The organism is Shewanella sp. SM74, from assembly GCF_025653725.1.
In the GTDB taxonomy this organism is placed as follows: domain Bacteria; phylum Pseudomonadota; class Gammaproteobacteria; order Enterobacterales; family Shewanellaceae; genus Shewanella; species Shewanella oncorhynchi.
The window spans coordinates 1-115,343 of the sequence record NZ_JAKKRZ010000015.1; the positions used below are offsets into that span (position 1 = coordinate 1).

The 115,343-nt window shown below is 46.5% G+C and carries 92 protein-coding genes (1 of these 92 running past the window's edge); 30 read left to right on the forward strand and 62 right to left on the reverse strand.

Annotated features, from left to right (window positions below):
* Nucleotides 1-473: 473 nt before the first annotated feature.
* The 9 genes from L5M49_RS15460 to L5M49_RS15500 all read right to left on the reverse strand — a co-directional run bounded on the left by L5M49_RS15460 (nucleotide 474) and on the right by L5M49_RS15500 (nucleotide 10,078).
* Entirely contained in the window at nucleotides 474-1,232 is a 759-nt protein-coding gene (locus L5M49_RS15460) for an SDR family oxidoreductase (RefSeq protein ID WP_011846385.1), read from the reverse strand.
* Nucleotides 1,233-1,256: 24 nt separating this feature from the next.
* Nucleotides 1,257-2,159, reverse strand: coding sequence for a 3-hydroxyisobutyrate dehydrogenase (gene mmsB / locus L5M49_RS15465; RefSeq protein ID WP_263266372.1), 903 nt, complete (start codon nucleotides 2,157-2,159; stop codon nucleotides 1,257-1,259).
* 134 nt (nucleotides 2,160-2,293) lie between these two features.
* The gene (locus L5M49_RS15470) at nucleotides 2,294-3,463 is read right to left on the reverse strand and encodes an enoyl-CoA hydratase/isomerase family protein (RefSeq protein ID WP_198573586.1); all 1,170 of its coding nucleotides are present in this window, start codon (nucleotides 3,461-3,463) and stop codon (nucleotides 2,294-2,296) included.
* Nucleotides 3,463-4,236 carry an enoyl-CoA hydratase gene (locus tag L5M49_RS15475; protein ID WP_173245775.1) on the reverse strand — a complete coding sequence of 258 codons (774 nt, stop codon included), beginning with the start codon at nucleotides 4,234-4,236 and terminating at the stop codon, nucleotides 3,463-3,465. The genes L5M49_RS15470 and L5M49_RS15475 overlap by 1 nt, the downstream gene beginning before the upstream one ends.
* 59 nt (nucleotides 4,237-4,295) lie before the next feature.
* The gene (locus tag L5M49_RS15480; protein WP_113938930.1) at nucleotides 4,296-5,453 is read right to left on the reverse strand and encodes an acyl-CoA dehydrogenase family protein; all 1,158 of its coding nucleotides are present in this window, start codon (nucleotides 5,451-5,453) and stop codon (nucleotides 4,296-4,298) included.
* A 79-nt stretch (nucleotides 5,454-5,532) separates the two neighbouring features.
* A complete protein-coding gene (locus tag L5M49_RS15485) occupies nucleotides 5,533-7,032 on the reverse strand; it encodes a CoA-acylating methylmalonate-semialdehyde dehydrogenase (protein ID WP_011919010.1) in 1,500 nt (499 codons plus the stop codon).
* A gap of 132 nt (nucleotides 7,033-7,164) precedes the next feature.
* Nucleotides 7,165-8,355 carry a thiolase family protein gene (locus L5M49_RS15490; RefSeq protein WP_131523781.1) on the reverse strand — a complete coding sequence of 397 codons (1,191 nt, stop codon included), beginning with the start codon at nucleotides 8,353-8,355 and terminating at the stop codon, nucleotides 7,165-7,167.
* A 291-nt stretch (nucleotides 8,356-8,646) separates the two neighbouring features.
* Complete coding sequence (gene metA, locus L5M49_RS15495; protein ID WP_263199310.1) at nucleotides 8,647-9,588, reverse strand: homoserine O-acetyltransferase MetA; 942 nt, start codon at nucleotides 9,586-9,588, stop codon at nucleotides 8,647-8,649.
* A gap of 70 nt (nucleotides 9,589-9,658) precedes the next feature.
* On the reverse strand, nucleotides 9,659-10,078 hold the full coding sequence (locus tag L5M49_RS15500) for a YbaY family lipoprotein (protein ID WP_173245790.1): 420 nt from the start codon (nucleotides 10,076-10,078) through the stop codon (nucleotides 9,659-9,661).
* 117 nt (nucleotides 10,079-10,195) lie between these two features.
* Here L5M49_RS15500 and L5M49_RS15505 point away from each other — a divergent pair, with 117 nt between their 5' ends.
* Nucleotides 10,196-10,939, forward strand: coding sequence for an SDR family NAD(P)-dependent oxidoreductase (locus tag L5M49_RS15505; RefSeq protein WP_131523783.1), 744 nt, complete (start codon nucleotides 10,196-10,198; stop codon nucleotides 10,937-10,939).
* Between the two features lie 99 nt (nucleotides 10,940-11,038).
* Here the strand turns inward: L5M49_RS15505 and ompW are convergent, their stop codons facing one another.
* The 8 genes from ompW to phhA form a co-directional block, all read right to left on the reverse strand.
* The gene (gene ompW / locus L5M49_RS15510) at nucleotides 11,039-11,686 is read right to left on the reverse strand and encodes an outer membrane protein OmpW (protein ID WP_028760570.1); all 648 of its coding nucleotides are present in this window, start codon (nucleotides 11,684-11,686) and stop codon (nucleotides 11,039-11,041) included.
* 756 nt (nucleotides 11,687-12,442) lie between these two features.
* Nucleotides 12,443-13,099, reverse strand: a complete 657-nt coding sequence (locus L5M49_RS15515; protein ID WP_411569108.1) for a nucleotidyltransferase family protein — start codon at nucleotides 13,097-13,099, stop codon at nucleotides 12,443-12,445.
* Between the two features lie 76 nt (nucleotides 13,100-13,175).
* Nucleotides 13,176-13,466: a hypothetical protein gene (locus L5M49_RS15520; protein WP_028760572.1), complete on the reverse strand. Its 291-nt coding sequence runs from the start codon at nucleotides 13,464-13,466 to the stop codon at nucleotides 13,176-13,178.
* Nucleotides 13,467-13,552: 86 nt separating this feature from the next.
* Nucleotides 13,553-14,203, reverse strand: coding sequence for a maleylacetoacetate isomerase (gene maiA / locus L5M49_RS15525; protein WP_219234214.1), 651 nt, complete (start codon nucleotides 14,201-14,203; stop codon nucleotides 13,553-13,555).
* 87 nt (nucleotides 14,204-14,290) lie between these two features.
* Nucleotides 14,291-15,277, reverse strand: coding sequence for a fumarylacetoacetate hydrolase family protein (locus L5M49_RS15530; protein ID WP_263266374.1), 987 nt, complete (start codon nucleotides 15,275-15,277; stop codon nucleotides 14,291-14,293).
* Nucleotides 15,278-15,661: 384 nt separating this feature from the next.
* The gene (tyrR, locus tag L5M49_RS15535) at nucleotides 15,662-17,200 is read right to left on the reverse strand and encodes a transcriptional regulator TyrR (RefSeq protein ID WP_028760575.1); all 1,539 of its coding nucleotides are present in this window, start codon (nucleotides 17,198-17,200) and stop codon (nucleotides 15,662-15,664) included.
* A 268-nt stretch (nucleotides 17,201-17,468) separates the two neighbouring features.
* Nucleotides 17,469-17,807, reverse strand: coding sequence for a 4a-hydroxytetrahydrobiopterin dehydratase (locus tag L5M49_RS15540; RefSeq protein WP_106650051.1), 339 nt, complete (start codon nucleotides 17,805-17,807; stop codon nucleotides 17,469-17,471).
* Nucleotides 17,808-17,938: 131 nt separating this feature from the next.
* Nucleotides 17,939-18,739, reverse strand: coding sequence for a phenylalanine 4-monooxygenase (gene phhA / locus L5M49_RS15545; protein ID WP_212600043.1), 801 nt, complete (start codon nucleotides 18,737-18,739; stop codon nucleotides 17,939-17,941).
* A gap of 321 nt (nucleotides 18,740-19,060) precedes the next feature.
* On the opposite strand from phhA, the gene galU reads away from it, so the two are divergent.
* From galU to L5M49_RS15575, 6 genes are all read left to right on the forward strand, one after another.
* Complete coding sequence (gene galU / locus L5M49_RS15550) at nucleotides 19,061-19,969, forward strand: UTP--glucose-1-phosphate uridylyltransferase GalU (RefSeq protein WP_168823151.1); 909 nt, start codon at nucleotides 19,061-19,063, stop codon at nucleotides 19,967-19,969.
* Nucleotides 19,969-20,982 (forward strand): UDP-glucose 4-epimerase GalE, encoded by a 1,014-nt coding sequence (gene galE, locus L5M49_RS15555; RefSeq protein WP_263138117.1) that lies wholly within the window; start codon nucleotides 19,969-19,971, stop codon nucleotides 20,980-20,982. The genes galU and galE overlap by 1 nt, the downstream gene beginning before the upstream one ends.
* Nucleotides 20,983-21,074: 92 nt before the next feature.
* Nucleotides 21,075-21,557 (forward strand): ferredoxin-type protein NapF, encoded by a 483-nt coding sequence (napF, locus tag L5M49_RS15560; protein WP_263138116.1) that lies wholly within the window; start codon nucleotides 21,075-21,077, stop codon nucleotides 21,555-21,557.
* A gap of 112 nt (nucleotides 21,558-21,669) precedes the next feature.
* Nucleotides 21,670-22,119, forward strand: a complete 450-nt coding sequence (locus tag L5M49_RS15565; protein WP_263184655.1) for a polymer-forming cytoskeletal protein — start codon at nucleotides 21,670-21,672, stop codon at nucleotides 22,117-22,119.
* 318 nt (nucleotides 22,120-22,437) lie between these two features.
* Complete coding sequence (locus tag L5M49_RS15570) at nucleotides 22,438-23,412, forward strand: LysR family transcriptional regulator (protein WP_113938944.1); 975 nt, start codon at nucleotides 22,438-22,440, stop codon at nucleotides 23,410-23,412.
* Between the two features lie 476 nt (nucleotides 23,413-23,888).
* Nucleotides 23,889-26,177: an OmcA/MtrC family decaheme c-type cytochrome gene (locus L5M49_RS15575; RefSeq protein WP_263266375.1), complete on the forward strand. Its 2,289-nt coding sequence runs from the start codon at nucleotides 23,889-23,891 to the stop codon at nucleotides 26,175-26,177.
* A gap of 105 nt (nucleotides 26,178-26,282) precedes the next feature.
* Here L5M49_RS15575 and L5M49_RS15580 read toward each other — a convergent pair whose 3' ends face one another.
* The 8 genes from L5M49_RS15580 to L5M49_RS15615 all read right to left on the reverse strand — a co-directional run bounded on the left by L5M49_RS15580 (nucleotide 26,283) and on the right by L5M49_RS15615 (nucleotide 37,387).
* Nucleotides 26,283-26,966, reverse strand: a complete 684-nt coding sequence (locus L5M49_RS15580) for a DUF2982 domain-containing protein (RefSeq protein WP_168823158.1) — start codon at nucleotides 26,964-26,966, stop codon at nucleotides 26,283-26,285.
* A 57-nt stretch (nucleotides 26,967-27,023) separates the two neighbouring features.
* The gene (locus tag L5M49_RS15585) at nucleotides 27,024-27,725 is read right to left on the reverse strand and encodes a YdcF family protein (protein ID WP_263266421.1); all 702 of its coding nucleotides are present in this window, start codon (nucleotides 27,723-27,725) and stop codon (nucleotides 27,024-27,026) included.
* A 218-nt stretch (nucleotides 27,726-27,943) separates the two neighbouring features.
* The gene (mak, locus tag L5M49_RS15590) at nucleotides 27,944-28,861 is read right to left on the reverse strand and encodes a fructokinase (RefSeq protein WP_263266376.1); all 918 of its coding nucleotides are present in this window, start codon (nucleotides 28,859-28,861) and stop codon (nucleotides 27,944-27,946) included.
* 61 nt (nucleotides 28,862-28,922) lie between these two features.
* On the reverse strand, nucleotides 28,923-29,729 hold the full coding sequence (gene cysQ / locus L5M49_RS15595) for a 3'(2'),5'-bisphosphate nucleotidase CysQ (RefSeq protein ID WP_263266377.1): 807 nt from the start codon (nucleotides 29,727-29,729) through the stop codon (nucleotides 28,923-28,925).
* Between the two features lie 367 nt (nucleotides 29,730-30,096).
* Nucleotides 30,097-31,221, reverse strand: a complete 1,125-nt coding sequence (locus L5M49_RS15600; RefSeq protein ID WP_263175342.1) for an SDR family oxidoreductase — start codon at nucleotides 31,219-31,221, stop codon at nucleotides 30,097-30,099.
* Between the two features lie 6 nt (nucleotides 31,222-31,227).
* Nucleotides 31,228-31,992, reverse strand: coding sequence for a phosphatase (locus L5M49_RS15605; protein WP_263222046.1), 765 nt, complete (start codon nucleotides 31,990-31,992; stop codon nucleotides 31,228-31,230).
* Between the two features lie 50 nt (nucleotides 31,993-32,042).
* Nucleotides 32,043-35,264 carry a DEAD/DEAH box helicase gene (locus tag L5M49_RS15610; protein ID WP_263266378.1) on the reverse strand — a complete coding sequence of 1,074 codons (3,222 nt, stop codon included), beginning with the start codon at nucleotides 35,262-35,264 and terminating at the stop codon, nucleotides 32,043-32,045.
* A 263-nt stretch (nucleotides 35,265-35,527) separates the two neighbouring features.
* Nucleotides 35,528-37,387, reverse strand: coding sequence for a DUF885 domain-containing protein (locus L5M49_RS15615; protein WP_263266379.1), 1,860 nt, complete (start codon nucleotides 37,385-37,387; stop codon nucleotides 35,528-35,530).
* A gap of 567 nt (nucleotides 37,388-37,954) precedes the next feature.
* Between L5M49_RS15615 and L5M49_RS15620 the strand changes: the two genes are divergently transcribed.
* On the forward strand, nucleotides 37,955-38,164 hold the full coding sequence (locus L5M49_RS15620) for a cold-shock protein (protein WP_006080998.1): 210 nt from the start codon (nucleotides 37,955-37,957) through the stop codon (nucleotides 38,162-38,164).
* Between the two features lie 110 nt (nucleotides 38,165-38,274).
* Here L5M49_RS15620 and L5M49_RS15625 read toward each other — a convergent pair whose 3' ends face one another.
* The gene (locus tag L5M49_RS15625; RefSeq protein WP_212600036.1) at nucleotides 38,275-40,221 is read right to left on the reverse strand and encodes a monovalent cation:proton antiporter family protein; all 1,947 of its coding nucleotides are present in this window, start codon (nucleotides 40,219-40,221) and stop codon (nucleotides 38,275-38,277) included.
* A 170-nt stretch (nucleotides 40,222-40,391) separates the two neighbouring features.
* Here L5M49_RS15625 and L5M49_RS15630 point away from each other — a divergent pair, with 170 nt between their 5' ends.
* Nucleotides 40,392-41,282 (forward strand): GGDEF domain-containing protein, encoded by an 891-nt coding sequence (locus tag L5M49_RS15630; protein WP_263266380.1) that lies wholly within the window; start codon nucleotides 40,392-40,394, stop codon nucleotides 41,280-41,282.
* 140 nt (nucleotides 41,283-41,422) lie between these two features.
* On the opposite strand, the gene tilS is transcribed toward L5M49_RS15630, so the two are convergent.
* The 17 genes from tilS to rpsB form a co-directional block, all read right to left on the reverse strand.
* Complete coding sequence (tilS, locus tag L5M49_RS15635; protein WP_263266381.1) at nucleotides 41,423-42,862, reverse strand: tRNA lysidine(34) synthetase TilS; 1,440 nt, start codon at nucleotides 42,860-42,862, stop codon at nucleotides 41,423-41,425.
* A 41-nt stretch (nucleotides 42,863-42,903) separates the two neighbouring features.
* The gene (gene dnaE, locus L5M49_RS15640; protein WP_263266382.1) at nucleotides 42,904-46,377 is read right to left on the reverse strand and encodes a DNA polymerase III subunit alpha; all 3,474 of its coding nucleotides are present in this window, start codon (nucleotides 46,375-46,377) and stop codon (nucleotides 42,904-42,906) included.
* A gap of 150 nt (nucleotides 46,378-46,527) precedes the next feature.
* Nucleotides 46,528-47,160 (reverse strand): ribonuclease HII, encoded by a 633-nt coding sequence (gene rnhB / locus L5M49_RS15645; RefSeq protein WP_219250183.1) that lies wholly within the window; start codon nucleotides 47,158-47,160, stop codon nucleotides 46,528-46,530.
* The gene (gene lpxB, locus L5M49_RS15650; protein WP_263266383.1) at nucleotides 47,160-48,338 is read right to left on the reverse strand and encodes a lipid-A-disaccharide synthase; all 1,179 of its coding nucleotides are present in this window, start codon (nucleotides 48,336-48,338) and stop codon (nucleotides 47,160-47,162) included. The genes rnhB and lpxB overlap by 1 nt, the downstream gene beginning before the upstream one ends.
* A 235-nt stretch (nucleotides 48,339-48,573) precedes the next feature.
* Nucleotides 48,574-49,344 carry an acyl-ACP--UDP-N-acetylglucosamine O-acyltransferase gene (gene lpxA, locus L5M49_RS15655; RefSeq protein ID WP_028760598.1) on the reverse strand — a complete coding sequence of 257 codons (771 nt, stop codon included), beginning with the start codon at nucleotides 49,342-49,344 and terminating at the stop codon, nucleotides 48,574-48,576.
* Nucleotides 49,341-49,805: a 3-hydroxyacyl-ACP dehydratase FabZ gene (gene fabZ / locus L5M49_RS15660; RefSeq protein WP_006080990.1), complete on the reverse strand. Its 465-nt coding sequence runs from the start codon at nucleotides 49,803-49,805 to the stop codon at nucleotides 49,341-49,343. The genes lpxA and fabZ overlap by 4 nt, the downstream gene beginning before the upstream one ends.
* A 31-nt stretch (nucleotides 49,806-49,836) precedes the next feature.
* On the reverse strand, nucleotides 49,837-50,862 hold the full coding sequence (gene lpxD, locus L5M49_RS15665) for a UDP-3-O-(3-hydroxymyristoyl)glucosamine N-acyltransferase (protein WP_105249717.1): 1,026 nt from the start codon (nucleotides 50,860-50,862) through the stop codon (nucleotides 49,837-49,839).
* 3 nt (nucleotides 50,863-50,865) lie between these two features.
* Complete coding sequence (locus L5M49_RS15670; RefSeq protein WP_028760600.1) at nucleotides 50,866-51,363, reverse strand: OmpH family outer membrane protein; 498 nt, start codon at nucleotides 51,361-51,363, stop codon at nucleotides 50,866-50,868.
* Between the two features lie 64 nt (nucleotides 51,364-51,427).
* A complete protein-coding gene (gene bamA / locus L5M49_RS15675; RefSeq protein ID WP_131523800.1) occupies nucleotides 51,428-53,908 on the reverse strand; it encodes an outer membrane protein assembly factor BamA in 2,481 nt (826 codons plus the stop codon).
* Nucleotides 53,909-53,939: 31 nt separating this feature from the next.
* Nucleotides 53,940-55,310, reverse strand: coding sequence for a sigma E protease regulator RseP (rseP, locus tag L5M49_RS15680; RefSeq protein ID WP_028760602.1), 1,371 nt, complete (start codon nucleotides 55,308-55,310; stop codon nucleotides 53,940-53,942).
* A gap of 39 nt (nucleotides 55,311-55,349) precedes the next feature.
* Nucleotides 55,350-56,540 (reverse strand): 1-deoxy-D-xylulose-5-phosphate reductoisomerase, encoded by a 1,191-nt coding sequence (gene ispC, locus L5M49_RS15685; protein ID WP_263266384.1) that lies wholly within the window; start codon nucleotides 56,538-56,540, stop codon nucleotides 55,350-55,352.
* A 4-nt stretch (nucleotides 56,541-56,544) separates the two neighbouring features.
* Nucleotides 56,545-57,402, reverse strand: a complete 858-nt coding sequence (locus tag L5M49_RS15690) for a phosphatidate cytidylyltransferase (RefSeq protein ID WP_263266385.1) — start codon at nucleotides 57,400-57,402, stop codon at nucleotides 56,545-56,547.
* Nucleotides 57,403-57,422: 20 nt separating this feature from the next.
* Nucleotides 57,423-58,250: an isoprenyl transferase gene (locus tag L5M49_RS15695; protein WP_212600030.1), complete on the reverse strand. Its 828-nt coding sequence runs from the start codon at nucleotides 58,248-58,250 to the stop codon at nucleotides 57,423-57,425.
* A gap of 81 nt (nucleotides 58,251-58,331) precedes the next feature.
* The gene (gene frr / locus L5M49_RS15700; RefSeq protein WP_012088724.1) at nucleotides 58,332-58,889 is read right to left on the reverse strand and encodes a ribosome recycling factor; all 558 of its coding nucleotides are present in this window, start codon (nucleotides 58,887-58,889) and stop codon (nucleotides 58,332-58,334) included.
* 21 nt (nucleotides 58,890-58,910) lie between these two features.
* Nucleotides 58,911-59,648, reverse strand: coding sequence for a UMP kinase (pyrH, locus tag L5M49_RS15705; protein ID WP_006080981.1), 738 nt, complete (start codon nucleotides 59,646-59,648; stop codon nucleotides 58,911-58,913).
* Between the two features lie 68 nt (nucleotides 59,649-59,716).
* Complete coding sequence (gene tsf / locus L5M49_RS15710) at nucleotides 59,717-60,568, reverse strand: translation elongation factor Ts (protein WP_028760606.1); 852 nt, start codon at nucleotides 60,566-60,568, stop codon at nucleotides 59,717-59,719.
* Nucleotides 60,569-60,688: 120 nt separating this feature from the next.
* The gene (gene rpsB, locus L5M49_RS15715; RefSeq protein WP_028760607.1) at nucleotides 60,689-61,417 is read right to left on the reverse strand and encodes a 30S ribosomal protein S2; all 729 of its coding nucleotides are present in this window, start codon (nucleotides 61,415-61,417) and stop codon (nucleotides 60,689-60,691) included.
* A gap of 283 nt (nucleotides 61,418-61,700) precedes the next feature.
* Between rpsB and map the strand changes: the two genes are divergently transcribed.
* Genes map through dapD form a run of 3 tightly spaced genes read left to right on the forward strand, consistent with a single transcriptional unit; the run spans nucleotide 61,701 to nucleotide 65,996 of the window.
* On the forward strand, nucleotides 61,701-62,531 hold the full coding sequence (map, locus tag L5M49_RS15720) for a type I methionyl aminopeptidase (protein WP_226058787.1): 831 nt from the start codon (nucleotides 61,701-61,703) through the stop codon (nucleotides 62,529-62,531).
* A 33-nt stretch (nucleotides 62,532-62,564) separates the two neighbouring features.
* Nucleotides 62,565-65,150, forward strand: a complete 2,586-nt coding sequence (gene glnD, locus L5M49_RS15725; protein ID WP_263266386.1) for a bifunctional uridylyltransferase/uridylyl-removing protein GlnD — start codon at nucleotides 62,565-62,567, stop codon at nucleotides 65,148-65,150.
* A gap of 21 nt (nucleotides 65,151-65,171) precedes the next feature.
* A complete protein-coding gene (gene dapD / locus L5M49_RS15730; RefSeq protein ID WP_028760609.1) occupies nucleotides 65,172-65,996 on the forward strand; it encodes a 2,3,4,5-tetrahydropyridine-2,6-dicarboxylate N-succinyltransferase in 825 nt (274 codons plus the stop codon).
* Nucleotides 65,997-66,130: 134 nt separating this feature from the next.
* Here the strand turns inward: dapD and L5M49_RS15735 are convergent, their stop codons facing one another.
* The 4 genes from L5M49_RS15735 to L5M49_RS15750 all read right to left on the reverse strand — a co-directional run bounded on the left by L5M49_RS15735 (nucleotide 66,131) and on the right by L5M49_RS15750 (nucleotide 71,164).
* Complete coding sequence (locus tag L5M49_RS15735) at nucleotides 66,131-68,062, reverse strand: HD domain-containing phosphohydrolase (RefSeq protein ID WP_168823188.1); 1,932 nt, start codon at nucleotides 68,060-68,062, stop codon at nucleotides 66,131-66,133.
* 172 nt (nucleotides 68,063-68,234) lie between these two features.
* Nucleotides 68,235-69,101, reverse strand: coding sequence for a formyltetrahydrofolate deformylase (gene purU / locus L5M49_RS15740; protein ID WP_263266422.1), 867 nt, complete (start codon nucleotides 69,099-69,101; stop codon nucleotides 68,235-68,237).
* A 165-nt stretch (nucleotides 69,102-69,266) separates the two neighbouring features.
* A complete protein-coding gene (locus L5M49_RS15745) occupies nucleotides 69,267-70,748 on the reverse strand; it encodes a PTS transporter subunit EIIC (RefSeq protein ID WP_263266387.1) in 1,482 nt (493 codons plus the stop codon).
* The gene (locus tag L5M49_RS15750) at nucleotides 70,700-71,164 is read right to left on the reverse strand and encodes a flavodoxin (protein WP_113938961.1); all 465 of its coding nucleotides are present in this window, start codon (nucleotides 71,162-71,164) and stop codon (nucleotides 70,700-70,702) included. Before L5M49_RS15750 ends, L5M49_RS15745 begins: the two co-directional genes overlap by 49 nt.
* A 121-nt stretch (nucleotides 71,165-71,285) precedes the next feature.
* On the opposite strand from L5M49_RS15750, the gene L5M49_RS15755 reads away from it, so the two are divergent.
* Nucleotides 71,286-71,480, forward strand: a complete 195-nt coding sequence (locus L5M49_RS15755) for a hypothetical protein (protein ID WP_263266388.1) — start codon at nucleotides 71,286-71,288, stop codon at nucleotides 71,478-71,480.
* 121 nt (nucleotides 71,481-71,601) lie between these two features.
* Here the strand turns inward: L5M49_RS15755 and truC are convergent, their stop codons facing one another.
* Nucleotides 71,602-72,447 (reverse strand): tRNA pseudouridine(65) synthase TruC, encoded by an 846-nt coding sequence (truC, locus tag L5M49_RS15760; RefSeq protein ID WP_263266389.1) that lies wholly within the window; start codon nucleotides 72,445-72,447, stop codon nucleotides 71,602-71,604.
* Entirely contained in the window at nucleotides 72,434-72,754 is a 321-nt protein-coding gene (locus L5M49_RS15765) for a YqcC family protein (RefSeq protein WP_263266390.1), read from the reverse strand. Before L5M49_RS15765 ends, truC begins: the two co-directional genes overlap by 14 nt.
* 163 nt (nucleotides 72,755-72,917) lie before the next feature.
* On the opposite strand from L5M49_RS15765, the gene L5M49_RS15770 reads away from it, so the two are divergent.
* Both L5M49_RS15770 and L5M49_RS15775 read left to right on the forward strand, forming a co-directional pair.
* Nucleotides 72,918-73,931 (forward strand): DUF3549 family protein, encoded by a 1,014-nt coding sequence (locus L5M49_RS15770; protein ID WP_263266391.1) that lies wholly within the window; start codon nucleotides 72,918-72,920, stop codon nucleotides 73,929-73,931.
* Entirely contained in the window at nucleotides 73,928-74,314 is a 387-nt protein-coding gene (locus L5M49_RS15775; protein WP_006080967.1) for a DUF3301 domain-containing protein, read from the forward strand. The genes L5M49_RS15770 and L5M49_RS15775 overlap by 4 nt, the downstream gene beginning before the upstream one ends.
* A gap of 1,738 nt (nucleotides 74,315-76,052) precedes the next feature.
* Here the strand turns inward: L5M49_RS15775 and L5M49_RS15780 are convergent.
* Both L5M49_RS15780 and L5M49_RS15785 read right to left on the reverse strand, forming a co-directional pair.
* The gene (locus L5M49_RS15780; RefSeq protein ID WP_263266392.1) at nucleotides 76,053-76,358 is read right to left on the reverse strand and encodes a DUF962 domain-containing protein; all 306 of its coding nucleotides are present in this window, start codon (nucleotides 76,356-76,358) and stop codon (nucleotides 76,053-76,055) included.
* Nucleotides 76,351-76,989 (reverse strand): GNAT family N-acetyltransferase, encoded by a 639-nt coding sequence (locus L5M49_RS15785; RefSeq protein ID WP_028760619.1) that lies wholly within the window; start codon nucleotides 76,987-76,989, stop codon nucleotides 76,351-76,353. Before L5M49_RS15785 ends, L5M49_RS15780 begins: the two co-directional genes overlap by 8 nt.
* 149 nt (nucleotides 76,990-77,138) lie before the next feature.
* On the opposite strand from L5M49_RS15785, the gene L5M49_RS15790 reads away from it, so the two are divergent.
* Nucleotides 77,139-77,372, forward strand: a complete 234-nt coding sequence (locus tag L5M49_RS15790; protein WP_012588139.1) for a DUF2789 domain-containing protein — start codon at nucleotides 77,139-77,141, stop codon at nucleotides 77,370-77,372.
* A gap of 10 nt (nucleotides 77,373-77,382) precedes the next feature.
* On the opposite strand, the gene L5M49_RS15795 is transcribed toward L5M49_RS15790, so the two are convergent.
* Nucleotides 77,383-77,790, reverse strand: a complete 408-nt coding sequence (locus tag L5M49_RS15795) for a DUF3192 domain-containing protein (protein ID WP_263266393.1) — start codon at nucleotides 77,788-77,790, stop codon at nucleotides 77,383-77,385.
* A gap of 164 nt (nucleotides 77,791-77,954) precedes the next feature.
* Between L5M49_RS15795 and L5M49_RS15800 the strand changes: the two genes are divergently transcribed.
* Together L5M49_RS15800 and L5M49_RS15805 are read left to right on the forward strand one after the other, a co-directional pair.
* Complete coding sequence (locus tag L5M49_RS15800; RefSeq protein WP_168823200.1) at nucleotides 77,955-78,338, forward strand: hypothetical protein; 384 nt, start codon at nucleotides 77,955-77,957, stop codon at nucleotides 78,336-78,338.
* Nucleotides 78,338-79,111, forward strand: coding sequence for a Zn-ribbon-containing protein (locus L5M49_RS15805; protein WP_263266394.1), 774 nt, complete (start codon nucleotides 78,338-78,340; stop codon nucleotides 79,109-79,111). The genes L5M49_RS15800 and L5M49_RS15805 overlap by 1 nt, the downstream gene beginning before the upstream one ends.
* 94 nt (nucleotides 79,112-79,205) lie before the next feature.
* On the opposite strand, the gene syd is transcribed toward L5M49_RS15805, so the two are convergent.
* Nucleotides 79,206-79,856: a SecY-interacting protein gene (gene syd / locus L5M49_RS15810; protein WP_263266395.1), complete on the reverse strand. Its 651-nt coding sequence runs from the start codon at nucleotides 79,854-79,856 to the stop codon at nucleotides 79,206-79,208.
* A gap of 59 nt (nucleotides 79,857-79,915) precedes the next feature.
* Here syd and queF point away from each other — a divergent pair, with 59 nt between their 5' ends.
* A complete protein-coding gene (gene queF, locus L5M49_RS15815; RefSeq protein WP_263266396.1) occupies nucleotides 79,916-80,773 on the forward strand; it encodes an NADPH-dependent 7-cyano-7-deazaguanine reductase QueF in 858 nt (285 codons plus the stop codon).
* A gap of 82 nt (nucleotides 80,774-80,855) precedes the next feature.
* Here queF and L5M49_RS15820 read toward each other — a convergent pair whose 3' ends face one another.
* Nucleotides 80,856-81,797, reverse strand: coding sequence for a LysR family transcriptional regulator (locus tag L5M49_RS15820; RefSeq protein WP_263266397.1), 942 nt, complete (start codon nucleotides 81,795-81,797; stop codon nucleotides 80,856-80,858).
* 123 nt (nucleotides 81,798-81,920) lie between these two features.
* Between L5M49_RS15820 and L5M49_RS15825 the strand changes: the two genes are divergently transcribed.
* Nucleotides 81,921-83,909, forward strand: a complete 1,989-nt coding sequence (locus L5M49_RS15825) for an alkyl/aryl-sulfatase (protein ID WP_263266398.1) — start codon at nucleotides 81,921-81,923, stop codon at nucleotides 83,907-83,909.
* Between the two features lie 173 nt (nucleotides 83,910-84,082).
* Here the strand turns inward: L5M49_RS15825 and L5M49_RS15830 are convergent, their stop codons facing one another.
* A complete protein-coding gene (locus tag L5M49_RS15830; protein WP_263179961.1) occupies nucleotides 84,083-84,628 on the reverse strand; it encodes a hypothetical protein in 546 nt (181 codons plus the stop codon).
* Between the two features lie 88 nt (nucleotides 84,629-84,716).
* Nucleotides 84,717-85,586: a 4'-phosphopantetheinyl transferase family protein gene (locus L5M49_RS15835; RefSeq protein WP_263266400.1), complete on the reverse strand. Its 870-nt coding sequence runs from the start codon at nucleotides 85,584-85,586 to the stop codon at nucleotides 84,717-84,719.
* Nucleotides 85,587-86,222: 636 nt separating this feature from the next.
* Between L5M49_RS15835 and L5M49_RS15840 the strand changes: the two genes are divergently transcribed.
* The 8 genes from L5M49_RS15840 (at nucleotide 86,223) to L5M49_RS15875 (ending at nucleotide 107,835) form a co-directional block, all read left to right on the forward strand.
* On the forward strand, nucleotides 86,223-87,092 hold the full coding sequence (locus tag L5M49_RS15840) for a transcriptional regulator (RefSeq protein WP_263266401.1): 870 nt from the start codon (nucleotides 86,223-86,225) through the stop codon (nucleotides 87,090-87,092).
* A complete protein-coding gene (locus tag L5M49_RS15845; RefSeq protein ID WP_263266402.1) occupies nucleotides 87,089-95,218 on the forward strand; it encodes a type I polyketide synthase in 8,130 nt (2,709 codons plus the stop codon). Before L5M49_RS15840 ends, L5M49_RS15845 begins: the two co-directional genes overlap by 4 nt.
* Nucleotides 95,215-97,539, forward strand: coding sequence for a PfaB family protein (locus L5M49_RS15850; protein WP_263266403.1), 2,325 nt, complete (start codon nucleotides 95,215-95,217; stop codon nucleotides 97,537-97,539). Before L5M49_RS15845 ends, L5M49_RS15850 begins: the two co-directional genes overlap by 4 nt.
* Nucleotides 97,536-103,496 (forward strand): beta-ketoacyl synthase N-terminal-like domain-containing protein, encoded by a 5,961-nt coding sequence (locus tag L5M49_RS15855; protein ID WP_263266404.1) that lies wholly within the window; start codon nucleotides 97,536-97,538, stop codon nucleotides 103,494-103,496. Before L5M49_RS15850 ends, L5M49_RS15855 begins: the two co-directional genes overlap by 4 nt.
* Before the next feature lie 117 nt (nucleotides 103,497-103,613).
* Complete coding sequence (pfaD, locus tag L5M49_RS15860) at nucleotides 103,614-105,260, forward strand: eicosapentaenoate synthase subunit PfaD (protein WP_263254786.1); 1,647 nt, start codon at nucleotides 103,614-103,616, stop codon at nucleotides 105,258-105,260.
* A 355-nt stretch (nucleotides 105,261-105,615) separates the two neighbouring features.
* On the forward strand, nucleotides 105,616-105,792 hold the full coding sequence (locus L5M49_RS15865; protein WP_028760636.1) for a DUF1328 family protein: 177 nt from the start codon (nucleotides 105,616-105,618) through the stop codon (nucleotides 105,790-105,792).
* A gap of 24 nt (nucleotides 105,793-105,816) precedes the next feature.
* A complete protein-coding gene (locus L5M49_RS15870; protein ID WP_028760637.1) occupies nucleotides 105,817-106,011 on the forward strand; it encodes a hypothetical protein in 195 nt (64 codons plus the stop codon).
* Between the two features lie 144 nt (nucleotides 106,012-106,155).
* Nucleotides 106,156-107,835, forward strand: a complete 1,680-nt coding sequence (locus tag L5M49_RS15875) for a diacylglycerol kinase family protein (RefSeq protein ID WP_263266405.1) — start codon at nucleotides 106,156-106,158, stop codon at nucleotides 107,833-107,835.
* A gap of 50 nt (nucleotides 107,836-107,885) precedes the next feature.
* Here L5M49_RS15875 and L5M49_RS15880 read toward each other — a convergent pair whose 3' ends face one another.
* The 3 genes from L5M49_RS15880 to L5M49_RS15890 all read right to left on the reverse strand — a co-directional run bounded on the left by L5M49_RS15880 (nucleotide 107,886) and on the right by L5M49_RS15890 (nucleotide 111,342).
* Complete coding sequence (locus L5M49_RS15880; protein WP_263266406.1) at nucleotides 107,886-108,545, reverse strand: hypothetical protein; 660 nt, start codon at nucleotides 108,543-108,545, stop codon at nucleotides 107,886-107,888.
* Nucleotides 108,546-108,785: 240 nt separating this feature from the next.
* The gene (locus L5M49_RS15885; protein ID WP_263266407.1) at nucleotides 108,786-109,862 is read right to left on the reverse strand and encodes a major royal jelly family protein; all 1,077 of its coding nucleotides are present in this window, start codon (nucleotides 109,860-109,862) and stop codon (nucleotides 108,786-108,788) included.
* Between the two features lie 109 nt (nucleotides 109,863-109,971).
* Nucleotides 109,972-111,342 (reverse strand): sigma-54 interaction domain-containing protein, encoded by a 1,371-nt coding sequence (locus tag L5M49_RS15890; RefSeq protein WP_219250162.1) that lies wholly within the window; start codon nucleotides 111,340-111,342, stop codon nucleotides 109,972-109,974.
* A gap of 246 nt (nucleotides 111,343-111,588) precedes the next feature.
* Here L5M49_RS15890 and L5M49_RS15895 point away from each other — a divergent pair, with 246 nt between their 5' ends.
* Together L5M49_RS15895 and L5M49_RS15900 are read left to right on the forward strand one after the other, a co-directional pair.
* Complete coding sequence (locus tag L5M49_RS15895) at nucleotides 111,589-112,044, forward strand: hypothetical protein (protein ID WP_028760642.1); 456 nt, start codon at nucleotides 111,589-111,591, stop codon at nucleotides 112,042-112,044.
* A 276-nt stretch (nucleotides 112,045-112,320) separates the two neighbouring features.
* The gene (locus L5M49_RS15900) at nucleotides 112,321-112,875 is read left to right on the forward strand and encodes a BON domain-containing protein (protein ID WP_105249747.1); all 555 of its coding nucleotides are present in this window, start codon (nucleotides 112,321-112,323) and stop codon (nucleotides 112,873-112,875) included.
* A 285-nt stretch (nucleotides 112,876-113,160) separates the two neighbouring features.
* Here the strand turns inward: L5M49_RS15900 and L5M49_RS15905 are convergent, their stop codons facing one another.
* The 3 genes from L5M49_RS15905 to L5M49_RS15915 form a co-directional block, all read right to left on the reverse strand.
* Nucleotides 113,161-113,565, reverse strand: a complete 405-nt coding sequence (locus tag L5M49_RS15905; RefSeq protein WP_263138089.1) for a DUF3224 domain-containing protein — start codon at nucleotides 113,563-113,565, stop codon at nucleotides 113,161-113,163.
* 129 nt (nucleotides 113,566-113,694) lie between these two features.
* Entirely contained in the window at nucleotides 113,695-114,471 is a 777-nt protein-coding gene (locus tag L5M49_RS15910) for a hypothetical protein (protein WP_263160695.1), read from the reverse strand.
* Between the two features lie 213 nt (nucleotides 114,472-114,684).
* Nucleotides 114,685-115,343, reverse strand: the 3' portion of a protein-coding gene (locus L5M49_RS15915) for a polysaccharide deacetylase family protein (protein ID WP_263138088.1). The gene runs 481 nt beyond the window's last position; only the last 659 of its 1,140 coding nucleotides appear in the window; its start codon lies beyond the right edge, outside the window; the stop codon is at nucleotides 114,685-114,687.

Below are 115,343 nucleotides of genomic sequence, written 5' to 3' on the forward strand. Positions count from 1 at the left end.
AGCTAGCACTGCCTTCCATAGCAACGATATAAGGAGGAGAGTTGGCAAGAAGGTCTTTCGTTTTTTGTGGTGACATGGCTTTATTGAATAACAACTCACCATATGGATTCACTTTACAAACTTGAATGACTTTTTTGCAAGGTCGAGAGATATTATTGTAGGCTTACTCATGTATGGACTCCTTTTGTTTTGGTCGACACCAACTTACGACTGTAGGTTGTTGGAGTCCATACATCGAGTTCAGGTTAACTAAGGTTCCAACACATCAGCTAAGCAGGTGAATTCGGTTAGGCAGGTAATATGAGTGAGTGCGAGCGAGTACTTATGAGCGTTGCATAAAAAAACCGATGACATGGGCATCGGTTTTTGATCTTTTCAGCGAGATAGGCATTAGAGCTAGGCTCGATTTTTATATATATTATACACTCGAGCAACCTCAAGGACTTCATCTTGAGGTTGTTTGCTATGTAATGTTACAGCCGGATACCACCATCGATTTCAAACACACGACCGTTAACATAATCGTTTTCAATAATAAAACGTACGGTAGAAGCTATCTCGTCGGCATGACCTAAGCGGCCAACTGGCACGAGTTTCTCTAAACGCTCCAACGCTTCTGGCTTCATTGCTGCTGTCATCTCGGTTGCGATCACGCCAGGTGCGACCGCTGCGCTACGGATATTGTAACGTGCTAACTCCTTTGCCCAACCGACAGACATAGCCGCAACACCCGCTTTTGAGGCCGCATAATTTGATTGACCCATATTACCCGCCTTAGCAAGGCTAGAGATGTTAACAATCACCCCCGCTTGACCCGATTCAATCATGGCCGCTGCGGCCTCACGGCCACAAAGGAAACTGCCGGTCAGGTTCACATTGATCACCGATTGGAATTGCTCGTAAGACATACGATCAGTGACCTTGCCGTCTTTGGCTTTGACTAACATGCCATCACGCAGAATACCAGCGTTGTTCACTAACACGTTCACTTGACCAAAATCTTCGAGAATATAGGCAAAACCCGCGACGACGTCTTCTTCGTCTGTAATGTCTAAGGCATAACCTTGAACTTCAGTGTCCGATCCAAGCTCAGCGCAGGCTCGCTCGAGTTTTTCTTGGTCCACATCGATAAGCGCTATCTTAGCACCCGCCTGCGCAAAATTTTGCGCCATTGCTAAGCCTAAGCCCCCCGCGCCGCCAGTAATGACGACAACCTTATCTTTTAAATCCATCTGGTGATCCCTTGTTATCTGTGTCTATTTTTTAAGTGGTGCAAATTGTTCAAATATACTGGAAAAATCTCGGCGGCCATTGCCTTGTCTTGCATGATTAACATACAAGCTGCGGGCTAAAGCGCCCATTGGCGTGCTAGAGTTGCTCAATAATGCAGCTTCTTGTGACAGACCGAGATCTTTGACCATCAAATCTACCATAAAGCCCCCCTGATAGCCCTTAGAAGAAGGCACTGTTTCCATCACGCCTGGGCAGGGATTGTACTTCTCTAGCGTCCAGTTTCCGCCACTGCTGACCTTCATAATATCGGATAGCACTTTGGGATCTAGGCCATGATCGACGCCCATTTGCAGGGCTTCGGAAGTACCGACCATCAACACAGATAACAGCATGTTATTGCAGATTTTCGCGACTTGCCCCGCACCTGGACCGCCTGCGTGGAAGATATTCACACCCATAGCCTTAAGTACGGGCTGCGCACGTTCAAAAGCGTTATCCGAGCCACCACAAATAAAAGTTAAGGTGCCCGCTGCCGCGCCTGCCGTGCCGCCAGAAACTGGTGCATCCATAAATTCGATGCCGCATTTAGCCGCTTCGGCCGCCACTAATTGTGCGCTTTGTGCATCGATGGTTGAACAATCGATGAGCAAGGTATCACCCGCAACCACTTCAAGCAGACCTTTGTCTGTTCCATTGCCTAAATATAAGTTTTTTACATGCTTGCCCGCAGGCAGCATAGTAATCACCACACTTGCGCCCGCTGCAGCGCCGCAGGCGGTACTTGATACTAAGGCGCCTTTTTCGGCCAATTGCTGCATAGCCTCAGGGACTAAATCAAAGACGCGAACCGTCATGCCTGCTTTTAATAAATTGGCCGCCATTGGGCCGCCCATATTACCTAAACCGATAAAGGCTACTGTACTCATGCCATCACTCCTGTGTTGTTCTTTTTAGTGTTGTGATAATGCTATCAAATTGATTATGCTGACTTTATCACAGAGTAAAGCGAGCTTGGCTAAGCAAATAAACACAGCGCTTAGCCAACTCGGCCCTTAAACGCTTAACTCAGTTGGTTAAAGGGATGCGCCTCGCCCCATGGGGAAGCCAATATTTGCTCAAGTACCGCTGTGGGTACTGAGTTAACATCCTTAAAACGCCATTGCGGTTTCTTGTCTTTATCAATCAAGAGTGCACGAACGCCTTCGCAGAAATCACCGTGGGCGCACACGTTAACACTCGCGGTTAATTCCCATTTGAAACATTGAGCTAAGCTAAGCTTAGTCCCTAACTGCCCTTGGATATAGACCAAGTGCCAGCTGATAGGGCTACCCGCAAGGAAGGTGTCCCGCGCTTTCATTAACCACTTTTCTTCCGATACCAGAGTTGACATGCGTGCTGCAATATCCTGCAGACTGCCCGCCATAAGCCTGTCGATTATGTCTTGGCTTTCGGCTAATACACTGTCGCCCTTCGGAATATCCACTTGATTAGACAGCTCGTTGATCATGCTATCTAAACGTTGATGATTAAGAGCTGGCGTATCACTCCAATCTAAGGTTGCCATGGCATCAAACATCAGCTCTTTGTCGTCGCGGTTCAGGTAATGATCCGCAAGGCCCACATAACAGGCATCGGCGGCATTGAGTTGATAGGCGGTCAATCCCAAAAACAATCCCATCTTGCCCTGCATACGATTAAGGAAATAACTGCCGCCCACATCGGGATACAGGCCGATAGTCACCTCTGGCATAGCGATACGCGAGGTTTCGGTAACGACTCTGTGGCTCGCGCCCGCCATCAAACCGAGGCCGCCGCCCATGACTATGCCATCGCCCCACACCAACACAGGTTTGCCAAAGGTATGCAGTAGATAATCGAGGCGATATTCCTCTTCGAAGAAAACCTTTGCTTCCTCAGTCACTTGCCCATTAGCGGCAATGGAAGCATGGTATAAAGCGCGCACATCACCCCCGGCACAAAATGCCTTCTCACCGCTGCCATCTAATACGATGCAAGCGATAAGGGGATCTTTCTTCCACAGATTAAGCTGCGCCGTCATAGCGCGCACCATGCCTAAATCTAAGGCATTGAGGGCTTTTTCCACATTGAGTGTGACCACCCCAACCAATTTGCCAGAAGCAGTGGCTAAGGTTTGAAAAACCACATTTTGTGTGGTCTTGACCTGATTTGCGACATGCTCGACCACGTCATTATCTACTACATTCGTCATTAGCGGTTTCTCCACTCAGCTTTACGTTTCCCTAAAAACGCATTCACGCCTTCGGCCTGATCTTCAGTATCAAATAATCCGACAAATAACTCACGCTCAATCGGTAGCGCTTGGCTACGCGCCATAGTGCGCCCCGCTTGAATAAGTGTCTTGCACGCTGTGACGCTGCTTGGGCTTTGGTTAGCGACTTTAACGGCCAACGCGATTGCCGCATTAAGCGCTTCGCCAGTATCAACCACTTCTTCCACTAAACGTAGATTCAATGCTTGAGTCGCATCGATACGCTCGCCGCATAAAATCATCCGTTTAGCCCACCCTTCACCGACTAATGCGGTCAGATTTTGAGTGCCACCCGCACAGGGTAATAAACCGACCGTCGCTTCGGGTAATGCCATCACAGCTTGAATTTCGGCGATACGAATATCGCAGGCCAACGCGACTTCTAAGCCGCCGCCCATGGCATAGCCATTAATCGCGGCAATCGACACACCGCGGAATTGGCTTAAGGTCTCAAAGGCTTCACCAAAATGCTTTGCCATCGTTGCCGCATTGCCTTTGTCACCATCGCTAAACAGTTTTAAATCGGCGCCAGCGGAGAAGAACTTTTGCCCTTGGCCCGTTAACACTAAGGCGTAAATATCTTTATTGGCATTCAGCTCAAGCACTTTGGCTTTAAGCGCCTGTAAACTCTCGGCAGTCCAAGTATTGGCTGGCGGATTGTTCATAGTCAGAATCGCCGTGTGGCCTTCGATACGTTCAACTAAATATTCCATCTTTATAGACTCCTTTTCAGTTATCGCCGACCTGTAAGTCACGCATATTGCGAGTTGAATTACAGGATTTGTCCTGCATTTTCATCGAGTAAACGACGGGCGATAATTAAGCGCATAATTTCGTTAGTGCCTTCTAAAATCTGATGCACACGCACATCACGGAAATGACGTTCCAGCGGGTACTCCCTTATATAACCATATCCACCATGAATTTGCAGCGCCGCATCGCAGACTTGAAAACCCACATCGGTGGCAAAGCGTTTCGCCATAGCGCAATAAGCCGTGGCCTCAGGATCGCCACTATCGAGTTTAAAGGCCGCAAGGCGCACCATTTGGCGGGCAGCCACTAACTCGGTTGCCATATCGGCAAGTTTAAATTGCAGCGCTTGGAAAGCCGCCAAAGGTTTACCAAATTGTTGACGCTCATTCATATACTGAGTTGCGCGCTCTAAAGCCGACTGCGCCGTCCCCACAGAACAGGTGGCTATATTGATGCGACCACCGTCTAAGCCTTTCATCGCGAAAGCAAAACCTTGGCCTTCTTCACCGAGCAAGTTCGCTACTGGCACGCGCACGTTTTCAAAGGTGATTTGACGGGTCGGCTGGGCATTCCAGCCCATTTTATCTTCGGCTTTACCGTAGATAACGCCAGCGGCATCCGCCGGAATGGCAATCGCCGAAATCCCCTTAGGCCCAGCTTGGCCTGTACGGCACATCACGACTAAAAGCTCAGTTGCGCCCGCACCCGAGATAAACATTTTCGAGCCTGAAATCACATATTCATCACCGTCACGCACCGCTTTGGTTTGCAAAGATGCAGCGTCCGAACCCGCACCCGGCTCAGTTAAACAATATGACGCTAACATCTGCCCTGTGGTTAACGGCTCAGACCAAGTCTGACGCAGGGTTTCAGTGCCCCAAGTCGTCACCATCCAAGTCGCCATATTGTGAATGGTCAGCATGGCCGTGGTCGCAGTGCAGCCCTTGGCAAGTTCTTCAAAAATAATCGAGGCATCGAGGCGCGATAAGCCCATGCCACCTTCGGATTCTGGCGAATACAGAGAGCAAAAACCTAGCTCACCGGCTTTTTGGATCACGTCTTTAGGGAAATGATGTTCTTCATCCCACTTGGCGGCGAACGGGGTTAATTCTTCCGCGGCAAACTGGCGCGCAAGATCGGCAAACTGGCGTTGGTCATCGTTGAAATTAAAATCCATTGGGCTCTCCTATGACTCTGTGGTCACTTTTTATTTAATAAATTGGGCGCCATAAAGACGCCGTGGTTTATAACCGAGCTTAGCGTAGGTTAATGCTCATATTTGGCGTTGAAGCTACGGCAATATCAGACTCGAACCAGCGTGAAGTGATGGTTTTAGTCTCGGTATAGAAACGCACCGCTTGCTTGCCATAAGCATGTTGATCGCCGTAGAAACTGCCCTTCCAACCGGTAAATGAGAAGAAAGGTAATGGCACAGGAATAGGCACGTTAATACCCACTTGGCCGACTTCGATTTCATGTTGATATTTACGGGCAGCTGCACCGCTAGCGGTAAAGATAGACGTGCCGTTGCCATAAGGGCTGGCGTTAACTAATTCGATGGCGGCTTCTAAGGAGTCTGATTCCATACAACACAGTACAGGGCCAAAGATTTCTTCCTTGTAAATGCTCATCTCAGTGGTGACTTTATCGAACATGGTTGGGCCAATCCAATTACCGGATTCATAACCTTCCACGGTAAAATCGCTGCCATCGAGTAAACACTCGGCGCCTTCGGCTTTACCTTGGGCGATAAGTTTAAGCACCCGCGCCTTAGCTGCAGGGCTGATAACTGGACCATAACCCGCTTCTTTATCGTCCCATAAACCTGGGCGAACTTTGGCTAAGGCTTCTTTTAATTCTGGGATCCACTCTTTAGCGGCGCCAACAAACACGGCAACCGAAATCGCCATACAACGCTGACCCGCCGCGCCCACAGAAGCACCGACTAAGTTGTTGATCACTTGCTGTTTGTTTGCATCTGGCATTATAACGCAGTGGTTTTTCGCGCCCGCAAAGGCTTGCACGCGTTTTAAGTTATCGGTACCCGTTTTATAAATATATTGACCCACAGCCACAGAACCGACGAAAGAAATGGCTTTAATCGCAGGGTCTGCCAGCAGGATATCTACGGCTGTTTTATCACCATGCACTAATTGCAATACGCCTTTAGGTGCGCCCGCCTCAACAAACAGCTCAACCAGACGCTGCGGCGTCATAGGATCTTGTTCTGAAGGCTTTAAAATGAAAGTGTTACCGCAGGCAATCGCCAATGGGAACATCCATAACGGGATCATCGCAGGGAAGTTAAATGGCGTAATACCGGCACACACACCGAGCGGTTGAGTGTAGCTGTAAGTATCGATTGAACGCGCGACGTTCTCGACGGTTTCACCCATCAATAATGACGCCACATTACAAGCATGTTCAGCAACTTCGATACCACGCCATACATCGCCCTTGGCATCTTCAAAGGTTTTACCGGTTTCCTTTGCAAGAATGGTCGCCAGTTCGTCGTGATGTTCTTTTAGCAGATGTTGATAACGCAACATGACACGCGCGCGTTCAGACACTGGCACTTCTTTCCAGGTTTTAAAGGCCGCTTTGGCGCTGGCAATGGCAGCGTGAACTTCTTCGCTAGTGGCAGCATTAATCACAGCAATCGGCGAGTTATTCGCGGGATTGGTGACAATAATCTGTGATGTGCCCGTACCTTGGATAAACTCGCCGTCAATGTAATGCTTTACTTGTGTGGTCATGTTGCAATCCTTTCCTTGTAGAGTGATGGGCTGGCGGTGCGATATTATGATTATCCTCAAGGGAAGTGATTGCCCTTGCCAGCCCCGTCTTGTTGATTTAACTAAAACCTGATTTGACAAAAACCTTTGCGATTAGACCTCAATGGCCATCGCTGTTGCTTCACCACCGCCGATACACAGCGAGGCGACACCGCGTTTAAGGCCGCGGGCTTTTAAAGCATGGATTAAGGTCACCAGCAAACGTGAACCCGAGCAACCAATAGGATGACCTAAAGCGCAAGCGCCGCCATTGACGTTAACTTTAGCCACATCTAAACCCAGTTCAGACACGGCAAGCATAGTCACCATGGCGAAGGCTTCATTGATTTCGAATAAATCGACTTCATCCGTTGACCAACCCACATTGGCCAGCAATTTCGCCATAGCGCCGACAGGTGCAGTGGTAAAGAGTGAAGGCTCTTGGGCGTGGGTCGTGTGGCCTTTGATGGTGGCTAATACAGTTAAGCCTAAACGCTCAGCTTCGCCGCGAGAGGTCAGCATCAATGCCGCTGCGCCATCGGAAATAGAGCTAGAGTTGGCCGCTGTGATAGTGCCATCTTTGGTAAAGGCAGGGCGCAGCGTAGGAATTTTTTCAGGGCGGGCATTACCGGGTTGCTCGTCGGTATCGATAGTCACATCACCACGACGATCGCTGACAGTAACTGGCGTAATTTCAGCTTTAAAGGCACCCGAGTTAATCGCGGCATTGGCTTTTTCGAGCGAACTGAGCGCAAAGGCGTCCATCTGCTCGCGGGTGATACCAAATTCATCGGCGGTTTTCTGGGCAAACGTTCCCATGGCGCCGCCAGTATAAGCATCCTCAAGACCATCTAAAAACATATGATCGAGCACTTTGCCGTGGCCCATGCGCATGCCGCCGCGGGCTTTATCCAAAAGATACGGCGCTTGGCTCATACTTTCCATACCGCCAGCGATCACGACTTTTGCACTGCCCGCTTTAATCAAATCGTGGGCTAACATGACCGTCTTCATGCCTGAGCCACAGACTTTGTTCACTGTGGTCGCACCAACGGATAAGGGTAATCCCGCACCTAAAGTGGCTTGACGTGCAGGCGCTTGACCTAAACCAGCGGGTAATACGCAGCCCATCAAGACTTCATCAACATGCTCACCCGCTAATTGAGTCTCCGCCAACAAGCCCTTAATGGCTGTCGCGGCTAAAGTCGGTGATGCAACAGATGACAAACTGCCTTGAAAACCACCCATAGGGGTGCGTTTAGCGGCAACAATAACAATATCTTGATTTAACGGTTCAGTACTCATGCAGGCTCCAACCCAAATTGACCACAAGGCCTAGTGCTAGCCTTGGGACGTTTAATAAAATCGACAATAAAACCACTCTGACGTTTACGCGAACGTAAAGCAAGTATTCCTTGGTCTAATGTGTCGATTTTATCGGGTAAAAATTGTCAGTAAGGATTTACAGCGAGGCAGGGATTAAGCACAGTCAAGCGTGGACCACAGCATCTAAGGGAGAGATAAATTAAGGGCTTTTGGGTATCAGCTTAGGTCACATCCATGTGACCACATCACCATAAAAGGCTAAACAAAACCTTAGCGCGATTCCCACGGTGTCATCGCCGTCATATCACTTAAGTCATAAGGCGTTAACTGGTAAACGTAATAATTGAGCCAATTACTGACCAACAAACTACCGTGGCTGTGCCAGCGGGCAATGGCTTCGGCTTCTGGATTATTATTTCGATAATAGTTTTGTGGCACATTTGGCGCTAAGCCTTGGGCTAAATCCCTATGGTATTCATCGTTTAAGGTCGATTTTTGATATTCAGGGTGACCCATTACAAACAAGTTACGGTTATTACGACTTAACACCAAATAAGCCCCGGCCTCATCGGACTGCGCTAACACTTGCAGCTGCGGGTGTTGCCTAATTTCTTCCACATCCATCTCGGCAAAACGCGAGTGGGGTGCAAAGAACTCATCATCAAAACCACGTAGCAGTGGGAAATGCTGACAAGTGCGCCTATGTACAAATACGCCAGAACGCTTCTGTTGCAATATTTTTCGATTTAAACCATAGAGATGATACAAGCCCGCATGGGCTGCCCAGCATAAAAACAACACTGAGGTGACATGCTCTTGGGACCAGTCGATGATTTCACGGATATGATCCCAATAAACCACATCTTCGAAATCGATTTGCCCAAGCGGCGCGCCTGTGATGATAAGACCGTCGTAATTTTTATGGCGCACGGCTTCAAAATCACGGTAAAAAGTATTCATGTGGTCGATGGAAGTATGCTTGGACTCTTTGTCGTGAATGCGCAGTAAATCCACATCGACTTGTAAAGGCGTGTTGCCCAGTAAGCGCAGTAACTGGGTTTCTGTCTCAATTTTGTTCGGCATCAAGTTCAAAATCAGCACCTTCATTGGCCTGATATCTTGATTCGCCGCCCGCGTCTCGGACATAACGAAAATATTTTCTGACTCTAACACCCCTGCTGCGGGCAGATGATCTGGAATTCTAACCGGCATACCGCGCCTCTTCTGTTCGTAAATACTAACGGATTCGGCGCGTATGTCAGCTCACTTCTGAGCGGGCTAACTAGCCACCGACTTTCTCTAGCAGTATCGTCATTGGCTCAGTGGAATTGAGATCAATATGATAGGCTTGAGTATTAATAAACAATAACTTATCACCCAACATAATCCGGGCACCTATGGCATAAGTGTGACCGGGTTGGAACTGATCGCTACCAATCGCAAAACTGAATGGCGCGGGTGTCGCAGCACCTTGTTGCACGCGCTCCGCCATCACTATGGCTGGCACATCCATTTTTGAGACATCAAGCAGTTGCACTATGACCTTAGCATCGGCAGGTAAGGCTATCCGTTCGCGATATAAGGTCTCGCCTTTTATCTCAACGATAGCATTCGGTGTCGCACAACCCGATAACACCCCCATTACGGCCATTAATGCTAAGGCTGTTAATCTCAACGCGCTTAAACGCAACCATTTGTTCATTTTGTTTCTCCTAATCATACATAAAGACTTCTAGATGTCCATACGCCCAAGCTATAAATCTTGTCTTGGTGAACATAACTTTCTATCATAAGCCACCATTTCGTTGCCGAAAAATCTATGACCCAAGCAACTGCAATCATTGTGGGAGCTAGCTCACAATTAAGTCGTGAACTTGCAAAGCAATTGGCAGATCAACAGGTTGAATTAGTCTTATTCGCCCAAGATCCAGAATCACTGCGCGATTTTGCCTTATCCTTGCCAACAAAAGTACAAGTTTTTGCACTTCAAATTGAACAACCTCAAGCCATCATCAACCAACTTGAATCAGTCTGGCAAAGTCTTGGCGGCGCACACTTAGTCTTAGTCAATACAGGCCTCAATAGCTATGACCCCGAGTTGCCTTGGCTACCGGAGCAAGACATTATCGATGTCAATGTGCGAGGTTTTGCTGCCATCTGCAATACGGCATTTAGACTATTTCGCGAGCAAGGTTATGGACAACTGGCGGCAATCAACTCGATTGCGGGCCTGCGCGGCGGGCCGAGTGTGGCCTATCACGCCTCAAAAGCCTTTGGCCAGAATTACCTTGAGGGCTTAAGTATGCATGCTCAGCGCCTTAAGTTACCGATTACGATTACCGATATCCAACTTGGTTTGCTCGATAAAGCCGCTATGCAGCAAAGTGCAATGTGGCTTGCACCATTGCCACAAGTCGCAGCGCAAATCATCAAGGCAATGAAACAAGGCAAACGCCGCGTCTATGTGACCAAACGCTGGCGCCTCGTCGCTTGGCTTACTGTGTTATTACCCGAATTTATCTATAACACTCGCCACTGGAAAGCTAAAAAGCCAAAGCGCTAAATCGGCTTAGCCTAAGTGGAACAGAACATGGCGCGATAAAAAGGGCAGAAACGAAAAAGGAGCCTAAGGCTCCTTTTTTACGCTTATCTAATCAGTGGATTAGAAAGTGTAACCCACGCTGACCATATAAACCCATGGGTTGATATCAGTGTCGATAACCACAGTGTCGCCCGCTAATTTAAACTTCACGTCACTGCTAATTTGTGCGTACCACACTGAAGCGTTCACTAACCAGTTTTTGTTAACCTGATAGTCAACACCTGCTTGTGCCGCTAAGCCCCACGAAGTGCTCATGCTCAAGTCAGTTAACGCACCATTTAAATCGTTGGTGAACTCATTGTCGAAGAAATTAGTATAGTTAACACCGACACCCACGTATGGACGTAATTTAGATTGCGCATCACCAAAGTAGTACTGCGCCACTAAAGTGGGTGGTAAATGTTTAGTTTCAGCAATCTTACCTACGCCAGCCAAAGAAACATCGTGGCTAAAAGGTGTGGCAGCTAATAACTCAACCCCAAAGTTATCTGTCAGCATGTAGCCAAAGTTTAAACCCACTTGAGTGTTATTGCTGATTTGGAACTCGCCGTTACCCGCAACATCATCACTTGATTCATTTGGCGCAACAACCACAGCACCCGCACGAACGATAATGTCACCCGCTTGGTGAGCCGATACAGAGGCAGAAAAACCAGCGGCTAAAAGGGTGGCAGCGACCAGTGTAGAAACAGTGTTTTTATTCATCATCATACTCCATATGTACAACATAGGTTTTTGTTTTGTATTACATCCTTAACAATTGACGCCTACACTGCCAGAGATATGCGGCTGATTTATTGATCCAAATCAAAGTGAGTGAGCAATACTCACTTATAGGTACTACACATGGGAGCTGAATCACGAAATTCAAACATTTATTGATAATACCCCTTTGTTTTCTGTGAGCTAAGTGTTGTATTAGCCATCACTAATGACTACCGCAAGAGGTAGTGATCAATAACACCATAAACATTTTAGTAACAATGAAAAGCACTTAACTAAGAGGTTATTTGAACATTTATTTCAAATTATAGAGACGAGTTAAATGATACCAATCACATTAAATATCTAATCAGTTCAGAGCCTCACAGGCATCTCAATCCAAGGCGCATTGACGCAAAAATGGTTATTCCCTTTTAAGTCAATGCAACACAGGAGTGGGATGCCTGTGTGGCTCCCGAAGGGCGGCTGATGTTCACTACATGGCAACGCGCTTTATACTGCGTTTAAGGCTTTCGACAGAGCACCACTATGCCTTCAAGCCTTAGCCTTGTCTAAAGCGCGTTGAACTCCCGCTGAATGAACAGATATTTAATACGATTGGTATTAAGATAAAAACAAAAAATGGACAAATAAAAACGGCTTGAAGATGATACCTATCATGTTAGATAACTTGATTGCATGGAATGACAGTGTGAGGCGGTTAGATCAGTTTTAGACTGAACGAATAAGAAAGTGAGAAGATTAGCTTGAGTAGCAACACGTAAGCAAAGGATAGCGAGTTAGCCAGCCCTTAGTCGCAACTCTGTGCTTAAAAACTGGTAATGATCGCTTTGGATTGGCGCTCAATTTGAGGGCAAACAGGGAGTTCAGCCCAAAGGGAACCACCAGCTCAATACCGTAATGCATGGAATGATGAGCAGTCTCTGCATCTACCTGAGTATCTGTCTCAACATGAGATTTTAAACACACCCCAACCGCGGTTTCTAACTCTGGCCAATGGGCCATAGCATCAATACAAGATGTGTAAGCCATGTCTTGATTGCGACTATGCATGCGCGCCTGATTCTTAACCGACCATGGTAACTCAGGGGCAAGCTGATGAAGATAGGTTTCAATCGCCAGATCCCGCTCAGGGCTAATATCTAAAGGGCAAAAATAGATCAGATCGATATCGTTCAGTGGACTCAACTCAAATTCGTGCAAGCGATCCCAGACTAAATTACGGACAAATCCTGCCGCCAGACACCACTGCGGCATTGAGTGTACTTTGGCGCATTGAAGCACGAGTTCAAGCGCCCTCACCCGCTCACAGTCTTGAGCTATCCATTCGAGTAATTGATGCTCTAGCGCTGCTTCACTCATTGCATCATTCATAACATTATTCGTAGCAACACTCATGACATTACCCCTAGCACCACTCATAACAGTATCGCCCGCTTCAATATCAGATAAAAACACGGGAAAGACATTAGGCTTACTCCACTTCGCCATCGGTTTCTGAGCACTTTACGACCTCATGACAGAGTAAATAAACGAGACTATAAATCGGTGCCATTACCGCAAAACAAATCCAAAACCCATAGACATCTTTGTCTAGCAGATTAACGCTAACAGTAAAGATGGGCATGAACAGTAGCATCCATTTTATTACATTGAGTTTGTACAGTATCGGCTTATCACAATGGCAGCAGCGTCCTTCCTTAATCGGCACATCCTTAGCGCCGAGTTTACCTTTGCAATACGGACATTTTTTACTGAAAAGCATTTAAACTCCATCGCTGAGATTAGACTCGCAAAGCAAGTCTCATCATCCATTCTTTCTATTCGTAAAAACCGTATCCGCGCAATTCGTTACACCGCATCCGCTTGGCGCTCTGGCGCAGCATCGACAAAGGCTTCAAGCTGATTACACTCAGCCCACACGCGCATGATATTGGGATAAGGCGTTAAATCCACATTAAAACGCTGGGCGTTATACACCTGCGGCACTAAACATAAGTCGGCTAATGTCACGGCATTCCCAAAGCAATAACGACCGCTATGCCGTGTTAACAAGGTTTCTAAGGCCGTAAAACCACTTGCGACCCAATGGTGATACCAAGTATTTTTGGCGGTGTCATCAGCACCTAAGGTTTGCGTTAAATACTGCAATACCCGCAAGTTGTTTAATGGGTGAATTTCACAGGCGACCGTAAGTGCCATAGCGCGCACGTGGGCACGTTCAAGAGCCGATGCAGGCAATAATGGCGACTGTGGATGTATCTCATCAAGATATTCGATAATCGCTAAAGATTGCGACAAGGCATCCACATCCAGCTCATCATCCACCACTAAGGTTGGCACTAACTCTAAAGGATTAAGCGCAATGTAGGCCGCTTTATGTTGCTCGCCGCCATCACGTACGAGATGTACTGAAAACTGTTCGGCTGAAATCCCCTTGAGATTAAGGGCAATTCGAACCCGATAGGCTGCACTGGAACGCCAATAACCGTAAAGTTTCATATTTTCATGTCCTTATAAAAGTCAGTATAAAAACGGGGCAATTAAGCCCCGTTAGTTTGAGTCGGTGTCGCCCTTTAAGGGAAAGCCTTAGGCTTTGTATTCAACCACTTTTTGATCGATAGAACCAAAAATGGTTACATCATTATCATCGAGCATTTCGATACGCACTGTGTCACCAAAACGCATAAATGGCGTAGTGGCTTTGCCTTCGGCAATCACTTCTAACATACGTTTTTCCGCTAAACAGCTCGAACCTGCGCTACGGTCATAGTTAGAAATAGTACCAGAGCCTATAATCGCGCCTGCGCCCAATGGGCGGGTTTTTGCAACATGCGAAACTAACTGACTGAAATTAAAGGTCATATCAACGCCCGCATTCGGACGACCAAATAATTCACCATTTAAATAGGTGATCAGCGGTAAATGCACTTTCGAATCTTCCCAACGGACACCCAATTCATCCGGTGTCACAGCCACAGGCGAAAAACTGCTCGAGGGTTTAGATTGGAAAAAACCAAAGCCTTTCGCCAACTCACCAGGGATCAAGTTACGCAATGACACATCGTTAACTAGCATCAACAATTTAATGTGCTTAGCTGCATTGTCAGTGCTCACGCCCATAGGCACATCATCGGTAATAACCGCAATTTCAGATTCGAAATCGATACCCCAGTCTTCACTCGCCAATGGGATATCCGCTTTAGGGGCAATAAAGCTGTCTGAGCCACCTTGATAAAACAACGGATCTGTCCAAAAGGTTTCTGGCATTTCTGCGCCACGGGCTTTACGGACTAACTCAACGTGATTCACATAAGCGCTACCATCGGCCCATTGGTAAGCACGCGGTAATGGCGACAAGCACTTAGCTTCGTCGAACACTTGCGCGTTATCTAACATGCCTTCATTTAACGCATCGTACAATTCTTGCAATTGCGGTCTCAGTAAATCCCAACCATCGAGTAATTGCTGCATAGTGTGGGCAATGGCAGGAACAGCAACCGTTTTAGTGAGATCGCGGCTGACTAACATCAACTGACCATCACGACGACCATTGTTATAACTTGCAAGTTTCATATTGGCTCCAGTGCTCTTCGGCTAGGTGTACAATTTTATTGTGCTGGAAAACGCGCGACGTCACCCAGCTTATATTCGGCGATTTAAATCGAACTTTTTGACTCATTAAGGGCATACATGTTACGCAGTTCGCGCCAACGAGGCATGCTCTTTTACTTGCTTTAACGTATTTGTTGCGCGTAGAAATACCCGATGCAGCTCAAGATTCCTATAGCGTGACCAAAATCACATTTAGGTCAATTATTTCACATTTTGTAAACTAATCATTACGTTTATAACCTAGTTACCGCTTATCAATATCTCGGTAAGCAATATGCCTGAAAAGTCGGCAACTAAGTGGAACGATACTGTTACATTGACAGTGTCAACCCAACGAGACTCTGGCTAACGGCGCTTGGCTATCTTGTATTCACGCAGTTTATTAGCAATAGCTGTGTGTGATACACCTAGCTTTTTCGCCAACTGGCGAGTGCTCGGATAGGCCGGATATAATCGACGCAACAGACTCGCTTCAAACTGCTTCATTGCATCGTCGAGATTGCCTTCAAACTCATTATCAAAGTAACCAAAACCTTCGGCGTATGACGGCAATTTCAGCTGTTCTACCGTCAACTCGGCCGACCCATCCCACATAGACACGGCTCTAAATACCGCGTTCTTTAATTGGCGTACGTTACCTGGCCAAGCGTAGGTGAGCAAATGATCGCGGCACTGGGCCGAAATCCGTCGCACTGGGCTAGACAACTGTTGACTGTAATGTTCGAGGAACATTTCCGTCAGTGGAATGATATCGACTTTACGCTCGCGTAAAGACGGGATGTGATAACTCAACACATGGATGCGATAGTACAAATCTTCCCTAAACTCACCGGTTTGGCATAGTTCAGCTAAATTTTTCTGGGTCGAGCAGATAATTCGCACATCAGCACGTACTTCTTCATCGCCCCCTATGCGTCTAAAAGTGCCATCTTGCAATAGCCGTAGCAGCTTAACTTGAGCCGCCCTAGACATTTCCGCCACTTCATCGAGAAATACTGTGCCCCCCTTAGCTTCTTCAAAAAAGCCTCGTTTGACGACTTTGCCCTGACTGACGTAACCGAATAATTCTTCTTCGGCAGCGCTGTCGGGTAGAGCGGCGCAGTTGATGGCGATAAAAGGTTTTTCACGGCGCATCCCCGCATCATGGCTAGCTCTGGCCATTAATTCTTTGCCAGTACCCGTTTCACCCGTGATCAACAAAGGTGCATCGAGCTGGGCCATACGCCGCGCTTGCTTAAGCACTTCCTTCATCTTGTCACTGCTGGCTAATACATTTTCAAAGCCAGTGGTTTGGTTCTGCAGCGCGTTAAACTGTTTTCCAACGCGCGCAGGGGATTTCAGCGACACCACAGCACCAACCAAGATGGTTTTTTCATCCTCATCGGGTAGGTAAATCGGCAGCATTTCGGCAAGATACTCATTCGGACCAATTTGCACCCGCGCCGCTTGGGCCAATACTTGGCTTTCACTCAGCCAACGGCTGAAGTTAAAACCTTGTACCCAATGGTTTAACGACTCTTCGAGCACTTCGTGCTCACCCATGCCGATATTGAGCAAGGCGGACTCATTAACGATACGGATACGTGCCTTGGCATCGATAGAAAAAACGGAGTCGGGTAAGGTTTTGAGCAGGGTTTTAAGGGCGTAATGTTCTTGCTCTGAGGGCATAAATGACACCGTACGCACATCGTGCACGCTTTCCACTTTGCGGATCTGCGGCATCAAGGCACTCAAGGTTTCAAAACTAATTTCGGCAAATTGTAAGTACAGGAATCCTTGGTTACTGGCATCAATGGCAATTAAATTAATGCCATAACGCTCTAACACGACTAAGATATCTTTGGCTAAACCAACACGATCCTGACAGCTGACTTCCAAGCGCATAATGACTGATATTCCCTTTTTTGATTTGAATTTTGGGGATAAACCGTGCAGAGCTATTTTTCGCCTTAGGCTTTACAACAAAAATAACGCTTGCTAGGCAAATCGTTACCTTTGACGAAAACGTCAGCGATGAGGGGAAATAGCAGAGCCCGTATACGTTAGAAGGTTAAACTGAAAGTGGCAAGCCTAGTTTACAGTTGAATTGTAACAGGAAGAAAAAATCAGCATCATAAAACACATTAAGATGCTGATTAAATTGATTAAATAATTAACCTAGTAACTGGTCTGTCTTGGCGGCCATGATGAAGTCATTCTTATGTAGCCCCTTAATGGAGTGCGACCACCAAGTGACAGTCACTTTACCCCATTCAGTGAAAATGCCGGGATGATGGAATTCTTCTTCCGCTAAATCCGCCAGCTTATTCGTGAATGCCATCGCCAGTTTAAAGTTTTTAAACTTGTAGACGCGCTCAAGCTGCATTACGCCGTCACGCACTTGCACGCCCCAGTCAGGGATCATACGAATAAGTTCTGCCAACTCTTCATCGGTCACTTTTGGTGCATCGGCTTGGCACGCTTCACATTTCATATTCGATAACGCAGTCATACATACTCCTGTTGGCAACATTAATAGGGATATTCAGTTGCACTTTACTCATTACTTATTAATTACTTAAATCACATGACTAAATTAGATGGCGACTCAAATAAAACATCAAACCATCCATCGAATCGAGACTAGCTCGCCTTGGCTTTGGGAGGATATTTAGGAGCAAATAAACCTAACTGACGTGCCTTAGTGACATAACTCATGATGTCCATTTTGGCAATTTCATCAAGCATATCAATGTGCTCAATCACATAATAAATCGGCTGCATAATGTCGATGCGATATGGGGTTCGTAGCACATTCAATAAATCAAAGGGTTGACGTTCTGGCACATCACTTTCCATTGCATATAAAGTTTCACCAGGTGAGCTTAAAATACCGCCACCATAGATACACAAGGGGCCATCTTTAGGCTGTAGCAAGCCAAACTCAACCGTAAACCAGTATAAACGCGCTAAAAACACCCTTTCTTCTTTGCTGGCATTTAAACCTAATTGGCCATACATATGTGAAAAATTGGCAAATGAAGGGTTGGTGAGCAAAGGGCAGTGACCAAAAATTTCATGAAAAATATCAGGCTCTTGAAGGTAATCAAACTCTTCCTTACGGCGAATGAATGTCGCCACAGGAAACTCTTTATTGGCCAGTAGTTCAAAGAAACGGCCGAAGGAAATAAGCGCAGGTACGGCTGCCGTTTTCCAGCCGGTGGTAGCTTGCAATACAGTATCAATTTCAGTAAGTTGCGGAATACGATTCTTTGGCAAAGCCAAGGCATCTAGCCCTTGCAAATACTCCTTACAGGCACGGCCAGGCAGGTTTATCGCTTGACGGGCATAAAGCTGGCTCCAAATCTCATGTTCTTCTTGCGGGTAGTTGATAAACCCTGTGTCATCAGCTCTGTGAGCGATGTACTCTGTTCCTTTCGTCATAGTCTTCACTTAGTGGCTAGCGCTCATGGAACCATAGTGATCTAAGCCTTTAAATTTGTTAACTCCCTCACACTTTATTCTTGCACCACTACTGTGACGTAAACGTAAAGCAAATATTACAAGGGTATTAAAAACGCCATGCAATTGCACATCACCCATGCTGGATGAGATGCTCTGTGCTACCTTTGCTAAAACTTACGTCGACTTCGCTGTAAAAATACTTAAATATCCTAAGTTTTCAGCGTTTCTAAATAGCTTTTCTGTGCAGGTCATTTACAATATTGGCCATTAACCGCATCTCCTTGACCTAAAAGGTTCGCAATGAAACAACATCAAATTCGTAAAGCCGTTATTCCTGTCGCAGGCCTAGGCACTCGTATGCTTCCAGCGACCAAAGCAATTCCAAAGGAAATGTTACCAGTTGTTGATAAGCCATTGATTCAATATGTAGTCAGTGAAGCTATCGCGGCTGGGATCAAAGAAATTGTACTCGTGACCCACGCAAGTAAAAACTCTATCGAAAACCATTTCGATACCAGTTTTGAATTAGAAGCCCAATTAGAACGCCGCGTTAAACGTCAGTTACTTGAAGCAGTACAATCCATTTGTCCTAAAGATGTAACAGTGATCAGCGTGCGCCAATCTCAAGCTAAAGGCTTAGGTCATGCGATTTTGTGTGCTAAATCTGTCGTCGGCGATGCACCATTTGCCGTATTGCTACCGGATGTGATCATAGATGAAGCCAGCTGTGATCTTCGTAGCGATAACTTAGCCGCTATGGTTGCCCTGTTTGATGAAACCCAAGTTGGTCAAATCATGGTGGAAGGCGTGCCACATAACGTCGTCAACCAATACGGTATTGCCGATGTGAATGGTCATGATTTACAACCGGGTGAATCTGAGCCATTAGTCGAACTAGTTGAAAAACCCTCTGTAGATGAAGCTCCTTCTAATTTAGCCGTTGTAGGCCGTTATGTGTTACCTGCCAGCATTTGGCCACTACTGGCTAAAACCCCTGCGGGCGCAGGCGATGAAATTCAATTAACTGATGCGATTGCGATGTTAATGAAGCAAGAAACCGTAAATGCTTACTACATGGAAGGTAAGAGCCATGACTGTGGTAACAAGCAAGGTTATATGCGTGCTAACGTTGAATATGCCCTGCGCCACAGCGAAATCGGTGAAGATTTTGCGCACTATTTAAAAACCGTTGTAAAAGGAATTAAGTAATGACGATTTTAGTGACCGGTGGTGCTGGCTATATTGGCACCCACACAGTAGTAGAACTGCTCAATGCTGGTAATGATTTGATTGTATTGGACAACTTGTCTAATTCAAGCATAGAAGCCTTAAACCGAGTCGAGCGGATCACTGGTAAATCGGTTACTTTCTATCAAGGCGATATTCTCAATAAAGCGTTATTGCAGAAAGTGTTTAACGATCATGCTATTAATTCAGTTATCCACTTTGCAGGATTAAAAGCGGTGGGAGAATCCGTCGCAAAACCCCTGAAGTATTATGAGAATAACGTTACGGGTACGCTTATCCTTTGCCAAGTCATGGCAGAATTTAAGGTAAAAAATCTCGTGTTCAGCTCATCGGCAACAGTGTATGGCGATCCCGCAAGTTTACCGATCACCGAAGACTTTCCCACAGGGGCAACAAACCCTTATGGTCAGTCTAAGTTGATGGTTGAACATATACTGGCAGATGTACACAATGCCGATCCGAGCTGGAATATCGCCCGTCTGCGCTATTTTAATCCGGTTGGCGCCCATGCCAGTGGTTTAATCGGCGAAGATCCTAACGATATCCCTAACAACTTGATGCCCTTTATTGCGCAGGTTGCCGTGGGTAAACGCACCGCCTTGAGCGTGTTTGGTAATGATTATCCGACTCACGACGGTACCGGCGTGCGTGACTATATCCATGTCGTGGATTTAGCCAATGGCCATTTAAAAGCGCTTGCAAAATTGGCCACTAAACCTGGTCTAGTGACCTATAACTTAGGCACAGGCCAAGGATATAGTGTATTAGACATGGTTAAGGCCTTTGAAAAAGCCTGTGGTAACACCATTGCCTACCAAATTGCGCCACGTCGCCCAGGGGATATTGCCGCCTGCTACGCCGATCCAACCCACGCAAGGGAAGATCTTGGCTGGCAAGCGACTCATACCCTAGAAGATATGGCCAACAGTAGCTGGCATTGGCAATCAACCAATCCCAATGGTTATAACGGCTAATAACTTGAATGGCTTGTGGAAATCTCCCAAGCCATTTTTCTTTATCCCTCTAAATACCGTCGCTTTACATCATTAACCACCCGAGGAGCAACATGACTCAAAGTATTAATCACAGCCGTCGCAGCCTCTTTCGCCGGCGTAAAGATAATGCGATAAGGCCGCCTTGGGTACGTGATGATATCGAGTTCACCGATGTGTGTACCCGTTGTTCCGCCTGTCTTGAGGTTTGTGAAACTCACATTATCATCAAAGGTGATGGCGGATTTCCTGAAGTCTCCTTTAAGGACAATGAGTGCACATTTTGTACCCTGTGTGCTAAGGCTTGCCCTGAAAATATTTTCGATTTGACTCAAGCACCTTGGCAATACCAAGCCCATGTTCAAGAAAGCTGCTTAACCTTTCAAGGGATCTGGTGCCAAAGTTGTAAGGATGCCTGCGAACCAAGAGCCATCAGCTTTGTGCTCAGTATTGGTCAGGCTCCGAGCCCCAAAATAGACCTTGATCTTTGTACTGGATGCGGTGCCTGCGTAGCTCCTTGCCCTAGCAAAGCCATTGAGATAAAACGACCAACTTGATAGAAACACTGTAATTGCATTAACACATGCCGAGCTGTGCTTCTCCTGGATTTTAAGCTAGTATCGCGCCTCTGTTGAACTCAGTTAATCCCTTCTCGAATTAAGTTAATTTATGATGATGTTTGTAAAAAAACTGTTTTTCCCGCCTAAAAAAAGTGCCTCTTTTAGCTTTATTGCTCGAGGCACTAAACTCACGGGAAATATCGAATTAACAGGCGACGTGCTTGTTGGCGGTGATATCCAAGGTCAGCTGCTTTCTGAGGCCAATATCACCATAGAACAAGGCGGTATAATTCAAGGTGAAGTAAAGTGCCATGAATTTATCGTCGATGGGCACTTCAAAGGCAGACTCATTTGTGAGCGTTTAGTGATCCAACGTAATGGTGTTGTCGACGGCGAAGTGGCAAGTACCTCAATGCAAATCCTTGAGGGTGGCCAATTTATCGGGATGCGGATTAAAGAAGATGCACCAACCATTTATTCCCATACAATAGGCCATACACCAACAGCAGATCCACTCAACTTACCGTCCGTGCAAAACGACGTCATAGAATCTCGCTAATCCTAAATGCATCACTATCGTTTGCTCGCCGCCTTAGGTGAGCAGACTTTGACTCACTCTTTTAGCTCAATCATTCCTTTCCGCCTGATGTTAAACATAGCGCCTACTCATCTAACTCTCCCCAACTCTCCCCTTTACAATGGTTAAATAATTGTTATTTTGCCGAGAGGGATCACAGTTAATCCGCATGCTGAATGTTAATCTTGGCAGTTAGTATCCATGATATTTGATCGCGGTGGTTCGGGTAATCGCAAGGACACAGAACTCCCCTAATAGCGCCGCAAAAACATTTAAGACTCATACAGGGCAAAATACAAAATGAGCAACTTATTACTAAAACAGATCTGTGAACTCGATGTTTTTACCTTGCTTGTATTTAAAAGTATTTTCGACACTGGACACGCAAATAGCGCGGCCAAAGCGCTAGATGTTTCTGCCCCCAAAATAAGCCGCTGCCTCAATGCATTACGCCTAACCTTTAATGATGAACTATTTTATCGTCGTCAACAGGGGCTTAAACCGACGCCTTTAGCAGAAAGTCTCTATGTTGCTATTTGCCAGTTTACTGAATCGGTTTATCACCTCGAACAATCTGCAATCCAGATACAAAATGCGGCCATCAATACCGACTTACCGCTACATATCGCTGCTTGTAATGGCCTACTAAGCTTTTTAGCGCCTCAGTTAAGCACTCCTGAACTTGCCCAAAAGCTAGGACAAATACGCTTACATAAATGGCAGGAAAATAGCGCTGAGTTGATCCACGCAGGTGCGCTTGATTTTGGGATTACGTTCGAAAGTGCTGAAAATAAAGAATTAAGTTACACCAAACTTGGCTCAATCAATGGCATTTATATCGTTGCAGCCAAGCAACACCCACTTTGGGACGTTGAGACAAATATTACCTTAGAGCAAATTTGTCGCCATCCGTTTCTATTTCAAGAACTCAAGGGCTTTAACAGTAAAATCGATCCCTTAGAATTATTTTGCCAGCGCCAAGGTATCTTACTGCCTACCGTAGAGAAAGTGATAGACAGGGAGGAATGGTATGCCCATCTATTAACCATGAAGAGTGTGGCTTTTTGTTCTAGCATTGATATGCATACAGTTAAACATATGCCCGGATTACATCTCGAGCGCCTTAGCGACACAGAGCTTAATAGACTCCACGAAACTATGATGGCGCCACATTATTATCTGATTGAGAAACCTGCAGTTCATCGGCGTTACAGCCAAAGCCAGTGTGATCTCGTCGTGCGCTCCTTACTTGCCGCACTCGAACCAGCACACTAATACAAAAATAGATTACACACTAAGTTCGTCAACCTAGCTTACGTCATGGATGTTAAGTGGGTTAAGTGGGTTTACTGGGCTATACTTCTATTTATCCAAGGCACAATTCAATCACTTGAAAATGCCATATCGTCCCCCTATCCTCGCTCTCTTATCCCATTGCTTTTGTGCTCAAAACCTTAAGATAACGACTTAAGATTCAGGCTCTCTTAACATCGTTCATTTTGCTTAACCGAAAATGAATTCATCATTTCGGCCTAAGTTTAAAGATTGAAATTGTGATGCACATCATAGGTTAGCAGCTTAATTTCACTATTTAAAATATCAAAATGCAAAGTTTAGAATTACCATTCACAGGTGTTAAATCATCGTTCACATATCAGATACAAATTTGCAAATACCACTTTATAAGTAGATGAATCCTCCTATATTAGAGGCACTGCACACGCAGTCTTATAGATAGAAAAAGGGACGCGATGATGAAAAACTACAATAAATCTCTACTGGCACTGGCTCTCGTCAGTACCTTAAGTCTTACCGCCTGCGGGGACGGAAGCGATGGTCAAGATGGGGCACCTGGCACACCAGGTACACCAGGTACTCCCGGAACACCAGGTACACCCGGAGCCCCTGCGGGTTCCTTCGCAACGACAGCTCAATCCATTACAGATCTGGCATTCACGTTAAGTCCTGCTGACATTAAAGTAACCAGCAGTGAAGGCTTCAGTGTTAAATTTACTGTTACGGGTAAAAATGCAGGCAAAGTAGTCCCTTTCAAAGGACTGGATAAAATTGCAATTTATTCTTTAACAGCAAATGAAAACACCTCAGGTACTGGCGCACCGATTGAGTGGCAAAATAATGCCACGGCAAATGCCGCTGGCACTTCGTTAACTTGTACTCTAAACGGCCTGAACGGAACTAAAAACGCTTGTACTTTAACCGAAGATACAGCGACGCCAGGCACTTACACAGCAACTTGGACTTATGGTGGCGCAGCGCCAATCATTAATCCAAATGATAATCCAAACGCAGTACACAGAGTCTTTTTACGTGCTTACAACATCGCCGATAGTACAGGTGTCGTCCTATCTGACAAGATTTTGTCTGTACCCGTTGATTTTATCCCTGCAACAGATGAATTAGGTGTATCGGGTAAAGACACAGTATCTAGTGCGGCATGTAAAAACTGTCACGGTGAAGTAGACGGCCATATCGCGAAGATTGAAGCCCACCATAACTACCAAGATGTTAAAAACTGCGTAACTTGTCATAACCCTGATCTCGTTCCAAGTGACGCACAACTGGCCGAAGGTTGGGTATTTGATTTTGCTCCCATGATCCATAGGATCCACGCAGGTCATCACATCAGTGACAGCTTAAGTGGCGAAGCAAAAGAATATTTCGGTGAAGTTGGTTTCCCATCTGATTTGAAAGAATGTAAATCTTGTCATGATGGTGCACCAAGTTATAACACCAATATTTATGCACAAGCTTGTGTGGGTTGTCATATCAATGTGAACTTCACCACTGGCGAAAACCATTCAGAATTTGGTTTAGCCCAAGCTGATGATACTCAATGTAAATCTTGCCATGGCAGCGGTAGCTTAACACCTGAAGCTGTACACAGTGTCGGTAAACGCGCTGAGTATGCAAGCCTATTCAAAGTTGACTTTACCAGTGCTGCAGTAGTGACTTCAGCAGCACCTGGAATGAAAACATTGACATTAAAAGCCAATGTGACCATGAATGGCGCTGCAATTCCTAACGGAACCGATTTAAAAGTGTATAACGCGACAACTAACCCTACTGGTATGTTTGTGGCTAACGGCTTATTACTGGGTAACGTAACCACTGATGGTACTGTTTATGCTTGGAGAGATGTCAAACCAACAGCAATCGCTCTTAAGCTTGAAAATGGTACGCTGGTCGATGGTGTATTAACCTTCGTAAAAGATATTCCCGATGCCCAAGCTGTAGGTACTATCTACGTCAGTTCAGAAGCCAACGTCTGTATCAAAGCAGGTAAAGTGAGTAGCTGTAATGCCACAGGACTTGAATTTGGCCCAACAAATCCAATTGGTAACACTGCTCCTGTTAAATTCTATAGCTTAGATGCTTCTGCAGTAGTTAAAGCTCGAATGACAGATCCTGCTCGAATTACCGTAGAAGAAGCAAAATGTAACGCCTGTCACGGCACCTTAGATTATATCAAGGGCACCAGACACGGAACTTACACTTTTGATCAATGTATGAACTGTCACAACGATACAACAGGTGCATCAGGCCATAAAACAGTGGTTTCTAAAGGTGAAGACGGTAGCAAAGTCATTAATCCAGAAGTCACTTTCAATAACAAAGACCTATTCACCGTCGCCCACCGCTTCCACAGTGGTAACTTTGATGTTATCGCAGGGATCTTCCGCGATGCCAATGGTGAATTAGTCGGTTATCCATCACCAGAAACTGCATGTTCTGCATGTCACAAAGATGATGCAAAACTGTTTGCGACTGACGGTGGTTTAGCCTCTGAGAAACGTTCAATCAAAGTGGGTAGCAACTACATTAGCCCAGTAGCTGAATCATGCCGTAGCTGTCACGCTCACTCTGATGCAGCGGCTGTCGCTCACTTTAGAAGCAACGGTGCTGTGGTTGAAGCTGACGCAATGACAGATCCTAACTTACCAGTAGAATCTTGCGCAACTTGTCATGCTGAAGGTAAAACCTACGGTGTAGATAAGGTACACGCAGAGGTAGCACACTAGTACCTTTGGGTTGCCCCTGCACAACCCAAACTTTATCTCTGCAACTCATTGGGGACCTAGGGTCCCCTTTTTTATTGCTGATGATCTTCAATTGAGATTGTAGATTTAATCAGCTGAGCGGCTACATTGTGCAATACGTTGTCTAAGTAACTTAATAAAGTCCTTAGGTTCCCTATCTAAACTGTCATGGGGAATATACAAGTGATACCCTAAACGCGTATCTAACATCACGCAGCGATGCCCAAACATAGCCAATACGCCACGATAACGATCCCCTTCTATCACTAAAGGGCCAAACTCAGCGCCGAGATAAGTTTCTAAAGTCGCTAAGTCTGCATCTTGAGAGGCAGCCGTCACCAGCAAAGGTCGCTGTTCAGTTAATAATCCTGTTGCTAGACGCAGGGATATATTATCGAGAATGGGATTTAAATGTTTCAGTTTAATGCCTAAATAAGATAACTCTATAGTATCTAAACCATTAGTCACCCGCGGAATATCGACCCGCTGAATATTATCCCAATCGATAGCCACTTTGCCGCGGCGATGAAAATAGGTCAGCCCCTTGTCATCTAGTGCTAGAGTCGTTTCCGGCTCATACACCTTGGCTAAACCGAGAATGAGTGAAATAGCGCCCAAACTAAAAAACATCAAACCGACAGCAAACAAGGCCGGCCACGTCAGAAACAGTCCCAAACCCAGCACCAGACTTAAGCCTCCCAGCCAAGTTAAGGTTAACCCATTTCGTTTCGATAAAGGACGCACAGATACTATTTCTGACTCAATTGTCATTGTTCATATTCCTGTTAAAACTCACTATCTTTAGACTGAACTCGGCAAACTACACCTTTAACTTACGGCCTTTATCCATAACCACAAACGGCCAATGTATTCGTGAATCGCCCGTTGAGAAGCCACTAAATTATCGGCGGTTAACCGCCACCAAAAATCATCTCGGCCAATAAAATCCGTTGGGGCAGCATCTGGGTGTAAGCCTTTAGCGGCGAAAATAGCCATCGCTCTTGGCATATGAGTGGCCGATGTGACTAAGCGAAAGGGCTCCTCCCCTAACTCCCACTTTAAGTATTGCGCTTCTTCTATCGTATCGCGCGCCAGTGGAAATTGAATAATTCGGCTTTTATCAATACCTAGCTCTACCGCGGCTTTAGCCATCATTTCAGCATGGGAAAATTGAGTGAGTTCACCACCCCAGCCGCTGACGATCAACATACACTCTTGACCCAACTTAAGTTGCCGAATTCCTTCAGTTAACCTTGTAAGGGCGACGTCCGATAAGGATTGCACCGCCGTCGCTCCCGCTATATCAGCATGCCCTGAACCTAATACCATCACAAAACAAGCGCCTGCGATGGGCGTGGAATTAATCGGGTAAGCTGATTCTAACGGCCGCACTAAGGTATTCACACTCAGTTGACTGCTTAAAAACAGTAAGAGAAAAAAAGCGCAGGATACTAAGTATTTCGCCATACTGCGACGGCGCCATACTAGAAAAGAAATCAGTAATAACAATAGGATAAAGGGAATCGGCATCATCCCCTGTGAAACAACTTTCTTAACCCAAAACATGATGTCCATGCCAAGCAATCCAAAGGAGCGCAATCATAGCATCAAAATACGGGGGGAATACATCGCACATAAAGCTAGCCCAGCGTTTTACTGGGCTATTGTTTACAAGACTCTGATATCACTAGACGTTGATTTCATAGCGTAATGAGTTCACTGGTGGAGTTTATATCCTCAATAATGGATCACTTTTCCCACAACCAAGCGGCACCGCGCACTCCCGATGAACAACCGTATAGATTCTGCACCACAGGCGTATGACACTCACGTCCCACCACATAATGGGCCAGCAATGCCGGTAATCTTGGGTAAATCGCCGCGACATTCGACATTCCGCCGCCCAACACTATGGCATCGGGATCGAGCATATTGATTACATGGGCGAGTGAACGTGCGAGTCTATCCATATAACGATCAAACGCAGCAACCGCAATGGCGTCACCTCCATCGACTAACAACATAATATCGGCACCTGATTTGGCAGCAGCGCGCACTGTACCCGCTGCCGTCAAAGCCGCATTATAATCACGCACAAAGCCAGTGCCAGAGATAAAGGTTTCGATACAATCGGGATTGCCACAGAAGCAACGGGTGGTATTGAACTCTTCCTTGGTCATCCAAGGCAAAGGATTATGACCCCATTCACCGCCGATACCATTACCACCACCGTGAACTTTGCCGTTAATTGCCACACCCGCGCCACAACCAGTACCAATAATCACGCCAAACACCACAGAAGCGCCAGCGGCTGCCCCATCGACCGCCTCTGATACCGCAAAACAGTTTGCATCATTGGCAACCCGCACTTCACGCTGCAACAATTCCCCTAAATGTACATCGAGGGGCTGACCATTGATCCACGTCGAGTTAGCATTTTTGACTAAACCTGAATAGGGCGATACCACACCTGGAATACCCACGCCGACAGTGCCTTTCTCGCCAAGAGTCGCTTCCGCTTCCTTAACTAAATCAACCACCGCAGCAAGCGTGCCCTGATAGTCACGTGGCGTCGTCACACGTTTGCGAAATAGCTCATTGCCCTCATCACTCAGTGCGACTAATTCTATTTTTGTTCCGCCTAAATCGACGCCTATGCGCATCATGAATTACTACTCCAGTGTTTAGCTTGCCCTTTCATCAAGTGAGATTGATGAAAGGCAATCGTTATTTTACCCAGCCAGGAGCTGTGGCAATAAAGTAAGGGTTTAAAATGTCAGGTTTTTGATTATAAGTTAATGGTTCACCTGAGTCATAACAGACAACTGTGCCGCCTGCACTTTCGAGCACAGCTTGCGCCGCCGCAGTATCCCATTCGCTGGTTGGGCCAAGTCTGGGGTACAGATCCGCACTGCCTTCTGCCAACATACAAAACTTAAGCGAACTCCCTACGCTTAAGATGTCATGCTCACCAAACTGTTGTAAATATTGCGCTAAACCAGGGCTCAAGTGCGAGCGACTGCCGACAATCATCGGTATTTCGCGTGGCGTGTTGGCGCCCAATAAGGGGCTATCTTGACCCGCTTGTTGGCGCCATGCACCTAAATGTTTAGCGCCGTAATAATAGGTATCGAGCACTGGCGCATATACTACACCTGCGATAGCAACCCCTTGATGGATAAGCGCAATGTTGACGGTAAACTCGCCATTGCGCTTAATAAATTCCTTAGTGCCATCTAAAGGATCAATCAACCAATAGGTTTGCCATTGACGACGCACGTCCCACGCGATATCCGCCGCTTCCTCAGACATAATAGGAATACCGACAAACTGCTTTGCCAATGCCGCCACTATCACGTGGTGCGCGGCTAAATCGGCGGCCGTCACAGGGCTATCGTCCCCCTTATGGCTCACCGAAAAGTCATCTTGACCATAAACCGTCATAATGGCATCGCCTGCGGCTTTGGCAATCACGACCACTTGCTGTAGATCTTGTTTGGTCAATGTCTGCGCTATTGTCGTCTTGTCTGTCACTGAAACTTCCTTAATGCGTTAAATATCTTGGCATTATGCCATTGTCATCCAAGGGGAATTTAGAACAAATTCATCATACATCAAGCAAAATAGACTAAGACTCGCGGCTTAAACCGCGGCGCGCAAAACCACAGATACACAAAGTGATTATGATACTAAGGCAAGCCATTAGCGCTGAGAAGAGGCTTAAGTCCAGCTGCATTCGTATTCACAGCCTATGTTTTCATATTGATAGTCTAAAGCCGTCGCTTAAATCTGATTATTGGCGGGCTTATTGTTTTCGACAGCGTTAATCACTCAGACGACGTAAACACTTAACGCCTGATTAAAGCAGCCTAAAGCAAAATGTGAGTCACGCTCATTATCGTCAAGATAACCGCCGCAACATGCAATTCAGTTGCTGACGCCAATCTTGCCACTCGATCTGTTCAGGCATCGACAGTGCATTATTCGTAGCCAAAGTAGAGCGTAATTTACCACTATTCAACACGCTATAACTCGGTCTTTTTGCCAAACTCACGCCGCGATTTAATGCTTGTTTAGCATAGTGAGCGCTGGTAATCGGCTGGATAACCACAGGTTGACTTAACAGATTGAGCGCTAGGGCTTGTCGCTGGATTTCACAGGCAAATTCATACCAACTGCATTGGCCTTGAGCGCTGTAATGAAATACGCCCGAGCACTGTTGCATGACTAATTGCCAAATCACCTTAGCGAGTGCATCACTCCACGTCGGACAGCCGATTTGATCGACTATCACCTGCAATCTTGGTTGAGTGCGCATCAAGTTCAGCATGGTTTGGACAAAATTATGCCCATCTTGACCGTAGAGCCATGAGGTACGCACAATCGTTGCATCCTCGCCCAGAACAGCCAATAACTTCTGCTCGCCGAGCAACTTACTCGTACCGTAAGCAGACAACGGCTCGGGAGCATCAAGTTCAACAAATGGCCTTGGTAAATGAACTTGGTTTGGGTTTGGGTTTAAAGCTGAGTCTGGATTTTGATACTGCTCAGCGCCAGTTTCTCTAACATCACGAACAGCATGACCACCAAACACATAATCGCTCGACACATGCAGTAAGCGGGCGCCCGACAGCCAACATTGCTGCGCCAGTAACTCAGGGCCGAGTGCATTCACGCGATTCGCTTCGATTGCATCATGCTCAGCTGCGTCGACCGCATTATAGGCCGCACAATTGATCACCCAGCTTGGTCGATATTGATCAAATACGGCGGCAATATTGGCGGCATCCGTAATGTCTAACTGACTACGACTTAGCGCATAAAGCTTAAGTGGTACGACTGAGTTTGCACTTGTACTTGTGCTGGTATTTGGGGCTAGCTCACCAATATCGGCAGCGACTCTCAGCAAGGCCTGAGCGAGCTGACTCTTCGCACCAGTGATTAACACCACTTGAGGAGTGTTAGCGTCTGTGGCACTAGCCACCCCGCATTGAAATGGCGTCACTTTAGTTGCCACTATTTTCATCACTAATCAACAGCATGGCTCATCGTCACTGAATAAGGGGATCAAATCAGCAACGGTTTCATGGCCACGGGCGGCTAAAAAGGCTAAGAGTGCTGAAGGACTACGATTGAGTAATCGTGATGGCGGATAAGCCACTTCATCGATAATCGCTTGCGCCCGCGCAAAACCGCCTAAGCTAAAAGCCACATGGGAATCAGAGCCCATAACTAAAATCGTGCCAAATTCCTTGGCCGCTTTGGCAATCGCAGTGCAATTAGCTTCGCTGCCCTTACGGGACACTTCAAAGGAGGAATTGTTAATTTCGAGCGCCACACCGTATTCGGCAGCGGCGCGGGCAACAGCTTCAATATCAATTGGATAGGCTGGATTACCTGGATGAGTAATGATATCAACCTTGCCGCTCTTAATCGCATTAATCATGGCCTCTGTGTGAGTTGCTTTATCTGACGGAGGATAGACGGGCTCATGAAATCCTGCGAGCACAATATCGAGCTGCTTTAAATAATCACCAAAGAAATCAATCTCGCCGTTGATATTTTTGATATTAGCTTCGATACCCCGCAAAATCCCGACGCCATCAACCATACGTGGCAAAACTCTTAAATTCACAAAGTGCCAAAAATGCGGCGCATCGGCCATCGCAGGCCCATGATCTGTGGTGGCAAATAGGCGAATCCCCTTCTGCTTTGCCACCGCTAAGTAGTCATGAATCGTGCTATAAGCATGGCTCGAAGCCACAGTATGGGTATGAGTGTCGACTTGGTACTGCATGGTTCACCTCAGTCAAATGATTCAATCAATTTAGAAAAACTGGCCACGATTTAGCTAAAGAGCGATAACAGTTCATCGGCGCTTCCTTGCCATGTGCCCTTGCCTTTACCTTCGAGAATACTGTCCGCCAAACTTTGCTTATGCTGCTGCATTTCTTGGATTTTTTCTTCTACTGTACCTTCTGCAATCAGCTTATAGACAAAAACGGGCTTATCTTGGCCGATACGATGGGCTCTATCCGTAGCCTGTTTTTCCGCCGCAGGATTCCACCAGGGATCATAGTGGATCACAGTATCCGCCGCGGTGAGATTGAGCCCAGTGCCGCCCGCTTTTAAGCTGATTAAGAACACAGGCGTATCGCCCTCTTGGAACTTATCTATCTGCGCTTGGCGCAGGCGAGTTTGTCCTGTGAGCTTACTGTAATCGAGCCCCAAGTCCACCAGCTCAGCTTCAATCAAGCTGAGCATGCTAGTGAACTGGCTGAAGATCAATATCTTACGCCCCTCTTGCACCATTTCTGGTAAGTTCTGCTTCAGCCAGTCTAACTTAGCATTATTCTTCACTTTCTGCGCTTGCTCTAACTTCACCAAGCGCGGATCGCAGCAGGCTTGGCGCAACTTAAGTAAGGCATCGAGAAACTCGATATGACTGCTACCAACGCCTTGAGTGGCAAATAAATCCCGCAGTTTTTTCTCCATCACCAGTCGAATACTCTCGTAGAGATTTCGCTGATCTTTTTCTAACTCTAAACTCTGGTAAATTTCGGTTTTAGGGGGTAATTCACCGACCACTTCATCTTTGGTTCGACGCAACACAAAAGGCGCAATCCGCTGACTCAAGATTTGTGCTTGCTCCATATCGCCATAACGTTCGATTTTGTGCCTAAAGGATTTGTTAAAGAAGGCATTCGTGCCGAGTAGTCCGGGCAAACAAAAATCCATCAAAGACTTAAGTTCACCTAAGTGATTTTCAAGCGGCGTACCCGACAGGCACAATCTAAACGGCGCTTTAAGATCTTTAATCACTTGAGTCACTTTCGCCTGCGCATTTTTTATCTGCTGCGCTTCATCCAGCACGATATGTTCAAACATCTGCCGTTGATAATAGTCACTGTCGCGCACGATCAGCGGATAGGTCGTCACCACAATATCAAACTCATTTAAGCGTTCGAGTAAAGGCTTGCGTAAAGCACCATGAATAACGACTAGCTTTAACGAAGGCGCAAATTTCGCGGCTTCTTTCGCCCAATTACCCACCAAGCTCGTTGGGCAAATAATTAAACTCGGTGAACAACTTGCCACTGTGGATTTTAGTTCTTGCTGCTTAAGTAAAAAAGCCAAGGTTTGAATGGTTTTACCCAGCCCCATATCATCGGCCAAAATACCGCCAAGCTGATATTCCTTTAAGAAACAGAGCCAATTTAAGCCTTGCTGTTGATACTGGCGTAACTCAGCATTTAAGTTGTCTGGGACTGTGACCTCTAACACACCGTTAAAATTTTCGAGCTTAGTCGCTAAACTGCGCACTCGTTCACCATTAAGTAAACGAATATCACTGTCGGCAAAATCATTTAATAAGTGGGCACGGTATTTAGGCAAAGACACGCTGTTGCCTTTGTGGCTATCGAACAGTTCTAAAATAATGCTGATCAGCGGCTTAATCACGCTGGCTTTGACTTTTAACCAATCACCATTTGGGCTGGGTAACAGCAGCTCTGCATCATCGGCGGGCTCACCGTACTGCTTAAGCCAAGTGGCAATTAAGGGCAGCATAGGCACTATTTGACCATCGATGTCAGCATTCAGTGACAGAGAAAACCAACCCTCTTGCGTATCATCCAGCTCAATCGCCAGCGGAGTATCAATGACATTTAAGCTGAAATTGTCGGCAAAATGTACTTGGTAACCTAAAGCCTCTAGCGCCGGGATTTCCTGTTGAATAAAGTGCAACCAAGCATCAATCGTTTCAGGCAGTGAACCTAACCCCCAAATACTGACATAGCTGCCACTGTTAGGGATAAAAGAAGGCGCAAGCTCCACCAGTTCCAATGCCATCAAACGATTAATCGCATCCATTTCCGCATCGAGTTGACGCGCGACTTGATAGGTTTTGCCTTGATGAGTGACTAAGGACAAGGGCTCGTCGGGATACTGACCGCCGAGCACCACATCTTGATAGATAAACTCCAGCAGCACTAATGGCTGCGCCATAGCAAACTCAGGTAAATCCTGCGATGTTAAGGTCAACCTAACTTGAAGCGGCACTTGCAGCTCGACAAAATCAATCAAAGCAGGTGTAGGTACCGTTTTCGCCGAAAAATGCTTAATCAATTTGTGGCTCACCAGTTCAATCTGTGAGCTAGGCACCGGCGGCATCTGGCTGAGTAATAACAGCTTTTCAACACTGATCTCGGTATCCAATGCGCCAACTTTAAAATAATCTAAATCGATATAAGTCGGTGGCTCACAGGGGATCAGCTCCCAATTGTCCTTATTGGGCAGTATTAACTGCATTTGTTTATGCTCGGCATCCTTATCTAGCCAAATGAATTCGGGCTTGCTCGCTTCACCTCGGGTGAGCGGTAAACGACTCTCTTCCCAAAAACACCGCCCAGTGACGAGCATTTTTTCCAGTGCCATGGCACCTAACTGAGCTTTAAGATACAGACGCGAGGCACCATGGCGACGGGTTGACATGATGAGATTGATGATGAGCACGTCTTCTGCGCCAATCCAAGCGGGCATGTAATATTGCACGTCGGATAAAGCGATTTTCGAGCCTTTGTTATAGCCACCATTCTTCGCCAACTTGCCTTTTCTTAGCTCAAGAAAGACACCGTTATCATCTTTAGATAACACGTACAGCACGCGATCGTCGTAGAGTAAATCAACATTTGAAACCGTGAGATCATCACTTTCGTCTAGCAGATGTAACCACTGAGCAATACGTTGATCTTCAACGGTTCTATCACTCAGTAAACTGTAAAGTACGGCAGCAATATGTTTGCAATGCCCAGTGGCGGGACATGAACAGAAGCCATTCATGATCAACTTATGGTTCATGCTGACAAGGCGAATATCCTGCCGATAGGGCTGGGATTCCGTCCCCATGACACGACCTTCAATATGACGAAAATCGGCGTTCGCTTTGGCGCTCAACACCCGTCCCTTCATCACATAATCACGGGCGCGCATTAAGGTTGGCGGCGTGAATAATGACTCAATCGTGGTTCGAGTCAATTGGATAGGATCTTGGGGGGACAAGCGATTCATGTAAAAACCTTGAAACTAAAAACATCAACGCCGAGCAATAGCAAGCCATTGCCGCGCGACATTTATCAATAAGTTGTGTGGGATTGTATTGAAAGCCTTGGCCGAAAGCCAGAATGATAGCCACGATAGACAGTACCACCATGCCCGCAGGATAAAAATAACAAACTTATCCGCAGACATGGAACTGGCCTTACTTAGATGTAAACAATTGATAAACAATGCTTTACTATTAATAGCCAAGCATTAACTGTTACCGCCAAACGCTAAATTTTCGCTTTAGCGTCAGTGGCTTTAGCCCCAGCACTTTTTTTATCAGCAATGTAGCGGTCGACCAGTGTTTCTAAGATATCCAAAGGAACTGCACCATTCTTCAGAACTACATCGTGGAAATCCCTGAGATCGAACTTATCACCTAAGGCCAACTTGGCTTTTTCGCGCAGTTCGAGAATTTTCATCATGCCGACTTTATAAGCCGTCGCTTGACCTGGCATAACGATATAACGCTCAATCTCTGCCGTGACATCACGATCGGACATGCCAGTATTTTTCTTCATATAGTCAATCGCTTGCTCGCGAGTCCAACGGCTATGATGAATACCTGTATCTACCACTAGACGCACAGCGCGGAACAACTCTGCCTGCAGACGACCAATATTATCAAAGGGATCCTTTTGAAAACCGAGCTCCCACGCCAAACGTTCGCTATATAAAGCCCAACCTTCAATGTACGCCGTAAAAGGCGCCATCTTACGAATAAGTGGCATACCTTCTAACTCCATCGCCACCGCAATTTGGAAATGATGCCCAGGGATCCCCTCGTGGTAGGCTAAAGTGCGCATACCGTATTTAGGCGTGGCCTTGATGTCATATAAATTGGCATAGAAACGCCCTGGACGACTACCGTCAATCGCGGGCTGCTGATAATAGGCACCTGGCGCTGTTTTCTCTTTAAACTCAGGAATACGCACCACTTCCATGCCCGCTTCGGGTCGAATACGAAAGGCATCATTGAGTCCCGCATTCACTTCATCAAGAATCGCTTGATAATCGACGAGGATTTGCGCCCTACCCGCATCGCTATCCTCGTAGTAAAACTTAGGATCGGCGGCTAATGCTTCAATCGCGACCGAGAAACCTTGGCCCACATCGTAACCTTCAGCGGCTAATATAGTCATGATTTCATTTTGAATGCGATCTACCTCTGCCAGCCCTTTGGCATGGATTTCATCCGCAGTGTAATTGGTGGTCGTGAAGAACTTCAGCAGTTGCTCATAAGCAAGGTTGCCATTAGGCAGCGCCCAATAACCATCATCCGTCCCAGCTTTGGCTTGTAGCTGGGTAAGGTAGTCGATAAATAATTGATACGCTGGATGCACGTAACCTTTAATGTCCGCTTCCGCCGCTGCCAATAACCGTGCTTGCTCATCGGCACTGATATCCGTGTCAGCCAATTTAGTTTTGAAGGAACTGTAGAGAATATTGTCTTGCACTGGCATCGCGACAAACTCATTCATCTCGGTCAGAACACGCTCAATCACAAACTTTGGCGGGATAATCCCCTTAGCCTCACGAATTTTTAAACCTTCGAGAGTTTGCGCAAACTTAAGTTTCACCTTTTGTAAACGCGACAGATAGTTTTCAGCATCGCCCACAGAATGCACTTGGTGCTGCGCCTGCATAAAGCTTGGATACCCGTTTTGCACGCCAAACAACTGATTCAGCGGATAGTTATGGTAACGATAGGGCTCAGAGACCAATGCGAAATCGGCAAGATATAAGGCTATATCCTTGGATATGCGTTGATTTTCATCTAAATCCGTATCGGAATAGCTCAATAAGGTTTCACGCAGATCTCGCACTTGCGCGAAAGTCTTATCCATCGCCTCTGGACTATCATCATCCAAATCGGCGTTATGGCCTGTAATCCCTACCGATTCTAAGAAACCCAATGAGGTTAAGGTCTCAGGGCTTTCGAAAGCCATCTTGACCACACTGCGGTCTAGAAATGCGCGAAAGAAAAACGGCTTTTTCGCAAACCATTCATGGGCGGCCAGCGCCACTAATAACAGCACTAAGACTAAGCTGCCGAGTCCAATCCGTTTTAGTACTGTTTTCAACGTCATTCTCCATTCTTATTATATTCAATCTAAAGTTATCGCCCTGAATCCATAGCTCAAGCACGTTTTTATTGGATGACGAGAATACCATTAACCACAAATAAGCAACAATTCAATAACGTAACGAATCATGACAGAATCCTTACCTAAGCATACAAGCCGCATTTAAGCCTAATGGAACGGATTAAAAGGTTAATCGCAAGTCAGTCGTGGCAAACATAAAAAATATTCTCACACTAGACAACAATCAAAAATACAATATAAACGATTGAATATTAATAGTTATATCTAATTCCGCACTCAATAAGTCGCAAAAAAGCAGTTTCAATATGAGAGGTATTTAAAAATAAAACTATACAAACCCCTAGAGTATGTTAATCTGCACTCCGGCCTGTGATTCAGACCTATTTATAAGCAATATTATGTATTTGAAAACCTTCGCTACGCCTGTAATATTTTTTTTGCTGTCATGAAGCTTTCCACTCATAACTTATCATCAATGTAAATAATTCTATTTCTGGCTAACATACCGCATAATTGCGAATTATTTGTTTGAAAATTTTGGAGACATTCATGTCTAAAACTACTGGTGTAGTTAAATGGTTTAACGAAGATAAAGGTTTTGGTTTTATTTCTCCTGACAATGGTGGCGCTGACGCATTCGTTCATTTCCGCGCAATCGTTTCAGAAGGCTTTAAAACTCTTGCTGAAGGTCAAAAGGTTTCTTTTGACATCGAACAAGGCCAAAAAGGTCCTCAAGCTGCGAACGTAGTTATTCTGTAATTAGACTTTGTCTAATTTAAGTTAACAAGTTCCAGACAAAAATGCCGACACTATGTCGGCATTTTTATATCTGCATTTTCATCCATCTCAAAAGAGTGACCCTCAGGCCTTTAGCCATGTAGGAGCTTAGCCTCAGCTTTCTCAAGTCGTCGTGGCTTACCCACTATCAGTAAGATATCCCCTGCACGAAAAACCCAGTCCTGCTCAGGATGTTCCACTTCGGCGCCATTGCGACGAATCGCCCTTAACTCTACTTTCAATGTTTCCCACAAAATATCGGCAACGGTTTTACCAATCGCATCAGCCCCACGCGGTAATGCCACCGCATGTAATGACTCTAAAGTAAAATCAGTTTCTGTGCCGGAAAAGAAGCCGTGTAAAAATTGATAATGATTGCGCCGCTCAGATTCTAGTCGTTTTAGGATCCGTGCCAATGGCACACCACATTGGTGTAGTACCTGCGATACTAACATCAAGCTCCCCTCTAAAGACTCAGGGATCACTTGATTAGCTCCTGCCTTTTTAAGCAAGTCTAGATCGCTGTCATCTTTGGTTCTAACTAAAATTTTAGCCTCTGGTGCCAATAACTTACATAAAGGTAAGACTTCTTCTAAACTACGTGACTCACAAAAAGTGATAACGATCATCTTGGCCTGTTTAACGCCCATTTGTTTTAAAATTGCCCGTTTACACACATCACCGAAATAAATAGGTTCGCCCGCACGACGCGCTTCAGTGACACGCGTTGGATCGAGATCCAATACCAGATAAGGTACAGCTTCAGTTTTTAAAAAACGGGCAATGGTTTGTCCTACTCGGCCGTAACCAAAAATCATCACCAGCTCATGATCATCCATCATCAATGGCACAGCTTCATCCACATGCTTTGCCTGACGGATCCCCAGCGCCCACTTAGCAATATCCACACTATGACGAACTAACCAAGGAGCTATTGCCATGGAAAGCACGGCGACCATGACTAATATGGTACTGATCTCATTATTTAAAAGTTGATAGTTGACCGCTAAAGCCAATACCACAAAACTGAACTCCCCCACTTGAGCTAAGCTCATAGCCGTACTCATCGCAATTCGAAAAGGCTCACCTACTAATCTTAAAATGCCATGAATGATCAGCGCCTTACCTAGAACAACCGCCACTAAGATCAGCAGTATCTGCCACCAAAAACGCATCACTAAGGTAAAGTCCAGCATCATGCCAATGGAGATGAAAAACAGCCCCATCAATAGATCGCGAAACGGCCGTATATCCGCCTCAAGTTGGCGGCGATACTGGCTTTCTCCCAGCAGCATACCCGCCATAAATGCCCCCAGCGCCATAGATAATCCTAGCCACTGAGTAAAAGCCCCTGTGACAAGCGCAACGACTAAGGTCGATAATACAAACAGCTCATTGGAGCGAGAACGCGCAACCTCATCAAATATCCGCGGCAACGCCCACTTACCAAACGCCATTAAGAGGAAAAAAGCCAAAATACCTTTAAGCAAGGCAAAGGCGATGTCCGCGACCATCAAAGGTTCGCCGCCATTGGCCAGTAATGGCAATAGGATCAACAGCGGCACAACCGCTAAATCTTGGAATAATAAGACACTGACGGATAGCTCACCATGACGACGACGCAACCATCCCTGTTCATTGAGTAATTTAAGGACGATGGCAGTGGATGATAAGGCAATGGCAGCTCCGATAACTAAGGCTTCGACCCAATTAAGACCACACAACAGGGCCACGCCCATAGTCAATAGGGTCGTTATTACCATCTGTGCACTGCCTAAGCCAAATACGGTACGGCGCATGGCCCACAGCCGCGGCACAGAGAACTCTAAGCCTAAGGTAAACATCAGCAGCACAACGCCAAGCTCGGCAACAGATTGCATTTGATGCTGGGTAAACCAATGAAAACCACTTGGGCCACTCACTACCCCTGTGAGTAAATAAGCCAGAATTGCGGGTAGGCCCAAACGGCGCAGCACAGCAATGGCCACAATGGCAATCACGAGCATAAGTAATACTTGGATTAAAAAGCTATGTTCCATTGGGGCTATGACTCCTGTCAAAATGCTGACGTGTCAAAAAATCTAACGCTGAGTTTTAAGCTTAACTGAATGACTAACAAAGACAAATTTTATTAACAAATATTGCGGCACGGTATTTGCTTAGACTAGGTTAGAGATGTATCGCACTAACATTTGCTGGAGTGATGATTATGGACTTTGGCCTAGCGACCGAGCTGTATCCCGACGAATATCGCTATCAAACAGAACATTATAGTCCCAATGATAATCCATTGGACTTGATACAAGTGATCCAACAACTGCATGCCAGTTTAGATCCTAGGACAGTCTTTGCCTGCTATGGCAAAGTGCTGGGACAACACTTGCCGATCCAAGGCGTGCGCTTAACCTATGGCGAGCACAAATTCAGCTGGGGCAAACGTTATGGTATCAGCGTCAAACGACAGCTCATGTGTGCAGAAATGCCATTAACAATTCAGTACCAACTGGTGACGCCATTTACGCCATCACAAACCTCAAACTTACAGGATATTGAACCGCTGTTATTGCAACCTTTATTAAATGCGTTGCAATATCAAGAAATGTCGATGCAAGCTATGTTTGACTCGCTCACTGGCTTAGGCAATCGCCATTATTACAGTCAGAGTCTCAGTAATGCGACCGCAAGAGCCCATCGAAAACAAGGAGCAGTCGCTCTGATAGTGCTCGATCTTGATAACTTTAAACAACTTAATGATAAATTCGGCCATAAATGTGGTGACTATATTCTGAAGGAATTTGGTGACATCATTCGTGCAACCATACGCAACACAGATCAAGCCTTCCGGATTGGTGGTGATGAATTCGTCATTATTGTCCAAGGCAATATTCATGCGGCAGGCTTGTTATGTGAACGGATTGTCTCGGTAATCAATCAGCACAGTAGTTTCAATCAATTTGGGGTGAGCTGTAGTTTAGGGGCGGCAGAATCACACGATACCATTGAAGCCGAACAACTTTATGAACTCGCCGATAAGGCGCTTTATCAAGCCAAAGCCGCCGGACGTAACTGCTATAAACTCAGCCAAAATCAATTAGTTTAACACGCGCAGGGATGCCAAATGAAATGCGATAACTCACTCGCAGCGCGTACCCCATAAAGGTCTAAATCAAACTGACGCGCTGCGTTCCACTCTCCTCTCGCTTTCCTAGAACACACCAATATTCCAAGATTAACTCTCGACTAGAATTCCTTTGCTTCCTCAACAAACACCTGTAAACCAAGTCCATTCGACTCAACAATAAAGCCCTTTTCAACCCACAGTCCAATTGCTATCACCAGTTGCTCGCCATAAAACACAAACCCCACCTTTTCGCGTACCCAAGGCGGAATAGCAAACTCTTGCCACAGTTTCTTTAATTCTCGCCCCTTACCCCGAGAATGCGGGTGGCAGCGAAATTGTCCCGCAAGTTGATAACGCACACTAACGACTTCATCAGGCCAAGGTAAACGGACTCTGGGACCTTGTTCTGTCACTATCAGCCTAATTTTCTCACCATTCGCTAAGCCCTCTGGCGACACGACTAATTCGGTACTATCTCCCTGTAATAAAGAAATAAAGTCATGCTGTGGTAAGGTCCAACTCACAGGCTGAGTGTGACGTTTGTGAGCTTGATACTTGAATAAATAGACTTGATTAGCAAAGCGACGGATTTCACACTCACCCACTCGAATATGCACTTTAGCATCGTCTTTCGCGTTAAGAAGCTGAGTGATGATTTGCTTAAGCTGCACCTTTGAGGGCAAAGCAAAACCTTGGGATTCAATAAAGCCACGTAAGAGTAACGCTTGCCAGTCGACTGACTGTTCGGCAAAACCATCGAGCTTGAATACACTTTGAGTATGGTAAGGCGCTTGGGTTAACCATAAAGGTAAACGTTCACTCACCTGTAAATCCAGCGTCGCCTGTTGTTCGGCGCACAATGCCGCACTGCGACTCGCGGTTGTCGCAATACTCGGCCAACGCGCTTTTAAGCGGGGAATGATTTCTAAGCGTAAAAAATTTCGATCGTACTTATCGTCTTGATTACTTTCATCTTCGATATGCACTAAGCCTTGCTGTTTTGCGTAGGCTTCAATTTGCTCACGGCTGATATCCAATAACGGCCGCAATTGTTTGCCTTGTGCTAATGCTTGAACTTGTCCCATGGCCGCCAATCCTTTTGGTCCTTGTCCACGTTTCAGCGCCAGTAAGATAGTCTCGAGCTGATCGTCTTCATGGTGAGCTGTCAACAACACATCATTTTCGCTTAAATGCCGTTCAATCGCTTGATAACGGACTTTTCGAGCTTCGGCTTCAAGGCTCAATCTTGGTCCACGATTAACCGCGACTCGCTCAACCGTCACGGGCAGGTCGTAATACTGGCCCCGCTCAAGGCAATGCTGTGCCCAAGCCTCAGCGTTATTGCTTAGGCCATGGTGTACATACACTAGCTGATAATTAAACTCCGGATGTTGCCGTGCAAACTGGCTTAAACCAAAGGCCAAGACTTCGGAATCAACCCCACCACTGTAAGCCAGTACTAACTTGCTGTCAGGCGCTAAGGATTGCGCAGCCAAAAAATCACAGATATGCGCGCTGAGATCGCCAGCAGTCGACGCTTCGTCAAGCTTAACTGACATAAGTTAACTTCATCTGTTTGCACCTAAGACATTCACCAACATTAGAATAAAATTCGCACCTTGTTTGGCCCGAGCAGCGATTCGAGCGAGAGCATCAAGTCATCGGTCGGATTGACTCGCCAAGCATCGGCTAACCTAAACTGACCTTTGGCTTGAGCTTGAGTGTAATTGATCACCACAGGCACAGCGCCGTTACGCCACGGGCTTAGGGCTTGCTCGAAAGTGTCTAACGCCGATGGCGTTAACTCGCTGCCATCCATATCAATTTCCAGCGCCTTGGCAAAGTGGCTGCGCGCCTCACTGATATCGATGATGTTACGCGCCGTCATACGGTTGCCGCCGGCAAAATCATCGTAACTCACCTCACCTTCACAAATGAGGATGCGGTCTTTCTCCAGCAGATGATTAAACTTTTCAAAGGCTTCGGTAAACAACATGATTTCGAGACGTGCGCTCTTATCATCGAGCGTCAACAGACCCATTTTCGAGCCGCGCTTGGTCAGCATCACTCGCGTTGCCACCACTAAACCCGCAGCCTTAGCGGTTTTACCGCGTTCGGTGGGATGCACATCTTTCAAGCGACCGGACGTGTAATGCTTCAGCTCTTTTAAATATTGATTGATCGGATGACCGGTCAAATACAAGCCTAAGGTTTCGCGCTCGCCTTCGAGCCAAATTTTATCTGGCCATGGGGTACATTCGACAAACTGCTGCTTACTGTCTTCGGGTTCACTGTTGAGCAAACCAAACATATCGTGTTGGCCAATCGCCTCGGCTTTGGCATGTTGATCAGCAGCGCGAATCGCTTCGGGCAAGGTTGCCATCATAGACGCACGATGCGGCCCTAGAGTATCGAGTGCGCCCGCGCAGATCAGCTTTTCAATCACGCGCTTATTGAGCTTTTTCAAATCAATACGGGCACAGAAATCGAATAGATCCACGAAGGGGCCATCTTTACGCGCCTCTAAAATCGATTCAACTGGACCTTCACCCACGCCTTTAATGGCGCCAATGCCATAAACGATGCGCAAATCATCATCGACGGTAAATTTGAACAAGCCTTTGTTCACATCCGGAGGAATGAGCGGTAGCCCCATACGCTCACATTCATCGACCAAAGTCACAATTTTATCTGTGTTGTCCATATCGGCCGACATTACCGCCGCCATAAACTGCGAAGGATAATGGGTTTTTAGCCATAAGGTCTGATAAGACACAAGCGCATAGGCGGCTGAGTGAGATTTGTTAAAACCGTAGCCGGCGAACTTTTCCACTAAGTCGAAGATCTTCATCGACAAGTCGCCGTCGACACCGTTATTGATTGCGCCCTCTTTAAAGATACTGCGCTGCTTGGCCATCTCTTCGGGCTTTTTCTTACCCATAGCACGGCGCAACATGTCGGCGCCGCCAAGGGTGTAACCCGATAACACCTGTGCAATCTGCATCACTTGCTCTTGATACAGAATAATGCCGTAGGTCGGTGATAACAGTTCTTTTAAGGATTCATGCTGGTACTGAGAATCGGGATACGATACTTCCTCGCGCCCATGCTTACGCTCGATGAAGTTATCTACCATGCCCGATTGCAAAGGCCCAGGGCGGAACAATGCCACCAGTGCGATCATGTCTTCGAAACAGTCGGGCTGCAGACGTTTAATCAAATCCTTCATACCGCGGGATTCCAACTGGAATACCGCTGTGGTTTCATATTTTTGCAACAAGCGGAAAGATGCAGCATCCGTTAACGGAATCGCTTCGATACGCACAGGTGGGCGACCGTTTTTGACCTCGACCTTGTTCACCATCTCCAGTGCCCAGTCGATGATTGTCAAAGTACGTAAACCCAAAAAGTCGAATTTAACTAAACCTGCGGTTTCGACGTCGTTTTTATCGAATTGTGTTACTGGGTTTTTACCTTCAGCGTCGCAATAGAGCGGCGCAAAATCGGTAATTTTAGTTGGTGCAATCACCACACCACCCGCGTGTTTACCCGCGTTACGCGTCACACCTTCGAGCTTGCGACACATGTCGATCAGATCTTTTACGTCTTCATCGGCATCATAGGATTCTTGCAGGGCTGGCTCGACCTCAAACGCTTTCGCCAGCGTCATCCCAGGTTCTGGTGGAATGAGTTTAGAAATTCGGTCAACGAAGCCATAGGGATGACCCAGCACACGGCCAACGTCACGAATAACCGCTTTTGCCGCCATAGTTCCGAAGGTGATGATTTGCGATACCGCTTCGCGGCCGTACAATTCGGCCACATGGTCGATCACTTCATCACGTCTATCCATGCAAAAGTCGACGTCAAAGTCGGGCATAGAAACCCGCTCAGGGTTGAGGAATCGCTCGAACAGTAAGTCAAATTCCAATGGGTCTAAGTCGGTAATCTTAAGCGCATAGGCCACGAGTGAACCCGCGCCCGAGCCACGACCAGGCCCGACTGGAATACCGTTATCTTTACCCCATTGAATGAACTCCATTACGATCAAGAAGTAACCTGGGAACCCCATCTGGTTGATCACTTTAAGTTCAATGTCGAGGCGCTCATCGTATTCGCCGCGTTTCTCGGCGCGCACCTCAGGATCAGGGAACAAAAACTCGAGCCGCTCTTCAAGACCCTTCTTCGAACAGTCGACCAGAAAGTCTTCGATGGACATATCGCCCGTCGGGAAGTTGGGCAGGAAATATTCGTATAAACGGATCGTTACATTACAGCGTTTAGCGATTTCGACACTGTTCGACAACGCCGCAGGAATGTCGGCGAATAGTTCACACATTTCCTCTTCGCTACGCAAATACTGCTGTTCACTGTATTTTTTAGGTCGACGAGGATCGGCAAGGGTAAAGCCATCGTGAATTGCCACCCGAATTTCATGGGCATCAAAATCTTCGGGTTTAAGAAACACCACCTGATTGGTCGCCACAACAGGGATGCCCTTCTCCTGCGCTAAGGCCACCGCCATATGCAGATAACGCTCTTCATCGGGGCGACCTGTGCGGATAAGTTCGAGGAAATAACGGTCAGTGAAATGGGTCTGATAAAAGTCGCATAAAGATTCGACTTGTGTGCAATTGCCCTTGAGCAGTGCCTTACCCAGATCGCCTTCTTTGGCGCCCGATAACAGCAAAATGCCTTCGTTATAAGTGAGTAACCACTCTTGGTCTATCACTACACGGCCGGCCACTTGGCCACGCAAATAGGCTTGACTGATGATTTGGGTCAGATTCTGATAACCGACATTGTTCATCGCAATGATGGTTAAGGCGCATAATTCACCTTCAAATCCAGGCACTTGCATCCAAAAATCGGCACCAATAATCGGCTTAATCCCCGCACCATGGCAACCACTGTAAAACTTCACCAAACCACAAAAGTTATTTTGGTCAGTCAAGGCGACCGCGGCCATTCCCTGCGCTTCCACCTGCGCCAAAATAGGCTTGACCTTGGCCACGCCATCGGTCATAGAGAAGTCACTGTGGACACGAAGATGCACAAAACGAGGATCGGACATAATTAGGATTATCTTTGAATAGCAGGTTAACAATAACTAGAAAGCAGACTAACAAAGTCACGCAGCCAGAGCCAGTGACTTTGCTGGATAACGGGAACTTATACCCAAACAACCTGAAACTCGTATCTTCAGGTGGCTTGGGAGCACAACTTACAGTCCCAGTAATGCCTTGACGGGTTTAAAACTTTTACGATATTGGTCAAATACCCCATGTTCGGCGATGGCCTCAAAATGCGCCTTAGTCGGATAGCCCTTATGCTTAGCAAAACCGTATTGCGGATAAGCAGCATCGAGCACATCCATCTCACGATCCCGCGTCACTTTGGCGATAATCGATGCGGCACTAATACTGGCAATTAAACCATCACCTTTAATGATGCTGTGACTGGTAAGCGAGACGCCATTATGGGCAACAAATGCCGGACTGCGATTGCCATCGACTAACACCAACGCAGGCGCAATCTTAAGCCCTGCAACCGCGCGCTGCATTGCCAACATAGTGGCATGCAAGATATTAAGCGTATCGATTTCAGCAGGACTTGCGCGGCCCACGTGATAACACAGGGCTTTTTCACAAATCTCATCAAACAAAGCTTCGCGGCGCTTCTCACTGAGTTTCTTGGAATCATTCAGACCACTGATGGGCTTGTTTGGATCTAAAATCACAGCCGCAGTCACCACATCACCAACTAAAGGCCCACGGCCGACTTCATCCACACCAGCAATCAAACCCGTCGAAAAGGTCAGCAAATCGGCGTCAGTTAAACTTTTAAAAGTTGCCACTAGTTAGCCTCCTGCGTTTTAGCATGACTTGGTTTAGACTCAACCAGTGCCATTACCGCTTCAGCGGCTTTTAAGCTCGCATCACGGCGTAACACTTGGTGCAGGGCATCAAACTCAGCTTTGAGCGGCGTAAAATCTCGATTTAACTCGACTGTGACCGCCGCAGCTATTTTCTCTGGCGTGCAATCTTCTTGAATGAGCTCAGGGACGAGATCTTTTCCAGCCAGTAGATTCGGTAACGAGAAACGCTCGACCTGCATCATGCGCTTAGCAATCCAATAGGTCATAGGGCTAACACGATAAGCCACCACCATTGGACGCTTAACCAACATGGCTTCTAACGTCGCGGTGCCTGATGCTAATAAAATGCCATCGGCAGCCGCCATGACTTCGCGCGACTGACCTTCGACCATATGAATTTCGAGATCCGGAGCAAAATCCTTCAGCGCTTGCTCAAATTGCTCACGGCGTTTTTGATTGACCAGTGGCGTAACAAAACGTATATCAGGGAAGTTCTGTTTAATCAGTAAAGCCGCCTTCACGAAAGGCTCAGCCAGTTGCTTTAACTCGCCACCACGGGATCCCGGTAGAATCGCTAAATATTCTGCATCGGCATCGAGTTCAAGTAACTGGCGCGCCGCCGCTTTATCGCTTCGCAACGGAATATCATCCGCTAAGGTATGACCCACAAAGGTACAAGGTACTTGATGCTTGTCATAAAAAGCTTTCTCAAATGGCAATAGCGACAACACCATATGGGTCGCCTTCGCGATTTTGAATATACGTTTGGGGCGCCATGCCCACACGGATGGGCTCACATAATGAACGGTTTTAATACCGCACGCTTTGAGTTTAAGCTCGAGGCCTATATTAAAATCCGGTGCATCTATACCAATAAAACAATCGGGCTTAAGCGTGGTGATCTCTTTAATCAAGGATGACCGCACTTTTAATAAGCGAGGTAGACGGGATAACACTTCAACGATTCCCATCACTGCGAGTTCTTCCATCGCAAACAGGGATTTGAAGCCGAGGGCTTCCATGCGGGGTCCACCGATACCGACAAAGCGCGCATCGGGATGGGTCTTTTGCAGCGCAGCCATTAAACCTGCACCTAAAATATCGCCTGAGAGTTCTCCGGCAACCATGGCAAACACTAATGGAGTTTTATTGCTCATAAACCAATCACGTCTCATGAATTAATGGCATTGGATGAAGAGGTAAACCGCACCTAAAATGCATCGTTCCAAGCCTACACTTATGTTAAGTTAATGATTCAATTAATGACTAAGCTCATTTATGGTCGAATGCATTGATGAATAAACACATTTTTAACGGCTACCACAAAAAAGGCTTAAACCAATAATACAAAAGGGCATAAAAATGCCCTTTTGTTGTCATGTGGTCATCAAGTTAGCGAATAATGCCGCGACTCGATGACTTTACAAACTCAAGCAGTAATTTGACTTGCTCATCGTTCTGCGCATCTTCAGCTAATGCTTCAATCGCTTCTTCTACCGTTAAGCTACTACGATATAACGTTTTATAAGCACGACGCACGGCTAACTGGCTTTCTTTAGAAAAACCGCGACGCTTCATACCTTCGCTGTTTAAGCCGCGAGGCACTGTCGGTTGACCCGCTGCCATCACAAAAGGAGGCACATCCTGCAAAACTAAAGAACAACCGGCAGTAAACGCATGGGCACCAATATGCACAAACTGATGTACGCCTGTCATACCGCCTAAAATCGCCCAGTCACCGACGTGCACGTGACCTGCAATAGATGCGTTATTCGCCATGATGACATTGTCGCCGACCACACAGTCATGGGCGATATGCACATAGTTCATAAACAGGTTATTCGACCCAATACGGGTTTCACTGTTATCTTGAACTGTACCACGGTGAATGGTCACATTTTCACGGATCACATTATTGTCACCAATTATCAGTCGTGTCGGCTCGCCAGCGTACTTTTTGTCTTGGCATTCTTCACCAACGGAGGCGAATTGAAAAATACGATTCCCTTTGCCGATAATCGTTGGGCCTTTGACCACCACATGGGAACTCAACCAACAATCATCACCAATTTCGACGCCCGCACCGATATAGGTCCAAGGGCCAATAGTGACGTTATTGCCAATTTTTGCATCGGGATGCACAAACGCTAATGTATCTATCACTGACTAATCTCTCTGCGGGCACACATGATTTCAGCGGAACAAACCACTTCACCATCCACTTTGGCCTCACCGTAGAAAACGCCAATCCCGCGGCGCTCTTTAATCATTTTGACATCAAAATGAATTTGATCTCCTGGCTCAACCACACGTCTAAAACGCGCATTATCGATACCAGCAAAGTAATACAACACACCTGGTGGTGGTACATCACTACTCATCGTTTTAAAGGCTAACAGGCCAGTTGCCTGTGCCATAGCTTCTAAAATAAGCACACCTGGCATTACAGGTTGTATCGGGAAATGCCCCTGAAAAAATGGCTCATTTATTGAAACGTTTTTGATCGCCTGCAGACTAACACCAGGAGTGTAATCAAGCACACGATCGATCAATAGGAATGGATATCTATGGGGTAGATATTTAAGTATTTCTTTAATATCCATAGTGTTCATTTGATTAGACACGAACCGAGTTCCTCAAATTGCCTTGGGGCAATTAATCTGGTGTTTTTAAATTTTTTTCCAACGTTTTAACACGCTGGAACAGTTCATCTAACTGACGGAAACGAACTGTATTTTTACGCCAAAGTTTATTGTCCATTGCCACTGTAGCAGAAGAGTATAAGCCAGGCTCACGCATATTAGTGGTGATATTGGTAGCACCAGACACATGCACTCCATCGGCTATGCTCAAATGACCTGCGATGGCACAGCTACCGCCAATAATACAATATTTACCAATAGTGACACTGCCTGCGACAGTAGTACTGCCTGCAATAGCAGTATTTTCGCCGATTATATCGTTATGGGCAATTTGTACTTGGTTATCAATAATCACACCGTCGTGGATCTCTGTATGGCCTAATGCCCCACGATCTACCGTTGAATTAGCACCAATCTCAACCCGATCGCCAATACGCACGCCACCTGTCTGCGGAATTTTAATCCACTGACCACGTTCGTTAGCATAACCAAAACCATCTGAGCCTAATACGGCACCCGAATGGATAATACAATCCTGTCCTAAATGCACATCGTGATAGACGGTGACATTAGCCCACAAACGTGTTTTTGAGCCAATAACCACATCTTGTCCCAGCACAACACCGGCACCAATCTGCACATTTTCACCTAAAATGACGTTCGCACCAATCACAGCATTCGCGCCAATAGCGACACCTTCCCCTAAATGAGCTGAAGGATCAATTTGTGCCGAAGGATGGATACCCACCGCCGCTTTGGGTGTAGTGTCCAAATACTGAGCAACACGAGCAAAACCGACATATGGATCTTTTACAATTAACGCAGTACCTTGATAATCCTGCGCATCTTTAGCTGACAATAACACCGCACTCGCTTGAGTTGCCTCAAGCTGAGAGCGGTATTTACTGTTGGCTAAAAAAGAGATCTGACCCGCCTTGGCATTTTCTAAGGTCGCCACACTATTAATAATTAGCGTTTCGTCGCCTTGGATATCACCGTCTAATAACAGGCATAGCTCTTTTAAAGTCACACTATTCATCTATTACTTGCCTTTGCTTAAGGCTTCAACCACTTTGCCACTGATGTCAGCGTTAGGCTTAACATAAATGACAGCACCACGTTGTAATACCAAATCATATTGGTCTTTTTCAGCGATAGTGTTGATGGCTTTTTGCACTTTAACTAACAGTTTATTTTGCTCTTCACCTTGGCGACGACGTAGGTCTTCATCCAATGCTTTGCCTTTTAACTGATATTCAGATTTTAGCGATTCCATTTTACGAACCAGCTCAGTTTTTTGTGCATCGTTCATTAATGCACCATCACGTTGCTGTTTCTCCATCAGAGAACGCATTTCTTCTTGCATTTTTTGGACATCAGCTACGCGATCACCAAACTCTTTCTTCAGAGATTGAGAGATCTGTTCACGTTGTGGGAGCTGTTCAAACACAGCGCCCATATCCACTACGGCAATTTTCTCAGCATGTGCCACTAACGGCGCGCCTAACAAAACTAACGTCATCAGCGCGCAATTTACCATCTTGTTCAAAATAAACTCCTTGTTACCTTGTTATTGTCAGCAAAACTTGCCGAGTGTATGCCTTTTAAAAAGTTTTGCCAATATTGAAAGAGAAGATCTCCGTTTGGTCACCTTCATATTCTTTAAGCGGCCACGCCAAGCTGAACACCATAGGTCCCATAGGTGATAACCATTGCACACTCAAGCCCCAAGAGGCGCGCAGGCGAGCTGGATCACTATAGTCTTGTAACTTAGCAAACTCGTCCGCCGGAAGTGTTTGATATGACTCGTAATCAAACTCAGTATCCCAGACGTTACCCGCATCGACGAAGAAGCTAGTACGAACTGAGTTAGTGTAAGCCTCATCCAGGAATGGGGTTGGTACAATCAACTCCATACTTGCCGTTGCAAGGGCATTACCACCGATAGAGCGGCCAGAACTGACTTGGATACTATTAGGATCGCCAGGCAAGCTACAGCCATCGCCCGATGGATCCGGTGCACACGGCTCACTACCTCGATAGAGATAGAATGAACGTGGACCTACAGAGTTCGACTTAAAGCCACGTAGCGAGCTACTACCACCTGAGTAATAGTTTTCCCAGAAAGGTAAAATTTGGTCATTATCATTAAATTGACCATAACCGTTACCATAACCTAATCGACCACGGGCCAAGAGCACAACGCTCTGACTGCGGTTAACAGGGAAATAGTAGTTAGTGTCAAAGTCTGTCTTAAAATACTGTAAATCAGACCCTGGCGAAGTCATTTTGCCGTTCAGACGCTGGGACGAGCCATCTGTTGGGAAAGTGCCACGGTTCAAGGTGCTACGATACCAGCCCAGGCTGAGTTCGAAGTTATCGAAACTTAAGTCCGCGTTTGGATCGTCATCACGATAGATGTTATAGAAACGCAGCGCCTGCTCATAAGCTGAGATCTCAGAAATCGTGTTGTGACGATAGCCAATACCACCATTGATACGGTTGTATTCGTTAATCGGGAAACCCGAGTTAAGCGCCACACCATACGAACTGTTTTTATAGCGTTCTAAGTTAGCTTCATTGGCGTCAAACTCACTCCAATAAACGCTCCCGCCTAAACTCACACCGTCTTTTGTCCAGTACGGATCGGTATAGGATAAGTTAACGTTTTTAGAGTACTTGTTGGTGCTCAAGCTAATACCCGCTTGATTACCTGTGCCTAAGAAGTTGTTTTGCTGCACACCAAACTGCAAGCTCAGGCCTGATTCAGTACCATAACCGACACCCGCGTTAAATGAGCCCGACGGCTGCTCTTTCACTTTAACCGCAACATCGACTAAATCATCGGTACCTGGCACTTGAATGGTTTCAGTGTCAACGGTTTCGAAGAAGCCCAGACGGTTAAGACGCGCTTTAGATTGCTCAACTTGCGCTGAGTTTAACCAAGCCCCTTCCATCTGACGCAGCTCACGGCGCATCACTTCATCTTTAGTCACTGTGTTACCAGTGAAGTTAATCGCCCGTACGTAAACACGTTTACCCGGTTTAACATTGATGTTTAAGGTGACTTCTTTAGTCTTATCATCAATTTCAGGGTAGGTTTTCACTTCAGGGTAAGCATAACCGAAGCGGCCTAGATACTTGCTGTACATTTCTTCGGTGAAAGTCACATCACCGCCGTTGTACATATCACCCGCTTTGATTGGCAGAATTGATTTCATCAACTCTTCACGGCCCATCAAATCACCCGTCAGGTTTACTTCTTTAACTTTATATTTCTCACCTTCATCTACGTTAATGGTGATATATAAACCTTTACGGTCAGGCGTCATAGCCACTTGAGTCGAGGTGACTTCGAAGCGGATATAACCTTTATTGTGATAATAGGTTTTGATGGTCTCGAGATCGGCCTGCAGTTTTTGCTTCTGATAACGACGCTCACCAAACAGATCCCACCAAGCCACATAATCTTTAAGTTCCAACATGCCGATCAGTTCAGCATCGGTGAACTCTTTGTTACCGACCACGTTAATTTGGCGGATTTCGGCCGCTAAACCTTCGGTAAACTTAAATTTCAGCTCAACCCGATTACGGGGTAAGTTAATCACTTGGGCTTCCACTTTCGCGCCGTATTTACCCACGCCGTAGTAGAAATCCTGCAGACCCTTTTCAATACCAGTCAACATAGTACGATCGAGCGACTCACCGACTTTAACGCCAGAACCGTCCAGACTTTCCTGTAACTGTTCGTCTTTAATGTCTTTGTTGCCATCGAATGTCACGGCACTGATAGTTGGACGTTCAGTGACTTTCACCACTAATACACCGCCATCTCGGCTCACGGAGACATTTTCAAAGTTAGTCGATGCATACAAGCTTTTAATCGCTTGCTGGATTCTTAACTGGTCAACAGTGTCACCTACTTTTACTGGTAAGCTTAACAAGGCAGCACCGAGTGCAACTCGTTGCAAACCTTCAACTTGGATGTCGGTCACTTCAAACGGTTGGAAAGTATCAGCCAACACAGTCCCTGAAAACGACGCACCGACGAATAACATCGAGGCAAAAAGTTTATTCAATCTCATAGAGCACTTCTAATTATTAGTCTGTCCTTGCTCAGAGTCGGGCAAAATCATTGAAAAGCGCAACGCTCATCAACATCAGCAGTATTGCTGCCCCAAATCTGAATCCTATTTCCTGCACCTTTTCAGGTACAGGTTTACCAGTTATTACTTCAATAAAGTAATACAGCAGGTGTCCCCCATCAAGCACAGGTAAAGGCAGCAAGTTAATGATGCCTAAATTGACGCTGATGAGCGCGAGGAACCCGAGAAAATAGACCAAGCCATAGTTTGCACTACTGCCCGCACCCTGTGCGATCGAAATGGGTCCACTCAGGTTTTTCACCGACACATCGCCGGTAAATAATTTGCCAATCATCTTAAAGCTCACAGCAACAAGTTGCCATGTTTTATCCGCTGCTATACCGAAAGAATCGATTGGTCCATATTCAAGTTGTAAACGCATATTGTCTGGCCATTGTGCTTGGGTCGGGCTCACCCCGAGCATACCTATCTCTTGGCCATCGGCATTTTTACTGCTTAAGGGTGTCACTGCCACATTAAACTGTTCGCCATTGCGACGCACAGTTAAACTCACAGGCACATTGGCAGAATGTTGAATAATGTCAACAAAAGCCTGCCAATCGGTATAATTTTTACCATTTATTGCGACTAAGGTGTCACCGACTTTTAGCTCACTATTTGCAGCGGCACTGTCAGGACTAATAGCAGCAATGGTGGGGACGATTTCGGGACGATAAATCCCTAACCCTAATGCCGTAATCGGGGATTCTTTTTCAGGATCAAAACGCCAATTACGCGTATCTAAGGTATAAGACCGCGCACTAGAGTCTAAACCTTGCAAACCATTCAATGGCGTTAGCGATACACTCAGACTTTCATCACCTATGTGGCCGACTAAAGCTAAATTCACTTCTTCCCAGTTACGCACAGCCTGACCGGAAATGGCCGTTATTTGCATTGGCTCTGTGATTTGAATTTGCGCAGCAGCAGTCCCGGGTGTCGTCGAGGTGATCACAGGCTTAAGTGATGGCACACCAATCAGATACATAAAATACAGGGCAACGATGGCAAAAATAAAGTTAGCAATTGGACCTGCGGCCACAATCGCAATACGTTGCCATACGGTTTTACGATTGAACGCTTGATCTTTTAATTCATCGGGAACGTCTTCAACACGCTCATCGAGCATTTTGACATAGCCGCCAAGGGGGATCATGGCTAACACATATTCAGTGCCGTCTTTACCAACACGACGCCAAATAGCCTTACCAAAACCAATGGAGAAACGTTCGACTTTCACGCCACAACGTCGCGCGATATAGAAATGGCCGTATTCGTGGGCAGTAATTAACAGACCCAGTGCAACGATGAAAGAACCTAAGTTCCATAAAAAATCTAACATCCCACTCCTTACGTTATAAATTTAATCACTCAGCTATTGCTAAGCGATGCTTGCTAATGTCTCACGCGCATAGACGCGGGTTTGCGCATCTAAGGCTAAAATATCTTCTATGCTGCCCATAGGACGTTTAGGCACAGTGACTAAACAAGCTTCATTCACTTTTGCAATTTGCGTAAAACCAATTTGCCCCTGCAAAAATGCTTCAACAGCGACCTCATTGGCAGCATTTAATACGGTTGTTGCTTCTTGGCCTTGGGCACACGCCTCCATAGCCAAAGCCAAACAGGGGAAACGTTCAAAATCAGGTTCATAAAAGCTTAACTGTCCGACTTTGAAAAAATCTAAAGGTTCAACGCCCGAATGAATTCTTTGCGGATAAGCCATGCAATGGGCAATCGGTGTGCGCATATCAGGGTTACCCATTTGGGCGATAACCGAACCATCACGGTACTGCACCATAGAGTGGATCACGCTTTGCGGATGAATAACCACTTTAAGTTGCTCAGCCTGAGTGTTAAACAACCACCGCGCCTCAATGAACTCTAAACCCTTATTCATCATAGTGGCGGAGTCAACAGAGATTTTAGGTCCCATGGACCAATTAGGGTGTTTACAGGCTTGGGCAGGCGTCATGGCCGCAAGTGTCGCAAGATCCGACCGCAGGAAAGGTCCGCCAGAACCGGTTAACAAAATATGGGATATACCCGACGCAGCTAAATCGCAACGGCCGAGGTTAGCCTGCACTTCTAGGGGTAAACATTGAAAGATAGCATTATGCTCACTGTCCACGGGCAAGAGCACAGCACCAGAGCGCTTAGTCGCTTCAATAAACAACTCACCCGACATGACTAAAGCTTCTTTATTGGCCAGTAATACTCGCTTTCCCGCCTTCACGGCTTCAAGGGTTGGTACTAGCCCTGCCGCCCCGACAATCGCTGCCATTACAGTATCCACTTCGGTAGCCGTCACTAAACCGAGTAAATCGTTCATGCCAGTAGTGACTTGGATATTGAGCGCAGCGGGTAAAACGGCGCGTAACTGTTTCGCAGCCTCTTCATCCACCATATGCGCGACTTTCGGTTTATGGACTACACACAAAGCCAGCATCTTATCAACGCTCGCATTGGCCACCAATCCATAGATGCTATAAGCCAATGGATTAGTCGAAATCACGCTTAAGGTACTAGCACCAATAGAACCGGTAGCACCCAAAATCACCATATTTTGCATAGCGTTACATCCAGAATGCAATGTAGATCAGGGTAAACACCGGCAAGGCTGCAGTCAGGCTGTCGATGCGGTCGAGCACGCCGCCGTGACCGGGCAAAATAGTGCCAGAATCTTTAATACAGGCCGCACGCTTAAACATACTCTCAGATAAATCGCCCAGCGCTGACACTAAAGCAACAAATAAGGTCACTGCCACAACCAAACCCAGTTCTTGCTCTGGCGAATAATACATAACACCTGCAACCACGAGCATAGTCGTCACTAAACCACCAACTAGGCCTTCCAAGGTTTTAGCAGGGCTCACTGCAGGCATCAGTTTCGTTTTACCTATCGCTTTACCGACGAAGTAAGCCCCAGAATCTGCGGCCCACACAATCAACATCACTAACAGTACTAATACTGGGCCGTAATAGGGTGAAGTTTGTGAGCTAATGGATTTGAGCGTGATAAGAGCAACAAAACAAGGCACTAAGGTTAACTGTCCAAACATGGACTTAAACATAGGATTCTTTTGCCAGAACTTAGCGCTTTTAGGATAAGTTACCACTAATAATAGTGATGCTAACCACCAGAATGCACCAATATAGAGAATGGCCAAATAGATAGGATGTAACTGGTGGCTTAACCAAACTGCATCAATTGGCACAATCAGATTAATTGCCACCAATAAGATACCAACTGTGAAGGTAAAGCTCCACTGAGTGACATCACACTGATTATCGATAATTCTTCCCCATTCCTTTGCTGCGATAAGGAAGACGGCAACTAAGGCCCAGGCGAAGTAGCTGGCAGGGAGCAAAAATATCGCCCCCAAAACTAAAGGAACTAACCAAGTTGCTGTTATTATTCGTTGTTTTAGCAAAAAAAATCCCTCATGAGGTTTTACAATGCACGCATCTCATCAATCTGACTTCCAGTCAGACCAAAACGGCGCTGGCGACTTGCAAAAATGGCTATCGCTTCATGAAAAGCCTGTTCATCGAAATCAGGCCAAAGGGTGTCGGTAAACACCAATTCTGCATAGGCCGCCTGCCACAGCACAAAATTGCTGATGCGACAGTCCCCGCCCGTGCGGATCATTAAATCAACTTCACTCTGATTTTGCATGCACAAATGTGCACTTAAGGCTTCTTCGGTGAACTGACTGCTGGTCATTTCGCCAGTTTCGACCTTTTCCGCTAATTTTTGTGCTGCTTGAAGTATGTCCCAACGGCCACCATAGTTAGCCGCAACATTTAGAATCAAGCCAGTATTGCGAGATGTCTTCTCTTGAGCAGCAGCAATTTGCTTCTGTAATCGTGCCGAAAAGCGGCTGATATCGCCAATAATGTTGAGCTTAACCTGATTCTTATCCAGCAATTTAATTTCGCGCTGTAATACGGTAAAAAACAACTCCATCAGCAAGCTGACTTCTTTATCCGGTCTACGCCAATTCTCGCTAGAAAATGCGAATAAGGTTAGCGATTCAATGCCTAATTGGCTTGCAGTGCTTACGGCTCTTCTAACGGCCTTAACACCAGCCTTATGTCCCATCACTCGTGGTTTACCTTGGGTTTGTGCCCAACGCCCATTGCCATCCATGATAATAGCAACATGCTTAGGTAACGACTGTTTCACGAGTTCGGGTAATTGTCCCGGCAAGGTCGTTTGAGTGTATAAATCACTCTCACTCGTCCTAGGGTGCGGATCAAGTTCCACTGTGGATGACATCTAATACAGCCCTTTAAAATAGACAAACGCCGTGTAGTATACCCCTACACGGCGCATCAACTCTAGCTTATCGAACTGAGATTAGACTTCCATCAACTCAATTTCTTTGGCCGCTAAAATCTCATCGACCTTTTTAATGTGAGCATCGGTGAACTTTTGCACTTCTTCTTCACTGCGACGCACATCATCTTCAGTACAAGCTTTAGCTTTTTCAAGCTTTTTCACTTCAGAAATCGCATCACGACGCACGTTACGGATAGCAATACGACCGTTTTCAGCTTCGTTACGCACCACTTTGATGAAGTCTTTACGACGTTCTTCAGTCAACGCGGGTAATGGAATACGTAATGTCGCGCCAGCTGACATAGGGTTCAGACCTAAATCAGAGCTCATAATAGCCTTTTCAACAGCTTGGATAGCACTACGGTCAAACACAGTCACAGACAGAGTGCGTGAATCTTCAACGCCCACGTTAGCCACTTGGTTTAGTGGCGTCATAGTGCCGTAGTAAGAGACTTGAATGGAATCCAGCAGGCTTGGGTGGGCACGACCGGTACGCACTTTTGCCATTTGGTTTTTAGTCGCGTCAACGCATTTACCCATACGCTCTTGCGCATCTTTCTTAATGTTCTCAATCACGTTAAATGTCCTTCTTGGTCATTAAATAACTTTTTTCGCTCTGATCAGCGTGCCTTCTTCTTCACCCATGATAACGCGGCGTAGAGCGCCAGGCTTATTCATGTTGAAGACTAAAATAGGCATGTCGTGATCACGCGCCATAGTAAAGGCGGCTAAGTCCATTACTTTTAATTCTTTTTCCAGAATTTCCGCATAAGTCACTTCATCATACTTAACAGCATCTGGGTTCTTCATTGGGTCTTCAGAGTATACACCGTCGACTTTAGTGCCTTTCAATACGACTTCAGCTTCGATTTCAATGCCGCGTAAACAGGCCGCAGAATCGGTCGTGCAGAAAGGATTACCTGTACCGGCAGCAAAAATAACCACTCGGCCAGATTTTAGCAAGCTGATCGCTTCAGCCCAATTGTAATCATCACACACACCCTTTAACGGGATAGCTGACATCAGACGAGCATTAACATAGGCACGGTGCAGGGCGTCTCGCATTGCCAAGCCGTTCATAACCGTTGCCAGCATACCCATGTGATCGCCCACCACACGGTTCATGCCTGCTTTTGCTAGGCCTTCACCGCGAAACAGATTACCACCACCAATAACCACACCCACCTGAATACCCAGCTCAACCAGCTCTTTCACTTCCTGAGCCATGCGATCTAATACTTTAGGGTCGATGCCGAAGCCTTCGTCGCCCATCAGTGCTTCGCCACTTAATTTAAGAAGAATGCGTCTAAATGCGGGTTTTGGATTGGTGCTCATAATTTTTATCCTGGTCATAACAAGACCGCAGCTATTGCCGCGGTCTTGGGGGTATTTAGCGTTGGCGATTAAGCCTTTTTAGAAGCAGCGATTTGAGCAGCAACTTCAGCCGCGAAATCTTCTTCTTTCTTCTCAATACCTTCACCCACTTCTAAACGAATGAAGTTAGTGACTTTAGCGCCTTTCTCTTTCAGAATTTCGCCTACAGTTTTCTTTGGTTCCATGATGTAAGCTTGACCAGTCAGAGAAATCTCACCGGTGAACTTCTTCATACGACCAAGAACCATCTTCTCAGCGATCTCTGCCGATTTGCCTTCGTTCATTGACATTTCGATTTGCAGAGCTTGTTCTCTTGCAACGATTTCTGCAGGAACATCTTCTGGGTTCACGTATTCAGGCTTAGAAGCAGCAACGTGCATTGCGATGTGCTTTAAGGTTTCTTCGTCAGCTTCACCGGCAACAACAACGCCAATGCGCTCACCGTGACGGTATGAAGATAGGTTTGCACCATCGATGTACTCAACACGACGAATGTTGATGTTTTCACCGATTTTAGTTACCAATGCAACGCGTGCATCTTCAAACTGTGCTTTTAAATCTTCAAGAGTCACTTTAGATGCAGCAGCGGCATCTAATACTGCGTTCGCGAATGCTAAGAAGTTTGAATCTTTAGCAACGAAGTCAGTTTGACAGTTAACTTCTAATAGCGCAGCGAAACCTTCGCCATTCTTGATCAGAATTGTACCGTCAGCAGCGATGTTACCCGCTTTTTTAGCCGCTTTAGCAGCGCCAGACTTACGCATGTTGTCAATTGCTAACTCCATGTCGCCGTTAGCTTCTGTCAGAGCGTTTTTACAATCCATCATGCCTGCGCCAGTACGGTCGCGCAGTTCTTTAACTTGGGCAGCAGTAATTGCCATTGTTAAATCCTCTATAAAAAATCGACTAATTTGCAGATATAAAACAGGGGCCGAATGGCCCCTGTTAACCAATCAAAAATCTTGGTTAATAAGGGTGATGATAATCATCCCGCCTTATTATTATTCGGCTTCTACGAAACCGTCTTGCTCAGCTTGAACAGCCAAATCTTGACCACGGCCAGCTTTTGCAGCAGCAGCAACAGAAGAAGTGTACAGGCGGATAGCACGCATAGCGTCGTCGTTACCAGGAACGATGTAGTTAACACCATCTGGCGCAGAGTTAGTATCAACAACTGCAACAACAGGGATACCCAGGTTGTTAGCTTCTTTAATAGCGATATGCTCATGGTCAGCACCAATGACGAATAATACGTCTGGCAGGCCGCCCATGTTTTTAATACCACCTAAAGATTTTTCCAGCTTTTCAAGCTCACGAGTACGCATCAGCGCTTCTTTCTTGGTCAGCTTGTCGAAAGTACCGTCTACTGATTGGCTTTCCAGTTCTTTCAGACGTTTGATTGACTGACGAACGGTTTTCCAGTTAGTCAGCATACCGCCTAACCAGCGGTGATCAACATAGTACTGGTCACAAGACAGAGCAGCTTCTTTGATCGCTTCGCCAGCAGCACGTTTAGTACCAACGAATAATACTTTACCTTTCTTTGAAGCTACGTTGCTGATGAAAGCTAGCGCTTCATTGAACATTGGCACAGTATGCTCAAGGTTGATGATGTGAACACCGTTGCGAGCACCGAAAATGAATGGCTTCATTTTTGGGTTCCAGTAACGGGTTTGGTGACCGAAGTGGACACCGGCCTGAAGCATATCGCGCATTGAAACTGTAGTCATTTCTATTACCTTAAAATTTAGGGGGTTAGACCTCCACGTATCCCATGTCTTCGACCCCTTATATAACAACTGAGGGCACCCCGAAGAATGTGTCGACACGTGTGTGATTTAGTATTTAGACAAATAGCCATGTATAATGGCCGCCATCTTTAGTCTTGCAAGTATCAAAGCAGCGCAAAAGCTAGCTTGGACAATTCATCAAGACTTAAACATAACGGCGCGCTTTATACCATAAATAGCCCTAAAGCACAAATTTTTGCATTAGGTTGCGTGGCCAACAGACATTAAAGACACAAGAGAAAACGCAATGAGTATAGTCATCAAGACCGCTGAAGAAATTGAAAAAATGCGTGCTGCGGGCAAACTAGCCGCACAGGTATTAGAAATGATCGCGCCGCATGTTAAACCGGGCGTGACCACCAATGAGCTCAATGACCTCTGCGCCAAATATACCGAAGAGCAAGGTGCGATTTCGGCGCCGCTTAACTACCATGGTTTTCCCAAATCCATTTGTACTTCTGTAAACCATGTGATTTGCCACGGCATTCCAAACGACAACCCACCATTGAAAGAAGGCGATATCCTCAATATCGACATCACAGTGATTAAAGACGGTTATCACGGCGATACCTCGATGATGTTTTTAATCGGTGAAGTGAGCGCGAAGGACAAACGTCTGTGCCGCATCGCGCAAGAAAGCCTGTATTTAGCTATTCGTAAGGTTCGTCCAGGTTTAAAACTGGGTGAAATTGGCAATACTATCGAAAAATTCATCAAAGCCAGCAAAACAGGGCTTGAGAAATATTCCATCGTGCAAGATTATTGTGGCCACGGTATTGGCTCGGGTTTCCATGAGGAACCTCAGGTCATGCACTACCGTAACGGCGATAACACAGTATTACGCCCAGGCATGTGTTTCACCATTGAACCTATGATCAATGCTGGTCGCCACACGACCATACTCGATCGCGATGATAAGTGGACGGTAACGACCTCCGATGGTAAAAATTCAGCCCAGTGGGAACATACCTTACTGGTGACTGAAAAAGGGGTTGAAGTACTTACCCTGCGTGAGGATGAGGATTTCCCACGTATCATCAATCACGAGCGATAGGCCACACTAACAAGCATAAAAACAAGGGACTCGATGAATATAGCTCTGCTCGCTAAACAATCATTAATCGAACAGAATCAGATTCTTTTGGCCAGTTTTAAGGCTAAAACCCCGATTGAAGAGCTCGTCACGCAGCGCTGTCAATTTGTCGATGCCCTTGTCAAGCAAGCTTGGGAACAACACGGTCTAAGGGAATATGATATTGCCTTGATTGCCGTGGGCGGCTATGGCCGTGGGGAGCTGCATCCCCACTCGGATGTCGACTTGCTGTTCCTGTTTAATGATATCTTGTCACCCGCCGCCGAAGCGGCACTCAGTCAGTTTATTGCCTTTCTGTGGGATGCCAATCTGGAAATCGGCCACAGTGTCCGTACATTAAACGACACGATTATCCTCGGCCGTGAAGACATCACCATAGCCACCAATCTGTTAGAGGCACGACTGCTCGAAGGGCCCGAGTTTTTATTCGATCAACTTTATGATGCGATTCGTCAGAGTGACTTTTGGACTTCAAGCGATTTTTTTATCGCAAAACGGGATGAGCAAAATGCCCGCCATGCCAGAGCCAGTGCCTTCGATTTAGAACCCAATATCAAGAGTTGTCCCGGTGGTCTTAGGGATATTCAAACCATTGCTTGGGTGGCCATGCGCCATTTTGGCGCCGCTCGCCTCGAAGAATTAGTCCAATACGACTTTTTAGAGCCTGGTGAACTAGAAGAGCTGCTCGAATGTCAGCACTTTTTGTGGAAATTACGCTTTGCCCTGCACATGGTGGTCGGTCGCGATGAAAATCGCTTACTCTTTGATGTACAGCGCCAAGTTGCCGAGCTTATGGGCTATGAAGACGCCACCCAGCTTGCTGTTGAGCAGATGATGAAACGTTACTATCGCACGGTACGCCGAGTGATGGAGCTAAACGAAATGTTGCTGCAGCTGTTTAAACGGGCAACATTGGGCCATACAAAAGCTTTAGAAATTCAATCGATAGATAAACACTACCAGCGCCGCGGCACTTTTATTGAAGCGCTAAGCGATGATCTTTTCGATAGCGGCGAAGAAATTGTCCGGCTGTTTTTGTTAGTCGCTAAAAACTCCAACATCAAAGGCATTTACGCACCAACACTGCGTTCGCTGCGCCGAGCAAGACGCGCCCAACCGCAAGCCTTGCAAGAAAACCCGCTTTGTCGCCAAGCCTTTATGGAAATTCTGCGCCATCCCCGCGGCATTGTTGCTTTGTCTTTAATGCATAAACACGGCGTGTTATCGGCCTATTTACCCGCATGGCGAAATATTGAAGGCCAGATGCAATTCGACCTATTCCACGCCTATACGGTCGATGAACACACCCACAGATTACTGCTCAATATCGAGCGTTTTTCCCAAGCAGAACAAAAGGAAGAATTTCCCTTAGGCTCGATTCTGATCAACCAATTACCTAAAAAAGGTTTACTCGTATTGGGCGCTATCTTCCACGATATCGCCAAAGGCCGCGGTGGCGATCACAGTAAACTGGGTAGCAGCGATGCCCTCGCCTTTTGTAAGCTACACGGGTTAAACGATCACGATGGCCGTCTAGTCGCTTGGCTGGTTGAGAATCATCTGGTGATGTCTGTCACCGCCCAGCGCCGTGATATTTCCGATCCCGATGTGGTGGCCGACTTTGCCAATAAAGTCCGCGATGCCGTGCATTTAAGCTATCTGTACTGCTTAACCGTCGCCGATATCTGCGCCACCAACGAAAAAACCTGGAACAACTGGAAAGGCTCACTGCTGCGCGATTTGTACTTTTCGACCCAAAGAGTGCTCGCCCGCGGTAAAGAAAAACCCGTCGATATTCGTGCCAGAATGCGTGAATACCAAGCCAAGGCAAAAAAAGAGCTGCTGCGCCGCGGATTGAAAGAGAAAGATCTCGATGCCCTGTGGCAACGTTTTAAGGCAGATTACTTTTTACGCCACCAGCCCAATCAAGTCGCGTGGCACGCCGAAGCGATTTTAAAACACAAACAACAGGATGAGCCCTTAGTCTTAGTGTCCAAACACACCACCCGTGGTGGTACTGAGCTATTTGTCTATTGCCAAGACAGACCTAAATTGTTCGCAACTGTGATGGCGGTACTCGACAATAAAAATATCAACGTCCATGATGCCAACATCATGACGTCAAAAGATAATTATGCTCTCGATACCTTTGTGATCTTAGAGCAGGATGGTGAGCCCGTTAGCCAGCTTTCACGCATCCAAAGTATCCGTAAGGCGCTTGAGAAAGCCCTGTCGAGCGACAGTCCAAAACTGCCGCGCTTTAGAAAACTATCGCGCAAGATGAAACCTTTTAATGTGCCGACACAAGTGAGTTTCCTCGAAAGCAGTCGTCATGGTACAAGTATGATGGAGCTTATCGCCTTAGATTCACCAGGATTACTGGCAAAAGTCGGGGATATCTTTTACCGTTGCAACACAACATTACTCGCGGCCAAAATCACCACCATTGGTGAGCGAGCCGAAGACTTTTTTATGCTGCAGACCAATGACGGCTTGCAACTTAACGAAAACCAAGAGAATACCCTCAGGGATGCTTTAATCAGTGCCCTGAGTGCAAAGAATATCGAATCAGTTAATTAACGAGACCAGTGGGAGAAGTAAATGGAGGCTTTACGCCAACGTATTGAGGCGGCTTTTGAAGCGCGCGCCGACATCACACCAAGCACAGTTGACGCCGGTGTGCGCAGCGATGTGCAAAATGTCATCAATATGCTCGATAAAGGTGAAGTCCGTGTCGCCGAGAAAATCGACGGACAATGGCATGTGCACCAATGGCTGAAAAAGGCGGTATTACTGTCCTTCCGTATTTTCGATAACGTGGTTATCGATGGCGCCGAAACCAAATACTTCGACAAAGTGCCGTTAAAATTTGCCGAATATGATGAAGCCCGCTTTAAAGCGGAAGCCATTCGTGTAGTGCCTTCGGCGACAGTACGTAAAGGCTCATTTATCGGTAAAAATACCGTGTTGATGCCATCCTATGTGAACTTAGGTGCCTATGTTGATGAAGGCACTATGGTTGACACTTGGGCAACGGTTGGCTCATGTGCACAAATCGGTAAAAACGTGCATTTATCTGGCGGAGTGGGCATTGGTGGCGTACTTGAGCCATTGCAAGCGGGCCCAACCATCATCGAAGATAACTGTTTTATCGGTGCGCGTTCTGAGATTGTTGAAGGCGTGGTGGTTGAAGAAGGCTCAGTGATTTCCATGGGTGTGTATATCGGCCAAAGTACTCGAATTTATGATCGCGAAACCGGCGAAGTGCATTACGGTCGTGTACCAGCAGGCTCTGTTGTTGTTTCTGGCAACCTGCCATCAGCCTGTGGCAAGTACAGCCTCTATGCCGCTATTATCGTTAAGAAAGTCGATGCAAAAACCCGTAGTAAAGTGGGTATCAACGAATTACTGCGTATTGTTGATTAACAGTCACAGCATTTGTTCGATAACATGAGTTCCATAAAAAGATGCCTAAGGGCATCTTTTTTATTGTCGGTAAAATTTAGCCTACGGTTGCGCTGTCATTATCAGGCTTAAAAATAAAGTGTTTAATAAGACACTTAAATCAAACGCTCTACTTCACGGAATGCATTTCTCGTCATTGCAATGGCCCGCCAGCCGATAATCCCCAATGGCTGCTGCGCTTTGTTCACCACCACAAGATATTCTGAGTCTAGTAAATTCAACTGCAGTAATGCATCTTCCGATGTGGCCACCTCACTGATAATAGGCACTGAATGCTCCATGATCTGATGGGCTTTTTTATGCAGTGATGCCCTATCCAGTTCACGCTCAGCCGCAGTGCCAAGTAATGGGCTAAACCAATGTTCCAGTAAGCGACTCGTGATCACCCCAAGTATCTTATGTTGCTCATCCAATACCACGGCCACCTTAGCATGGGCAGTCGTAAGTAAACGCTTAATATCAACTAACTCATGGTCGAGTGAAATCGTGACTAAAGGTTCAAGCGGCGCAGCGCCGATATGATCGCTAATACTCAACTCTCGATTAATCAAAATCGCTAAACAGGTTTCGACTATCTCAGGATCAAAAAGAGTCCCTTTGCCCGCACGCAATACTTCAGTCATTTTCTCCAGCCCTAACGATGGGCGATAAGGCCTGTGGGACAATATCGAATCGGCAACATCGGCGACGGCAATAATTTTCGCCTCATATAAAATAGCCTTATCCTTTAAGCCCGCGGGATAACCTGAGCCATCAAGCCGCTCATGATGCTGTAAAATCATCTCTTTAATGGGCCAAGGAAACTCCACATCCTCAATAATTTCAGCACCATGTAATGGGTGAGTCTGAATTAATGCGTATTCTTCTTTTGAAAGTTTTGACGGTTTTGTCAAAATCTGCGATGGAATCGCTAACTTGCCGATATCATGGACTAAGGCACCAATCTTCAGCCCTTCTAAACGCAGCGGGTCTAAACCTAATTTCTCACCAATCAAATAACTTAATTGCGCCACCGACTTTTGATGCCCTGCGGTATAGGCATCTTTCAGTTCTAATGCCTCAGAAATAGCACTAATAAGCTGGGTTAACGATTGAGATAATTGTTCTTTTTGCGCTTTAATGATTTTGGACTGGCGGGATACCGCGCGCAATGTGCGTGGTAGTTCAATGCTGTGCCATAAAATGCTGGCAAAAGTCAGTAATGATCTCGCATCATTACGACTATAAGGCTCATTACGGTCGACCACGCACAGCATGCCCACTAAGCGACTGCGAAATAAAATCGGCACCGCCAAGTAACGCCCTCCAAGTAGCAGTTTATCTAAGGGCAAATCCCCTAAGCGCCTTTGGGAGTCGGTTTGGTTTTGGATGATCGGCTTATAATCTCGCACACATTCGAGCCATACGCGGCTTTCAAGTTCTGACACTTGGGTATTATCTTCAACAAAATCGGCTTGATTAGCCTCTGCGTGGGGATACTCAGAACGCGCGGCGAGTGTGAGTGTTTTTAACTTTTCGTTATGCAACAGAATAAAGCCATATCGACTGCCAGTGAGCGACATCGCCTTAGAAACTGCAACTTTAAATACTTCTTCTTGGGAGGATTTAATCACATCTTCTATGTGTTGCAACCAAGCATCGCTGGCTTGAATCGCTCGACGATAATCCGAGTGCAACTCCTTCATCTGCGGATCTTCAAAATTGATGTCGGATAGAATCAAGTACCATCCCATTTCAGGCAAAGAATGCAGCGCGAGATGCACACGTATGCCGCGATGATCTTGTAATTGAAAACCGATTTCTTGGCCGCGTCGCCTCACTATATCGGCGCATAGTTCAGCATTAAAGGCACTAAACAATTGGCTAATGGGTTGATTAATGATTTGCGCCGCAGAGCGTTTGCAACGGCTGTAAAAGGCTTGGCTCATCCGTAGCACACAAAACTGCTCATCTAGCTGTGCCCAAGATAAATTCAAACTATCGGGCAAGTCTTTCATTCCAACGATAAGGCTTTGACGAGTTGACATCCAGCACTCCGACCTGTAATTCGAGCATGGGTAATACACTATACCGCTATGTTCACCCCAATGTGAGCACTATAAAATCTCCAATAAACATAATGATAGCTGATTTCATGACAGACGCGGGTTAAAATAAACGCCGTTGAATGTCATGCCATTGCCACGACTCACCTACATCTTAGAAAACGATCGTTTTATTGCCGTACACGACCACTTGTTCGTTGAGCACTAATTGCAGCGCTTTACTCAATACACTCTTTTCAACATCGCGCCCAGCACGCGCCATTTCTAAGGCACTATAACTGTGGTCGACGGGAATCACGTCTTGCTTGATGATCGGCCCTTCATCAAGGCAATTATTCACAAAATGCGCTGTCGCACCGATAATTTTCACCCCGCGCTCCCAGGCTTGGCGATAGGGTGCGGCGCCGATAAAAGCAGGTAAAAAAGAATGATGAATGTTGATGATGCGATTAGGATATTGCGCCACAAAATCTGGGGTTAGCACCCGCATGTACTTAGCCAACACCAGATAATCTGGCTCATATTGCGATACCGCGGCCAACAGTGCTTGCTCGTGTTGAATTCGGTCTAAGCCTTCGTGGCTCACCAGATGAAAGGGAATGTTAAACTTCTCTGCCAATTCACGTAGTGCATCATGGTTGCCCACCACAGCGGCAATCTCGACACTTAAACCACCATAATAGGCTTTCATTAACAAATCGCCTAAACAGTGCGCTTCCTTTGTGACTAACACCACAATGCGTTTTTTACCCGCGCTAACTAACGTCATATGATTTTGCGTAGGCAGTACGTCGCGCAGATCCTGCAATAAATGTTCGCTGTTAAAAATGCCCTCTAACTCAGTTCGCATAAAGAAACGCCCTTGGGCATTATCCACAAACTCACTGTTTTTGATGATATTCAGTTTATGAGTAAAACAAACACTGGTGATTTTAGCGATGAGGCCTTGGGCATCAGCGCAATCCGTCAGTAAGATTTTACGTTCTATGGATGGCGAAGTATTACCGCGAGTTTCAGTCATTTGTTGCAAAGTTGGCTCTCCTATATTGTCCCTACATCGAGTTTGCCATAGCAAATCATGCTGAACAGTATGAAAACCCTATAATGCGAAAATAAAAATGATATTTCAGAGGCTTGAATCAATAAAATGTAAAAATTAAGCAGTTAATTTTGTAAAAACACAATCCTAGCGGCGAGTATCTAAGTAACGCTGCAATACTTTACGCAGGGTTTCGGCCTTAGTGCCATAAACCACCTGCACACCTTTGCCCATAACAATCACGCCCTTAGCACCCAACTGACTCAAACGCACCTTATTGACTAACTCAGGCTTGTGCACGCTCAAGCGTAACCGTGTCAAACAAGCATTAAGTTCAACGATATTTTCACGCCCGCCGAGCGCCGCAATAATCGCCCGTAAACTTTCTTTAGGTCCTTTACTGTCGTTATGCTCAAACCTACCGGGAGTTTTCAAATTAAAGGCTAAAATACTCAGTCTAAACAACAGGTAATATATTATGGCGGTTAAAGGCCCAAGGAAAATAAACCAGCTGGCATTACGGGACAATGGAAATAGCAGCGTAAAGTCCACCAGCCCTTGGGAGAATACTATGCTGTGGTGAATATCCAGCATAATACAGACAAAATAAGCGAGCCCAGTGAGTAAGGCGTGAATAATAAATAGAATCGGCGCCACAAACATAAAAGCAAATTCGATAGGTTCAGTCACCCCAGTTAACCAACTGGCCGCCCCCGCCGAGAGCATAATACCCGCCACGCGATTCCGCTCTGAGGGATCAGCACAGCGCCACATTGCCAGTGCAGCCGCCGGTAATCCCCACATTTTAATCAGATAACCACCGGCAAGGTTTCCCGCCTGCGGATCGCCTGCTAAATAGCGCGCCACCTCACCACGAACGACTTCATGCCCCAATAACTGATATTGGCCCACCTCTAAGTAAAAAGGCGCATTCCAAATATGATGTAAGCCAAGGGGAATAAGTAACCGCTCTAATGCGCCATACACGCCAAAAGCAATGGCTGGTTTTTGATAAACCGCCCAGTCAGATACCCGCTCAATCAATAAAGCTAAGGGTGGCCACACATGGGCGAGTACATAACCTAGGCTCATCGCTAGGGGAATAATAAGTAAAGATGCACTGCGACGTCCCTCGAAGAAAGAGAAAATCGCAGGCAAGCGAATATATTGACTCCAACGGACTGCGAGGCAAGTAATACCACCAAGCATCATACCACCTGCAATTCCAGTATCTAAGGTATCCATTCCTAATAAAGGTTGGGTTGGAAGTCGATACAAATCGGCCAGTGCGGCTAACGTCGCTGTCATCACCCCATAACCAAACACTGCCGAAAAGGCGGCAATACCTTGATCGCGACAAAAACCAATAGCAACAGCCACGGCAAATAACATCGGCATAATGGCGAAAATGAGTTTACCTACCGCCAGCATCAGCACTGTCAGCTCTTCGGGCATAAAAGGAATCGGACTAACAGTTAAGCCGAGCATAACCCCAGCTGCGGGTAAAATGGCAATAGGAATAAGCAGCGCTTGGCTTAAGCGCTGGGCAAATTTAAACCACTGTAGATTGACGAAACTACCTAAGCGACGAGCTCGGTTTTGACGACTTGATTCCAGCGTTCTAGCCATTTTATCGCTTCAACCTCAGGTTCCATGGTTTCACAGGCATCAATTTCGAGTAATTCCACCAGCGGCTTAGCGCCAAGTTCACTCAAGAGTGCATCTACAGACTTACCTGCACCGCAGAAAGTCTCATAACTTGAATCACCTAGAGCTATCACACTGTATCTAAGCTCAGGTAAGTAGGGTGCTAGATGTTTAAGATTATGGTACCAAGACTGAATATCATCGGGTAAGTCCCCTTGTCCGGTCGTCGAAGTCACCACCACTAACAATTCATCCTGAGGAGGAATAAAGCTTGCTACCTCATTAGGTTGCCACAATGTGACATCATAACCTAAAACTTGCATTTCTTTCTCTAGGGTTTCAGCGGCAAATTGTGCACTACCATATACAGTGCCAAACACCAGATTCACCTTTTTCATGATACACTCCACATCGCGTTGCAAACCTTATTAGGCTGACCTTACTTTATTGTTCAGCGTATGAGCAAGCTAAGGCGCAAATTTTTTATAAATCAAGCCATTGAGCGTGAGAAAATATCTAATGCGACAGTCCACCCGCCAAAAACACCTCAAACAGCACCATAAAACAACCCATATTCGACGTAAAAACTACTTCCACTCCGCCCAGCAAAATCTCATATCGCCACTTGCACTCACGTCTGGATTCTCAACCTTAGCCGTCATGATGCAAGAGCTGCGGCCACAAACAGCACAAACGCCACAACTCCACGATTAAGCAATCCACCTCGTTTTAAATTCGATGACTTTAGTTTCAATAACAAAGCAAAGTAAATGCACTTAATTTTATTCACGCGGCTAAGTTGATATCACCATATCAAGCATTGGCCGCTTGCTGTTCACGCCTCTTGGGCGATGAATAACTCAGCTTGCTGACTCAAGGTCGCCTCGTCCCAACCTAGCTCGGCAAACACGGTTTCCCACTCAGACTCGAGCTCGGTTTCTATGCTGAGCCGAGTTTGAGTTATTGGGTGTGTAAAGGTGAGTTTTTTTGCGATAAGCCACAGGCGATTAATACCGAAATGCTCACGAAAAAACGCATTTTGCTTACCGTCGCCATGGGTGGTATCACCGACGATGGGGTGTCGTAAATGTGCCATATGCCTTCTGAGCTGATGCTTACGCCCCGTTTTAGGACTCAAACGCACCAGTGCGAAACGGCTAGTGGAATATCGACCCGAAGGATACGGAATTTCAGTATTGAGTAACGGCTCATACGCCGTCACAGCCTCCTGCGCCGCTTTATTAGGATCGGCATTCTTATCGCCTAATTCATCCAACTCAACCTTAAGTGCATAATCTAAAATACCGCTCTCATGCATATTACCGCGCACTAAAGCCAAATATTGTTTTTCAACCGTATGGGAGGCAAATTGCTCACACAGAGCATTGGCCACTTCACTACTCTTGGCAAACAAGAGCACGCCGGATGTCGGCCTGTCGAGACGATGTACAGGAAACACATGACAGCCCACTAAGTCACGGGTTAACTGCATGGCAAAAAATCGCTCCCGACGCGCTAAATAACTGCGGTGGACCAATAAGCCTGCAGGTTTATGAATTGCCACTAAGTGCTCATCTTCATAAAGAATTTCAATCTCAGGCGCCTGCTCTTCTGAATCATCCTCTTGGGATACATTCACTGCATTTTCAGGCGTTTCAAGCCAGATATCATCTTGATTCATTTAACAACATATCCAATTCATTTAATAGGCTAATTAAAGTTTGGCGCGGGGGCATATCCAGCCAAACATGTTCAGCCATAGGGGCAATCGCAATTTGCGTCGGCAATGGCGCCCTCGTTTCGATTAAAGTCTGCATTCTAGGCAGCAAAATAAACTGCAGCCACTGCTCAAGGGGCATAAGATCACAGGCAAAAGGTGCTGTGCTTGCCATTGCAGCGGCAGCAGGCGCTTGCTCAGACCACAACTCGGCCGCTTGCAGCGCGTGGGTAATCTGAACCAATTTAGCTTGGGTTTGACTGTATAACATAGCTTTCAGATCCATTCTCATATTAGCCCTGTGTGATTCGAAAACTTCCCACAATTCACTGGCCGAATAGGTCGATTAAAGTGCCGCAATCATACCATCCAGACGCACTTCCCCCTATAATGGCGCCAATTTATTGAGCCTCTTTGATTGATATGGCAGCCAAATGACTGAAATTACAACTTTAAGCCAGTTTTTAACCACAGCCCAAACCCAGTTCCAAGTGTATGATCTTGGCCGTAGGGTGCAACATATTGATATGCTCGCATTTCACCAAATCGAATCTCTCGCTACGCCTTATCCTTACCCTATTCAAGGGCATGCGCAATTTGCTATTGTCTTTTGGGATGCTAGCCAGCAGCACTTTATTTGGTTTCTAAAGATGGCGTTAGATGAGCAAGGATTACTGTCGCCCGCGCCTCGCTCACAATTTATCGAAATGATATTAGCGGCATTAGGGCAAGATCCCACTCAGCCACTCAGTGATGAGCAGCAAGAACGACTCGCGAATAATCCGTTTAATTTCAAGCCAAGCCAGGAAAAACTTGCCGTATTTAACGCACTAGTTCGTAAACAACTTGGCCAACGCGCTTCATCACAATACGAGTTTGCCGTGCAATATCTGTCAGGCCAAATTGCCCCATCACAATGGCAACATATTGGAATGCAAGGCATAGCTGATGTGTGTGTACGCGCAAAAGAATTTGATCATGAGCAGCACTTGGTATCGAGTTTTGATACGGCCGCCATTGAAGTGCAAATCGCCCTATGCCAATGTCTTGAACACTTACTGATTAGCGACACTCTCGCCGATAAGATTCTCGCGAAACTTCAAGATGCAGCCCCAGAGCACCAAGCCTATTTCCTACGGGCTTTGGCTTCTAGCGCCAAACACAGCCAACAAGCGTTTGAGCATCTACACGGCCAAGCCTCTTTAGATACCAATGCCCTAATCAGTATTGCCGGACGTAACTGGTCGGTATTAAAACAAGATTCAAGTCGCAGTCTTTACTTAGAAGCCCTAGCACTGCAGCCCCAAGCCTTTTTTAATCAGGTCTTTGCTGATATTGTGGCTATTCCTAGTTTGCGCAATCAACTACTAGGCGAGTTAAGAAATCCCAATCGAAGCATTCAACTATCACAAGCCATAGGTGGTTTGTTTAAGGCAGCAAGCAAATGATGTCAGATTTACTGTTAATTATTGGCCTCGTCGTGATTGCCGCATTTTTTTGGCAGTTACGCCAAATGGCAGAGTTGAGCCGTATTTTTGCCGAAAAAGAATGTTGGCGACAAAAAGTGCAACTATTAGCCATAGCAATGGAAACCGCCCGCCCTAGCATTGGCGGCACCACGGGGATTTGTTGGAAAGCGAAATATTTATTTGAATTCAGCACCGACGGCATTAACCAGTACAGTGGCCATATTTGGATGCAAGGCAAGAAAATTCAAAAAATCGAATGGCCTATCTTCCCGGAGCCCGAATGGCAAGAGGCGCCGACAGCGCAGGGGAAATTTGGCGGTTGTGGTACGCAAAGCGGCTGTAGCTCAGGCAAGTGTCATTAAGTATTATCGACTATGATGCCCAAATAAGCTGTTCGCCAGAATTGAGAATAATCAGTTATTCTCTGGTGCTGCAAAATAACTCACTGTAAAAGTTATAAAAGAAAGGGCGCGGCCCTAAAGCCACGCCCTCCTATTCTCTGTTAAGCTATCCCGCTATTTTTGTGCTCCCTGCACCATCCATGCGTCAATCTGCGTCCTGCTTCATCCCTGCTCAATCCTTGAGGTCCTTGTACTCACGTACTTCCCTATCTCTTGGTCATCCAGTCCCAAGCTTGCTCTTTCCTGAGCGGTTCCATCATCATCCATGAAACGGGTATTGCATCCATTCAATTGCACTCCCTGTGCCATTGCCATCCTATGCAATAAGTCTATCAATCCTTGATAGTCTCCCTTCCTTGGTATTGGCTCTCTTTCATCCTGAAAAGCCTATATCCCTATCTTTCCTTAAGTCACATTCCTTAGTCACTGTTCGATCATCCTGATCGCCAACATCCTGTTGCCCGTAACTCCTTCTACAAGATGAATTCTACGCCAACCAACAAAAGTACTCATTGCGGATTATTTAAAATGTTAACGAAGATGGTGAGTTCAATTGACAGAAAATATACTAACCTACTGATATAAATAAAAATAATAACTAGCCACAAGACATGACCACCCTTTGGGCTTACAAATTACTTACATACTTGTGAGAGATCTCTTACACGGAGGATGGCAATTCGAATCAAAAGTAAGCAAAGCGCTAGATGTTCTCCCCTGAAGGACTTATGCATAAACCGCTATCGCTCAAAATTCGACAAGCATTCGGCGCATGACCAAAACACAGACAACACAGAGAGTAAATCATTGGGCAATAAGAGAAGTAAGACTGGTGAACATGCTTTACGGCAAGATGTCTTTAAGCAGCGTTAAGATAAAGTCTGTGTGAATAGCGTTATAGCGTTATAGCTTGGCAAAGCCAGATTAATGCTGAAAATGAACCAAAGAAAAGGGCGCAACTAAAGTGCGCCCCATTTATCCTTTGTAAGCCGTCCTGCTCGGTTTGTGCTCCCTGCACCATCCATGCGTCTGCTTGCGTCCTGCGTCGTCCCTGTAATCCCTTTTCGTCCCTGTGTATCAAACTTACGTGAGATAACACTCAGTCCCTTGACCTGTAAATCCTTTTTACAGAGCCTGTCACTTCCTATGACGTATTCCTATTGCATCCTGCAAAATTTATTTTCCATAGATTAGTACAAGCTGTTCACCCTTATACTTTATCCTTATCTCGACACATCCTGTTTCGAGTTCATGCTTAATCCTTAAGCGTGTCCTGTATTCTTCCTGAAATTCATCATCCTGACGATACAACTCACTGTCCCTAATCATCCTTGAAAAGCAATCCTGCTTTTCCTTAGCCTATCCGAGGCGAATGACAGTTTTCCTACCGTCAGCGATTTCAACCTTGAAATCTTAATTCGTTGCTTCTGGCGTCCCTTTGGCCTGTTTCGCTTTCCTTGCTATCCATTTGCTTTGGCCATGAGTGAATTCTACGTTAACCCTAACTTTTTTGTTCGGCTCAAAGAACGGACTACAAAATTAATTACGGACCAACCAAAGAAAAATAAATACAAACCAATGATTCTATTTAAAATTAAATATTGTAGGGCAAAAAACAATCAAAAAGAAAACATTATGTCCTACAACGTTTGTAAGCGATCTCTCACACGGGCATGGGCATCTCACTCGGGCAGTTTTTTTAACGTTTAAAAAAGCAGCGAATCATCTGCGCAAACATCACCCAATCTGCCATCAAACTGTAAAAAGGATACTGAAATGTCGCGGGTCGATTCTTCTCAAATACGAAGTGTCCCACCCATGCAAAACCATAACCAACAATAGGAATAAACCAGCATAGCCACCAGGCTTGTGAAACCAAGGCAATGCCAATCAGCAGCAGAACTAAACAACTGCCAACAAAGTGTAATTGCCGACAAGTCGGGTGCTGGTGTTGGGATAAATAGAAAGGATAAAAATCGGCGAAACGTTTATAAGAGTTAGTCATCTTGTTGAACCGAATAGAATAAAAGCTGGCCATGGACACTGCCGATACTCAGCTCGCCTATGGATACAAAGTCATGCTGAGTAAACAGTTGCAAGTGGTTCTCCTGAGCGATAAACACACCAATGCCATCCAAATCAGGCTGCTCATCACACCAACTCACCACAGCTTGCACTAACTTATGTCCAAGTCCTTTGTGCTGTTCATTTGGTGCAAGAGCAATAAACTGCAAAATACCGCAGTGCTTACTGGGTAAAAGTTCAATAATACTGGACTCTTTGTTCATTAGTGCTTGAGTCGATTGCCAACCTGTACCTAACAACATCTTTAAGCGCCAATGCCAATAACGCCCTTCCCCTAAAGGCACTTCTTGAGTAACTACACAGGCTAACCCAAAGAGTCTTTCATGGTCGAATAAACCAATGAGGGCTTGTTTTTGTTGCCATAACGTATTGAGTTCTTCCCTGATTGCGGCGCGCAATTTTTGCTCATAAGCGGCTTTGTCTGAGGTAAAGAGTGAATCGACAAAAAAAGGATCATCATGGTAAGCGTTATAGAGAATAGAAGCGGCAATGCGTAAGTCTTCCGCTGTCAAATAGACTGCACGGCAGTCCTCCAGAATTTCATTGTCCATCGTTAGCATTCCTTGACTTAGCTCACACTTTTTATGCGTAACTGTTAATCTACCAAGGAAACTAAAAAGTGCAAATTTTAATCATAGATTGCATTTTTCAATCAGGCGCTTACTCTAAACGAAGGCACTATACTGAAAAGGAAATAATGATGGATACAACTCCAGTAGACTTAAGCCACTTGTTTGAGCAACTCGGTTTAGACAGTAGCGACGAGGCCATAGCGCAGTTTATTGCAACCCATGATATCGACCATCACATCCATTTAAGCCAAGCGCCCTTTTGGACCCCTGCCCAAAAGAGCTTTATCATTGAAGGTTTAGAAGCCGATGCCCTCTGGACTGAGCCCATTGAGCAACTCGATACTCAGCTACGTAAGCTATAAAACTCGCGGGTTAAATTTTACTGTAAGCCGTTTCACCCCAACCCACTAAGGCATTGTTGCTCAGCACGATAGGCGTGCATTCATCCTTAGTGGTTTTTCCATCGCCATTATTACGCTGGGTACGATAAAACAACACTAAGACTTCTTTATTGGCTTCACCTTGTTGAGCACTTTGTTGAATATAGGCTTCACTAAAATCAGCGGTGCCCATTAAGATCATCACTTGGTCTTTAGGCATACCTAAACTCAGTTTGGTTAAGTTAGTGCGATTTTTATCCTGCACTTTCTCCCAAGATTCGCTGCTATCCCAACCCGATTCTCCATCACCGACATTGACCACGCAGCCGCTAAGACCTAAGCTTGCGAGCCCTAAAAAAGTGATGGCGATAAGTTTGTTATTCAATTTATGGTTCATCATGTGACATCCTGTGTAATTATTATTGAAGCTTAAAAAATGGTATTTCGGCTGTACAATAAGCAAAATAAATGCCACAAGACAACACACTGTTTTTAAATGAAAAACTTAATTATTATTTTAAAATTGGTTTAAACAATTCAACAAAGTAAGGAATTTTGCTAATTATGAGTCCCCTTGACCAAGTATTAGCGGCCGCACGTTCGCTCGAAGCCTGCGGTAAAGTACCGAGCCTTGCCTTAATTAAAACCCGTTTAGGTAGTAGCCTACCTTTACCTATATTGATCCAAGGCTTACAGCAATTTAAATCTATGCCTAAGGCAGATCGCGAGCGTTTAACTGAGTTGCAAACTATCAGCCCTACAACTGACGTTCCCGCAACTAACGATACCTTAACCCTTGCAGTGCTCGCCGAGCGCCTGCAGATGCAACAGGCGTATTTTGAACGTCATGCTGAGCAGCAAAAAACAGAAATAATGCAATTAAAAAACGAACTGCTTGAACTTAAACAACGCATCAACTTATTAGAAATCCAAGGAAAAACAGCTTAATGTTTGTCACTGAACTGCGCTTCGAATGCTTCGCCGACACCACGATATCTGCCGCCGAGAAGGCCATTAATCAGCTCCTTGAAGCCTATCGAGCTAATGGCCAAATCTTAGGACGAGAATTTGCGGTCGCCTTTAATGACGGTGAGTTTAGAGTGCGTTTATTGATGCCAGAGAAAAGCAGTTTAGCGCACAAATATCACAGCCCTTGGGTCAAAAAAGCCTTAGTAGAATTAACCGACGCTAAACTACTCGCGCCGCGGGAAAAGTTTATTGGTCAGGATATCAATTCTGAAGTAAGTAATACCGAAACACCCAGCTGGCAACTGCTATACACCAGTTTTGTGCATATGTGCTCGCCCCTACGTAGCGGCGACAATTTATTGCCCATTCCCCTGTACCGTATACCCGCAACCTTTAATGGCGATCATAAACGTATTATCCGTTGGCAGAGCGAATGGCAAGCCTGCGACGAGCTGCAAATGGCTGCAGCCACTAAGGCAGAATTTGCCGCGCTAGAGGAATTATCGAGTCCTGACAGTGATTTATTTCGCAGAGGTTGGGATTTGCGCGGTCGTATCGAATATCTCACTCAGATCCCGACCTATTACTACTTATATCGCGTTGGCGGCCAAGATTTGGCCTCAGAAAACACGCGACCTTGCCCACGTTGTGGCGGTCATGATTGGAAACTCGATGAACCTTTATTGGATATGTTCCATTTTCGCTGCGAGCCTTGCCGCATAGTGTCGAATCTGTCTTGGGATCATCAATAACATCTGTTTATCCCTTGCAGAACTCAACCTAAGATAAGCCACGCTTAGGTTGAGTTAATACTTAGGTTGAGAATAAAAATGTCGCTCACAGAAGTTAACGTTTACCGAAAAGGTTTTGCCACATACGTTTAAAACTGGCGAAAATACCAGGATGTTCTAATGCGGGCATAGGTAGTTCTTCATGTTTAACGGGTGGTGCTATCCGTGGCGATAATGCTTCAATAAACGCAGTCAAACTCGAGGACAATTGCTCAGATTGCACTTCACCAGGGATTTCAATCCATACGCTACCATCACTGTTATTGATGGTGAGCATTTTATCTCCCTCATCTAACAGACCGATAAACCAAGTCGGTGACTGCTTCAGTTTTTTCTTCATCATCAGATGACCAATCAAGTTTTGTTGCAGGCAGTTAAAATCGTCATCATTCCAGACTTGCAGTAACTCCCCCGTGCCCCACTTAGAGTTAAATAATACTGGTGCGGAGAAATAATGACCGTAAAAATCATTGATCTCTGGCCATAAAGTTAACTCCAGTGCATGCTCTACATTGGCGAAACTGCCTTCAACTTTGCGTTTCACTGGCTGCCAAGAAACAGCCTGTTCAAGATCGGGTTGAAATTCGCCTTGAATACACACAGAAGGCTCACCCTGTGGGTAATAACGCGGTAGTTCACCTAAACTCGTTAAGTAAGCTTGATGATAGTTTTGCAAAAATTTATCGAGTGCGGGCAGACAAGACACTTAAGCACAATCCAATTTCAGGTATAATGTGCGCCTATTTTGACATGGAAACAGTATTGATGACACAGAATCACGATCCCTATAGTGATGCGCAAGCGCTTGTTGGCCTGACTTTAGGTAAAGCCACCAACTACCAAGCCGAGTATGATGCGTCGCTGCTGCAAGGGGTTCCACGCTCACTAAACCGTAATGCTATTGCACTCACTGGGACGTTACCGTTTCATGGTGCCGATATCTGGACGGGTTATGAGCTGTCTTGGTTAAATGCCAAAGGTAAGCCTATGGTGGCCATAGCTGAATTTCATTTAAGCTATGAAAGCCTGAATCTGATTGAGTCGAAATCGTTCAAACTGTATCTCAATAGCTTTAATCAAACCAAGTTTGATAGCCTAGATTCACTGCAAAAAACCTTAGTGCAAGACTTAAGTCAGTGTGCTCAAGGTGATGTTAGCGTTAAGATTATCGAGCCCAAAAGCTTTGGTATTCAGCGTATTATTGAGTTGCCAGGCACTTGTATTGACGATCTCGATATTGAAGTCAGCGATTATAGTTTTAATCCTGATTACTTAGTTAACAGTACAGACGATAAGCAAACGGTCGCGGAAACGCTTAATTCAAACCTGCTGAAATCCAACTGTTTGATCACTTCGCAACCCGATTGGGGCAGCGTGATGATCCGTTATCAAGGCCCTAAAATCGATCGTGAGAAACTGCTGCGCTATTTGATTTCTTTCCGCCAACATAACGAATTCCACGAGCAATGTGTCGAGCGAATTTTCGTCGATTTAAAACGTTTCTGTCATTGCACTAAATTGACGGTTTACGCCCGCTACACGCGTCGCGGTGGTTTAGATATCAACCCTTATCGCAGTGACTTCGAGCAACCTGGTGAAAGCCACAGACTCGCAAGACAGTAATGACCTTCCTAGGCTATTAGATTAACAATCTGAGATAGAAAATAAAATTTAAAAACTGCAACAAAGCTCTGAGTCGCTAGCCCTAGCTGCTCGCTAGATTCAGAGCTTTTTTATTCACAGTGTTTGCACTCGCATTGAGCAATAAACGCCGTAGCCATTGATGGCTCGGGTTTTGGGTATATTTACTGCTCCACACCATATACAAATCAATTGGCCTTGTTTTCAGGGGCATAGGTAAAATCTGTAAGCCGAACATCTCAGCGTACTGACTGGCGTACCGCAAAGGCGCTATGCCTATCGCCTCACTTTTGCCGACAGTTGCAAACATACTCAATAGAGATGATTGCTCACTGTACATTTTGCGCCTTGGTAACACGCCTTCGGTAAACAAATCCCCCGCAGTCAAATTAAAACGCCTTAGATTCAAAAAGACGTGTTTCTCCTCAAAATACTGTTCATGGCTAATGACACCTTGAATACGAGGATGCTGCAAACTGACGATACAAACGAGGGTTTCGGTGAAGAGTAATTTACTCGAGAGCAAACTTTGCTGCGCGGGCTTAATGTCTATGGCAACGGCGACCCGCTCAAGCAAAATATCGCGATATAGATCATCCTCCTGCGGCGGCGACTCGCGGAAAATGACTTCAATATCCGCATTCTGTAACAAAGCCTGCACGCCTGATTGCAGCGCTTCGATAACCGACTCATTAGCATATACATAAAAGCGCCGCTGGCTCGAGTTGGGATCAAAATGCTCAAACCCCAGTAATACGGTTTCAATATCCGCCATGGGCTGCTCAAATTTACGGTACATCTCCCGTGCCACCGATGTAGGCTCAATTCCCCGTCCAACCCGATTAAACAGCGACTCCCCGACCCAAGCCCTGAACCGGCTTATCGCATTACTCACGGAAGACTGAGTTAAATCTAACTCCTGTGCCGCTTGGGTGAATGAACGAGTACGGTAAACCACCATAAACACGCGTAATAAATTTAAATCTAATGGCTTTCGTGTCGGCATAAAAGAGTGCACTCATTCACTATATGAATATTACAACCCAAGCTAACTCGAGTTATCTAAATACACAAGCTGGCTATACTCAAACCATCGACGACACTATCCCACTTTTCGGTAGGTAAAATAATGCAAAAATCTTTGATGACAATGAGTATTATCGCCAGCTTCTCTTTAAGCGCCGTGGCCGCTGAACACGAGCATGAACATATTAGCCTGCACTATCAGGGAAAGCCTGCCACCGAGCAAACCATTGCGGTAAATAAAGCCTCAGCAGCAAGCCTTAATTTTGCTGACAAAAAAGCCTTTGAAGAGTTTTCTAAAAATCTTATTGCTGAACTCGATGAACCAACAGCAGCCATTTTACGTGCCGATTTCAGCTTTATTGGCGACAAAACCCCAGACACAGTCAACCCTTCACTTTATCGCCAAGCTCAATTGAATATGGTGTCTAACGGCTTATACAAGGTCACAGATGGCATTTATCAAGTGCGTGGCACAGACTTATCGAACTTAACCCTTATCCGCGGTAAAACGGGTTGGATCCTTTATGACGTGCTGCTCACCAAAGAAGCGGCAAAATTATCCCTCGAGTTTGCGCTTAAACACTTGCCCGAGGGCAATAACTTACCCGTAGTCGCGATGATTTATTCCCACAGTCATGGAGATCATTTTGGCGGCTCCCGCGCCATCAAAGAGATGTATCCGAATGTCAAAGTCTATGGTTCCAATAACATCACCAAAGAAATTGTCGACGAAAACGTGCTTGCCGGTAATGCCATGAGCCGCCGCGCCGCCTATCAATACGGCGCAACATTAGAGCGAAACAATCAAGGCATTGTCGATGCCGCACTTGCTAAGGGATTATCCAAAGGCGAAGTGACCTACGTTAAACCCGATGTCACCTTAAATGCAAAAGACAAGTGGGAAACACTCACCATTGATGGCATCGACATGGTGTTTATGGATGCATCAGGCACAGAAGCCGCCTCGGAAATGGCCACCTATATTCCCTCAATGAAAGCATTGTGGACCGCAGAGCTCACCTACCACGGCATGCACAACATTTATACCTTACGCGGGGCAAAAGTTCGAGATGCGATAAAATGGTCTAAGGATATCAACGAATTACTGACCCATTTTGGTAATGATGCACAGGTTATATTCACTGCCCACTCAGCCCCCGTATTTGGCAATACTGATGTAAACCAATACTTAAGAATGCAAAGGGATAACTATGGCCTAGTGCATAATCAAACCCTGCGTTTAGCTAATAATGGCGTGGGTATTCAAGATATTGGCGATGCGATTCAAACCACTATCCCTAAGGCTGTGCGCGATACTTGGTACACCAATGGTTACCACGGTACCTACAGCCATAATGCCAAAGCCGTGTACAACATGTACCTTGGCTATTTCGATATGAATCCCGCCAACTTAAACCCACTACCGACAAAAGATGAAGCGACGAAATTTGTGGAGTATATGGGCGGTGCCAAAGCCGTAGTGAAACACGCCAAAGCCGACTATGCCCAAGGCGAGTACCGTTTTGTGGCCACCGCACTCAATAAGGTCGTGATGGCAGAACCTAATAATAAAGAGGCAAGACAATTACTTGCCGATACCTATGAGCAACTGGGTTATCAAGCCGAAGGGGCTGGCTGGCGCAACATTTACCTCACTGGCGCCCAAGAGTTACGCGTAGGCATTCAACCCGGCGCGCCTAAATCGGCCTCAGCAGATATTTTAGGAGAAATGGACATATCGACCCTGTTTGACTTCCTTGCCGTAAAAGTCGATAGCCTCAAAGCTGCTGAACTTGGGCTAACCAGGCTTAATGTGATTAACCCCGACACCCAAGAAACGCTCTATGTTGAACTAAGCAACGGTAATTTAAGCAATATTAAGGTTGATAAACCAATGGAGGCCGATGCCAATCTTTATATTGATAAACGCTATATTACGGGGATTTTACTCGGAAAAGTCACACTTAAAGAGTTACTGGCCAAGGGTACTGCCAAGTTAGAAGGTGATAAAGATACCTTCGGTAAGATAGCGTCGACCTTAGTAAAGTTCGATGAAAGCTTTGAAATCGTCCCATTACCAAGCACAAAATAACCAAATAAACGCCCCGAATCTTCAGGGCGTTTTATGGAAAAATTACACTAGCACTAACCATTCTGACACTTGGCGAGTCGAGTTCTGTAAGCAAAAGAGTGAAGTACGGATAGCCATTTTCACGACATGTTCTCTCTCGCGCACTCCTTAAAGGCCAGATTAAAGTAAGATAATTAATTCGCAGACTCTGGCGTTGGGACTGAAGTTTTGCACTCAAGCAATAACTGCTGAAAATGCGCGCCTAAGTCTTGCTGGGCAAATTGCTCACTCGCGGTCACCATTTGCTTAAGGCTTTGTAAGGCTTGATCTAAACCTTGTTGCTCGATAAGACTTTTAGCATAAGCCGCCGCATCGGCGCCCTTTTGTAGCAAGCTCGCGACCTGATCAAAACTGATGTCTTGCTCCATTACTTTCTGTAAGTCACCCAGCAGTTCTGCCACTTTAGCCGACTCCACCAGCGAACCTTCAACATTGACTAACTTACCCAACGGATCTTGGCTGAGTTTTCCAGCCACACAGGCCGAAACTGTGCCTGCTGCCGCGCTTTGAGCCACAACATCTAAGCCATTGGCACGAATTTGCTCAACCACTTGCTGCAACTGTGGATCTTGGGCTAACCAAGCCTGCTCCAATTGCTGCTTTTCATCGCCACCAAAATAACCACAACCAGATAGCAACACCATCATAGTGGTAGGTATTAGGCACTTAATCCGTTTCATTGTTAAACCTCATTTATTTCATTCAAATTCAAAATATTATGGGCGTGACTATACCCAGCAATGTTTAACCGAAGATGAATAAGACAAGTTAACCATAATCGGCAAGTAAGGCTTCTATGTTGCTCAGTTGCGACGTTAGCATTATGGAAATCTCGGTGTTACCAGCATGCCCTAAGCTCACGGCAAAACGGTACTCCTCGGTCAAACGCCCAAAATAGGTTTGCCAATACAATGAACTTGCATCAATGGTTTGCAGCGGGATATTAGGATAGACACTCAGCAAAGGCGCCACACCATAGAACGGCATCAACGCTGCATCTTGGCATCTAAGCTCAACCAATCCGGCCACCAATTGCTCGAATGGCTTTAGATCAAAGCCGAAGGATTTAAGCGACTGCGCTAAACCTAGGCCAGTCGCCTTAATATAGGATTCCTTTAACGCCCATAAATCGAAAAAGCGCTGCCGCTGACTCGCTTCATCGGCGAGAGCGAGCAAGGCTGACGTTTCTTGGGGAGAAAAATAATGATTTAGGATTGGATAGATATCCGTCTTCGGCCGCGATCTTTCAATATCGACCCCAAATAAACCAGACTCAACACCATGAAACTGAGTCACACCAATCAATAACCAATCGCCGCTATGGCTTAAGTTAAACTCAAGCCCCGTTTGCTGTTGCAATTTTGCCGTTAAACTCGGCTTACCCTTAGCGCCATATTCAAAACACCACTCGTGTGGCAATAAATCCGCATAGCGAGATAACACGGCCCGCAACGCTGCCCTGACCTGTAATCCCTTTATTTGCGCCTTGGGATCGCGATAACGCGCGACCTTAGCGAGTTCATCATCACTTAACCAAGACTGAGCGAGTGATGTTTGCGGCAATGAAATATCGCTCAGTGGAATAAAAAATAGATCCACATTCACGCCGTTTTTGCTAGATGTTCTGGAGTCGGTCATTTGAGAGCCTTGCAGGACAAAGCCTTGCGGCTGATGGTTATCATTGTCTGGCTTTTTGGAGAGCACTTAGCAACATTCTTATCTGGGTTCATCATTATTTGAGTTCATTATGCATCTTAAATAGTTTCAACTAAGCCCAAGTTCAATTCTTAGCAGCACTCTAATTAGAGCAATTCTTAGAACGACTCTGAACGCCATCCTAAGCGCAAATTTTTGCTGCAATTGCGCCAAGATTTTGCGCCAAAATTAACAGGTTTAGCAGCACAGTCTCATTCATGACGAAAGGGCAGTAAGCCAATATTGGGCTATTTTACCCCGCTAACTCAAAAAAGCGGTCTTTATCGCCCCTAAAAATTTAATTCTTCCACTATCAAAGTATTAAAAAGCCCAAGCGGTCAACGAAAACCCAACATAACGCACAGAAAATACCATTACTCAACGAAAGCCAATAAATTCCAGTCCCAGATGATTGTATCGACCCGAAACCTCAGGTAATCTGCATCCCCATTAAGTGACACAGATGATAAGCACAGGTTTTACGATGAGTGTCACTATGTTCTTCAAGAGTGCCACAGCTGACTCAGCCAAAATGGCTTCTCAGTCCCAATAGATTATGTCGGATGATAATTATTATTAATGGCAGCTCGCGACTCTCAATCTAAAGCGCCGTCTTACGCCCCCAAGAGCACGACTCAAGCGGCGAAAAAAGACAGCGCACCTCGGCATAGCAACGCCACCACTACGCCTGAAATGCGACTCTTTATCCAACAATCGGATCTGAGCGTCAGCCAGCTGGCAAAAATTTTAAATATCACCGAGGCAACGGTGCGTAAGTGGCGGAAGCGTGAGTCCATCAGCAACAGTTCGAATACGCCCCACCACCTCAATACCACGCTCACGCCGATGGAAGAATATGTGGTGGTGGGATTACGCTACCAACTCAGACTCACCTTAGATAGATTGCTCAACGTCACCCAAACCTTTATTAATCCCAATGTGTCGCGCTCCGGCCTTGCCCGTTGCTTAAAACGCTACGGCATATCGCGGCTCGATGAGTTTGAAGCACCGCAAGTCCCCGAACGCTATTTTAATCAATTGCCTGTGACGCAAGGCAGCGATATCCAAACCTATACGGTCAATCCAGAAACCTTGGCCAAAGCCCTCGCATTGCCGAGTACCGACGGCAATACTGTGGTGCAAGTGGTGTCACTCACCATACCGCCGCAGCTCACTGAGCAAGCTCCAAGCTCAGTACTATTAGGCGTAGACACGGCAAGTGATTGGATTTACCTCGATATTTATCAAGACAGCAATACCCAAGCGACCAATAGATATATCGCCTATGTCCTTAAACATGGGCCGTTTCATTTACGAAAGTTGCTCGTTCGCAACTATCACACCTTCTTAGCCCGTTTTCCCGGTGCCCATGGCACGCCAAAGACAAACGCGGCTAAATCCCAAAACAAGGTCACCGTATCCAGGTCGACCCGTGGAGACTCTTTATGAGCCATACCCCTTCTGTACCTAATTCAGCAACTGATTCTACGAAAGAGTCAAAAAAAGATAAACGACTCAACAAACGTTTAAAAGATATGCCCGTTGCCATCGTCGGCATGGCCAGCATCTTCGCTAACTCGCGTTATTTAAATAAATTTTGGGATTTGATCAGCGAAAAAATCGATGCCATTACTGACATCCCAGACACCCATTGGCGCGCCGAAGATTACTACGATGCCGACAAAAGCAAAGCCGATAAAAGCTACTGTAAACGCGGTGGTTTTTTACCAGAAGTCGACTTCAATCCAATGGAATTCGGTCTGCCGCCCAATATTCTTGAGCTGACAGATACCTCGCAACTGCTGTCGCTGATTGTCGCCAAAGAAGTGCTTGCCGACGCCAATCTGCCCACCGATTACGATCGTGATCGTATCGGCATTACCCTAGGGGTTGGCGGTGGTCAAAAAATCAGTCAGAGCTTGAACTCGCGCCTGCAATATCCAGTGCTTAAAAAAGTATTCAAAAGCAGCGGCCTGAGCGATGAAGACAGCGAAATGCTGATCAAAAAGTTCCAAGACCAATATATCCACTGGGAAGAAAACTCTTTCCCTGGGTCCTTAGGCAACGTGATTGCAGGCCGTATCGCCAACCGTTTTGATTTTGGCGGTATGAACTGTGTGGTCGATGCTGCCTGTGCGGGCTCGCTTGCCGCTATGCGTATGGCGTTGACGGAACTGACCGAAGGTCGCAGCGACATGATGATCACTGGTGGTGTCTGTACCGATAACTCGCCGTCCATGTACATGAGCTTCTCAAAAACGCCAGCCTTCACCACCAATGAAACCATTCAACCCTTTGATATCGATTCAAAAGGCATGATGATCGGCGAAGGGATCGGCATGGTCGCGCTTAAACGCCTTGAAGATGCCGAGCGCGATGGCGACCGAATTTATGCCGTCATCAAAGGCGTTGGCGCCTCATCGGACGGTAAGTTTAAGAGTATTTATGCGCCGCGCCCCGAAGGCCAAGCTAAAGCTCTCGAACGCGCTTACGACGATGCAGGTTTTGCCCCGCACAGCATTGGCTTAGTTGAAGCCCATGGCACGGGTACTGCAGCAGGTGATGTAGCTGAATTCAACGGCTTAAAATCAGTATTTGCCCAAGGCAACGACACAAATCAACATATCGCGTTAGGTTCAGTGAAATCCCAAGTGGGCCACACTAAATCAACTGCGGGTACTGCGGGGGTGATAAAAGCCGCGCTGGCACTGCATCACAAGGTATTGCCTGCGACCATTAACGTCAGCCAGCCTAATCCAAAACTGAATATCGAAAGTTCGCCATTCTATTTAAATACCGAAACGCGCCCATGGTTCCAACGCGCCGATGCAACACCGCGCCGTGCTGGCGTCAGCTCCTTTGGTTTTGGCGGCACCAACTTCCATCTCGTATTAGAAGAATACAAACCTGAGCATAGCCGTGACGAGCAATATCGTCAGCGCAGTGTGCCGCAGACACTATTGTTTGCCGCCGCCAATAAAGCCGCGCTGCTTAGCGAGTTAAAAGCTGCGCTGAGCCAAAGCGTGAACACGAGCGCAAACACGAATAAGAGCAGCGCTGCGAGTCTGAACGCTATCGCTCAGCAATATCCGCTGCGCGTGCTGGCAAGCACAGATGCCCGTTTAGGTTTTGTGGCTAAGGATATCGCACAGCTGCAAGCTCAGTTAAATCAATCGATTGCGCATTTAGAAACCAATGCAATTGAAGTGTGGCAATTACCTTCTGGTATCAGCTACCGCTCTCATGCCTTAGTGGCTCAGAATGAATCAAAGAAAGTAGCCGCCCTGTTTGCCGGTCAAGGTTCACAGTACCTCAACATGGGCCGCGAACTCGCCTGCCATTTCCCTGAAATGCGCCAACAAGTGATGGCCAGCGATAAGGTATTTGCTCACCACGGCCAAACACCGTTATCCAACATCCTTTACCCTATTCCGGCATTCGATGCCGATGCGGTGAAAGCCCAAGAAGCGGCGCTGACCAATACCCTGTTCGCCCAAAGCGCCATAGGCGCGGTTTCAATGGCGCAATATTCGTTATTAACGCAAGCGGGGTTTGCCCCCGATATGGTGGCAGGTCACAGCTTTGGTGAACTGTCAGCCCTTTGCGCGGCAGGCGTGATTTCCAATGAAGATTACGTCGAACTGGCCTTCGCCCGTGGGCACGCCATGGCGCAAGTGCCGAGCGATACCGCGAGTAAAGCCGCAGACACTGGAACTCAAACTGACTTAGGGACAATGTTCGCCATCATTCTTAAGCAAAAGAATGATATCGATGCGCTCAATAGCTGTTTAGCCCAGTTTGATGGCGTTAAAATTGCCAACTACAACGCGCCAACACAATTAGTTATCGCAGGTGGCACAGAGCAAACTCAGCTGGCCGCTAAAGCCATTAGCGAACTGGGCTTTAAAGTGATTGCCCTGCCTGTCTCAGGCGCGTTCCATACCCCATTGGTTGGACACGCACAAAAGCCATTTGCCAAAGCCATTGATAAAGCTAAATTCAGCGCACCTTCTGTCGCACTTTATGCCAACGGCACGGGTCAATTGCACCCAAGCGATGGCAAAGCCATTAAAGCAGAATTCAAACAACATATGCTGCAATCGGTTCGCTTTAGCGAACAACTGCAGGCCATGTATGACGCTGGCGCCCGTGTGTTTGTTGAGTTTGGCCCTAAGAACATACTGCAAAAGTTAGTTGAAAATACCTTAGGCGAACACTTAAATGAGCTTTGTCTTGTCAGCATGAACCCTAATCCTAAGGGCGACAGTGACAGTCAATTACGCTTAGCCGCAGTGCAACTCGCGGTAGCCGGCGTGGCGTTAACTGAGGTTGACCCCTATCAAGCCGTCACGTCACAAGAGATTGCCGAGCGTGAAGCGCCATCGGCGATGAACATCAAACTCACCGCCACTAACCATATTAGTGCTGCGACCAAAGCTAAGATGGCCAAATCCCTCGCCACAGGCTGCGTGACTAGCCAAGTGCAATATGTGGATCGCATTGTTGAAACGGTTGTCGAAAGAGAAGTCGAAAAAATCGTTGAGAAAGAAGTCATCGTCGAAAAAGTGGTTGAAAAAATAATAGAAGCGGAAGCGAATCAAGTGGCAACTGTTGAAATGAAACAAAGATCCCCAAGCGTGACGCAAGGCTTAAGCAATCACCAGCAACAAGCGACGGCGCAATTGAACCCAAGCGTCAGCGGCGATGCATTAACGGCATTTTTCAGCGCACAATCTCAAGCGGCGCAGTTGCATCAACAGTTTTTAGCTATCCCGCAGCAATACGGCGATACCTTCACGACACTGATGACTGAACAAGCCAAGATGGCAAGCCTTGGCATTGCAATCCCTGAAAGCCTGCAACGCTCGATGGAAATGTTCCACCAGCATCAAGCGCAAACCCTGCAAAGCCACACCGAATTTATGCAGCTACAAAGCAGTAGCAGCCAAGCGGCCTTGGCGATGTTAAACAATGCGCCGATTAACTTTACTCCAGCAGTTGCAAGTCAGCCACGAGCAACTGCGCCGGCTCCAGCACCTTTTGCTGCATCGACAGTTGCGCACAATGCCGCACCAGTAGCGGCTCAGGCTGTTGCGATGAGACCAGCAATTAACACACCTGTTGCACCTGTTGTGCAAACCGCTCCCGTTGCTCATGCGCCTGCTGCGACAGTACAAGTTGCGCCAGCAGCTCCTGCCGCTCCTGCATTAGTCATGCCTGCTGTAGTGATGCCAGAAGTGACACCTGTGGCAACAGCAACGAGCGGTTTAAGCGCTGCGTTAGTACAACAAACCATGATGGCTGTGGTGGCTGACAAGACTGGCTATCCGACTGAAATGCTGGAGCTCAGCATGGATATGGAAGCCGATTTAGGTATCGATTCGATTAAGCGCGTTGAAATCCTAGGCACAGTGCAAGACGAGCTGCCGGGCTTACCTGAACTCAGCCCAGAAGATTTGGCTGAGTGCCGTACCTTAGGTGAAATCGTTGACTACATGAACAGCAAATTGCCAGCGGCTGACCAAGTTGTAGTTTCTACAACAACGCCAACAACTCCTGCAGCCAGCGGTTTAAGCGCTGCGTTAGTAAAGCAAACTATGATGGCAGTGGTGGCCGATAAGACAGGTTACCCCACTGAAATGCTGGAACTTGGCATGGATATGGAAGCCGATTTAGGTATCGATTCTATTAAGCGCGTTGAAATCTTAGGCACAGTACAAGACGAACTGCCGGGTTTACCAGAGCTCAGCCCAGAAGATCTGGCCGAGTGTCGCACCTTAGGTGAAATCGTTGACTACATGAACAGCAAGCTGCCTGCGGCTGGCCAAGTTGTAGTTTCGACAACCGCTCCTACCGCTAATAGTTTAAGTGCTGCACTTGTTCAACAAACCATGATGGCTGTGGTGGCTGACAAAACAGGCTATCCGACTGAAATGCTGGAGCTCAGCATGGATATGGAAGCCGATCTCGGTATCGATTCAATTAAGCGCGTTGAAATCTTAGGCACAGTGCAAGACGAGCTGCCGGGTTTACCTGAGCTCAGCCCAGAAGATCTGGCCGAGTGTCGCACCTTGGGTGAAATCGTTAACTACATGCAAAGTAAGCTTACACAAAATGACAAGCTGCCTGCAGCGGGCGCAGTTATCGTAGCAACTCATGTGACAACTGCCGCACCTGCCGCCAGCGGTTTAAGCGCTGCGTTAGTGCAACAAACTATGATGGCTGTGGTCGCCGACAAGACAGGCTACCCCACTGAAATGCTGGAACTCAGCATGGACATGGAAGCCGATCTAGGTATCGACTCCATCAAGCGCGTTGAAATCTTAGGCACAGTGCAAGATGAGCTACCGGGCTTACCTGAGCTGAATCCTGAAGATCTGGCCGAGTGTCGCACCTTAGGCGAAATCGTTGACTACATGAACAGCAAATTGCCAGTAGTTAGCGCGGTAGCAGTTGCACCAGCGGCAAAAGTTGAAGCAACGCCAGCACAAGTTCCAGCGAATAACGGTTTAAGCGCTGAAAAAGTCCAACAAACCATGATGTCAGTGGTGGCCGACAAGACGGGCTACCCCACTGAAATGCTGGAACTCAGCATGGATATGGAAGCCGATTTAGGTATCGATTCCATCAAGCGCGTTGAAATCTTAGGCACAGTACAAGACGAGCTACCAGGTTTGCCTGAACTCAATCCTGAAGATCTGGCCGAGTGTCGCACCTTAGGTGAAATCGTTAGTTATATGCAAAGAAAGCTAGGCCAAAACGCGGTAAGCCAGAATGCCGCGCCAGTTAGCGCTGTCGTTCAGCCTGAACCTACTATCGATTTACCCCCACATAGTGAGGTGGTGCTAAAAAAGTTGCCAGCGGCGGCTGAGCTAACGCAACTATCGCCACAGCAATCGTCAAAGCAATCAGCGCAAAAAGCTCTGCCACGCGTTTTTGCTAAAGATGCCTGCATTATCATTAGCGATGATGGTCACAATGCTGGCGTACTTGCCGAGAAATTGCATGCTCAAGGTCTAACGGTTGCGGTTGTGCGCTCGCCAGAAAGCCTTGTAGCCAGTGCATCACCGCTCAATAGCCACATTGCCAGCTTCACATTGGCGGCGATTGACGATGCCAGCATCAGCGCAGTGATTAATGAGATCAAAAGCTTAGGTACAGTTGCAGGCTTTATTCATCTGCAACCACAACATAAAACCTCAGCAGATACTAAAGGTTTAGTGTTGTCCAGTGCCGCCAAAGCGTCGGTCGAGCAAGCATTCTTGTTCGCCAAGCACTTACAACCCCTGCTAACAACAGCAGCAACCGCCAATACTGGTAGTAGTTTTATCAGCGTCAGTCGTATCGACGGTGGCTTTGGTTATCTTAACCACAGCCAAATTGCCCGCAGCGAGTTAAACCAAGCGGCATTGGCAGGTCTGACTAAAACCTTGAGTCACGAGTGGCCAAGCGTGCATTGCCGCGCCTTAGATATCGCGCCAGCACTTGATGCCAAGCAACTGGCCAATGCAGTGATCGCTGAGCTCTTTGCAACCGATAACGTATTGGAAGTCGGTGTTAGCCAAGGCGCAGCCCAAGCACTTGAGCGCGTAACCTTAGTTGCTGGCAAGGCTGATACCCGCCACAGCGCGGCAAACTTGACGAGTGCAGATAAAATACTGGTGACCGGTGGCGCAAAAGGCGTGACCTTTGAATGTGCCTTGAGTCTGGCAAAACGCAGCAAGGCGCACTTTATCCTTGCTGGCAGAAGCAGCCAACAAACCATTCCCGCTTGGGCACAGGGTAAAAATAACAGCGAACTTAAAGCCGCAGCTATTGCCCACATTCAAAGCTTGGGCGAGAAACCCACGCCAAAACAAGTGGATGCCTTAGTATGGCCAGTTCAAAGCAGCCTAGAAATTGCAGCCGCACTAGAAGCCTTTACCGCCGTGGGCGCGAGCGCCGAGTACTTAAGCCTCGATGTTAACAATCCAGACGCAATCGCCAGCACGATAGTGCCGATTACCGAGTTATCACCTATTACCGGCATCATCCATGGTGCGGGCGTACTCGCCGATAAACACATCCAAGACAAGACCTTAGATGAGTTAGCACGGGTGTACGGCACTAAGGTCACAGGCATTAGCAATCTGCTTGCCGCACTGGATTTAGATAAAGTAAAACTGATCGCCCTGTTCTCTTCGGCGGCGGGTTTTTACGGTAATACCGGCCAAAGCGATTACGCCATGTCCAACGACATACTCAACAAAGCCGCACTGCAACTGGCGCAGCAACTGCCAAATGCCAAAGTGATGAGCTTCGATTGGGGTCCGTGGGACGGCGGCATGGTGAATCCTGCGCTGAAAAAGATGTTTATGGATCGCGGTGTTTATGTGATCCCGTTAAAGGCGGGTGCTGAGTTATTTGCGAGCCAATTACTGAGCAACACAGGCGCACAATTGCTGGTCGGTACTGATATGCAAGGCACAGTTCCAAGTGACGAGCAAGCAACTCAAGGTAGCAATCTAAAAAAGCCTGAAGCGGATCTGACCACTGACTCGTCGGGTCCGCATGCTTTGCTTAACGCTTTAAATCCAAGCGCAGTAAATATAAGCGCTGTAAAACTGCAGCGTACACTGGACCCTAAGGCAATGATCTTTATTGAAGATCACTGCATTAACGGTAATCCCGTATTACCGACTGTGTGCGCGATTCAGTGGATGCGTGAAGCCGCCTTTGATGTGCTTAAGCAACCAGTCAAAGTGCAAAGCTACAAGCTATTGAAGGGCATTATTTTCGACACTGCCGTGTTACAAAATGGAGTGTTAGAAAGTGCAACCCCCATCACGCTGGAACTTGAACTTGCACCGATTGCGTTAACGGATAAAGCCACGAAAGATTCTGACGAGTACTTGAGTGGACAATTCAGTGCCTTAATCAGCTTTGAAGGTCGTCCGCAATATCAAGCTATCCTAGTCGTTGATGATGCCGTTGATGACGCGGCTAGCGATTACTTAGCCACTAACAGCAAAGCAACCGCCTTTGACGCGCAAAGTTTGGCAGGACTTTCTGCCATCACAACCGCGAGCAACCTTTACAGCGACGGCACGCTTTTCCACGGCCCGAGACTGCAAGGTATTGAGTCTGTGGTGAAGTTTGACGATGCGAGCTTAATCGCCAAGGTGAGCCTACCCCATGTTGCGTTAGCAGACTGCGGGGATTTTGTGCCTAATCTCACGCCTAAAGGCTCACAAGCTTTTGCGGAAGATTTGTTGCTACAGGCGATGCTGGTGTGGGCGAGACTCAAATATGGCGCGGCGAGTTTGCCATCAAGCATTGGGGAGTTTATCTCCCATGCGCCGTTTGCCTTTGGTGATAAAGGGTATTTAGTGCTCGAGGTGGTGAAACACTCTGGCCGTGCCCTTGAAGCCAATATCACGCTGTATCATCAAGATGGCCGCTTAAGCTGCGAGATGAACAACGCCAAAGTCACCATCAGCAAAAACCTTAACGGTGCATTCTTAGCCAACAAAGTTGTTGCTAATCAAACCGCTGCGAATAAAGCCATTGAAAGCGTGGAGGCAAAAGTCGAGTGAACTTAGCCCACCCTTTAGCAACGACCCATAGCGGCCAAACTGAAACGTCGATAGCTGACACGGCTATGACTGAAAAGCTTGCCAAGCCACTGCGTATTGCAGTGTTGCTTGGCGATGCCGTCAACCTTGACTCTCACTCAGCCCAAGTATTAGAAACGTTTGCGGAACGTGAAAGAGTTCAGATTTGCGCTGCCGATGCCAACCAATCAACAGTACATGTGCCGACAGCTCATGAACCAAGAGGGCATAAACCGTCAGTGCATGAGCAAAGGTCGCTCACTGCCTTGTTAGGCCAAGCAACAACAGCCATTGAGCAAGGCAAGCTCGTTGAACTTAAATTCAATGATGGCAATCTGCCCCAGCCTTTGACTCAGTCCCTGTATTTGCTTGATGGTTTACGCGCCGCCAAACTGCGTCTTCACGCCCACGCGTTTATTGCTGGCTTTGCCGCTGGTAATGAGGCAATAGGTGTTGCTAATGCAGCGGCGGTTGCTAATGCTGCATTAGCGGCGGCAAAGCGTAATCCAGCACAAACCGTTCAGCATCAGCTTATCGCCAACACGCTCAACGAAGCATTTGTTGCGCTGCGCCAAGGTGTAACCGCCCTCGCCGCACGAACACAAGCGCCGCTTAAAGGCACTACTGATATAAAACAGACAAACGACACCAATCATCAAACTGGCTATTGGTTTAGCGACCAACATCAAGCGCGGGTTTTATGTCTAAATCTTGTAGCAAAGAATCTAGCGGCAACAAGATCAAACCCAGCAGATACCTTGCTGGATTCAGGCCAAGATATTTGCCAAAGCCTAGTACTGACCCAAGGCACACAAGTTATCGCGCCCAAAGCTCTTGTTGATGAAAACCGGCTGTTTGTGCCGATAAGTGGTGACAATATTGATTCACTCATCGCGCAAGTATTGCAACTAGTTAACACACTGGAAAATAGCGTAGGCTTTCACGCTGACTTTCGCGCTGAGCAACTCAAAGCTTGGTTTGAACGCTATGATGCCAACGCACCACTGGCATTAGTCTTGATGGCCGCATCGATTGACGACCTCAAACTTGAAGCTAAGGCCATGCTTACGGCGCTTGAAAATGATGCAGTACGTCATCATGGTCAACACTTTAAGACGCCAGCGGGTAGCTGTTTCACCGCTAAGCCGCTAGGGGATGCGGGGCTGACCTTTGTATATCCCGGCGTTGGCACTGTTTACGCCAATATGTTCAATAACTTGCATGAGTATTTCCCCGCGCTGTATCACCAACTGGAGCGTGAAGGCGATTTAAGCGCCATGCTGCAATCACCGCAGATTTATGCAGCAGATGTAAAAACCGCAGCAAGCATGAGCTTAAGCCAACAAGCGATTAGTGGCGTGGGTGCCAGTTACCTATTCACTAAACTGTTAACCCAAGTCTTTAATATTAAGCCAAAAATGGCGCTCGGTTACTCAATGGGCGAAGCAGCCATGTGGGCCAGCCTAGATGTGTGGCAAACACCCCATGCTATGATCAACGCCACCGAAAATAGCGATATTTTCAACCATGCCATTTCTGGCGAGCTAACCGCAGTGCGCCGAGCATGGCAGCTTAAGGATAATGAATCCATAGTGTGGAACAGCTTTGTGGTGCGCACCGACAGCAATGAAATCAAGGCTTTATTGCCAGAGTTCCCTCGCGCTTACTTAGCCATCATTCAAGGTGATACCTGCGTCATTGCAGGTTGCGAAACAAGCTGCAAAGCCCTGCTTGCAAAGTTAGGTAAGCGTGGGATTGCCGCCAATCGCGTCACGGCAATGCATACCGCACCTGCCATGTTAGTCCATGGGCAAGTACAAGATTTCTATACTCAAGCAGTGAAACCTGAGGCACTGAAACCTAAGGCGCTGGAAGCGGCAGCACATGGCTCGCCTATTCGCTTTATCAGCGCAGCGCAAACTGCGCCAGTCACCGTGGATAGTCACAGCATTGGCCGCGCGATTGCCGATACCTTTTGTTCGCCACTCGACTTTAGTGCGCTCATTCAAAATGCCACTGAGCAAGGTGCAAGGCTATTTGTCGAAGTGGGCGCCGATAGGCAAACCAGCACACTTATCGATAAAATCAGCCATGCCCATGCAGGCCAAAGCACGGTAAACGAGGCAACAGTCGCCATTGCTTGCAATGCCAAGGGTGCCGATGCGATTACCAGCTTACTCAAGTGTTTAGCTCAACTGATAAGCCACAGAGTACCGCTGTCGCTCACGCCGCTCATTCAGCCATTAAGTGCTAACGCAGCCCCTTTATCATCAGCAGTATCACCAAAAGGAGAACCCCTGTGAGTTCTCAGCATTCCCCTACTATTGATAAAACTACCGTGCCTACCATTGCGTCAAACCGCGCATCAAAAAGTGCGTCAAAAATTGCGATTGTCGGCCTCGCGACTCAGTATCCTGACGCCGATAATCCACAAACCTTCTGGCAAAATCTGTTGGATAAAAAAGACTCTCGCACCCAAATCAGTCGCGAAAAGCTCAATGCCAATCCCGCCGATTACCAAGGTGTGCAGGGTCAGTCTGACCGTTTTTACTGTGATAAGGGCGGCTACATCCAGCACTTTGAGTTTGATGCCAAGGGCTATCAACTGCCTGAGTCTGCCTTTAACGGTTTAGATGAAAGCTTTTTATGGGCACTCGATTGCAGTCGTAAAGCCCTTCAAGACGCAGGGATTGCACCAAGCGATGCCGTACTGGCGCGCACAGGTATCGTAATGGGAACCTTGTCGTTCCCCACGGCCTGCTCCAACGAATTATTTTTGCCTCTGTATCATCAAACCGTTGAAAAGGCGCTACAAAACAAACTTAACCAAAGCGCATTTCAGCTGGCTGATTTTGGCAACTCAGTTAACGCTCTCAATGCCAATAACCAAGCATTAAACGTCGCCAATGGCGCGGTTGCCCACACAGCCTCAAAGCTGGTCAGCGATGCGCTCGGTTTGGGTGGCACTCAGTTGAGTCTGGACGCCGCCTGCGCCAGTTCGGTTTATGCGCTCAAACTCGCCTGCGATTACCTAACAACAGGCAAGGCAGATATGATGCTTGCGGGCGCAGTATCGGGCGCCGATCCCTTCTTTATCAACATGGGATTCTCGATTTTCCACGCCTATCCAGATCATGGTATCTCGGCGCCCTTTGATAGCAACAGCAAGGGCTTATTCGCCGGAGAAGGCGCTGGGGTTTTAGTCTTAAAACGCTTAGAAGATGCCGAGCGCGATGGCGATAACATCTATGCCGTCGTTAGCGGCATTGGTTTGTCGAACGACGGTAAAGGCCAGTTTGTATTAAGCCCCAACAGCAAGGGCCAAGTGCAAGCCTTCGAGCGCGCCTATAGTGCCGCAAACACACTGCCTGCCAATATCGAAGTGATTGAATGCCATGCCACAGGCACGCCGCTTGGGGATAAGGTCGAACTCGCTTCGATGGAACGCTTTTTTGAGGACAAACTCGCGGGCTCTGCGGTACCGCTGATCGGTTCGGCAAAATCCAACTTAGGCCATTTACTCACAGCCGCGGGCATGCCGGGGATCATGAAGATGATTTTTGCCATGCGCTCGGGTCGACTGCCGCCAAGTATTAACTTATCAGCGCCGATATCCTCGCCTAAGGGCTTGTTTAGCGCAAAAAATCTGCCAACTGAACTGCATGCTTGGCCCGATAAAGCCGGCAATGACCGCCGCCACGCGGGTGTTTCCGTGTTTGGTTTTGGCGGCTGTAACGCGCATTTATTGCTGGAATCCTATGCTGCCAATACAAACAAAAAGAATGAACAAGCCGCAGCCACAGTAAGTTACCAGCACACGCCATTAAATATCATTGGCTTAGCGTCGCACTTTGGGCCTTTATCCTCCATTAATGCACTGGATAACACGATAAGCGCAAAGCAAGATGCTTTTATCCCGCTGCCCGCTAAACGCTGGAAAGGCTTAGATAAACATCCTGAGATCTTAGCTAACTTTGGTTTGCCTTCTGTCCCGCAAGGCGCATATATCGACCAGTTCGATTTTGACTTCCTGCGCTTTAAAGTGCCGCCCAATGAAGACGACCGCCTGATCTCCCAGCAACTGCTGCTGATCAAAGTGGCCGATGAAGCGATTCGCGATGCTAACTTAAAGCCCGGCGGCAAGGTGGCCGTATTAGTGGCGATGGAAACTGAACTCGAATTACACCAGTTCCGTGGCCGCGTAAATCTGCACACTCAACTGGCAGACAGTCTAAAAAAACAAGGGATAACACTCACACAAGCTGAGTATCTCGCCCTTGAAAAAATCGCCATGGACAGTGTGCTCGATGCCGCCAAACTGAACCAATACACCAGTTTTATTGGCAACATCATGGCGTCACGCATCGCATCCCTTTGGGACTTTAACGGCCCAGCCTTTACCATTTCGGCGGCGGAGCAATCGGTCGCTCGATGTATCGATGTGGCCGAAAACCTGTTATCCCAAGAGTCCTTAGATGCCGTAGTGATCGCTGCCGTCGATTTAAGTGGCAGTTTAGAGCAAGTGATCCTTAAAAACGCCGTATCGCCAGTGGCATTTACTGCCACTGACACAGGCTGGAAAGTCGGTGAAGGTGCTGGCGCGTTAGTGCTCACAACAGCGCAATCAAGTGCAGCCCAGCCAAGTAATGCCGCTGACAATGCTAATGCCAATAGCAGCTATGGCGACAGTTATGGTCACATCAGCGGCCAAGTATTTGGCGCGATTTGTGACATACAAGGTAATAGCAACACAGCGCGCATTTGCGATGACCTGTTAACCCAAGCCAAGGTGAATAGCAGCCAGATTAGCTTGATTGAAAACAGTATTTCTGTTGAGCAACTTGCCGATTCAGAGTTGGTACTCAATACCCTGTTGCCGAGTGTGAACCAGCGCAGCCAAGCCGCTGATACCCTAGGCCACAATTTTGCTGCTGCGGGAATGGCGAGTATTTTGAGCGCGCTGTTGCAGCTTAAAAATCAAGCGCAACTTAACAAGCATTCTTCTCAAGCTCAGCAGCACGCGCTCGTTGCCACGTTTAGCCAAGGTAAATGCTCGCAGTTACTGCTCAGCCAAAGTGCCACGCAAGCATACAATTTGCAGCAAAGGCTTGAACAAGACTTAACGCTTTCAGAGCAAAAACACTTAATAAAACAAGTAACGCTCGGTGGCCGCGATATCTATCAGCATATCCTGGATACGCCGCTCGCAGGTCTTGATGCTATACAACAAAAAGCCCAAGCCATGACAGCACTGCCAGCGCGCAGCCAACGCAAACATTTGGCCCAAATAGCGAGCAAAGACACGAGTCGCTTTGCAACAAGCAGCCCAACCACGGCTCAACAAAAAGAGACATTAAGCAGCATGCCAATGAATGCCCTAAGCACGCCCAATAAAAACGCCACTCAAGCAGAGCTAAAAGACGCGGCATTTTTAAGCAATCAGCAACTCGCCCGTGAAGCCCATTTAGCCTTTTTACAAAGCCGTGCTGAAGGCTTGAAACTAGCCGAGGCCTTGATGAAAGCCCAGCTTGCCAGCGAGTTAGCCGTCAATGGCCAAGCTGCGCCAGTACAACAGCAAGCCATAATTCAAGCATCTGCGACAGCGGTTCTTCCACATCCTGCGCTTTATCCCAATCATGCAAAAGTGCCTGAGTACACGCCGCCAACACCGATAAGCAAGCCTTGCATTTGGGATTATGCAGATTTAGTCGAGTACGCCGAAGGTGATATTGCTAAAGTATTTGGCCCAGATTACGCCATTATCGACAGCTATTCGCGTCGTGTACGCCTGCCAACGACTGACTATTTACTGGTATCTCGGGTAACGAAATTAAACGCCCAGATGAACCAATATCAGCCTTGCACTATGACCACGGAATACGATATTCCTGTGGACGCGCCGTATTTGGTCGATGGTCAAATTCCGTGGGCCGTGGCGGTTGAATCGGGTCAATGCGACTTGATGCTGATCAGCTACTTAGGTATCGATTTTGAAAATAAAGGCGAGCGCGTTTATCGTCTGCTCGATTGCACCCTGACCTTCCTTGGCGACTTACCGCGCGGTGGCGACACCCTGCGCTACGATATTTCCATCAATCACTTTGCCCGCAATGGCGATACCTTGTTGTTCTTCTTCTCCTACGAATGTTTCGTGGGCGACAAGCTGATCCTTAAAATGGATGGCGGCTGTGCCGGTTTCTTCACCGACAAGGAACTGGCCGACGGTAAAGGCGTTATTCACACCGAAGCTGAAATCAAAGCGCGCAACCTCGCCTTGAACAATCCGAATAAACCGCGCTTTAATCCGTTACTGAACTGCGCGCAAAGCCAATTTGATTACAGCCAAATCCATAAACTGCTCGGCGCCGATATCGGTGGCTGTTTTGGCGGCGCCCATGCGGCGCATCAAGCCCAATATGGGTTGCAGCCGTCACTGTGTTTTGCCTCTGAAAAATTCCTGATGATTGAACAAGTCAGCAATCTTGAGGTGCATGGCGGCGCGTGGGGCTTAGGTTCAGTTCAAGGTCATAAGCAGCTCGAAGCTGATCATTGGTATTTCCCGTGTCATTTCAAGGGCGACCAAGTGATGGCGGGATCGTTAATGGCCGAAGGCTGTGGTCAATTACTGCAATTCTTTATGCTGCATATTGGTATGCACCTCGGTGTTAAAGATGGTCGTTTCCAACCGCTCGAAAACGCATCACAAAAAGTGCGCTGTCGCGGTCAAGTCTTGCCACAATCTGGCCTGCTCACCTATCGCATGGAAATCACCGAAATCGGCATGAGCCCGCGCCCGTATGCTAAGGCGAATATCGATATTCTGCTCAATGGCAAAGTGGTCGTGGATTTCCAAAACCTTGGGGTGATGATCAAAGAAGAAGCCGAATGCACCCGCTACCTCGCGGATAATGCCAACAGCACAGCTAACAATACGACTAGAAATGTAGCTAAAAATGCTGTTTCGGCTGCGCCGCTTGTTTCGACAACACCAACATCCTTAGCGGCGCCGCTAATGGCGCAGCTGCCTGATTTAACTGCGCCAACCAATAAAGGCGTAGTGCCGCTTAAGCATGTGAGCGCACCAGTCGCGCCTGCGGATTCAAAGTATGCTAACCGCGTGCCCGATACCCTACCGTTCACGCCGTACCACATGTTCGAATTTGCCACTGGCGACATCGAAAACTGCTTCGGCCCCGATTTCAGTATCTATCGCGGCCTAATTCCACCGCGCACGCCTTGCGGTGATTTGCAGCTCACGACTCGCGTCATTGCGATTGACGGCAAACGCGGCGAGCTGAAAAAGCCCTCTTCGTGTATCGCTGAATACGAAGTGCCAGCAAACGCTTGGTATTATGATAAAAACAGCCATCACGCCGTTATGCCCTATTCTGTGCTGATGGAAATATCACTGCAGCCAAACGGCTTTATCTCGGGCTATATGGGCACTACCTTGGGCTTCCCCGGCCAAGAGCTGTTTTTCCGTAACTTAGACGGCAACGGTAAGCTACTGCGCCATGTGGATTTACGTGGCAAAACCATAGTGAACGACTCACGTTTGTTATCGACTGTGATTGCTGGCAGCAACATCATTCAGAATTTCAGTTTTGAATTAAGCTGCGATGGCGAGCCTTTCTACCAAGGTAAAGCGGTATTTGGTTACTTCAAGGGCGATGCGCTGAAAAACCAGTTAGGCATAGACAACGGCAAGACCACTCAGCCTTGGCATGTGCAAAATGGCATAGCAGCCGATAGCCAAATCAATCTGTTAGATAAACAACATCGCAGCTTTAACGCACCAAAAGGTCAACCACATTACCGTTTAGCGGGCGGTCAACTTAACTTTATCGACAAGGCTGAAATCGTGAAAGCCGGCGGTAAGGCGGGCCTTGGCTATTTATACGCCGAGCGCACGATTGACCCGAGTGATTGGTTCTTCCAATTCCATTTCCATCAAGATCCTGTGATGCCAGGCTCCTTAGGGGTTGAAGCCATTATCGAGCTGATGCAAACCTATGCGATTGACCAAGACCTTGGCGCGGGCTTTAACAATCCTAAATTTGGGCAGATTTTATCGGATATCAAATGGAAATATCGCGGCCAAATTAACCCATTAAACAAGCAGATGTCACTGGATGTGCACATTACCAGCGTGACAGACGACAATGGCAAACGCATCATTATGGGCGATGCCAACTTGAGTAAAGATGGCCTGCGAATTTATGAAGTTAAAGATATCGCCATCTGTATTGAAGAAGCCTAGTGAGTTTACGCTCTTAGAAAGACGCTAATCTCGAATAACAAATAACGAATAACAAATAATTGCGCTGCCTTGGCTATACACATCGCACAGGGCGGCACAAATAACATGAGAACACCTATGACTAGCCATACTCTAGATCAATTCAATAGCAATAACGAAAAACTCAGCCCTTGGCCGTGGCAAGTCAACGATGCCGCGCTGAGCTTTGATATCGACGCATTAGGCAAAAAACTCAAAGATTTAAGCCAAGCCTGTTACTTAGTGAATCACAGTGAAAAAGGCTTAGGCATAGCGCAAACAGCCGAAGTCACCACAAGCGACAGCCAAGCGCCACTGGGCTCACACCCTGTCAGCGCCTTTGCCCCTGCCCTTGGCACCCAAAGTTTAGGCGACAGTAATTTTCGCCGCGTACACGGGGTTAAATACGCTTACTACGCTGGCGCCATGGCCAACGGTATTGCCTCGGAAGAACTGGTTATCGCGCTAGGTCAAGCGGGCATTTTGTGTTCGTTTGGCGCGGCGGGGTTAATTCCATCCCGCGTTGAAGCGGCCATTACCCGCATTCAAGCGGCGCTTCCCAATGGTCCTTATGCTTTTAACTTAATTCACAGCCCAAGCGAGCCCGCATTAGAGCGCGGCAGCGTTGAGTTGTTTTTAAAACATAAAGTGCGCACGGTCGAAGCCTCGGCATTTTTAGGTTTAACGCCGCAAATCGTCTATTACCGCGCGGCGGGTTTGAGCCGCGACGAACATGGCGAGATAGTCATTGGCAACAAAGTCATAGCCAAAATCAGCCGCACCGAAGTCGCGACTAAGTTTATGGAGCCGGCGCCGGCCAAAATCCTCCAGCAATTAGTGAGTGACGGCCTTATCAGCCAAGACCAAATGGCGATGGCATTACTGGTGCCCATGGCAGACGACATCACAGCCGAAGCCGACTCCGGCGGCCATACCGACAATCGTCCATTAGTCACGCTATTACCGACGATTTTGGCGCTTAAAGATGAAATCCAAGCTAAGTATCAATACAAAACGCCTATCCGCGTAGGTGCTGGCGGCGGCGTCGGCACACCCGATGCAGCATTAGCCACCTTCAACATGGGCGCGGCCTTTATCGTCACAGGTTCAATCAACCAAGCCTGCGTCGAAGCGGGCGCGAGTGAACACACTCGTAAGTTACTCGCCACCACAGAAATGGCCGATGTAACTATGGCGCCTGCCGCCGATATGTTCGAAATGGGCGTGAAATTACAAGTGGTTAAGCGCGGCACTCTGTTCCCGATGCGCGCCAATAAGCTGTATGAGATCTACACCCGTTACGATTCGATTGATGCCATCCCTGCGGACGAGCGTAAAAAGCTCGAAGAGCAAGTGTTCCGTTCATCACTCGATGATATTTGGGCGGGCACTGTCGCCCACTTTAACGAGCGCGATCCTAAGCAAATCGAGCGTGCACTAGATAACCCAAAACGTAAGATGGCGCTGATTTTCCGCTGGTATTTGGGTCTGTCTAGCCGCTGGTCAAACACAGGCGAAATCGGCCGCGAAATGGATTACCAAATTTGGGCAGGCCCAGCGCTCGGCGCATTTAATGCTTGGGCGAAAGGCAGTTATTTAGATGACTATAAGGCCCGTAATGCGGTGGATTTAGCCAAACATTTAATGGTGGGCGCAGCATATCAATCCCGCATTAACTTGCTGTTATCCCAAGGCGCGAGCATTCCAGTTAGCCTGCAGCGCTGGAAACCGCTAAATCGTTTTTAAACGTATTTAGCTCCTATCATCTTGTATTATAAGATCATAATATCTTCAAGCCGACACAAACTCACAGTGTCGGCTTTTATTTGTCTTTACTTATGAACGACATCAGCTCACAGTCTTTGATTCAACGTATTAGGCTGAAACTCTTACCGAAGCTTAGGTAAAAATTGCCTACCCCTCTTTTAATTCACTCACACCATTTTAAATAAAATGATTTAAATTATATTTAAAATCAATTAACTACTTAAAATTTTTAAAGTTGGCATTAAGATCGCAATCAAGTAAGAGCCATTAGCCGTTACCTTACAAGTGACACAAACGGTCATGAGAAGGATTAATACAAGGGCAGGAGGTTATTATGCTAGGTTGGACATTAGTATTTCTAGTTGTTGCCGTGATTGCCGGGTTGTTAGGATTTGCTGGGATTGCTGGCGCAGCGGCGGGAATAGCGAAAATCATTTTCTTCATATTTATTGTGTTATTAGTGATTTCTCTGCTGATCAATGCCCTTAAGGGTAAATCACCGCGACTATAATTTTTTTTAGAAAAGGAGATAGATATGAAACCATTTACCCTGATGACAAGTGCAGCATTCGCATTATTACTCGCCCTAGGTTTAACGGCCTGTAGTGATAACAAAGCCGAAGACGCGGGCGAAAAAATCGATGAAGTAATGACTGATACAGGTAACGCCATCGAAGATGCCTGTGAAGAAGTCAAAGAAGGTGTTAAAGCTAAAGATACTAAGTGCTAAACAAACCTGACTTTAGGGTGGCAATAGACTCGTCTACTGCCACCCTTTTGGTTTAGACTCGCTCATTTCTGCATCTCTCATCTCGACATCTATCCATTCAAGTGCAACGATTTTAACCAAGAACAATGGCATTGGAGGACTTGCATGCTAACGAAGATCCACATCAAATATTTGTACACTGCAGGTGCAGTATTGTTAGCCTATTTTGCAGTAACAGACACTTCTCCCCTGCTCACTTTCATTTGTGCATGGACAAGTCTGTCACTGTTTTTAGTCGGTTCCGCCTATTGGTTTAATCTCGCCAGTATTTTTAGAAAACGCCAAGATGGCACTATTCCTTGGTATATTCGTTGGGGTTTTATTCCCTTTTTATTAGGCTGTCGACTCTATAACCACTGGGCCAGAAAATACGATTCAGTACCGCCCATGCAAAGGATTGATGAACATCTGTATCTCGGCTGTAGACTCTTTTCCGCAGATCTGGAAAAGATTAAAGCCAATAAGATCACTGCCATTCTGGATGTCACCGCTGAATTTGATGGCTTAGATTGGTCGCAATTTGAAGATCATATCGAGTATTTAAATATTCCCATCCTCGACCATAGCGTACCGACCAGCGCCCAACTCAATCAAGCCGTTAACTGGCTGCACCGCCAAGTGCGCGCCAATAAACAGGTACTCATCCACTGTGCTATGGGTCGTGGCCGCTCAGTGCTGGTACTCGCCGCTTATTTGGTTTGTAAAGATAAACAACAGCACTTCGCCGAAGTACTGCAGCAGATAAAGCAAATTCGCAAAACCGCTGGCTTAAACAAATGGCAATTACGCGCGCTCGATCGCATGCTAAGTCAAGGGAAAATTAACATCCACAAAGTGGCGTGGATTATCGCCAACCCAGTCTCTGGTGGCGGGAAATGGCAAGAATACAGCGAGCAAATCCAAGATGAACTCAAAGCCTATTTTGACCTAACGTTAAAACTCACAACAGCAGACGAAACTGCAAATATCTTCGCCGAGCAAGCCCGTAATGCAGGTGCTGATATCATTATCGCCTGCGGTGGCGATGGTACTGTGACTGAGGTGGCCTCTCAAATCGTCGATACGGATATCGTCTTAGGCATCATTCCTCTTGGCACAACTAATGCCCTCAGTCATGCCCTCTTTGGTTTAGGCAGTAAGCTTATTCCTATCTCTCAGGCGCTGGATAATATTATTCAAGGGCATTGCCAAGCCATTGATACCGCGCGTTGTAATGAGGAGTTAGTGTTGTTGCTTGTAGGCATAGGGTTTGAGCAACAAATGATTGAATCCGCTAATCGTGAGCGTAAAAATGCTCTCGGCCAGTTTGCCTACCTCGATGGCTTATGGCGCGCAGTGAATGCCGATATCACTTTAACCATCCAGCTCAGCTTAGATGATGCAAAACCCACAACATTAACGACCCATAGCCTAATCGTTGCCAATGCCGCGCCGTTTACCAGCGTGTTGGCGCAGGGCGATGGCGAGCCAAACATGACCGACGGTTTGCTCGACATTACTTGGTTGGATGCTGGCGATGAACCCAAAGAGCAGTTGCTTAGCCTCGCTGAATTAGCGATTGCGGGATGGGTAAAAGAAGGCAATAAGAGTGTGCGAGATCAACAAGCGAGTGCAAGTAAAGTCCATCATGCCCATGCTAAAAAGGTCACTATCAGCAGCCAGCCTAAGTGTAAATATGTGATTGATGGTGAAGTATTTGAGCCTGCGGATCTCACTATTGAAGTCCAGCCAGCATCTCTTAAAGTGTTTGTTCCTTATCAGGAAACCACTGAGCAAGATGAGTGATCGTTGCGGAGGACATCCAGCCTAACTTTTTAGGCTGGATGACTGAGAATTTATAGAACAAACAAAAAATATAAAATATTCAACAAAATAAATATAACCAGCAGAACCAGTACCCGCATGAAATTAAATTCACTACCTTTGGGAAGTGATTTTTGAGTGGTGTTACTAAAATCCTGAAATTTACAATCTATCGCCTGCGCACATTGCTGTAGAACTTGTTGTAATTCCTTTCTATCAGTACTGTCACCTAATATCAATTGAGCACCGTTGGGCTGGTGCAATTCTAAATAAGCCAGATAATGTTGGACAGTATCTTCCGCTTGGCGATTGCGGCTGATCTGATGCCAGCGGGTGATTTGCAGCTGATAAAGTTGCACTGCTTTGATGTCCGAAAAGGCATAGGAACGCCACCGCCACAATCCCATATACCTCCCATTGAAGAAACCTTTACCGAGCCACAATTGCTGTTGCTCAGCATCTAACCAACACTGTTGCTGAACAAACGCAGTCGGTAACACGGGTAACAATAGAAACAGTGTTACCCAGCCGAGAACAAGCTGTAGTATCGGATCGGGTTGTAAATAGGTTGCTCTGGCGCAGAGTAAACCAAGCAGTAATAACCCAGCAGCAAACAGCCATAATAGAGGTCGGTACTGAGTACTCAGAGTTTGAATATAAAATGCATTTTTAGAAGGTTGATTGAGTTTCACTGAACTTGTTCCTTGTTCCTTGTTCCTTGTTCCTTGTTCCTTGTTCCAAAAATTATCTCACCATTCAATATTGACCTGTGCCAGTAACAATAAGAGGCATTGATAGTTTGCACAATCAACACCTAACTCATTTCTAGACGCTTTCGAGTTAAACCAAAGACTCACATCAACGTAAATACCAGTTGCGATATAACTCATACTGCAAATATAAGCTGCAACTTTGCAGTTGCAGCTAAGGTGTTATTGACCCGCAGCAGTATCCTCACCGGTCCAGAGTCGCATGATACGGTAAGGCGGTTTGGCGGTTTCGGCTTTTCCATTAAAGGCTTTTGCTTTATGCAATTGATTCACTGAAATATATAACCAGCCTGTTTCACCAAATTGCACACTATCAGGAAAATCCAGTAGTGGAGAACTGACCGCTGTTGTTAGTGTGCCTTTGTTATCTAGTATGGAAATGGCATTGTGGTTCAAATTGGTAAAGTAATGATTACCTTGTTTGGACGTTGCTGCGCCATCTGATACAGGCTTGGCTCCGACTAATTTTACCGTGGCGATAATTTTATCATTATTGCCTGTTTGTAAAGCCGCAGTCGATAACTGATACCAGTGAGTGCCATTCATTGCACCATAATAGAGTGTACTTCCGTCGGCAGATAAACTGATTGGATTGACCGCGACACTGGCGACTTTGCCATTAAACAATGTTGTTTTGTTATCTATGTTCATTACTGCATCCGTTTCAGCCTGCAGCGAGCTATGACCTGAAAAACGTATTGTATGACCATCGTCGATACGCACCGCTAAGAGGCCTGGGTTGGCGATATCGGCTAAATAAATCCAGCCTTTTTGAGAGTCGACAACCAGATCTTGCATAAAGCTGCCTTTAGGCGCGAGAGCTTGTGGTAGGACGATTTGTTTATATAGACTGCCGTCCTTAATATTGAATCCCCAAATCCTTGTCTGGCCTAATTCTAACCCCATATCTGCGGTCCAGAGGTGTCCAGCCTTGTCCTGAGCAATACCTAATAAGGTATCAAATTGAGCAGTATTGGCTGTCGATGTTTTTTGCAAATCCATTGAAGGCCAAGCTTTATAAGCGTTGGTCTCACTATTAACTTCAATCAATTGCAAACCTGATGGTGTATCAAATGGATGTACTGTGGCAAAAATCCGACCTTGTGCAGTGACGCTGACATTGCCAGGTCGTATTGGCAATTCAGCAACTGTTTCAAGACTTCCTACTGCTGGGGTGGCGTTTACAAAACTACTGGCTGTCAAAGAAAGCCATAATGCTGTTGTTAATAAGTGTTTCATATTCTATCTCCGCTTTTTCTGTTTAAGGGCTGTAGAATAGGAGTTATTATTTACAAAAAAAAGAGTATAAAGTTTAGCTCTGTTTCAATATTAATTTGATAATTAATGTTTATTCAGCAGTCGTTTCACCGGTCTCGACTTGCTGCTCGTACTTGCTGAGCTTGTTGTAGAGGGTTTTAACGCTGATCCCCAGTTGTTCGGCGGTATCCGTTTTATTACCTTGAGTGGTTTCTAGTGCTTGATAAATAGCGATTCTCTCTAAATCATCTAAGCGCATGCCTTGGGGGATAACAACTTGTTCACCACCACATAAACCCACTTCATTCGTCTGAGGTAGCTGTAAATGGCTGGGTAAAATATCCTGATCGGCCAGAATATAGGCTCGCTCAATTGCATGTTTTAATTCGCGCACATTACCAGACCAAGGGTACTTAGCAATCATCTGAATACAGTCTTCAGCTAAGCTCTTATTCTGCTTTTCGGCCACGTTACGATAGGCAAGAAAATGCTGCGCAAGCCCAATAATATCCTCGCCACGTTCCCGTAAGGGCGGAACGCGAATGGGAAACTGAGCCAAACGAAAGTACAAATCTTCTCGAAATAACCCAGCCTCTATCGCCACTATGGGATCACGGTTAGTCGCTGCCACAATACGTACGTTTGCACGTTGCACTTTGTCGCCACCCACAGGACGATACTCGCTATTTTCCAACACTCTGAGTAACTTCACTTGATGATCAATCGGCATTTCAGTGACTTCATCGAGAAACAAGGTCCCGCCTTCAGCCTGTTCAAATACGCCTTTGTGATCGCGATTCGCCCCCGTAAATGCGCCTTTGACATGGCCAAACAGCTCACTGTCGACCAATTCTGGGCTTAATGCACCACAGTTAATCGCAATAAAAGGCTCGTTCACCCTAGGGCTGGCAAGATGTATGGTATTAGCAACCAGTTCTTTCCCGACCCCACTTTCCCCAATAATCAGCACATTACTGCCTGTAGCAGAGACGCGACGAATTGTGCGGTATAGCTTGTGCATAGGAGCTGATGAACCAACAAGCAAACCGTATTGGTCTAGCTCGCTAGCAAAAGGATGCAGTCGATTAGGCGATGATGCTAAATACTGTGCAAAATCAGCAAAAATTTCGCTGATTAGCGGCATATCGTAAGGTTTGCGAAAGTGGTAACCAGCAAAATGAGACATTAACTGATCAAGATTGGGGTTTGGCTGACCGTCGGAGAGAAAAATAAACTCAATATTTGACATGGCCGCATTATCCAGCAGCACAAGGTAATCTTCACGACTAAGACTGGATAACTCAATAATGGCAACATCGACGTGATTTGCCCCTAGCTGCTCTATCCAAGGCAAGTCATCGACACTGCGTAGCTTATTAAAGTCAGCAGCACCAGCAAGTTCGATGATTGCTTGCTCGGCGCTAACATCCTGCAAGTGATAAAAAAGTGTCAGTCGAGCCATGCGTATCTACTCCCTGTATGAAAAACTACTGTATGTCAGCCATGAAATTTTAACAACAGCAACGGTAATAGTTGCCGATGTTCTAAGATGATATCTCGATGAACTGAGAATATCAGTCTAAAAATCAGCCTGTTAAAATATCATTAAAAACGAGAACAGAATATGCATGGTAGCTGAACGAAACAAAATCAGTTTACCCAAGCAGTTAAACAATCTATGTCGAACACTGGCATTAGGAGGCCCATAATGAAGTCTAATGTTGTGCAACATCAGACTGATATCCGCGCCGATATCATGTTGATCGATGAAATCATCAAGCTGAATCAGGAAGGACTCACATTTTACAACCAAGCGAGGAGGTATGTCGAAGACTATAATCTTAAGCGTGTTTTTTCCGCCAAAGCTAACATCCACCAACGAATGTTAACTCGGTTTGAACAGCTGAGACGTTTGGCTGACGAGCCAATTAATGGCCTAAGTCACACCGTGCCCGTCACTTATACTCAAGCAACAGAATTGCTGCAACAGTGCCAAATCTCGCAGGCTATGACCGCCCTTGTCGATATAGAGCAGCAAGTGCTAATCCAAATAAAACAAGCAGTAAGGCAAGCGCATCAGCCACAACTTGCAAACCAACTTGCAGAGGGTGCCGCTTGGCTGCAAATGAGTTACGACGGTACGGGATCGCTCAATCACCATTAATTCCCTGTCGCTAAGTGAGCCATATTTAACCGACTCCCCTCCACTTTTACTACAGACATAATACCGCACTGATGAGTGCGGTTTTTTATGCTCGAATGATGGCTCAGCATGCCAGAAAAAATTACATTTTGTCGGTAAAAAAGACCGACCAAAAGGAAAATGCCAAGGTATAAAAACGCCAAATAAAACAATTAAAACATTAAAAATCATTACCTTAAAAACATTGGCACGATTGGCGCATTATCTAGCTTCGAGAAAACAACGGAGGATATGATTATGAAAACTACAACAGCATCAGTACTAGTGGCTTTACTTGTCGGTTCAATCAGTTTAAATGTGGCTGCCGCCCAAGATTGGAAAGGCGGAACCAAGGATGCGTGGATCGATGGTAAAGCAGAAACCACTTTACTGCTCAACACGAATCTCAATTCCTTCGACATCATTACAGATGTCAAAGATGGTAAAGTGACGTTAACAGGTAAAGTGGAAAGCAGTGTGGATAAAGCCCTCGCCACAGAGCTCATCAAGAGTTTAGATGGGGTGAAAGATGTCGATAACCAACTCACTGTGATGAATGAAAAAGAAGGCACCAGTGAAGTTGTTGCCACCTTAACTGACTCTAAAGTTGCCACTGTCATCAAAACGCGTTTACTGTTTTCAACTGACGTATCCGGCACCCAAATTAATGTGGATGTTGCCAATGGCATAGTGACATTGAAAGGTGAAGTTGCCAGCGATGCCGAACGTCAACTAGCACTGAAAATTGCCGAAAATACCGACGATGTGAAAAAGGTCGTTGATAAAATTAAAGTTGTTAAAAAAGTGTCTTAACTCTCGCGACAACGGCATTTTTTAAATTAAACGTATTTTAAGTAACAGCACGCCGATCTAGACTCAAGGTTCGATAGTGCTTTATGAAAAAAGAATCAAAAAAACCAGCCTCAGCTGGTTTTTTTATGTCCATTTTCAGACTCAATCGAAAAGACTTACTCACTTAAATTAAGAGGAGTGAATTAAGATGACTCGAATGATCATAAAGGAGAAGAGTTACAGAAAACTGAGCTAAAACGCAGGCGTTACTCAAGCTTCAAAGCCAAACTAAGCTTCAAAGTCAAACTAAGCTTCAAAGCCAAACTGGAATGCATAAAAATGTTGGCCATTCTCAATATTGATGGTCATAGTGCCAGTTAACCCCAGCAACTCCCCCGCCCCAGAATGGGGTATCACTTCTAAGATCAGACGATTTTGTCCATCGGTCATAATGCCAAAATGTTGTAATACAAAACTGCCCTGCTTACCGCACAAATTACCAACCACTTGTTCAATGGCCACATAGCCAGCTGAGCCCTTGACTGACGTCATAGCACTGAGCATTTCCCCCTTGCTGCGCCCCTCAAGCTCACCATAAAAGGTTTTATCTAAGCCCATACGCCCTAGGGTCACACCACCAATGCCAGTAGCATAGGGGCTATCAGGAGTGAGCTTAACATCAAATTTCCCAGTGATTTTGCTAACTTGCATGACACTCTCCTTGTCGAAATCTTATGCTGACCTATTACCTGCTAACGCTTGCTACTGAAGCAAACATCACCCACAGACCGAAAAACAACTTAGCATAAGCCTACGTAGATCCATAATGGCATTTACACGTTACTTATGTATGCTGGTCTCACTCACTATCATCTCTATGGTTTTGACTATTTCAGGGGTTTCAGACATGGGTTGGTCAGACGCTCTATCACGATAAGTCACAGCAATTTTAAATGGGGCTTCAAAAGGATAAACAGGTTCAATACTATCCACCTCGATTCGATCGCCAAGCATGACACTGCCTAAGTGTTTCAAGCTATTGTGTTTAAAATCCAGATTAAACAATCCAAGATACCAAAATACGCCTGAACCTTGAGTCGTCACAATAAAGGGCGCCACAAAGGGCATAGTTTGCATTTTAGGATCATCTTGAATCGGTGCGTCACTTTGGGTGTCCGGCTCTAGAGCGGGATCGAAATTTAACGGTGTAATGCGCAAGTAATCGAGTAATGCTCGACCTTTTACCTCACCATCTTGGTAATCGCCCATAGCAAACTCTGTTTGCTTGATCTTAATAAAATGAGTCAGTGCAACGGACTTGCCGCCCTCAGGCAGCGTTATTTCAACAGGATTGGCGGTATTTAAGCTAAAGAGTTTGAGCATCACTTCCGATGCATTCGCCACAGGCTTTACCTCAAAAGGTGTCACAGTTTCGATCTCATTCGCCTGAGCCTGAGTTTTTTCATGCGCCATGGCTTCATCGTATTGCATCACCTGTCCATCTTCCATCACCATATAAATATCATCATTGGTCATGTTGAAACGGTAAATACCCGCAGCAAGTAAGGCTAATACCACTAAGGTTGCCGCTATGGTTAATTTTACAAACGTACTCATCTTCTCTCCCCAATCACGCTCGTTATGCGCTACTTTTCTAACACCGATAAACTTCAAATCAATGTCGGAGCAGTATTACAGATACTGAGTTAAAGCGAAGTGGGTAAAGTGTAAAAAATGCCGCTATTTTGAATTTTGTCAGGCTAAGTTCAGCAACATGCCTTTTACTCGACAAATATGATGGGCCGAGTAAATACTCAGCCCAATACATCACTACTTTTCGTTTTTCCACAAGGCTGGGGTTTGGTTCGGTTGCCAATTGCTTTGGGAGAAATGTGCTTGCACTAGGGAATAGATTTTATCTTGATAGGACACAAACTCAGGTAGTTGATAATTATGCTGCTCCTGCCAAGCAGGGGCATAGTTATCTAGCGTATCAAAACGATACCCTTGACGTTGAGCTTCTTCAACAAAACGCTTAATTTTAGGCAAGTTGATGGTTGCACCTTGTCCGCGGTGAGCATTCTCAAACAGGAAGTCGTGGGTCAAGATAACCACTTTCCCGTTATGTAAACCATCACTACAATCTAAGTTCTGCGTACGACTGTTAAGCGGATTCATCGTCGTTCCTGCGCAGGTGTTAATCACTTGATTGACTTTTGCCACCAGCTCAACCCCATCGGCCATGGATTCAGCAGGAAAAGCAACCCCCCAATCCTCTGGTCCCCAGTCTAGATCCCAGCCAAATATTTTATAGTCACTCTCAGCGAGCATGTTTTGAATTTGCACCGCAACTTGCGAACTGTTGGTCGAGGTTTCTGCGGTACAAGCAAAAGCGGGGTCCCAAGGCGGCACTGTATCGGATGTCGCACACAAGCCGTCGCCTTTGAGTTTACTGGTCACTCGCCAACCATTGGTGTAAGGCAAACGTG

Bases quoted from the DNA above. Each gene is read 5' to 3' on its own strand.
- L5M49_RS15755 (WP_263266388.1), top strand. From the start codon at position 71,286: ATGCGACAGTCCACCCGCCAAAAACACCTCAAACAGCACCATAAAACA.
- L5M49_RS15905 (WP_263138089.1), bottom strand. From the start codon at position 113,565: ATGCAAGTTAGCAAAATCACTGGGAAATTTGATGTTAAGCTCACTCCT.
- lpxD (WP_105249717.1), bottom strand. From the start codon at position 50,862: ATGAATAGTGTGACTTTAAAAGAGCTATGCCTGTTATTAGACGGTGAT.
- L5M49_RS15800 (WP_168823200.1), top strand. From the start codon at position 77,955: ATGAGTCCCCTTGACCAAGTATTAGCGGCCGCACGTTCGCTCGAAGCC.
- L5M49_RS15490 (WP_131523781.1), bottom strand. From the start codon at position 8,355: ATGAGTACTGAACCGTTAAATCAAGATATTGTTATTGTTGCCGCTAAA.
- phhA (WP_212600043.1), bottom strand. From the start codon at position 18,739: ATGACGAAAGGAACAGAGTACATCGCTCACAGAGCTGATGACACAGGG.
- galE (WP_263138117.1), top strand. From the start codon at position 19,969: ATGACGATTTTAGTGACCGGTGGTGCTGGCTATATTGGCACCCACACA.
- dnaE (WP_263266382.1), bottom strand. From the start codon at position 46,377: ATGTCCGATCCTCGTTTTGTGCATCTTCGTGTCCACAGTGACTTCTCT.
- rpsB (WP_028760607.1), bottom strand. From the start codon at position 61,417: ATGACTACAGTTTCAATGCGCGATATGCTTCAGGCCGGTGTCCACTTC.
- L5M49_RS15670 (WP_028760600.1), bottom strand. From the start codon at position 51,363: ATGGTAAATTGCGCGCTGATGACGTTAGTTTTGTTAGGCGCGCCGTTA.
- L5M49_RS15845 (WP_263266402.1), top strand. From the start codon at position 87,089: ATGAGCCATACCCCTTCTGTACCTAATTCAGCAACTGATTCTACGAAA.
- ispC (WP_263266384.1), bottom strand. From the start codon at position 56,540: ATGCAAAATATGGTGATTTTGGGTGCTACCGGTTCTATTGGTGCTAGT.
- L5M49_RS15625 (WP_212600036.1), bottom strand. From the start codon at position 40,221: ATGGAACATAGCTTTTTAATCCAAGTATTACTTATGCTCGTGATTGCC.
- bamA (WP_131523800.1), bottom strand. From the start codon at position 53,908: ATGAGATTGAATAAACTTTTTGCCTCGATGTTATTCGTCGGTGCGTCG.
- L5M49_RS15885 (WP_263266407.1), bottom strand. From the start codon at position 109,862: ATGAAACACTTATTAACAACAGCATTATGGCTTTCTTTGACAGCCAGT.
- L5M49_RS15615 (WP_263266379.1), bottom strand. From the start codon at position 37,387: ATGACGTTGAAAACAGTACTAAAACGGATTGGACTCGGCAGCTTAGTC.
- L5M49_RS15475 (WP_173245775.1), bottom strand. From the start codon at position 4,236: ATGGAATATTTAGTTGAACGTATCGAAGGCCACACGGCGATTCTGACT.
- pyrH (WP_006080981.1), bottom strand. From the start codon at position 59,648: ATGAGCACCAATCCAAAACCCGCATTTAGACGCATTCTTCTTAAATTA.
- metA (WP_263199310.1), bottom strand. From the start codon at position 9,588: ATGCCGGTTAGAATTCCAGATCATCTGCCCGCAGCAGGGGTGTTAGAG.
- truC (WP_263266389.1), bottom strand. From the start codon at position 72,447: ATGAATCAAGATGATATCTGGCTTGAAACGCCTGAAAATGCAGTGAAT.
- L5M49_RS15470 (WP_198573586.1), bottom strand. From the start codon at position 3,463: ATGACGAATGTAGTAGATAATGACGTGGTCGAGCATGTCGCAAATCAG.
- L5M49_RS15825 (WP_263266398.1), top strand. From the start codon at position 81,921: ATGCAAAAATCTTTGATGACAATGAGTATTATCGCCAGCTTCTCTTTA.
- glnD (WP_263266386.1), top strand. From the start codon at position 62,565: ATGAATATAGCTCTGCTCGCTAAACAATCATTAATCGAACAGAATCAG.
- queF (WP_263266396.1), top strand. From the start codon at position 79,916: ATGACACAGAATCACGATCCCTATAGTGATGCGCAAGCGCTTGTTGGC.
- L5M49_RS15830 (WP_263179961.1), bottom strand. From the start codon at position 84,628: ATGAAACGGATTAAGTGCCTAATACCTACCACTATGATGGTGTTGCTA.
- mmsB (WP_263266372.1), bottom strand. From the start codon at position 2,159: ATGAGTACAGTAGCCTTTATCGGTTTAGGTAATATGGGCGGCCCAATG.
- rseP (WP_028760602.1), bottom strand. From the start codon at position 55,310: ATGTTAGATTTTTTATGGAACTTAGGTTCTTTCATCGTTGCACTGGGT.
- L5M49_RS15820 (WP_263266397.1), bottom strand. From the start codon at position 81,797: ATGCCGACACGAAAGCCATTAGATTTAAATTTATTACGCGTGTTTATG.
- L5M49_RS15485 (WP_011919010.1), bottom strand. From the start codon at position 7,032: ATGACCACACAAGTAAAGCATTACATTGACGGCGAGTTTATCCAAGGT.
- L5M49_RS15570 (WP_113938944.1), top strand. From the start codon at position 22,438: ATGAGCAACTTATTACTAAAACAGATCTGTGAACTCGATGTTTTTACC.
- tyrR (WP_028760575.1), bottom strand. From the start codon at position 17,200: ATGCGCTTGGAAGTCAGCTGTCAGGATCGTGTTGGTTTAGCCAAAGAT.
- L5M49_RS15745 (WP_263266387.1), bottom strand. From the start codon at position 70,748: ATGGCTAGAACGCTGGAATCAAGTCGTCAAAACCGAGCTCGTCGCTTA.
- pfaD (WP_263254786.1), top strand. From the start codon at position 103,614: ATGACTAGCCATACTCTAGATCAATTCAATAGCAATAACGAAAAACTC.
- L5M49_RS15600 (WP_263175342.1), bottom strand. From the start codon at position 31,221: ATGAAAATAGTGGCAACTAAAGTGACGCCATTTCAATGCGGGGTGGCT.
- L5M49_RS15580 (WP_168823158.1), bottom strand. From the start codon at position 26,966: ATGACAATTGAGTCAGAAATAGTATCTGTGCGTCCTTTATCGAAACGA.
- L5M49_RS15890 (WP_219250162.1), bottom strand. From the start codon at position 111,342: ATGGCTCGACTGACACTTTTTTATCACTTGCAGGATGTTAGCGCCGAG.
- L5M49_RS15910 (WP_263160695.1), bottom strand. From the start codon at position 114,471: ATGAGTACGTTTGTAAAATTAACCATAGCGGCAACCTTAGTGGTATTA.
- napF (WP_263138116.1), top strand. From the start codon at position 21,075: ATGACTCAAAGTATTAATCACAGCCGTCGCAGCCTCTTTCGCCGGCGT.
- L5M49_RS15695 (WP_212600030.1), bottom strand. From the start codon at position 58,250: ATGTCATCCACAGTGGAACTTGATCCGCACCCTAGGACGAGTGAGAGT.
- L5M49_RS15460 (WP_011846385.1), bottom strand. From the start codon at position 1,232: ATGGATTTAAAAGATAAGGTTGTCGTCATTACTGGCGGCGCGGGGGGC.
- L5M49_RS15540 (WP_106650051.1), bottom strand. From the start codon at position 17,807: ATGACTGCGTTATCGAATATGAAATGTGAAGCGTGCCAAGCCGATGCA.
- L5M49_RS15770 (WP_263266391.1), top strand. From the start codon at position 72,918: ATGACTGAAATTACAACTTTAAGCCAGTTTTTAACCACAGCCCAAACC.
- L5M49_RS15865 (WP_028760636.1), top strand. From the start codon at position 105,616: ATGCTAGGTTGGACATTAGTATTTCTAGTTGTTGCCGTGATTGCCGGG.
- L5M49_RS15775 (WP_006080967.1), top strand. From the start codon at position 73,928: ATGATGTCAGATTTACTGTTAATTATTGGCCTCGTCGTGATTGCCGCA.
- maiA (WP_219234214.1), bottom strand. From the start codon at position 14,203: ATGAAACTTTACGGTTATTGGCGTTCCAGTGCAGCCTATCGGGTTCGA.
- L5M49_RS15790 (WP_012588139.1), top strand. From the start codon at position 77,139: ATGGATACAACTCCAGTAGACTTAAGCCACTTGTTTGAGCAACTCGGT.
- L5M49_RS15840 (WP_263266401.1), top strand. From the start codon at position 86,223: ATGGCAGCTCGCGACTCTCAATCTAAAGCGCCGTCTTACGCCCCCAAG.
- L5M49_RS15500 (WP_173245790.1), bottom strand. From the start codon at position 10,078: ATGAACAAATGGTTGCGTTTAAGCGCGTTGAGATTAACAGCCTTAGCA.
- L5M49_RS15530 (WP_263266374.1), bottom strand. From the start codon at position 15,277: ATGAAACTTGCAAGTTATAACAATGGTCGTCGTGATGGTCAGTTGATG.
- mak (WP_263266376.1), bottom strand. From the start codon at position 28,861: ATGATGCGCATAGGCGTCGATTTAGGCGGAACAAAAATAGAATTAGTC.
- L5M49_RS15780 (WP_263266392.1), bottom strand. From the start codon at position 76,358: ATGACTAACTCTTATAAACGTTTCGCCGATTTTTATCCTTTCTATTTA.
- L5M49_RS15785 (WP_028760619.1), bottom strand. From the start codon at position 76,989: ATGGACAATGAAATTCTGGAGGACTGCCGTGCAGTCTATTTGACAGCG.
- L5M49_RS15895 (WP_028760642.1), top strand. From the start codon at position 111,589: ATGAAGTCTAATGTTGTGCAACATCAGACTGATATCCGCGCCGATATC.
- L5M49_RS15735 (WP_168823188.1), bottom strand. From the start codon at position 68,062: ATGTCAACTCGTCAAAGCCTTATCGTTGGAATGAAAGACTTGCCCGAT.
- L5M49_RS15750 (WP_113938961.1), bottom strand. From the start codon at position 71,164: ATGAAAAAGGTGAATCTGGTGTTTGGCACTGTATATGGTAGTGCACAA.
- L5M49_RS15870 (WP_028760637.1), top strand. From the start codon at position 105,817: ATGAAACCATTTACCCTGATGACAAGTGCAGCATTCGCATTATTACTC.
- L5M49_RS15765 (WP_263266390.1), bottom strand. From the start codon at position 72,754: ATGTTATACAGTCAAACCCAAGCTAAATTGGTTCAGATTACCCACGCG.
- L5M49_RS15480 (WP_113938930.1), bottom strand. From the start codon at position 5,453: ATGGATTTTAATTTCAACGATGACCAACGCCAGTTTGCCGATCTTGCG.
- L5M49_RS15585 (WP_263266421.1), bottom strand. From the start codon at position 27,725: ATGCCGATTCCCTTTATCCTATTGTTATTACTGATTTCTTTTCTAGTA.
- tilS (WP_263266381.1), bottom strand. From the start codon at position 42,862: ATGTCAGTTAAGCTTGACGAAGCGTCGACTGCTGGCGATCTCAGCGCG.
- L5M49_RS15875 (WP_263266405.1), top strand. From the start codon at position 106,156: ATGCTAACGAAGATCCACATCAAATATTTGTACACTGCAGGTGCAGTA.
- L5M49_RS15575 (WP_263266375.1), top strand. From the start codon at position 23,889: ATGATGAAAAACTACAATAAATCTCTACTGGCACTGGCTCTCGTCAGT.
- L5M49_RS15505 (WP_131523783.1), top strand. From the start codon at position 10,196: ATGACCCAAGCAACTGCAATCATTGTGGGAGCTAGCTCACAATTAAGT.
- L5M49_RS15565 (WP_263184655.1), top strand. From the start codon at position 21,670: ATGATGATGTTTGTAAAAAAACTGTTTTTCCCGCCTAAAAAAAGTGCC.
- ompW (WP_028760570.1), bottom strand. From the start codon at position 11,686: ATGATGAATAAAAACACTGTTTCTACACTGGTCGCTGCCACCCTTTTA.
- L5M49_RS15900 (WP_105249747.1), top strand. From the start codon at position 112,321: ATGAAAACTACAACAGCATCAGTACTAGTGGCTTTACTTGTCGGTTCA.
- L5M49_RS15630 (WP_263266380.1), top strand. From the start codon at position 40,392: ATGGACTTTGGCCTAGCGACCGAGCTGTATCCCGACGAATATCGCTAT.
- lpxB (WP_263266383.1), bottom strand. From the start codon at position 48,338: ATGAGCAATAAAACTCCATTAGTGTTTGCCATGGTTGCCGGAGAACTC.
- dapD (WP_028760609.1), top strand. From the start codon at position 65,172: ATGGAGGCTTTACGCCAACGTATTGAGGCGGCTTTTGAAGCGCGCGCC.
- L5M49_RS15610 (WP_263266378.1), bottom strand. From the start codon at position 35,264: ATGAATCGCTTGTCCCCCCAAGATCCTATCCAATTGACTCGAACCACG.
- L5M49_RS15795 (WP_263266393.1), bottom strand. From the start codon at position 77,790: ATGATGAACCATAAATTGAATAACAAACTTATCGCCATCACTTTTTTA.
- L5M49_RS15620 (WP_006080998.1), top strand. From the start codon at position 37,955: ATGTCTAAAACTACTGGTGTAGTTAAATGGTTTAACGAAGATAAAGGT.
- L5M49_RS15835 (WP_263266400.1), bottom strand. From the start codon at position 85,586: ATGACCGACTCCAGAACATCTAGCAAAAACGGCGTGAATGTGGATCTA.
- tsf (WP_028760606.1), bottom strand. From the start codon at position 60,568: ATGGCAATTACTGCTGCCCAAGTTAAAGAACTGCGCGACCGTACTGGC.
- L5M49_RS15805 (WP_263266394.1), top strand. From the start codon at position 78,338: ATGTTTGTCACTGAACTGCGCTTCGAATGCTTCGCCGACACCACGATA.
- galU (WP_168823151.1), top strand. From the start codon at position 19,061: ATGAAACAACATCAAATTCGTAAAGCCGTTATTCCTGTCGCAGGCCTA.
- L5M49_RS15515 (WP_411569108.1), bottom strand. From the start codon at position 13,099: ATGAGTGTTGCTACGAATAATGTTATGAATGATGCAATGAGTGAAGCA.
- L5M49_RS15520 (WP_028760572.1), bottom strand. From the start codon at position 13,466: ATGCTTTTCAGTAAAAAATGTCCGTATTGCAAAGGTAAACTCGGCGCT.
- purU (WP_263266422.1), bottom strand. From the start codon at position 69,101: ATGACTGAAACTCGCGGTAATACTTCGCCATCCATAGAACGTAAAATC.
- L5M49_RS15605 (WP_263222046.1), bottom strand. From the start codon at position 31,992: ATGCAGTACCAAGTCGACACTCATACCCATACTGTGGCTTCGAGCCAT.